Genomic DNA, 115,343 nt, shown 5'->3' with positions numbered 1-115,343 from the left:
TTTCACCTTCGAAAGTGCCGGTTGAACCGCATCTTCTTGCAAAAATCCCCACGATTTAGCCGCGCGCGAATCTTCCGGAATACCGTGAAGATAACGATCGGTTAAAAGCCCCTGTGCTAACGGTGAAAAAGCAATCAAACCAATTCCTTCCTCTTCCAGCGTATCGGTGAGCCCATCTTCTACCCAACGTTCGAACATGGAATATTTAGCCTGATGAATGAGACAAGGTGTCCCCAATTCTTTTAAAATGCGGGCAGCTTCCCGGGTGGCTTCAACCGGATAGTTTGATATGCCTGCATACAGTGCCTTTCCCGAACGAACGGCATAATTGAGTGCACCCATCGTTTCTTCCAACGGTGTTTCCGGATCGAATCGATGCGAATAAAAAATATCCACATAGTCCAAATCCATCCGTTTCAGACTTTGGTCCAAACTTGAAAGTACATATTTACGAGAACCCCATTCCCCGTAAGGGCCATCCCACATCAGGTAGCCGGCTTTGGTGGAAATGATCAGTTCATCGCGGTGAGGTATAAAATCCTTTTTCATGATGATACCAAAGTTCTCTTCGGCTGAACCAGGAGGTGGGCCATAATTGTTGGCCAAATCGAAATGTGTTACACCATGATCGAATGCATAACGCAGCATGGCACGGCCATTTTCCATTACATCAACTCCGCCGAAGTTGTGCCAGAGGCCCAGTGATATAGCAGGAAGTTTTAGTCCGCTATGTCCACAGCGGTTGTACGGAATTTTGTTGTCGTATCGATCGGATGCCGGTAAATAGTTCATGTGTTTTCATTTTTATCGATTAGTTCGTTAAAGGTATAAAGAACTGTTGTAAAAACGCAAAATGTACATCGCTCAGTAAGCCGGAAGGGATTTGATATTCCGGCACAATGCTTTTGCAGTTGCAGAAGCGCCCAAAGCTCAGTTTCCTTCTTTCGATTTTTGTACTTTAGCCTAAATTTTCGTGAATATGGGAAAACAAAACTGGAAACCGGGGAATATGCTGTATCCGCTGCCGTCCGCCCTGGTGAGCTGTGGACATACCCCGGAAGAATATAACCTGATTACGATTGCCTGGACGGGAACCATCTGCTCCGATCCACCCATGTGCTACATCTCGGTTCGTCCCGGAAGGCACTCCTACGACATCATCAAACGGACCGGTGAATTCGTCATTAACCTGACGACCGAAGAAATGGCCAACGTGACTGATTGGTGTGGTGTGCGCTCGGGCCGCGATTACGACAAGTTCAAAGAAACAGGTTTAACGCCTGCCGAGGCATCGGTAGTGAAATGTCCCATTGTGGAGGAAGCGCCGGTGAGTATTGAGTGCCGCGTGACAGAGGTGAAATCGCTGGGTAGCCACGATATGTTTATGGCCGAAGTGGTGAACGTGATCGCTGACGATCGGTATATCGATCCGGAGACCGATGCCTTCAGCCTGATTCGCTCCAAACCGATTGCATATTCGCATGGTCATTACTATTCACTCGGGAAAGAAATCGGGCGCTTTGGCTACAGCGTGATGAAGACCAAAACAAGAAAACGCCTGGCCCGGCAAAAGAGGAAAACAGGCGGCGGGAAGAAGTAATTTTCACAGGCGTTTTTCATTTAAACTATTCTGTAACCCTTCTGTTACTATGAAATTGCGTCCGGTTAATGATATTTAATCAGGATGTTTGCCTGTTCATGTAATGAAAAAGACGTTATGAAGACTTAAAAGGAAAAATAATAATAACCAGAGTAGCTGACCATTGTTAATCATGAAGAAAACAATTGTATTGTCGATGATGATTCTATTTAGCATAGCTTCTTCACAGGGAGCTTCCGAAGGAACGGAAAGTAATCCGCTGTTAATAAAGTGGGATACGCCGCACGAAACGGCACCTTTTAATTTAATCAAAACCGAAGATTTTGTCCCGGCTATCGATGTTGCACTCGCTGAAGCACGCAAAGACGTTGATGCGATTATCAATAATCCGGACCCGGCAACTTTTCAGAATACCATTGAAGCACTCGAGGTTTCCGGCGAGCAACTCGACCGCGTAACCGGCGTGCTCTTCAATCTGAATTCGGCTGAAACCAACAAAGAGTTGCAGGCGGTGGCCCGCGAAGTCTCGCCCAAGCTGTCGGAATTCGGCAACTACGTTTCACTGAATGAAAATCTGTTCAAGCGCGTAAAGGCGGTTTATGATAACCGTGAATCGCTGGATTTGACGCCTGAGCAAGCCAGGTTGTTGGAGAATTCCTACAAGGGGTTTGTTCGCCGCGGAGCAAATCTCCAGGGTGACGCAAAAAAACGGTATGCGGAAATCACTACCGAGCTGGCCCAGCTTTCGCTGAAATTTGGTGAAAACGTGCTGGAGGAAACCAACGCATTTGAGCTGTTGATTACCGACGATAAAGACCTTTCCGGCCTGCCGGAAGCGGTTCGCGAGGCGGCGCAGCAGCTGGCCAGGTCGAAAGGCAAAGAAGGCTGGATGTTTAACCTGCAGTATCCAAGTTACCTGCCGTTTATGAAGTATGCCGATAGCCGCGAACTGCGGGAAAAAATGTACAAGGCATATACTTCGCGCGCCTTTAAAGACAACGAGTACAATAATGAAGAGATTATTCACAAGATTGTGAACCTTCGTTTGGAGAAAGCCAATTTGCTCGGCTTTAAAAGCCATGCCGACTATGTGCTTTCCGAGCGAATGGCCGAGACGCCTGAAAAGGTGGACAGTTTCCTGGAGGAGTTGCACGAAGCATCGAAACCGTATGCCGAGAAGGAATTTAAGGAAGTAGCCGGTTTCGCGAAAGCAAATGGGCTGAAAGGTGACCTGCAACGTTGGGATTGGGCCTATTATTCGGAAAAGTTGAAAACGGAGAAATTCGGGTTCGACGAAGAGGAAGTGAAACCATACTTCCAGTTGGAAAAAGTGCGTGAAGGAGTTTTCGAACTGGCGCACCGATTATATGGATTAACGTTTAAAGCCAATAAGGATATCCAGGTGTACCATCCGGATGTTACGGCTTACGAAGTACTCAATGAGGATGGTTCCCTCTTGTCGGTGTTGTACCTCGATTTCTTCCCGCGGGAAGGGAAACGGGGTGGCGCCTGGATGAACGATTTCCGCGCACAAAGCAATATCAACGGTAAGATGGAACGCCCGATCATCACGGTTGTGACCAATTTCACCAAGCCCACAGAAACCAAGCCGTCATTGCTGACATTTGACGAAGTGGAGACGTTCCTGCACGAATTTGGCCACTCGCTGCACGGGATGCTGGCAAACACCGTTTATCCGAGCATGTCGGGGACCGGCGTGTATCGCGACTTTGTGGAGCTTCCTTCGCAAATCATGGAGAACTGGGCAACAGAGAAAGAGTGGCTCGACTTGTTTGCTGTGCATTACAAAACAGGGGAAAAGATTCCGGCCGGGCTGGTCGACAAATTGATCAAAGCCCGCAACTTCCAGTCGGGTTACCTGAGCGAACGTCAGTTGAGCTTCGGGATGGATGACATGGCCTGGCATTCGATTACCAAGCCGGTCACCGAAGATGTAATTTCGTTCGAGCGTCGTGTGATGGATAAGACAGAACTGTTTCCGTATGTGGAGGGTAGCTGTTTTAACACCGCTTTCTCACACATTTTTGCCGGAGGTTACGCCGCTGGTTATTATGGCTACAAGTGGGCTGAAGTACTTGATGCTGATGCCTTCTCGATGTTTAAAAAGAACGGTATTTTCGATAAAGCTACCGCCGAATCGTTCCGGAAGAATATCCTGGAAAAAGGTGGAACGAAACATCCGATGGAACTATATAAAGCTTTCCGTGGGCAGGAACCGACTGTTGATGCCTTGCTGGAAAGAAGTGGATTGAAAGAATAATCATGCTGCACTATAAACGAAAAGGGTATCCCAATGCGGGACACCCTTTTTATTTGACTGATAGACTTATGTTTTTACATTGAAATGGTTTTTGGCATGTTCGGTTGGGTCACTTTCGTGGACGTAAAGCTCTTCGTGGTAACTAATGCGATTGGATTGTTCGGCGGTGGCGTCCTTGCACACCTTCAATCCGCCGGAAAGGTTGTACACGTCTTTAAAGCCCTTTTGGCGAAGAATACGGGGTGCCACGTAACCACGAAGTCCTACACCGCAGTAGATGTATATTTTTTTGTCTTTCGGAATACGGTCGAGGTTGTTACGGATGCTGTCAACTTCAATATTGGTTAAACGCGGGCATAATCATGGATTGTGGTCAAAATTTTTAACCCGGGGGACTCTTTATTGTGTCAAATTCATCCCGAACGGGTATATTATGGATAGTAAGAAGGTACATCAGTTTGTTAAAGAGAAACGAAAGGCTTTGGGTTTAACCCAGGAAGAACTTTCGTTCAAAGCCGGTGTCGGCCTGCGGTTTATCCGTGAGATCGAGCAGGGCAAACCAACTTTGCAAATGAACAAAGTGAATCAGGTACTAAAACTTTTCGGGTACGAACTGGGCCCGGTTCCTGTCGACAGAAATGATTTGACCCATGAAGGAAGCTAACGTTTACATGCATGATAATTTGGCCGGCTTGCTCATCGAAGATGAAAATGGGAATACTTACGATCGGGCCAGCTTGCTTACATAACGAAACGGGAAGATCGGAACCGGGGCAAAAAGCTGCATATGGAGGACATGTGTCAGTTAACTGAGCGATTGACCGAGCACAAGTACAAAGGTTCGTACGAGCAAATAGCCAAAGCAATACTCAAATATGCTGCTCATCCCGGATTGGATGTGGTCAACTTTTATGAGCAGGTCGTTTTTAGTTTTCTGACAGGAAACAACGATATGCATCTGAAGAATTTTTCCTTGCTAAAGGATGACCAGCGAAACTACAACCTTTGTCCTGCTTACGATATGGTGGCATCGGAGTTGGTGGTAGAAGGTGATACCGAAGAGTTAGCTCTCAACCTGAATGGGAAGAAGCGGAAATTGAAGCGAAGTGATTTTGAAACGGCCATGCTGAGAGCCGATATTGATGCAAAGGTCATTGCCAATATTTTTAAGCGCTTCACGCGAATCTTGCCCAAATGGCACGAATGGGTCGATACGAGTTTTCTTCCCGGGGATTTAAAGAATGCCTATCACGAAATGCTCGACCGGAAAGCGGGACAGCTGGAACTTGTGCCAGGTAAGGAGTCAACTGAAGCCTAACGAGCTGTGCCCGATCGTGTTTTTCCCCTCTTCCTCGTGAAAATCCGGTGATTATGCTGATTGTTTTATAGCTTTGCCATTCAGAAAAAAATTCGGAGGGAATGTTCGATTAAAGCCGGACAACTGACGAAAGGGATTGAGGCGATGGTAGCCCAATCGGTAGGAGAAACGGAGCAACGACCCCATGACAAAGACGATTAAAAATCAAAAGAATATACTGGATAAACTGAGCATCGGGAAGCTCAATCCCATGCAGGAAGAGGCTCATCTGGCCATTCGTTCCTGCTCTGATGTTATTTTGCTTTCGCCTACCGGAACCGGAAAAACACTGGCTTTCCTGTTGCCGATTATTGAAGAACTGGACGCGGCGTGTGCCGAAGTTCAGGTTTTGATTATTGTTCCTTCACGGGAACTGGCGATTCAGATTGAACAGGTTACCCGGGAGATGGGGAGCGGTTACAAAACGAATGCGGTATACGGAGGGCGCGCAGGCTCGAAGGATAAAATTGATTTGAAACACCGGCCCGCTATTTTGATTGGTACGCCGGGCCGGATTGCCGATCACCTGAGAAGGGAGACTTTTTCGGCGGAACATATTCGGGTACTTGTGCTCGATGAGTTCGACAAATCGCTGGAAATTGGCTATGAAACGGAAATGAGTGAAATTGCGGCATTGCTGCCGAAGGTCCAAAAAAGAGTGTTGACGTCGGCTACGCAGGACGTGCACATTCCCAAATTTGTGGGACTGAAGAATCCAACTATTGTCGATTATCTACACGAGGGCACACCGCAGTTGAAGGTGAAAAGCATTCTTTCTCCTTCGAAGGATAAACGGGAGGCACTGGCCGAAGTGCTTGCTCATATTGGCAATCAGCCGGGAATTATATTTTGCAATTTCAAGGATACGATTCAACAGGTAAGCGATTTTCTTACTGAACGGAAGATTAGTCACGGCTGCTTTTACGGCGGAATGGAGCAAATCGATCGGGAAAGGGCGCTCATCAAGTTTCGTAATGGCACACACCAACTGATTGTCGCCACCGACCTGGCCGCAAGAGGTATCGATGTTCCGGAAATAAAATTCATTATCCATTATCAACTGCCTCACCGAAATCATGAGTTTATTCACCGGAACGGACGAACAGCCCGGATGCATAATGAAGGAACCGCTTATATTCTGCAGTGGGAGCATGAAAATATACCGGATTTTATCCAGGACTTGAATCCTGACTGTTTTAAGAGCAACCAATTGAAGAGAGCTTCCGTGGCTGCCGTTCCCCGATGGAAAACACTTTATATTTCGGGCGGAAGAAAAGATAAGATTTCAAAAGGAGACATCGCCGGGTTATTCCTGAAACAAGGCCAACTCGGCAACGACCAATTGGGAACCATTGAAATTAAACAAGATTGTGCTTTTGTTGCGGTTGAGGCATCAAAAGCGAATCAGATTATTGAATTGCTCAATAACAGCAAGCTTAAGAAGAAGAAAGTACGCGTAAGTTTGGTTTAGCTTTGCAGAGCATCTGCTTTAACCACTGTTTTTCCCTCTTCATGGTGAAAGTCCGGCGATTATGCTGATTATTTTATAAATTTGCCCTTCAGAAAAAAAATCCGGAAGGAATGCTAGATAAAATCGAACAACTGAAGAAAGAGCTTGAAGCCATGGTGGCCCAGTCGGCTGATGAGGTGGAACAATTGCGTATTAAATACCTCAGTAAAAAAGGAGAGGTTTCAAAACTTTTTGCTGAATTCCGGGATGTTCCGGCTGGGCAAAAACGCGAAGTAGGACAGGCGATTAATACCTTGCGGGATTTTGCACAGGAACGTCTTGAGGTTTTGCGGAGTGGTGTTCAGGGGCAGAAGGACAGTTCGGCTGGCGTCGATTTAACCCTTCCGGGCGAATCGATGAAACTGGGAACCCGTCATCCGCTTTCCATTGTACGGAACGAGATTCTCGATATCTTCAAGCGATTGGGATTTGTGGTAACGGAAGGTCCGGAGATTGAAGATGACTGGCATGTTTTCTCGGCGTTGAATTTCCCGGAAGAGCACCCGGCCCGCGACATGCAGGATACGTTTTTTATTCAGCGGAATCCGGATGTTCTGCTGCGTACTCACACTTCATCGGTGCAGGTGCACGACATGGAAGAGATGGAACCACCGATTCGTACGGTTACGCCGGGACGTGTTTTCCGGAACGAAGCTATTTCGGCACGTGCTCACTGTATGTTCCACCAAATTGAAGGATTGTATATCGATAAGAACGTTTCGTTTGCCGATCTGAAACAAACCCTGCTTTATTTTGCCCAGGAACTGTTCGGTGAAGGAACAAAAATAAGGATGCGCCCGTCGTACTTCCCGTTTACCGAACCATCGGCTGAAATGGATGTATCGTGCTCCATCTGCGGTGGCGAAGGATGTAACGTTTGTAAATATACCGGTTGGCTGGAAATTCTCGGTTGCGGAATGGTCGATCCCAATGTATTGGAATCATCGGATATCGATAACCACAAGTACACCGGCTTTGCCTTTGGAATGGGAATTGAGCGTATTGCCATGTTGAAGTACGGAATTAACGATTTGCGCCTCTATTTCGAGAACGACGTACGGTTCCTGAATCAATTCAAATCGGCACACTAAAGGCTCAATCATATTAACATGTGAAAGGCCGCCCGCTACGGTAGCCTTTTTTCATGAAAATTGATGTTGGAAGGTTATTCCGGTTTCAGATTATTCATTGCTTCTTCGGCCAGTCCGAAAGCCTCTTCCGAAGTTACTTTGCCCGAAGCGCCTACCAGATAATTTCCTTTCCAGAACAGGTAAATCGTACCATTGAACGGGTCGTCGATGGTGTATTTTCCTTCCTCTGTTCGGATGGTTTCAGCCTGACTGAACTCCTGGTATTTCTTCATGGTTTCGGCTGCAGCTTCCTTGTCTTTCTTATGCATAATGAAAAGCGTGAAGTCGCCTTCACGACCGGTATATTTTGCCCTGAAAGCTGATCCCATCATGCTTAATCCCATGAAATTGGTGGAGACATACTGTTGTGTATGCGGTACCATGTTTCCCGTTGGAAAAGCAGCATACTGGGCTGGCAGTTTGGGGTTTTTGCACAAGGTAGCTGCCATTTGTTGTGCAACTTTCATTAGTAATGCTTCCCCGGCATTGTCAACATTGTAAGTATTCATCTTCACGTAGTATTTCCCGGTGGTGAAGTTTAGTATGACATCATCGTAGTAACCTTCCAGCCCAATTGGTTGGATATCGGCGGATGGCGGACGTTCCATGCTGTAAATGCCATATGCATGGACCGGATCGTGTTGGTCGTAAATTTCGATGGTGAGGTCCGAACCACCTTTCTTATAGGATGCCACATACAATTTTTCGAAGGCATAACTGAAATAGAATTCCGAGGCTCCGTCGATTCGCTCGAACAGGTTGTCGCGATTGTAGGTTTTCACTTCACCGTCGCGTTGCCAACCATCAATCTCAGGAAATTTAACACCTTCCCCAGGGGAGAAAAGTGGGATTATCAGTGCAAACAGAAGTAGTGTTTTCTTTAACATGAGTGGAACGTTAAGCGTTAGAAATTCCGGGAACAATCCTTCCCGGATAGTTGAAAGTCAATTGATTTATGATTATACCAGGAATTCTCCCGGGATATTCCGGATACGGGCAATATCGGCCACCCGTTCGCCAACATTCAAACCGTTGGGACAGTTAACCGTGCATTCATCGCAGTTGGCACACGGATTTTCCGGAAGCGAGAGTGCTGCCACTGTTTCGTATGCTTTTGCCGGATAGCTGTAACCGTAGTTGTACATGTACGACCGCATCAGGTCGGGGATGGGCAGATTTTCGGGACATTGTCCGGTACAGTTTTGACAGCCGTGACAAAACAGCCCTGCTTCGCTGGATGCCAGTTGCAGGTCGCTCATTTCTTTTGAATCCAGCTCGATATCTGAAACAACCGACCAGTTTTCCATCAGCATCTCGTAAGTAGTGACGCCGGGAATACAGGTATGAACATTCGGATTGGAAAGCACCCATTTTAAAGCGGCTTTGCAGTTTACCGGCTTTTGTTTTTCCTTGTCGAGGAAGCCTCCGGCCATACTTTTCATCCCGATGATACCCAAACCTGCTTCGTTAGCTCTTTTAAGGGCTTTGTGCAGCTTTTCGTCTTTCGCCAGACGGAAGTTATAGGCGGTTAAAACAACTTCGTAAATTTTGCTGTCTGCCGCGGCGTTGATCACCTCTGCCATGTTGGAATGCGTGGTGACTCCCAGGTGTTTCGCTTTGCCTTCAGCTTTGGCTTGTTTCAGGGCGGCCAGGTAGCGCGGATCGAGTGTATAATCCTTGTCGTTTGCTGCATGCAGATAAAGAATGTCGACGTGATCCATCATCAGCCTTTTCAGACTAATGTCCAGCATTTCCATGAATTTTTCGGTGGAAATGCCTCGGCGGTCAGGATGGATTTTCGTGGAAACGATAAACGAATCACGTGGTTTGTCTTTGAAAAACGCTCCAACCATCTCTTCATTTCGGCCACCCTGGTAACCATGAGCTGTATCGAAATGTTTGATGCCAACCTGGTAGGCGGCTTTCAGGATGTTGGGATTGTCAGCGCGCATTACGCCCATACTAACAATCGGAAGTTCGATGCCGGTATTACCCAGTTTCCGGGTAATGATTTTCTTGTCGGCTTTTGATGAAGCCCTCGCATTTTCGGGAGTGAAAGCAACGGCAGTTGCCAGTCCGGCCGTAGCAGTAACTCCCAACCGTAAAAAATGACGGCGATCTAATCTCGGTTGAGTCATGACGTTTTCAGGTTACGTTGGGTTAATTCGCGCTTAAGTTATAAAAAAAGAAATAGTTGAGTATCCAATTGGAACTTGAGTTTGTGTATTTGATGCATTGTAAATCTTATTTAGAGTGGACATAAATTTTATTTTTGCTGATTTAGTCAAAAAAAAAGCACCTTCCCCGAAAGGAAGATGCTTCAACGATAAAAACTAACTAAACCAAACTAAACTATTTTACAAATATCTGGTAACCCCAGGGATCGAGCTTGAAAATGCCGTTTAACGTACGTTCTTGTCCGGTAAAGGCTTCTTTGAATGTTCCTTCCTGGAAAGAACCGGTAATTTCGAATGATACCGGATCCGGCGAGAGGTTAAATACAGATACTACCTGGTTGCCATTATTTTGTCGGGAGAATGTGAGCACTTTTGGCATGGCTGAATTTTCCAGCGTAACGAAGTCGCCGCCTGAGTTACCATTCCAAAGCGCATTATTATCTTTTTTCAGCTGGATAAGCTTGTGGAAGAAATTGCTCATCGACAGGTCGCTCCAATCGATTTCATCTTTTTCGAAGAATGCGAGACGTTTGCGCAGGCCAGCTTCCTGTCCACTGTAAATCAAGGGCATTCCGGGAACGACAAAAGTCAGTGACGAGAAGGTTTTTACTGCATCGCCCAGGCGTTCGTAGGTGGTGCCATTCCAAGAGTTTTCGTCGTGGTTGGTGGTGAAGATCATCGGATATGATCCTTTGGGATAGGCAGCATAGGTTTTTTCGAAGTAATTGACGATATCAGCCGAGGTTTTGTCCCCCTTGTAAATCTCGTTCATGATGTGAAGGAAAGGCCAGCCATAATTGGCATTGAATGCCTTCTTCAACAGGTCCATGTTATCAGCATCTTCGGCCAGCATGAAAACAGGCTTGATGGCATCCAGTTCCGTACGCGCCTGGTTCCAGAAATCGACCGGAACGCTGCCGGCAACGTCGCAACGGTAACCGTCGATGTTGGCTTCTTTCACCCAGTATTTCATGGCGTTGATCATGGCCGCGCGCATGTTCGGATTGTTGTAATTCAAATCGGCTACGTCAGTCCAGTCCGGAACGGGAGAGATAATGTGACCCAGCGAGTCCTGTGTGTACCAATCGGGATGTTCAGTAATCCATTTGTTGTCCCAGCCGGTGTGATTAGCCACCCAGTCGAGCAGTACGTGGAAGCCCATTTCATGTGCTTTGTCTACCAGGTGTTTGAAATCAGCCAGGTTGCCGAATTCCGGATTTACGCCTTTATAATCCCGAACAGCATAGTACGAACCTAATTTACCTTTGCGGTTCTTTTCACTAATGGGATTGATCGGCATAATCCAAAGAATATTAACACCCAGTTTTTTCAGGCGCGGAAGGCTTTTTTCGAAAGCGGCAAAAGTTCCTTCTTTGGTATACTGACGGATGTTTACCTCATAAATGGTGGCGTCGCGGGACCAATCGGGGAAAATAGCTTCTGACTTAACAGAACCAGTAGCAGCGTTTTCGGTGGCTGCTTTCTCGGTTTTCTTCTTTGACGTACCGTTGCATGCGGTAAAAAATACGCCAGCCATCAGGGCCAATACAAATAAGTTTCTTAATCTAAGCATCACTTTCTTTTTTAGAATAACGATTAATTCAGTTGTATGGTCACTTCATCACTCATCTTCCACGGAAAATGAATAACGAGAATATCATCTTTTAACTCAGCGGAATATTGTGATGGTCCCTTATTCTCGTTTACCGGAATTTGGACATTGTCAACCTGCACAATATGGATAACTCCTACATGGTGAACAACCAGTCGCATCTCCCGGTTTTCCGGTGCACCGGAATATTGTCCACCGTTTCGGGCAAACCGGAATTTCATGCTATCTGTGTTTGATTTCTGTGTGAAGTGCAGCAATTCATACCCGCCTTTTTTGTATGCATCCCGCGTATGGCCGTCGTCTTCGTACATCGTGTACTCAGCCTTTTTTACTTCCGGCGAATGATAATAGTCGACCGTTAGATTCCGGCTGGAATATTGACTTGTTGAATAGAATAGCGGCACCGATGGAATAAAGCTTCCGGCCTTGACAAATACCGGGATGGTTGAGTCGTTCAAATTATAATGAACCCAGCCATTGCCATCATATTCCTTTCCGGTGAAATAGTCGAACCAGGTACCTCGCGGCAGCAAAATGTCTTTCGTTTTTTCGCCTGCTTCCAATACCGGCGAAACGAGAAAAGCATCACCCCAATAATACAGGTCGTTGTTGGACCAGTATTTTTTCGGATAAGCCGATTTGTAAAAAACGGGGGAGGCCAGCGGTTCTCCTGTTACGCTTTGGTGCCACGACAGGGTATAATTATAGGGCATCAACCGATAACGCAGTTTAATGAAATTGCGCACGATCGTTTGCGTTGAACCGGAATAGTGAATGGGTTCGGGAGGCACTGTTCCCGAGTGTGGGCGGAAGATGGGATTGAACACACCGAATTGTAACCAGCGGCGATACAATTCTTCGTCCTTTTTCCCAATGGAAAAGCCACCCAAATCGGAGCTGGCGTATGGAATCTGGCACATGCTCATGCCCAGCATAATCGGAACCTGTGCTTTCAATCCCGCCCAGGAGTGCCCCACATCGCCCGACCACGGGAAGCTGGAGTAGCGCTGCGAACCGGCAAATCCGGCGCGGTTGAGGTGGAACAACCGTACATCCGGATAGTTCGCTGCGTATTTGTCGTGCAGCATTTTGCTCCAGACGAGGCCGTATGCATTTTTAACATCGTTTGCTTTCCCATTGATGAAAACCAGGTTGGACGGCAGTGTTTCGGGTTCGCCCAAATCTCCCCACCAGCCGGAAACGCCAATCTTGATTTGCTTGTTGTATTTTTCCCAGAACCAATCCTGTGCTACAGGATCGAACATGTCAATCAATCCGGCTTTGCCAAAATAGAACTTCGAAATGATGCCCGTCTTTCCACTTTCATCATCGGCCAGGATACCCAGACTATCGGCTTCCGGGAAGTTTTTCGATGATTGCAGAATGTACGGCTCGGTAATGAGAATCGTGTGAACGCCTTTCTTCTTGAAATCGGCGATCATCTTCGTCGGTGTCGGCCAGTTCTGTTTGAACCAGTCGAGGTCGCCCATACGCCAGTTTTTTTCTCCCTGGCCAAACCAATACAGGTCGAGGATGATACCGTCGAGCGGATAACCGGCCTGTTGCATGCTGTCGACCATATTTCGGGCCTGCTGCTCGGTTTGGTAACCAAAACGCGACTGCAGGTTGCCCAGCGCCCAACGTGGAGGCATAGGCTGCGTCCCGGTTAAGTGTACCAGCGAATGGTGCAGGCTTTCGAAGGTTTTTCCCGCCATGAAATAATAAACCAATTGACCGCCTGATGCACCCAGTTCCATTGTTCCGGCATTTGTCTTACCCAAATCGGCATAGCCGATGGACGGGTTGTCGAACAGGATGCCGTATTCGTTGGACGACACAAAATAAGGAACCGAGAAATTCAGGTTCTCTTCACCCCATCCGTAGCCATAATGGGCTTCATTGTTGAGGTGCAGGCGGTGACCAGTTCGATTCATCGAAATGGCCCGTTCTCCACCGCCAAATATCATTTCCCCCGGTTGCAGCCGGAAACGAAAACCAGTAGTGTCCTGCCGGGAAAATGTAGTTTTTTGTACGGCAATGGTATCGGTTGTTCCCTTACGGATAAAAGCTATCTGAAGCGGATTTTTCCGGACTGAAACATGAAGCGAAGACAGGCTCAGGGTAACAGAATTCTTGTCTTCCCTGACAGTTATATGTGCCGTGTCGGGATGAGCAACGATTGCATACGATGGTGGTAATTCCCCGTTCTCCGTCAACGCAACCCGGACCATTTTCGGGCCGAAAGGCGTTAATGTCAGAAGGCCTTCGTCCGTTTTGATTTGCAGTTGCCCGTTGGCATAAACCGACGAACGGTACCGGGGATTTGAAAACGGGTTCTCCCCTGCCATGAGGGGAGAAATCAAAGCGAACTGTAAAAATAAAACCGCAAGTTGTTTTACATACTTCACTGCGATATGCTTTTTTAGTCCTGTTACTTTTTCAGTTCAATAATCATGGGCGACATGGCCGGAACCGTAATGGTTGACAGGTCGGTAATATTATCGCCGCTAACCACATCGTGTCCACGGGTAAATCCGTTCATGATTTCAGCAAAACGGGCTGTTGACAGAGATTTGGCTTCAGTGTTTTTGTTCAGAATCACCATTACCATGCCTTTGTCGTTGTAACGGAAATAGACATAGATGTTGTCGTGCGGAATGAAGTGCATCAGTTTACCGTGTTCTACCACTTCATTTGATTTCCGCCAGTTGACCAATTTTTTGACAAATTCCTGAGCGGTCTTTTGTTGCGCCGTCAGACCTTCGCCGGTGAAGGCATTCACTTTATCACCGGCCCATCCGCCGGGAAAGTCTTTCCGTTTGAATCCGTCTCCTTCACCATTGACGCCACCGGTGCTTAATATCTCCGTTCCATAGTAAATCTGCGGAATGCCGCGGGTGGTTAAAATGTAAGCGGTTCCCAACTTAAACTTGCCATAGTCTTCACCCACACGGGAGAAAAAGCGTTCCGTATCGTGATTGTCGGCAAAAACAACCAGGTTGTCGGGATCAGCATATAGGAAATCCATCGCCAGGGTTTCGTACAAGTGCATCCATTTGTCTTTTTCGGTAAGCGAAACGCTTAGTGCATTTTGAATGGGGAAGTCCATCAAGCTTGGGAGACAGGACGTGTATCCATTCGGATTCTTTTTCCCCTTTTGCCAGTATGAAACAATGGCGGGTGAAGTGCTCCACTCTTCTCCCACAATATTGAAATTCGGGTACTCTTTCATTACCCGGCAGGTCCAACGCGCCATCATGTGCTGGTCTGGGAAAGAATAGGTATCCATCCGGATGCCGCTCAGACCGGCGTATTCAATCCACCAGATAGAGTTTTGAATCAGGTAATTGGCCACGTAGGGGTTCTTCTGATTCAAATCGGGCATCGACGGAACAAACCAACCATCGTAAAGCTGGTTATAATCTTTCTTCGAGACATGCGGATCCTGCGTTACAGCCTTCTGGAAGTTGGTCAGTTCGTAATTAGGATAACCGTTCAGCCAGTCTTTCATCGGCATGTCCTTCATCCACCAGTGGCCGGAACCAATGTGGTTGAAAATCATATCCATGATGAGGCCGATGCCTTTGGTTTTGGCTTTTCCCGAAAGTTCTTTGTACTCCTCGTTCGTACCCAAACGTTTGTCGACTTTGTAAAAATCGGTAGTGGAGTATCCATGGTAAGAATATTTAGGCTGATTGTTTTCGAGAACAGGATTGACCCAAATATCAGTATAGCCCTGTGCTGCGATGTAATCAAGATGATCTTCAATTCCCTTAATGTCACCACCATGACGGCCATTGGGATCGCTCCGATCTGCTTTTTCCAGCAGTCCGTCAACCGAGTCATTCGACGGGTCGCCGTTGGCAAATCTATCGGGCATGATGAGGTAGAGTATATCGCTGTCGGAAAAACCTTTCCGCTCAGCTAATCCTTTTCTCCTTTTTAACAGCTTGTATGTATACTGTTGAACAGTTTTACCATTTTTGGTAAAGAGAATATCGAATGAGCCTGTCTTAACTGTGTCGGCCAGGATCAGATCGATGAACAGGTAGTTGGGGTTTTCCACGGAAGTGACACCTTCTACCCGGACACCCGGATAATCGATTTTTACCTTCGTATCCGAGATGTTTTGTCCGTGCACCATCAGTTGCAGGTGTGGATCGTTCATTCCGGCCCACCAGTTCGGCGGTTCTACCCGGTCAAGTTTTGGTTTAACGGTTGCCCGTGTTGCTAACGTCGTTAGCAACATCAGGGCGATTAGGGCTAATAGATTTCTATACTTTGGCATTGTTATTAAGATTTAGTGATTAGGCTTTGGTGTTCAACCTCGATGTTTTGCTTGCCCTCAAGGGTGTAATTTTTTCCGTAGATGGTCAGCGGGCAAGCAGTTGCCGAGTGGTTCTCGATGTAGACCTTTCCCTGGCTGGCTTTAATTTGGAGCCAGGCACCCCGGAAGTTGATGCGGAATGCATACGATTTCCAGGATTTCGTGATAAACGGATTTAGTATGACATGGCCATTGCGCACACGCATGCCGCCAAAGCCCATCACAAAGGCCATCCAGGTTCCGCCCATGGAGGTAATATGACAACCTTCATCGGTATCGCTGTTGTAGTTGTCGATATCGAGACGGGCAGTCCGCAAATACATTTCGTAAGCTTTTTCCTCTTTGCCTAAGGTTGATGCCAAAATGGTGTGAATACATGGAGAAAGCGAGGATTCATGAACCGTAATGGGCTCATAGAAATCGAAATGACGCCTGATGGTCTCCTTGTCGAATTCATTTTCGAATAGAAAGATGCTTTGTAAGGTGTCGGCCTGCTTGATGTAGCATGAGCGCAAAATTCGATCCCACGACCAGTTTTTGTTCAACGGGCGTTCTTCAGCCGGAAGCTGGGCAGCCGGCGTCAGGTCTTTATCGAGGAAACCATCCTGCTGGAGGAATACTCCGCGTTCTTCATCAAAAGGGAAATACATCTTCTCTATAATGTTGTTCCACTTAGCCATTTCGGCAGTTTCGTCGAAATGCCATTTCTTTGTCAGCTCCGCATAGGTGTCAGGGTGATTCTCCTTTAGGAAATCAATTACCTCCAGCGTGTATCGCAGGGTCCATTGTGCCATGCGGTTCGTGTGGAAGTTATTGTTCACGTTGTTTTCGTATTCGTTCGGACCGGTAACGCCCAGCATCACGTATTGTTGTTTTGCTTCGGACCAGTTGACGCGCTGTGCCCAGAAACGGGAAATTCCCAGCAGCACTTCAAATCCATGAGGTGCGAGATAATCCTCGTCGCCGGTATACCGGATGTAATCGTATATGGCAAAGGCAATGGCGCCGTTACGGTGAATTTCTTCGAAGGTTATTTCCCATTCGTTGTGACACTCCTCTCCATTCATGGTTACCATGGGGTAGAGGGCTGCACCGTTTTTGAAACCGAGTTTTTCGGCGTTCTCAATAGCTTTTTGCAGGTGCTTATGACGATACAACAATAGGTTGCGTGATACTTTCTGCGGAGCCGTTGCCAGATAGAAGGGCACACAATAGGCTTCTGTATCCCAATAGGTAGAACCGCCGTACTTTTCTCCGGTAAATCCTTTGGGACCAATGTTTAGACGCTCGTCTTCACCGGTATAGGTCTGGTTCAGCTGGAAAATGTTGAACCGGATTCCTTGTTGTGCCGACACGTCGCCTTCGATGACGATATCGCTGGTTTCCCATTTCACCGCCCAGGCATCGGCCTGTTCTTTCATCATCCGGTCGAAACCTTTGTTGTAAACGGCATGCAGCAGTTCTTTGGCTTTCGCCTGAAGACCTTGCTTGGGATGGTATTCCGATGAGAGGTTGACACCGAACTTTTCAATGGTAATCTCATCTCCCTCAGTTACATTTACTGTAAAGCTATTTGCGATGTACTTATTACGTTCTTCGGTGGCAGCATTAATTTTAATTTCCTGTCCGTTTTTCAGTACCCTGAATTTCATTCCGGTCGTCACGTGGAAAAAGGTTTTACGGACCTCGGCTGTAACGTAGCCTTCTCCCCTGTTTACTTCTTTGCCTACTTCGTCCCAAAACTTCTCGTCGTAGTTGGCATCTTCGTTCTTCACGTCGAAGTTAACGTAAGGCCGGAGGGTAATTTCGCCGGAGAAGTTATTTGCTTTCAGTGAATAACGGATCGCTCCGGTTGCTGAATCAACAATACTGAGCAGTCGTTGAGAATGAATAGAAACCTCTTCACCGGATGAAAGACCGGCTGTTACTGTTCGGGTGAGGTGACCTTCCTTCATGTTGAGTTCGCGCCGGAATGCTTTTACTTCGGCCTGGGCCAAATCCAGGACGTTGTTATTTATGCGCACGTCAATACCCAACCAGTTGGCGGCATTCAGCACTTTGGCAAAATATTCCGGATAACCGTTTTTCCACCAACCTACGCGGGTTTTGTCAGGATAATAGATACCCGCAACATAATTACCCTGGAGGGTTTCACCGGAATATTGTTCTTCGAAATTAGCCCGATGGCCCATCCGTCCGTTACCGAGGCTCATCACGCTTTCTGAAATCTTATTGTATTCCGGGTGAAATTTGTCCTCTACAATTTTCCACTCGTCATTGATCAGGTACTGTTTCATGTGTTTATAAATTATTCCTTAAGATCACACGAAACCCGCCATATACCATCAGGCATTTACATGAAAGGAATTTGCTCATGGCGCGTTTCATTTTCCATTTGGTTTATCAAGTCCCGTCCTTGTGTTTCTCAGACGAACTTCTATTTAACTTTTCTATCGGGTGACTACTTAATTGATAATTAGTCAGTATCTTATTTTAATCGAATTTCAATTTTTCGATGGTCATCTTTTCAAAACCCGGAATGACAAAATCCGCATTCTTCAGGTTGTCGGGATGTCCAACACCAATTACATGCATTCCTGCATTGCGGGCTGCTTCGATTCCGGCCTGTGCATCTTCGAAAACCACACAATCACCTGGCTCTACGTTAAGCGCCTCTGCACCCTTCAGAAATACTTCCGGATCCGGTTTCGCTTTCGATACGCTGTTCCCATCGATAATGGCATCGAACATGTTTGTTAAACCGATTTGTTTCAGGATTAACGGTGTGTTTTTACTGGCCGATCCCAGTGCTATCAGTATTCCGTTCTCTTTTAATTTTTTCAGGAAATCTTCGACACCGGGAAGGATTTCATCCGGTTTCATTTTCCGGATATAACTGACATAGTTTTCATTTTTTTGGGCTGCGAGTTGTTCTTTTTTCTCATCATCCAACTCAATACCGCCAATTTCCAGCAGAATTTCCAGCGAACGCACCCGGCTCACTCCTTTCAGCCGCTCATTGTCGGCTTCGGTAAAATCGAACCCCAGTTCCTGCGCCAATTCTCTCCACGCAATGAAATGATACTTAGCTGTATCGACTACTACCCCGTCCAGATCGAACAAACAAGCTTTTATCTGTGTCATGAAAATTATTCGATGGTTATAACTTCGTGTTTTTTCACTTTTACAAAAAATACGGTTGCGGCACCCAGTAACATGGATACTCCGCAGATGATCATCATGTAAATGGCCTGGTTGCCAAAAATGTCGCGCACGATTGTACCGCCAACAATTCCGGAAATGATTTGCGGGCCGGCAATCGTAAAATTGAATATTCCCATATAGACACCCATTTTATCAGCCGGAAGTGCTTCGGACAGCAGGGAGTAAGGCATAGCCAGAATGGCTGCCCAGGCAATACCAATACCCACCATTGAGATGAGTAGTGAATTTGGTGTGTTGAAGAAATACATGGAGATGTAGCCTATTCCGCCCAGCGCCAGGGCAAGCGAATAGGTTGGTTTTCTTCCAATGAGGCTGGCGATTTTGGTCATGACAATGGAAAACAGGGCGGCGAAAAGACTGTATGCCCCAAACAAAATGCCAACCCAGTTTCCGGCTTCCTGGTAAGCAGCTGATGAAGAATCTCCAATTGGCGTTCCATAGACATGTTGGGCAACTGCCGGAGTGGTGTAAACCCACATTAAATAAAGGGCGAACCACGAGAAAAATTGAACGATAGCTAACTGAGCCATCGTTTTAGGCATTTTAGCAAAAAGCTCAAAAAAGTTTTTCAGGTTCGTGAGCAACGATTTTTTTTCCGTTTTAGCATTTTGCCATACTTCGTAATCCAGGTCATTCTGCTCACAATACTCTTCCGGAGGGTATTCCTTTGTGCGGAACACGGTCCAAAGGACCGATAACAACAAGATACTTCCGCCAATGTAAAACGACCAGATAACCGAAGGCGGTACTTCCCCGCTGGGAGCCGTATTCCGCACATGCAAAATGTTGGTCAGGAAATAGGGTAATACCGAACCGATGACTGCACCTGCATTGATCAGAAAACTCTGGATGGAATAACCCAGTGTCCGCTGTTCTTCTGGTACCATATCGGCGACCAATGCCCGGAAAGGTTGCATGGTAATATTAAAGGAGCCATCCATCAGGGCGAACATCATGGCCCCGAAAATAATGGGAGGAATGATGGCCACCAAGGCCGATGCATTCGGCATGAGCCACATAGCGATGGTGGCTACCAGTGCACCTCCAAAGATGTATGGGCCGCGCCTTCCCATCCGGTTCCATGTGCGATCACTTGCAGCGCCAACAATGGGCTGGACAATTAATCCCATCAGGGGAGCGGCCAGCCAGAAAAATGAAAGCGAATGCAAGTCGGCGCCCAGATTTGACAGAATACGGCTGACATTGGCATTTTGCAGGGAAAATCCGATTTGGACCCCCAGAAAGCCGAAACTTACGTTCCAGATCTGCCAAAAGTTTAGGCGTGGTTTTTTTGCCATACGTTAAATAAATTATCGTCAGAATTAATAAATAATTGAAACGGTGATACATACCAATGCTTAAAGCATGGGCTGCCCGTTGTTTCTTTCATGGAAAGTAGATAGATCAATTGTGCGCCGGAAGCAATTCCGTGCGAAGTGGAAAGATAGAATGGAATGATTTTCGGGTCAAAAATAGTTAAGCCACTTGTTTTTTGCAAGCGGTAACCGCTTTTATATCAAAAAAATATAATCTTCTTGTTGAATATACCTTGTTGCAATCGTTTGCGGTGCATGGTATATTTTACAGCGGGCGTGTCGATTCCCGAATAACCAGGTTGGTATCGATGACTTTGGTTTCGCCATAGCTATAATCCGGATTGGCAATGCGTTTCAATAAAATTCGAGTGGCTTCTGCGCCCATTTCATAACCATGCTGGTCGACCGAACTTAATTTTGGAGTGGTAAAATCGGAGAACCGGCCAGCAGAAAATCCCATGACGCTGATATCTTCCGGGATCCTGTATTCCCTACGCTGGAGGGCTTTCATCGCTCCAATGGCCGTTAAATCGTTATTGGCAAATAAACCGTCAGGCGGCTCAGGCAGATGCATCAGGTGTTCAATGGCATTTTCGGCCAATTCCACGGCGTCGGCGGGATAGACATATTCTTCGATATAAGGAAGGCCTCCATCCCTTAATGCATCCTTATAACCTTCCAGTCTTTTTTCGCCGATGGCCAGGTTTTGTGGCGCTGCCAGGTGTGCAATGCGTTTACATCCTGTTTTAATCATATGTTGCGTTGCCGCGTAGGCCGCCTTGTGATCGTCTATAATAACTTTATCGGAGGTGAACCCGGTGGCGATTCTGTCAAAGAATACCAAGGGTATGCCACTGTCTTCCAGCATGTGAAGATGCTCAAAGTTGTGTGTCTCCTTCGAAACGGAAACCATAACACCTTCGGTACGGTTGGACAGAAGGGCCTGTGCATTGGTTACCTCACGCTCATACTTTTCGTTCGACTGGAAAATCATCACGTTGTACCCGGCATCGTAGGCGACATCTTCCACCCCGCTAATAACTGACGAGAAGAAATAATGGACGATTTCGGGAATGATAACACCTATGGTATTGGTGTGGCTACACTTCAACGACAAGGCAACAGCGTTCGGCTTATACTTTAGTTTTTTAGCCAAATCGTTCACCATGCGCTTGGTTTCCACACTGATATCCGGATGGTCTTTCAGCGCCCTGGAAACTGTCGATGCAGAGATGCCTAATTCTTTTGCTATGTCTTTAATGGTTACCTGGCTACCCTTCATTTTTTTATTCCGCTGGTCAAAATATTATGAAAAGCACTACTTGTGTCAAAGTAAAGAAAATTTAAAGTAATCCAAAACATCTGAGCCGTAATATATCTTTTCGTTTTTTTAACGAAGAGGAGCATTTCTTAGTATATATGTTGTAAAACATGTGGGGTGCAAACGTCATCGCAATCGTTTGCGTTAAGAAATTATGACGTGATGAACATAATCATACCCTAACTTAAAGTTAAAAAATGTTTATTTGAATTGGAAATTAGTGTGATCAGCTCTGTTTCCGGAAAGAATAATGGATGATTTTCAACTGTTTAATTCCTTTCAAAAAAGGAATCATTTCAATCGTATTAATTCTGTTTTTATGAACCTATAATTTGATCCTTATGAAGTTTGTCTTTGGAAAATTACATGTTTTGTTGCTGTTCTCAGCACTACTCATGGCAAACGTGTCATTTGCGCAAGAAATGACAATTACCGGTAAGGTCACAGACGCGTCCACCAAGGAGCCTTTGGTGGGAGCAACAGTTGTGATTGCCGGTACTACAAATGGTACAACAACCGACTTTGATGGTAATTACCGGCTAAATGTGACCAGGGGCCAGAGTCTGGTTTATTCGTTTATTGGTTACAGATCACAAACTATTACCATAAGTGGCCAAACTACACTTAACGTTGCCTTGGCCGTTGAAACCAAAGGCCTGGATGAAGTTGTTGTGATTGGTTATGGTCAAGTGAAGAAGAGCGATGCTACCGGTTCGGTAGTCGCTGTTGATTCGAAAGATTTCAATAAAGGGGCCATTACCTCTCCACAGGACCTGTTGGTAGGTAAAAGTGCTGGTGTGGTGATTACTCCCGGCGGCGGCGCTCCCGGAAGTGGTGCAACGATTCGTATTCGTGGGGGCTCTTCTTTGAATGCTTCCAATGATCCGTTGATTATTGTCGACGGCGTTCCACTGGATAATAATACAATTTCGGGTAGTGGCAACTTCCTGTCGTTCATTAACCCGAACGACATTGAGACTTTCACCGTGCTGAAAGATGCTTCGGCTACTGCTATTTATGGTTCACGTGCATCGAACGGTGTCATCCTGATTACCACGAAAAAAGGGAAAGCCGGCGCTCCGATGAAAATTGCCTACGATGGTAATGTATCGGTAGCGACTCCCGAAAAATATATGGATGTGTATTCGGGTGATGAAATGAGACAAATCGCTGCCAACCATATGGATTTGTTTGGTGCTGAGAACCTGAGTAACCTGGGACAGGAAAATACCAACTGGCAGAAAGAGATTTTCCGTACAACGATTTCTCATCAACACAACCTGAGTTTATCCGGTGCTGTAAAATGGATGCCTTATCGCGTATCGGTAGGTTATACCAACCAAAAAGGTATTCTGGAAAATACCGGGATGAAGCGAATGACAGCCGCCATCAACCTGAATCCTTCATTGCTGAATGGCGATTTGAAATTCAACGTTAGTGCAAAGGGGATGAATACCGATAATAATTTTGGTGATACCGGTGCCATTGGTTCAGCCATTAACATGGACCCGACCCAATCGGTTTACGACCCTACTAAAACAGGTTCGGCAGGTTATTATCAGTGGCAGAATTATGGAGCCAACCTGGGCACGCCTAACCCGGTGGAGCAGGCTTTGGCCGTCAATAATAAGTCGAATGTAAAACGTTTTGTCGGTAATGTTCAGGTAGACTACAAGCTGCCCTTCCTTCCTGATATGCATGCTAATTTGAATGTGGCAACGGATTATAGCAAAAGTGAGGGGCATAACAACCGTCCGACTACTTCTCCGTCCACTCTAACCAATCCTCTCTGGGGCAGGCTGAGTAACTATGATGGTAAAAACTACAACGACTTGCTTGATTTCTACCTGAACTACAAGAGGGACATTAAGTCAATTAACAGTAAAGTGGATGTAACAGGTGGTTATTCTTGGCAACACTTTAAGCATGAAAATTTCAACTATACACGTGGCATTGTTGACGAAAATCATCCTTACCAGAAAACTGATAGTACCAGAACTCCTACAGAAAACTACCTGGTATCTTTCTTCGGACGTTTGAACTATACCCTGGCTGATAAATATTTGTTGACCTTTACCATTCGTGATGATGGTTCTTCCCGTTTTGCCAAAGGGAATCGGTGGGGACTTTTCCCATCTGCTGCATTTGCCTGGAAAATGAAAGAGGAGTCATTCCTGAAAAATGTGAATGCGATTTCTGAAATGAAGCTGCGTTTAGGTTGGGGTATCACCGGTCAGCAGGATATCGGAAGCGATTACCCGGCCCAGGCAAAATATATATTGTCGAATGAGGGATATTACTATCAGATTGGTGGTGAGTTTCTCCCTACTTTGCGGCCGGATGCATATGATCCACACATCAAATGGGAAGAGACTACTACGAAAAACATCGGTCTTGATTTCGGTTTCCTTGATAACCGCATCTACGGTTCGGTTGATGTTTACAACCGTGTTACTGACAACTTGTTGAACCAGGTGACTATTCCCGGTGGCAGTAATTTCTCCAACACGTTGTTGACCAACGTCGGTAGCCTGGAAAATAAAGGAGTTGAATTCTCTCTCAACATGGTCCCGATTTCCAAAAAGGACATGTCGTTGAACATTGGATTCAACTTAACCTACAATAAAAACAAGATTACCAAATTGCTGATGACAGATGATCCTTCATATATTGGTATCTTGTATGGTGGTGGAATGACAGGTCAAAACCAGGTAACCCGCGTTGGACATCCAGCTTATTCATTCTTTGTGAACCAACAGGTGTACGATAACAACGGTAACCCAATTGAAGGATTGTACGTCGATCGTTCCGGTAATGGTGGTACGGTGAGTGGTGATAACAATGATAAATATATCTATCACAACCCGGTTCCGGATTATACCATGGGACTGTCGCTGCGTTTCAATTACAAGAATTTTGATTTCTCTGCTTCGTCAAGGGCAAACATTGGCAACTATGTTTACAACATGGTGCAGGCTGGTTCATCGCTGGATCAGATGCAGCAAATTGGGTACTGGAAGAACTTCCCAAGGTCCTTGAATAATACCAATTTTGTGAAGCGTCAGTTCTCAAGTGACTATTTCGTTCAGAATGCGTCATTCTTTAAATTGGATAATGTGAGTGCAGGTTACCAGTTTGACAACCTGGTTGACAACCTGAGTGCACGGGTAAGTTTTACCGTCCAGAATGTGTTTACCATTACCAATTACGATGGTATTGACCCAGAAGTACCTTACTCTGGTGGAACACCCGGAATTGACAGCAATTTCTATCCCAGGGCACGTACTTTTACGCTTGGTGTAAACCTGACTTATTAATCGACAACAGTAAGTAACATGAAGAAAATACATATCATATTAGGAATATTTCTTTCCGCACTGCTGATGCAGTCATGCGTGAATGATTTGGATGTGAAGCCAATCGATCCCAATACGATTATGGCAGGAAACTTAGGTGACGATCCTGTCTATATGAAGCAAGTATTGGGGAAAATCTACGCCAGTTTTATCGTTTCTGGTCAGAGTAATGACAACGCTGATATCAGCGCGTCTGATGCTAACTTCTTCACCACTTCCCGGGCTCTTTGGAACCTGCAGGAAATTACCACCGACGAAGCAATTTGTGCCTGGGGTGATATCGGCATTGCCGACCTGAATACCCAGACCTGGAGCCCGAGTAACCCATTCCTTACCGCATTGTACCAACGATTGAGTTTGAGTATTACTTATGCCAACGATTTTATTAGCAAAACCAAAGATAATACCGATCCAACCGTACAACGCTATACGGCTGAAGCACGTTTCCTGCGAGCTTTAGCTTACTATTACCAGATGGACCTGTTTGGTAACCCGCCTTTTACAACCGAAGCCGACGGGGTTGGTAAATTCTTCCCTAAGCAGATCAAACGGGCTGATTTGTTCAATTACATTGTCTCTGAACTTCACGCTATCGAACCTACATTGGGTGAACCTGGATTTTCGTATCCTGAAGCGGATAAAGCGGCTGATTGGATGTTGCTGGCACGGGTTTACCTGAATGCAGAGGTTTACACAGGACAAGCCAAGTGGGACAGCTGTAAGATTTATAGCGATAAAGTAATCAACAGCGGTAACTATTCGCTGGCTACCGATTATCGCCAGAACTTTAGCGCTGACAATGATGGTAACCACAACCCGGAGATGATTTTTGCTCTTGAGCAGGATGGAGTCCATACACAGGGTTATGTGGGTACGACTTTCATTATCGAGTCAAGTTGTGATGCAACCTATATTCCTGCTGAGCAATATGCCGGATTAACTTCCAATACCAATTGGAACGGTAACAGAGCAAGGAAAGACTTCCTGAATGTTATGGTGGATACCCTGGCAACTTATGGTAATACCTCGGTTCCGGCTTCCGATACCATTTTCGCCCAATCACCCGATCATCGCGTATTCCTGAGACAGAAGAGGAGCATTAATATTCCAAGTCCTTCTTCCAATGGTGACTTTGGCGTGGGGGTTTATAAGTTCACGGCCCTTAATCTTGACGGTTCAAAACCGGCAGATTACAACCCGGCTTTTGCTTGTACCGACTTCCCCATTTTCCGTCTGGCAGATGCTTACCTGATGAGAGCGGAAGCTTTACATCGTTTGGGTAATGATGCAGATGCTGTTAAGGATGTTAATGTAATCCGCGAACGTGCATATGGTAACACCAGCGGAGATATAACGGCCGGACAGCTTACAGATCAGTTCCTGTTGGATGAGCGTGGACGTGAATTCTACTACGAGGCTCAGCGTCGTACCGATTTGATCCGTTTTGGTCAATTTACTGACGGTACTTATAACTGGACCTGGAAAGGTGGCTCCTACGCAGGTATCAGTACGGATAGCCATCTGAACCTCTTCCCAATTCCTGGAGATGAGGTATCAGCGAACACGAACATTATGCAAAATCCAGGTTACTAATCCTTAAAACTTCGAAACAATGAATAAGCATTTAAAAATATTATTGGTCTTCATTGGATTGATCGGACTTTTTACCTCGTGTGACAACGACGGCATGAAAGTGGTAATGCTGGACAATCCAATTGCACCAACGCTAACAACGGTGCCCGACCTGACCCTTCAGCGGTCGGCAGGTAATGATACGCTGACATTTAGTGGGACCCCTGTTGACCCGGGTTTCCAGGCTTCAGCTAACTATTTTCTCGAAGCTTGTGCCAGCGGAAAAAACTTTGCTGATCCAATTACTTTGATTTCTGGCACTAGTCCTGATGTAATGAAGATCAAGGTTAGTGATTTAAACACAATTCTTCTCAGATCATTCAAGGGAGATGTAGCGACATCAGTTGATTTGAGATTGCGTGCTAATCTGGTGGTAGACGCCGGTACCGGAGCTATAGGTACGAGCTCAAAGCCATTAACCTACAGTTCTGAAATCAAAACGGTGGATGTGACCCCTTATGGTTTGCCCCGTTTGGATTTGATAGGTTTGGGCACGACCCAGAAGATTCAATCCGTGTTAGGTGATGGCGTTTACACTGGTTATGTAAGTCTGACTGCTAGCGATCTGTTTACACTGAATGATCCGGATGCAGCTACCAACTATGGTGACAACGGCAGCAATAATGGTAAACTGAAAGTTGATGGAGATGCTATCACTTCTCCGGGAGATGGATGGTATCAGTTGGATGCAGACATCAACAATCTTACTTATGCCCTTCAACCCTATAATGTTGGAGTCGTTGGTGCATTTACCGATTGGGGTGGTCAACCTGACCATATGATGGCCTACAATACAGATAAAGGATATTGGTATATCGACATTGACCTGCCTGCCGGCCCAATGAAATTCAGGCTGAACAGTGACTGGAGTGTCAACTGGGGACCTGGTGCAGATACTGACCTGCCAGCAGATGGCGGAACTTTGGCCTTACCTGATGGTAATGGTAACATTATTATCACATCTGCCGGAAACTACACCATCCATCTTACGTTGAATGGTAGTTCGGGTTCAGTTACTTTTATCAAGAATTAATCAATCTGGATGAGATTAAACGATATTTCTATGAAAAGAAAATCAATTTATATGATGATAGCATCCTTTGTTACAGCGGCAATCGTTTTTGCCGCCTGTACAAAGGATATGTCGGAGGTGCGTTTGGAGTCCAAGCTCACCACGACGGAGAAAATGGACGTCACTTCTGATTCGGCAACGGTTGTTGGATTTATCGTGTCGGAAGGACAGGGATTCACTGAAAAGGGGATTGTCTATAGTAAAGACTCCCTTCCCACAGTCGACGATAACAAGGCGGTTTATTCCGGTAACGAGAAAACAGCGGCCTTCACCGTGAAAATTGGTGGCCTGGACTATGCGACTAAATACTATGCAAGGGCATATGGTATTACTTCTTCCGGAACAATTTATGGTGAGCAGCTGACATTTACTACTTTGCCGGTTGTTCCGACGGTAACTACGGCTGACATTACCGATGTCACGGGTAATTCAGCGAAGGGAGGCGGCGAAGTGACTGTGTCCGGAGGTGCTGACGTTACTGCCCGGGGGGTATGTTTCAGTACAGAACATAATCCAACCCTTTCTAACAGCTTCACCACCGATGGTGATAGCCTGGGTACTTTTACCAGTAGTCTGGAAAACCTGAAAGGGAACATGGCTTACTATGTCCGTGCTTATGCTACCAACAGTGCAGGTACTGGTTATGGCCCCGAGGTGACGTTTAAGACTCTCGTGGATTTGCCAGTTGTCACTACAACTGCAGTTACTGAGATAACAAAAGTTTCTGCTGTGTCAGGAGGTAATGTTACCTATAATGGTGGAGCGGACGTAACTGCCAAAGGACTTGTTTGGAGTGAAACTGAGAATCCAACTATCACTGATAACGTGATTGACGGAGGCACAGGTACCGGTGCATTTACCAGTAATCTTTCCGGGCTGACATTGTATACTACTTATCATGTTCGTGCTTACGCAACGAATAGTGCAGGAACCGCTTACGGTGATGATATTGCCTTCACTACACTGGCCGATATTACCCAAATGTGGGTAGTCGGAGCTTATAATGGTTGGGATAACAGCGATGCTGCGGAATATATTATTTCAACGCCTACTAGTGGTGGAGTCGCTGAAGGCTATGTTTACCTGACCCAGGGAGGAATTAAGCTTGTGACAGATCACAGCTGGGACGATCCTCATACTTTTGGTGATGACGGATCCGGAACCAATACCTTAACCAATCCGGGAAGTGATATTACCATTCCTGCTGATGGATATTACCTGATCAAAGCCAACCTTGGTGATATGTCTTACTCTGTTACCATGACCGATTGGGGTGTTATTGGTAGTGCAACCCCGAACGGCTGGAATGATGAGACCGCACTTTCTTATGATCAAACCTCAAAAACATGGAGAGGTGTGGTTCACTTCGTTGCCGGAGAGTATAAGTTCAGAGCTAATCACAGTTGGGATTACAACTACGGAAGCGACAATGCGGACGGCACATTGCAAGCGGGCGGAGCCAACATCGCAGTGGATACTGAATCGGATTATGCCATTCAGTTGGATCTTAGCCATCCGAACGAATACACTTACAGCGTAAACCGTTGGGGACTTATTGGTAGTGCTACTCCTGACGGATGGAATTCCGATCAGAATATGACCTGGGATGCTGTGAATGATGTATTCACGATTACGCTTGATTTGACTGCCGGAGAAGCTAAATTCCGTGCAAATGATGATTGGCTGGTGGATTATGGTGGCGACCTTAATGCTCTGACTCCAGGTGGCGCTAACTTCGTTATTGATTCAGACGGTAATTATACCATTACATTTGATCCATGGGGATTAACAGCAACGATAACGAAAAACTAATATGCAATTATATCACTACAGCAGAAATGCTGTAGTGATTCTTTCTATCAAAAACCTCTTCTTATTTTATCTGAAGGGGTTTTTGATTATTTATTTCAAGTCACTTTATATTACCAAGCTTATTTGCCTACAGTGAAAAAATTACTTTCCATAGTATTTATTTTTCTTGCCCTTCATTCAATTGCACGGGCTCAGTCTGATGTCATGATGCAGGCATTCTACTGGGATCCGCCAGTTGATGCTGCACATTTGAATGGCATTTGGTGGGATAAACTGGCCGGTGAAATACCGGAACTGGAAGCTGCAGGGATCAAAGCATTATGGATTCCTTCTCCCTGTAAAGGGAATTGGGGAATATATGACATGGGTTATGGCATTTATGATCATTACGACCTGGGAAATTTCAACCAATGTGGAACCGTAGAGACCCGTTTCGGTTCGAAAGCCGAATTGATGAACCTTCTCCATGTGGCACATGATACTTCGAAAGGTCGGCGAATGGACATTTACGCCGACATGGTCATGAATCACATGTATTCGACCCAGGGAAAAGACCTGGAGCGAAACCCTGTTGTAAAAAAGTATATGCAGGAACAAGCAGTGATTGATGGAAAAGCCCATGCTCCATATCCAACCAATGAGATTGTCTGGCAATTCATTCCTTCCCGGCCCGGTAATTATTTATTCCACATCCGTGGATTTCATTTGAACTTCGGTGCGCCGGCATCAGAACGTTTTTTTCAATTTGAATGCAATTTTCCGGCCTTTGCCGGAAATGAATCAGAGGAAGCACCTCAAAAAAAATATTACAGGAATATTTTATCTCCTGAAAGTGAGCAATCTTTTCGGGTTAAAGTTCCTGCAGGTAAAACAGGTCAGCCCGTCACTATTCGTTTGGCCGCGCAAAAAGGTACTGATGACAAGAACTTTCAATGGACCGATCAGGCCAATGCTTATTACATTGCCGATGTAACCTTCAGTGGAAAATCGGTAAACGACTCCCTTTTTGCTTTAACACATACAGGTATCCACTATGTCGATCACGGAAATCTTCCTAACCTGAAATGGTGTTATTCCGATTTTCATCCTTCCGATGCAACGGATTCGCTTGGTTTTCCGGGAAACCGGGATACACTGATGACCAATGTGAAATGGTTTGGAAACGATTTGAATACCCTGAATCCCAAAGTTCAGCAACGGCTGATGGATTGGGGCAAGTGGCTGGCCGATTCCATTGGTTTCGATGGTTATCGCCTGGATTTTGTTCAGGGTTACCAGCCGGAAATGGTCGCCAAATGGGTGACGAACCTCCCTCCGGGTTCAGCCGGAAAACAACCTTTTATTGTCGGTGAATATTTTACCAATTATCCCGGCAGGATACATGACTGGGTACAACGTGTGAATAATTACCGTTTTTACGGAAAACATCCCAATGTTACTGCTTTCGATTTTCCGCTGAAGAAAGCATTGACCGACATGTGTAATGGCGATGGAAAGTCGTTTTCGATGAAACGCCTGGCAAGGGCTTCGATGTGCAATAACGAAAAGTATGAATTGCCGGCTTCATCGGTGGTCAGCTTTGCCGAGAATCATGATACAGGGAAAGAACATGATAAGTGGATCGTGAAAGACTGGCGGATGGCCTATGCCTACATTTTGTTTGCGCCTGAACGGCCTTGCATTTTCTATCCACATTATTATGGGGTAAAGCAACATGACGTTAACGACAAGAAATTTTCGGTTCAGTCACCTGATTCGCTGAAATCCTTTATTGATAAATTAATTAAAATCCGGGCCAAATACCTTAACGGTTCAATGATTCCATTGAAGTTTAACGAATGTTCTGCTCCCGGTAATTTATTTGTGGCGATACGTGAAGGCGGAGAGAAGAACTCCGGTGCCATTTTAGTTTTAAACAATAATGACTCAAAAGAGCTAAGTTGCGTGGCTGACACGAAAGCAAAGTGCTACTCCGACTTGGCGGGTAAAAAGCTGATGAATTTGCTCCGGCCCGGCGATGAAGTGAATGTATCCGGAAGTGGATTTGTGGAACTAAAAGCGCCTTCAAGAGGTATATCCATATATGTGCGGGCCGACAGGCTTCATAAATAATAATAAATTATTTCCAATCATAATACTGAGAACCAGATGACACTGATGAAGAAAACACTATTCCTGATCGCACTCCTGCTTGTGAGCTTGACGGCAGGGGCACAAACCGTTACAGATTATTCTGTAACTACTGAACCGGCTTTTATTACGGCAAATCAACAGGTAAAAGTAATTTTTGACCTGAAAAGTTTTGATACAGCAGCAAATTGGGGGGATGTTTACCTGTGGATCTGGCTTTCTGATCCGGATACCGGAAATCCAACCGACCAGGGAACCTGGGCCAATACCAGCGATGCGTATAAAATGACTAGCGAGGGGAATAATCAGTATTCTTTCACCTTTACTCCTTCGGCTCTTTGGCCGAACGTCGATCCGACGACGATTAAGAAAATTGGTGTGATTGCTAAAGCGAAAGACGGCTCCGGAGATAACAAAACCAATCCGGATTATTTGCTGGATGTGACAGCACAAGGCGTGCTGGAAATTCAGAATTCGGTCACATCTCCGTACATTGGAATGGCTGGTGAATCACTCCCGGTTTCTATTGTGGCCAGTGAACCGGCCGATATCACGCTTTTGCTTGATGATACCGAATTGCAAACTGCAACAGGAACAAGCCTCGATTATACAGCCACTTTGCCGCAATCGGGCGATCACTGGTTGATTACCAAGGCCCAGGCTGGCGCTGAAATAAAATATGATTCGGTTTTTGTCACCATTCGGCAGGATTTGACCGGAACAATGCCGGCTGCTTACCACAAAGGAATTAATTACGTTGATGATACGACCGTCGGTCTGGTGCTTTGGGCTCCATATAAACAAGATGTGTATGTGTTGGGTGAATTCGATAACTGGCAACCCTCCGCAGCATACCAGATGCATAAGGATGGCGATTATTATTGGATTACTTTGAATATTGAAAAAGGGAAGGAGTATCTGTATCAGTATCTGGTTGATGGGACCATCAAGATTGCCGATCCCTATACGGAAAAGGTGAGTGATCCCTGGAACGATCAATATATTTCCAGTACCACTTATCCAAATTTGATTGCTTATCCTACCGGGAAGACAACCGGGATTACTTCCAGTTTTCAAACGGCGCAAACACCTTATAACTGGCAGGTTACCAATTTTTCTTCACCATCTCCCGACTCATTGGTCGTTTATGAGTTGCTGGTGAGAGATTTTGATGCATCACATTCTTTCCAGGGGGTGATTAATCATCTTGATTATCTGCAGGATTTGAATATCAATGTGCTGGAGTTGATGCCGGTAAACGAATTTGAAGGCAACAGCAGTTGGGGGTATAACCCCGATTTCTATTTCGCACCGGATAAGTACTATGGCCCGAAAAATGAACTGAAGAAACTGGTTGACGAATGCCATAAGAGAGGTATCGCTGTCGTGATTGATTTGGTTTTGAATCACTCGTACGGCCAAAGCCCGTTTGTGCAATTATATTTTAAAGATGGTGCGCCTACCGCACAAAATCCCTGGTATAATCAGCAAAGTAATTTCGAAAATCCGGATGCTCAATGGGGCTACGATTTTAATCACGAAAGTGCGGCGACACAACAGCTGGTCGATAGCATCAATTCCTTCTGGATGGGCGAGTACAAAGTGGATGGTTTCCGCTATGACTTTACCAAAGGATTTTCCAATAATTTCAAACCGTTGGCAACCGATCCGTGGGGAAGTAAATATGATGCCGATCGTATCCGGATTTTGGAGCGAATGGCCGATCAGGTATGGAAACGGAAATCGGATGCACTGGTTATTTTTGAGCATCTGGCTGATAATAATGAGGAAACGGTTTTAGCCGATTATAATAAAGGAATTCTGCTCTGGGGCAATATGTCGGGGGCGGCCCAAAATGCAGCGAAAGGAAATGTGGCTAATAATAATGCTGATTTTTCCTGGGCTTCATACTCGCAACGTGGCTGGAATAAATCCCGACTGGTTGGATATATGGAAAGCCACGATGAACAACGGGTAGCCTATGTAGCCGAAACCTCAGGGTTGGCTGATGGAGATTACAACATAAAAGATGTACCTACTACGTTAAACCGAATCGAGCTGAATGCTGCGTTATTCTTTACCATTCCTGGTCCGAAAATGTTTTATATGTTCGACGAATTGGGTAATGATAAGGACATCAATGTGCCGAGTCGTACAGGAGAGAAAGAGCCTCTTTGGAGCTATGTGGATGATCCGGATCGCACCGATGTTTTCCAGACGTATGCCAAGTTATTTTACCTGAAGCGCAATTATGGCATCTTCTCAACCACCGATTTTACTTACTCATTGAACGGAGTCACGAAATGGATTAAACTGAACAAGGATAATCAGCACGTGGTAGTCGAGGGGAACTTTGGATTAACGAGTGCGGATATGTCTGTTGACTTCCCGGTTACCGGAAAGTGGTATGAATATTTTACCGGCGATTCTATTACTCTTACCAACAATTCATACATGGTTAATTTAGCTCCGGGTGAGTACCGGCTATATTCAACCGAGAAATTTACGAAAGACAAAATTGTAACCGATGTACCGGCTGTTTCTGCTAACGATAACCCATTACAGGTATGGCCCAATCCGGTTCAGAACAGTTTGAACCTGTCGGCTGATGAAGACATGAACCGTGTCACCGTGTATTCCATTACCGGCCGGGTATTGCTCGATAAAAGCTTTCCTGGCTACGGCAAAACATCAGTGGCGATTCAATCCGATGGCTGGCCGCAGGGGACCTATATTGTAAAAGTAATTACCACTTCCGGCAATGTGGAAACACGGAAGGTGATGAAATACTAATTCTGGTTGCTGAAGACTGTATGATTTTTTGCCTGAAATAGAGGTTCGGATTTTCCGTTTAAAGAAAGGATCCGGTCATTCACCACATAAAATCGGACGTTCGTCAAAATTTTTTTTCTGTTTGCACAGGAATACCTTAATTGCTGCCGGGTAAAATGTGCTATATTTGCGCGAAATTCTTTTTTATTCAGTTTAAATACTGATAATCTGAAGATGAATATCTTTTTCTGTTTTTAAAATGATTGAAAGAACGAGCATAGAAACGCTGAAACCGGCCATCCGAAAATCTTCGGGGAATGGTCTTTTTATGGTTAGTCATATGCATTTTTCCAATCAATGTATGCGCTGATTAGCGCTAATTACTTCCAGTCGTCCCCGCTGTTATTGCTTTCTTTCGAAGATACATACCCAATACGTATGTTAAAAAATCATGCGGACAGGCTTCTGCTTTCCCCGCAGGACATAATATCTCAATGGATAGTTGTTCGGAAAGTTAATGACCATCCGGTTTCCATTCAAATACTTCGGGATTCTGTTAACGGAATTGAACTGTGCAACAGGGAAATGAACCGGACCGTAGATTCTCTGTTTAGGAAGAGGTTAAAGTAACCGTAGGGGTTTAATATGATAATAAGTGAGATGTTCTTTTGAAACTCATAGCTTTGTGCACAACAAAGAAATAAGGTGCTTTTAGAGGAAAAGATATAATTGATATGACAAGCAAATACGACATACAAGAGGAAATCAAAAAGCGTGTCCTGGTGCTCGATGGGGCTATGGGGACAATGATCCAACAACATAAACTGGATGAAGCAGACTTTCGCGGAAGCCGTTTTGCCGACTGGGATCACCCGCTGAGAGGGAATAACGACCTTCTTTCCATCGTTCGGCCCGATATCATCCGGGAAATTCATGAAGCATTTCTCGAGGCGGGGGCCGATATTCTCGAAACAAATACATTCAATGCGAACCGCATTTCCCAATCCGATTACGGAATGGAAGAGTTGGTGTATGAACTGAATGTAGCTTCGGTGAAGGTGGCCCGTGAAGCAGCGGAGAAATTCTCGATGCCTGGTAAGCCGCGTTTTGTCGCCGGGTCACTCGGACCAACCAATAAAACAGCGTCGATGTCACCCGATGTGAACGACCCGGGTTTTCGTGCCGTTAGCTACAACGATCTGAAAGAGGTGTACCGGGAACAGGTGGACGGACTGCTCGACGGCGGAGTGGATTTGTTGCTGGTGGAAACGATTTTCGATACGCTGAATGCCAAGGCCGCTTTGATGGCTATTGACGAAGCGCTTGAAGCACGTGGTATTCGGAAACCGGTGATGGTTTCCGGTACGATTACCGACGCCAGTGGCCGAACGCTTTCCGGGCAAACCGTTGAGGCATTTCTCAATTCGGTTTCGCACATGGACTTGCTGACCATCGGGCTGAACTGCTCATTGGGTGCAAAAGATATGCGTCCGTACCTGGAAGAGCTGGGCCGGAAAGCGCCGTTTTATATCAGTGCGTATCCGAATGCCGGCTTGCCCAACCAGTTTGGTGAATACGACGAAACGCCCGAAATGATGGCTGAGCAGGTGAAAGGTTTTCTCGACAAGAGTACGGTAAATATTGTTGGTGGATGTTGCGGTACCACGCCCGACCACATTCGTGAACTGGCCAAACTGGCGAAAAAGGCCCAGCCACACGAAAAAGTTCAACCGGACGTGGCGATGCGCCTGAGCGGATTGGAACCCCTTACGGTGAATCGGGCCTCGAACTTCATTAATGTTGGAGAACGTTGTAACGTGGCGGGATCGCGCAAATTTGCCCGTCTCATTCGAGAAGAAAAGTATGAGGAAGCACTTTCCATTGCCCGCGAAATGGTAGAAGGTGGCGCGCAGGTTATCGATGTGAACCTGGATGATGCCATGCTTGACGCGAAAAAAGAGATGGTCCGTTTTCTTAATATGCTGATGGCTGAACCGGATATTGCCCGGCTACCTGTCATGATTGATTCTTCCAAGTGGGAAGTAATCGAAGCAGGGTTGCAATGTTTGCAAGGGAAAGCGATCGTCAATTCCATCAGCCTGAAAGAAGGCGGGACAGAATTTAAAGCACATGCCCACAAAATAAAACAGTACGGAGCGGCAGTAGTCGTTATGGCTTTTGATGAAGACGGTCAGGCTGACAGCTATGAACGTCGTATCCAAATATGTGAAAGGGCGTACCGTATTCTTACCGAGGAGGTCCATTTCCCGGCAACGGATATTATTTTTGACCCGAATATCCTGACGGTTGGAACCGGAATTGAGGAACACAACAATTATGCGGTTGATTACATCCGGGCAACAAAGTGGATTAAGGAAAATCTGCCTGAAGCGCGTGTGAGTGGAGGTGTTTCGAATGTGTCGTTTTCCTTCCGCGGAAACAATGTGGTCCGCGAAGCCATGCATTCGGCATTCTTGTACCATGCTATTAAAGCGGGTATGGACATGGGAATTGTCAACCCGGGCATGCTCCAGATTTATGATGAGATTCCAAAAGATTTGCTCGAACGTGTTGAAGATGTTATTCTGAACCGACGTCCCGATTCAACGGAACGATTGCTTGAATTCGCCGAACAGGTAAAAGATTCCGGGCATAAAGAGGCGAAGAAAAATGTATGGCGCGAATTGCCGGTAAAGGAAAGGCTCGAACATGCGTTAGTGAAGGGAATTCCCGATTATGTGGAAGAGGATTTAGCCGAAATAATGCCTCAGTTCGATGCCGCACTCAACATTATCGAGGGCCCGCTGATGGATGGGATGAACATTGTCGGCGATCTGTTTGGAGATGGTAAAATGTTTCTTCCGCAGGTCATTAAATCGGCCCGTGTGATGAAGAAAGCTGTTGCCTGGCTGCAGCCCCACATTGAGCGGGAAAAAGCTGAAAATGGCACGGAAATAAAGAATCGCACCAAAGTATTGCTGGCTACCGTGAAGGGTGATGTGCACGACATTGGTAAAAATATTGTCGGGGTGGTGCTGGCCTGTAATAACATTGATGTAATTGATTTGGGTGTGATGGTCCCGACGGAAACTATCCTGGCGAAAGCCGGGGAAGAAAAAGTCGATTTGATTGGAGTCAGCGGCCTGATTACACCTTCGCTGGAGGAGATGGTACTGGTGGCCCGTGAAATGGAGAACCGGGGGTTGAAAATCCCTCTCATTATTGGTGGGGCTACTACGTCAAAAATTCATACAGCCGTAAAAATTGAGCCTGAATACAGTCAGCCGGTGGTGCATGTTAAGGATGCCTCCCGCGCCGTAGGTGTGGTGCAAAGCCTGACAACCGGCGACCAGAAATACATGGATGGTATAAAAGCCGAATACGAAGGTATTCGCGAATTTCATGGAAATAGAAAGCCGAAGTCGTACTTAACTTTTGATCAGGCAAAGAAAAATGCTTTTCGTCCTGATTGGAAAACACAGCCGGTTTACACACCGAAATTTACCGGTGTGAAAGTTTTTGACGATTACCCGCTGGAGGAGTTACGTGAGTATATCGACTGGACCTTCTTCTTCCTAGCCTGGGAACTGCGGGCGCATTTCCCGGATGTGCTGACTGACCCGAAAATGGGAGAAGAGGCACGCAAACTGTTTGCCGATGCCAATGCCATGCTTGACGAGATCATTGAGAAGAAAATGCTCAGGGCCAGCGGTGTGTTTGGTTTGTGGCCGGCTAATTCAGTCGGTGAAGATATTGAGCTGTACACCGACGAATCACGTACTGAAAAAGTGGGCGCTTTCTATCATTTGCGGCAGCAAACCATCAAAAAAGAGGATGGCAAACCCAACTATTGTCTTAGTGATTTTGTAGCGCCTAAAGAGAGTGGCGTGAAGGATTACTGTGGTGGTTTTGCCGTGACAGCCGGGATTGGCATCGAGAAATGGGTAGAAGAGTACAAAGCGGATCACAACGATTACAAAGCGATTATGCTGGAAGCGCTGGCTGATCGTCTGGCCGAGGCTTTCGCCGAAAGACTGCACGAACGAGTTCGTAAAGAGTTCTGGGCTTATGTCCCGGATGAAAATTTAACGAAAGAAGAATTGATTCGGGTCAAGTACCAGGGAATCCGCCCGGCGTTGGGTTATCCGGCCTGCCCGGAACACTCGGAGAAAGAGAACCTGTTCAATCTGTTGGATGCAGAGAAAAATACCGGCATTAAGCTCACCGAGCATTTTGCCATGTACCCGACAGCCTCGGTTAGCGGACAGTATTTTGCACATCCCCGCTCCATTTATTTTGGTGTGGATAAAGTAGGTAAAGATCAGGTGGAAGATTACGCGCGACGGAAAAATGAATCAGTCGAATTCATCGAGAAATTCCTTCCGGTGAACCTGAATTATAAATAATATTAGGATGAAGAGGGGACCATTTTTCGATTCCCTCTTCTCTTATTTTAGCAGTACTTTCCCGGTTGCGATTTGAATACCGATTCTCTGGTTATCGGATGTGTACAATATTTTTCCGGAAGTCACTACCCCGTTACTGTTGTGGGTTGTCGTTCCGGTTATAGTGACCAATGCATATCCCGGGTTTCCTATATAACTTGCCTGGGCATTTCCTATGCGGGACGCTGATGAACTGACAATACCGGCCAGAAAATCGCCATCCTGGTATTTCCTGATTTTCCCTGTCGATGGATCAATTCCGGCAATATCGCCCGGAGTTAATGTCTCCTCTGCCGGCATATACTCGGCATAAGAATCGGTCCCGGGACTAATAAAGGCATGTTGATTGACTGTGATATTTCCATTGACATTGAAAACTTCAGAAGTGTCAGCCAGGTCATCAAAGGTCAGTTTTCCGCTCTGCGTAAAGTGCATGAAATAGCCATAACCGGTACTCTGAACACGGAATAGGTTGTCGTTGTTGTCCAGGTTCCATTCATTATCTCCTTTTCTCAACATGAGAATGGAGCGCTTGTCCGTTGCTTTCGATTGTAAGAGAATCGTTGCCGGCGTTTCATTGGCCTGAATGGTTACCGGATAATTACCTGTGTGAAACTGGCTTGTTCCGATATTAAGTTCTGCGTCGGTACCATAAATCCAGGTATTGGCGTAAATATCATTTTCCGACGGCCCTGAGAGTGTCCCCGTCGAGAATAGCCCATTAACAAGCATCCTGGCATTGTGCGTTGCGATGAGGGCAGTATCGTTTCCCCACGGGAACTCAACGCGGGTTTGAATGAAACCTGAATCATCTTCACATTCAATCGAAAAATGTTGGTGCAGGCGGTTCGGGTAATGCAAATAGTAGTGAGCGACCATCGCAATTTTCCCGTCGTCGTGTTTGTCGTACCAAACGGTTGCTGTTTTGGCTGTGTCTGCGGGCCATTTCATTATAATTAGCGCAGATTCCGGAAGTTCAGCTTGATCGGTCTGCAGGCGCATTCGCCCGTTGTCCCGCATCGCTAAAGCATAGGTCGAATCAATGGAACCGATCGAGGTATTTTTCAGGGTATAAAGATGGTTCCCGGAAATGTACCAGTTGGAGCTGTCGATAACGGTTTGTGCGTCGAGGGTCAATGGCACCGGATAAATTTTGGCGTAACCCAAATCAAAAATATCGCCGCTGCTTACTATTTGGGCTGTTATGTGGAACAAATATCCGGAAGACTTACTCCAGTCAATCTGATCAAAATTGCCCGTTTTTACTGTTCCGTTTCCGATGGATGCTGACAGATACCCGGTATTGTTGGTTGTTTCGGTCTGCGTTTCTTCATAAATCACCTGGGAATGGTTGACGGCCGAGACAAGTTGAACGTCAAGTTTTATCGATTGATTTTCCGGAACCGTCCCGTTGTCATTCTGCAGGATGGCATTGAATGAAAGCCGCTGCGTTGATTGGGCGGTCCCCAGGAACGGTATGGTAAGGAATAAGATAAGAATCAGTTGCTTTTTCATGGCTTTTACCGGATAAATAAGTTTCCGTTACTTAAAATATAACCAATGAGTTTCCCGTCAGGCGTCAGGGCTTTGTGCCCATCGGTTTGTATCGCGGTAGTGTTAACGGCAAACTGGCCATGGGTACCTATCAGGATTTCGCCCGTTGTTTTCGTCTCATTGGAAATGAATGCTGCTTTATCAGTGGCTATCCCGATGAACTCGTCTCCGGTTTGGTAGTCCCTCAACTCTCCGGTAGCCGGATTAAGTCCGACTAAATTGCCTGCCGGGCAATCTCCCGTTATGGCCATATAGGATGCGGTACCGCTGTTTCCCGATCTGAAACTATTGCCTTCAGTCACTTTTATGTTGCCGGCGACATCCACTTTTTCGGTCGGCGAAACAGTGCCAATTCCCATGTTGCCCTCTTGTGTCATCGTTACGATATCCTGGCCATTGTAGGAGAAATGTAAGTCGTCGTTATTTTCAATTTTCCAGGTATTGTTTCCTTTTCTCAGTAAAATAGCGGCGGGAGCATTTCCTGCGGCCTGGTTGAGGAGAAGCTGGGCATTCTTGGTTTCCTGGTAGATTTCCATTTCGGCATACTCATCTACACCGGTATTTTCCCAGTCCTTGTCTCCTATTCCCAGTTTTTTACCTGCCCCGATATATACATTCCCGTTGAAGGCCGTTTGACCCGGACTACCGGAGGTTCCGACAATGAATTTATTGCTCCCGGCTACCTTAAAATTGCTGTTTGTGGTAGATAATTCCACGTTGTCGTGGCCCCAGGGAATGTTAAACCGGGGAACTAATTTGCCGTTCGAATCGGATGTGGCAATGCAAAAAATACTGTCAGGTTCTCCGTTTACCCCCAGCTGGTAAGTGTATAATGCTGCCCGTGGATTATCGTTTTCGTCCACCCACATAATAGCCGGTTTGGCCGAATCGGTTTTCCATTTCAGTTTCACCATGGCACTTTCGTTCAGGTGGGTCAATGTGGTTTTAAACCGAATAGCCTTATTGACTCCAAAATCGAGCGCTTCTTCCGGATTATCCGTGCCGATCCCAACGTTTCCAGCTGTATAGGAAAGCCGGTTATTCTCCAACTTCCAGCCAGGCTTGGCGCTCCCGGCCATCAATGCGTAAGGAACAGCATTGATGGGTTGTTCCTTGAAAAGGTGAAATCCGTTTCCATCTGGTAAGTCGACAGACAAGCGGATAAATATCTTGCCCGACTGCCAGTCAATATCAGTCAGGCTACCAATGGTGTCCGTACCATTCCCTACCAGGATTTCGAGCATACCAGTAGCCGACGTTGTTAATTCCTGATATTCCTGGTAAAGCGTTTCGGATGAATTTTCACCCCGAATTAATTCGATTTTACAATTGACATTCTGATTGGTCACCAAAGTGCCATTGTCATCGGTTAATTGCGCCTGATATAAGAAGGTTGGCGCTGCCTGTGCCCGGGAAATGGATGCCAGGAACAGGAAAAGCAGTAGTATGGGTTTTGATTTTAACATGACCGGGGAAATCGATAGGAGTTAGTGTATTTTAATTATTTTTTGCGTCTCGACTATTTGGTGTGTTCGTGTATCAGTGCACCGGAACAGGTAGATACCATCGGGTAATTCGGACAGTTCTACCGATAAGTTATTCACCACATGCGTAAAAGTTTTAATTGCCGTGCCAGTTACGTCGTAGAGGGTAATGTCCATTTCCGTTTCTTTGTTCCGAAGTTGAATGTTTAATTGATTGGAAAAGGGATTGGGATAAAACAGGTTTCCCGCCTCCAGTTGGTCATTTACCGCGTCCGGTTTTGTGCCCTGCATCAGGATAGGAAAGCCTGAAAGCTGGAAGTTGGTTGTGCTGCTGCCAACAAAGCCACCGATTTTCCAATGCATGACCGATGTACCCTCATGTACTTCACCGCCGGAGACCGAAGTTATCAGGACTTGCGAAAATGAATACGGGGCAGAAAACAAGGTAAAAACAAGGAAAAGGAAAAAGTACCTCATCTGGTCTGAATTAATTTAGTCCTTAGAAGTATTAAATATAGAAAATTACAGTCAAACAATATGTTATTATAATACTAAGTTCTGCACTTGCTGTCTTTTCAACTCGGGAAGCTTCTTTTCAATTCGTAACTTTGTGATAAGTTATTATAACAAATTTGAAAAGTTCATCAGATCCTGATGCGTGTTTATGGAAGAAGAAAATTGATTAGTGAATGAAAATAATTGACATCATCAACCAATCCGATAAAACGGTTTTTTCCTTTGAGCTATTACCTCCGCTAAAAGGGCAAAACGCTGATAAACTCTACCGGACAATTGAAGAGTTGCTGGATTTTGACCCAAAATATATTAACATTACAACCCATCGTGACGAGATGGAGTACCGAATGCTGCCCAATGGGTTGCTCGAAAAACGAACTATTCGCAAACGTCCGGGAACGGTCGCCATTGCAGCTTCCATACAGAATCGTTACAATGTGCCGGTCGTACCGCATGTGGTATGTGGCGGCTTTACCAAAGAGGAGACCGAAAACATGCTGCTCGATCTCAACTTTATGGGCATTAATAATGTGTTGGCGCTCCGCGGTGATAAACTGAAGTCAGAATCAATATTCAAGCCGGAGCCGGGGGGACACGCCTACGCCAACGAATTGGTGAAACAAATCGTCGATCTCCGGCAGGGAAAATATATCGATCCGGATCTAAAGAACAACACTCCGATGGACTTTTGCATTGGAGTGGCCGGATATCCTGAAAAACATTCCGAAGCAACCAATCCCGATGTGGACCTGATAAATCTCAAAAGGAAAGTCGAATCCGGAGCTGATTACATTGTGACCCAGATGTTCTTCGATAATCAGAAATACTACGATTTTATCGATCGTTGCCGCGCTGCCGGAATCAATGTTCCGATTATTCCGGGAATTAAACCGCTTTCGCTGAAAAACCAGGTTTCGGTATTACCCGGAATTTTTAGTATCGATATTCCGGAAGAATTCGCGAAGGAAGTGCGGAAATGCAAGAACAATGAAGATGCCCGTCAGGTGGGCACCGAATGGGCCATTGCGCAGGCAAAGGATTTGGTTGCGCACAATGTACCTTGTCTTCATATATATACCTACGGCATATCAGATAATACAAAGCAAATTGCCAAAGCCGCGTTTTAATCGTTAATAAGAATTGCAGCGTCCAATAGGCCTTCTTTCTCCCTTTCGTCGATTAAGTTTTTCATGAGCTGGTCCCCGATTCTCATTCCGAGGAAATCGTTTCCAATGTACACACTTTATAACAGCAGTAAAAAATCCGGAGAGTGTGTGATTGATTCATTGAATCTCTGGGATTTGTGAGGAGGGTGGCTCTGTGATCCTCCTTTTTTGTTATAGAATGACGGATTTGGTAAATTTCCGTTACCTTCAATCATCAAAATCAAACCATATGGTCAAGAAGAAAAAAAATAAGAAACTGAAATTTAATAAAGCCGGCTTAAAGAAGGCGGTGCTCGATATCTTTTACACGGACCCGAAAAAAACGTTCAACTACAAGCAGTTATCATCCGAACTGTATATTCGCGATATGGCCACCAGGAAATTGATTCATGTGGTACTGGAAGAATTGAGGGAGAATGAAAATCTGGAGGAAATCGGGCGCGGTAAATACAAATTGCGCTCAAAAGGGGGTTACGTTACCGGTACGGTCGAATTGACACAGCAGGGTTTTGGCTTTGTTATTTCCGACGAAATCGATGAGGATGTGTTTGTTTCGGCAGCCAACCTGAAGCGCGCCATGCATGGCGATAAAGTGAAGGTTTATCTCTATGCCCGACGGAAAAAACGCAATCCGGAAGGCGAAGTGGTGGAAATTCTGGAAAGGGCGAAAACCACTTTCGTGGGAACGGTCGAAGTGTCGAAATTTCATGCGTTCCTGGTTCCCTCCGGCAAATCACCGTTCGATCTCTTCATTCCGAAAGAAAAACTGAACGGGGCCAAAGACGGCCAAAAGGCGGTTGCGAAGATCATAGAATGGCCCGAACGCGCTAAAAATCCATATGCCGAAATTATTGAGGTACTTGGAAATGTGGGCGATAATGACACCGAAATGCACGCGATCCTGGCCGAATTCGACTTGCCGTCTAAATTTCCTGAACAAGTAGAAAAGGCAGCAGAACAGATTCCGCTCGAAATCCCGAAAGAAGAATACGCCAACCGGCGCGATTTCAGGAAAGTACCCACTTTCACCATTGACCCGGCTGATGCCAAGGACTTCGACGATGCCCTTTCCGTTCAAAAACTCGATAATGGTTTCTGGGAGGTAGGTGTCCACATCGCCGATGTGACACATTACGTACAACCTGGTTCTATTCTTGATGAAGAAGCATACAACCGGGCTACTTCGGTTTACCTGGTCGACCGGGTAGTGCCGATGTTGCCCGAAAGATTGTCGAACGGCGTCTGCTCGCTGCGTCCGAATGAGGACAAGCTTTGCTTTTCTGCCGTCTTTCAGCTCGACGACCGGGCCACGGTACATCATAGCTGGTTTGGTCGCACGGTCATTCATTCCGACCGCCGTTTTGCTTATGAAGAAGCGCAGGAAGTAATTGAAACCGGTAAAGGCGACATGAAAGAGGAAATCCTAACCCTCGACCGTTTGGCAAAAGAGTTGCGGAACCAACGGTTTCAGGCCGGTTCCATCTCGTTCGACCGCATTGAGGTGAAATTTAATATTGACGACGACGGGAAACCGCTGGGCATTATTTTTAAAATAGCAAAAGATGCCAATAAACTCATCGAAGAGTTTATGTTGCTGGCCAATAAATATGTGGCTGAATTCATTGGGAAACCGACTCCCAATAAAAAAGCCAAAACCTTTGTTTACCGTATTCACGATAAACCCGATCCGGATAAACTCGATTCGTTCAATCATTTCATCAAACGGTTTGGTTATGGCATACAAACCAACAATCCGAAAGCAGTCTCCGATTCAATGAATAAGCTGCTGACCAACGTGGAAGGAAAGAAAGAGCAAAATGTCATCGAGACGTTGGCTATCCGGACCATGGCCCGGGCGGAATATTCTACCCGAAACATTGGTCATTACGGCATGGCTTTTGATTTTTATACGCATTTTACTTCGCCTATCAGGCGTTATCCCGATATAATGGTACACCGTCTGCTGGCACGTTATCTCGATGGAGGCCGTTCGGTGGTTGCCCAGAAATGGGAGGAAATGTGCCACCACTCCTCCGAAATGGAAGTGAGGGCCAGTAATGCTGAACGCTCATCGGTGAAATACAAGCAGGTCGAGTTTATGAGCGATAAGATCGGACAAGAGTTCAAAGGTGTTATTTCCGGTGTAACCAACTGGGGAATTTACGTTGAACTGGAAGAGAACAAGTGCGAGGGCATGGTCCCTTTGCGCGATCTGACCGACGATTTTTACGAATTCGACGAAAAGAATTACTGCATTATCGGAAGTCATTCCCACAAGCGCTACCAGTTGGGTGATGAAGTAAATGTGGAAATTGTTCGTACAAATCTGCAAAAGAAGCAGATGGATTTCCGTTTGGTGGAAGATGTTGAATAACATATTTTTTTCGTTATTCCAAAAAAATTACGCCGAATCCGTTTGGTTAACAGGTGATTTCATCATATTATGGTGAACAGGCGGGGCGAAAATTCGAAAAATTCACCTATATTTGGCACAATAGTAAGTTAAATAGAAATGACTACTGAAAACGGAAGTTCAAAACGCGATGCCGTTCGGGAAAACATTCTGACCATTGCCCAGGAGATTTTTAGTAAGTATGGTTATAAAAAAACCACACTCGACGACATAGCCAATGCCGTCAGAAAAGGGAAAAGCTCCTTATATTATTATTTTAGCAGTAAAGAGGATCTTTTCCAGGAGGTGGTGCAAAAGGAAGCCGATATACTCCGGGCTGAATTATCGAAGGTTCTCGTGAAGGATATCAGTCCTGAAGAAAAACTGAAGGACTATATCATGACGAAAATTACCACTTACCGTCAGCTGGCCAATTTTTACAATGCGATTGAAAGTGATTTAGCCGCTGTTGAGTTTGTGGATAAAATTAAGTCGCAGTACGATCTGGAAGAGATCCGGATGATGAAGCGCATCTTGCTGGAAGGTGCCCGTCGCGGGAAATTTTCCGTACGTGATTTTACGCTGGTAGCTATTGGGATTACCACTGCAATTCGCGGATTGGAGATGCCACTTTCGGCAGGTCCCTATAAGTCCACCGATATCGAAAAAAGCGTCGATGCCATTGTGAGCATCATCAATTATGGTATCATGAAACGGGATTGATTCCCGGAGAAGATAATTAACCTAACCTGTCAGCTGTTCCTGACAGGTTTTTTGTACCTGACAATTTCTACTTAACGTAATCCATTCGGTTATATTACCCAAATTTTTAGGTTCACGACCTAATTGATTAGGGCTTTTTGCCAATTTTTTAGGTCCGTTAGCCAATCGATTGGCTGGCAGGCCCATTAATCTCGGCCTAACCACTTACCTGTACATCGATATCCAATTCCGAATGAACGCGGGCAGCAATTTTGTCCAGATCAACGGCGGATACCTTAGTGAGGTTTTGCGAAGGCGTATCACGGGCGATGGTATAGATCATCACCCTTTCGGGGCGAATGTTGGCTAATAGTTTTAACCAGGCCGAGAGTTCTTCTTCGGTGGTATTGTCAATTTTATGGCCCGAGAATTCCCCCCGGATAAACATGGTCTGGATGGTCAGTTTGCCATCGAATTTTTTCATGTTTTTGATGACTTCCACCAGGTGAAACCGGCCAAGTGGGCAATCGAGTAGCTGGATGGTTTCCGGTATCGCGGAATCGAGTTTCAGAATATTGTCGTCCACCTTTTTCAGCGCCTCTACCACATTCGGCCTGTGTAGCATGGTGGAATTGGAAAGGACCGCTACTCGTGCTTTTGGGAAATATTCATCGCGAATGGCGATGGTGTCGTCGATAATCTCAGCAAAGTCAGGATGAAGTGTCGGCTCTCCGTTTCCTGCAAAGGTCAGCACATCAGGAGCTTCCCCGGCATTTCCCATTTTCTCCAGCTTTTCGCGCAGCAACCGGGCAACGATTTCCCGTGAAGGAAGTTCTGCTTTCTTTTCCCGTTTATGAGGCGTCCATCCGCATTCGCAGTAAATGCAATCGAACGAACAGACTTTGGTGTTGTTGGGTAGTAAATTGATGCCGAGCGAAACGCCCAGCCTCCGACTTTTGACGGGCCCGAAAATAGTTTGGTCGAACAGGAATGTGGACATGGTAATAATTTGCTACAAAGATGGGAAAATCTTTTCCAATCAGATTAATCGTTTTACCCGCGAATCCGGAAGAAGTTTCATTTGTTGCAAATCCATGCCGGTGATGAGGTTTAGTCCGGGCTTTTTCCCCGGCTCAATTGTGCCGAGTTGTTGTTCCATCCGAAGCGCTTTAGCTCCGTTTCCGGTAGCCCACTGCACCAATTCGCTGAAAGGTATGTCGGGGAAATGTTGATGCAGGGTAATCATTTCATCTAGCACCGATAAGGAATGGTTGGACGACAGACTGTCGGTCCCCAGGCAAATGTTCAGGCCGTCGGAACGAAGGAGTTCTACATCGGGAAGCCGGTCTTCGATAAACAGGTTGGAGTTGGGGCACAGCACCAGCGACGTTTTTCCTTCTTCGCGGTTAGCATGTAACCACCCGAGTTCTTCTTTCCCGGTAAACGTATTGTGCACCAGGAGTAACTGACTTGATGCCGGCAAGAAAGGCAGTACGCTTTCCATTGAATTTTTCCCGGTAGGATGAAATGGCTTCAGGTCAATGCCGAGATTTTTCCGGATATGTTTGGCAATTTTGCCCTTTCCCGTTTGGTAGAGCTCATTTTCTTCGCTGCTCTCCTGGTTGTGCATAGTGATAATCGCGTTCTGTTCCAACGCCAATTCACCAATTTTACGGAAAAGCTGCCCGGAGATAGAATAAGGGGCATGGGGAACGATGGAGGTTTTTAACCCGGCATCGGCCGCTTTTTGTTGCAAGACTTTTGTGTATTCAAAGGCGGCATCGGCGCGTTTCGGGGAAAATCCCAAAGCTTCGATAAAGGTGTGATACTGAATGGAAGACTCCTTTTTAATATCGAATGCCAGTGGATTGTTGGCAATGTCGCCAACCGCCACAATGCCGTTTCGCTGCATTTCAGCGTCGGCTATCGTTGCTGCCTCTTTGATGAGATTTTCCTGAATTTCGCGCTGTTTAACAATGCGTGAGAGGAATCCGGCCATACCGGTTTTCTCGGGGAACGTACTGCGCAGGTGCGATAACTCGAGGTGACAGTGGGCATTCACAAATCCCGGGACAATCACCCCGCTGTAGAATTTTACGCCGGCCGATTCGGGTGGTTGGCCACCCGTGTCGACGATCTTTTTGATCGTGCCATCCTTATCGGTGACAACAATCCCGTTTTTGTAAAACGTTCCGTTTCCGGTGAAAATATAATGTGCTGCAAACTTATTGTTTCCCATCGTCGGGCTTGAGTTTGGGTCCTTCTTTCTTCACTTGTTCCTCCATCTCGTTGAGGCGGTTCAGCACCTGGTCGTAGATGACATCATATTGTTTCGGATGTTTACCATAATAAAGAACTGATTGGGCAAACACATCCGGATCGACACCATGTTTTTTACAAATGGAAAAATAGAGGTCGTTGGAAAAATTCTTTGTGGTTTTGTCGAGGCGAAACCGTTGACCGTTGATGGCCTCGGAAAGATGTATATCAACCAGCAAATCCACCATCTGTTTATGGGAAAGAATACCTTCCGGTACCTTATTGCTGTTGGAGCACGATGCCAGTAGCCATAGTGCCGATATGAACAGGAAAATTTTTATCCGCATGATTCTGTTTTATGTGACCAAAGATATTTACCCATTGTATGAAAGACAAATGAAGGCCTGTAAATACGTGTGGAATAGCTGGAAAACGTAGTCAGGCGGCTATCATTTTTTTATGATTGATCGTCTTTTAGCTCCTGCTTTTTCAATGTCCGCATTTCGCGGTAAAGCGGTGACGCGAAAACAAAGTCATTCAGCTTTTCATTGGATGTGTACAAAATTTCATTTTTGTTGCCTTCCCACCATTTTTCTCCCTGGGATATGAACAGAATGTTATCGCCAATTTCCATTACCGAATTCATGTCGTGAGTATTGATAATGGTGGTGATATCCAGGTCCTGCGTAATCTGATTGATCAGGTTGTCAATCAGAATGGCAGTCATCGGGTCGAGGCCCGAATTGGGTTCATCGCAAAACAGGTATTTCGGATTCAACACAATGGCCCGGGCGATAGCTACACGCTTGCGCATCCCTCCTGAAATCTCAGCCGGGTACAAATCGTTGGCGCCTTTGATATTGACTCGGTCGAGACAAAATTTTACCCGATCGGCTTTTTCCTTCTCTGTTTTTTTCGTGAACATGTCCAGTGGAAACCGCACATTTTCTTCTACCGTAAGTGAATCAAACAAGGCACCTCCCTGGAAAACCATCCCGATATCCTGCCGTAAGCTTTTTCTTTTCTTATCTGACAGATGTGAAACATCTTCGCCGTTATACAGAATTTCGCCCTCATCAATATCGAGCAATCCAACAATGGATTTCAGCAAGACGGTTTTTCCTGAACCACTCTGCCCGATAATCAGGTTTGTTTTCCCTTTTTCGAATTTGGTGGAAATATCTTTCAGAATTGGACGACCTTCAAAGGATTTACATAGGCCTTTTATCTCAATCATTTGAAGAAGATTTGCGTGAGAATTAAATCAAAAAACAGAATCAGAACACTGGTTGTTACGACGGATTGCGTACTTGCCTTTCCTACTTCGAGTGCGCCTCCGTCGACATAATAGCCCAGGTAAGCCGGTACCGAGGCAATCAGAAATCCAAATACCAGTGTTTTCAAACCTGAAAAGGTTACGTAATAAGGCACAAACGCGTAAGTGACACCGTTCAGGTAGTCAGCTGTGGTAATAGCGCCCGACATCGGTCCAGTAATTAATCCTCCAATCAATCCGGTAGCAATGCTTAAAACAAACAGCATCGGACTAACAATCACAAAAGCCAGAATTTTGGGAAGAATGAGAAATGACGCTGAATTAATACCCATGATCTCCATCGAGTCAATTTGTTCCGTGATGCGCATACTGCCAATTTCAGTGGCAATGTTTGAACCTACTTTTCCCGCCAGCATCAGGCTCAGAATCGTAGATGAAAATTCCAGGATCAGGGTATCGCGATTACCTAAACCTATCAGATAAGAAGGCAAAAACGGATTGGACATATTATACGACAACTGGAGCGTGATAATTCCTCCCATAAAAACCGATATGATAACTACAATGCCGATGGAATCAATCCCCAGTTTTTCGATCTCTACCAATAATTGACGCCAGTATATCTTATGGCGTTCCGGCCTGCTGAATACTTTCTTCATCAGCAACATATACTGTCCCAGGTGGAAGATGAATTTCATATATCTCGTTTTACTTATTCTAATGTTTCATCTCTTTTGCCGAACCTTCAGGGTAGCGTGGATTACCCCTTTGGAATATTTATCTAAAAGTACAAAATTATTAAGGAATGCCCTTATTCCTGCCTTTTCTTCGCCATTTGATCATCCGGAAGGATTTTGACTTTACCTTTGCAAAAATTTGGATAAATTTGATACAAAACCGTTCTCATGGACAATTGCAATAATTACTGTGTTATTATGGCCGGCGGTATCGGAAGCCGATTCTGGCCACTTAGTACACAGGACAGGCCAAAACAATTTATTGACATTCTCGGAGTGGGAAAATCGTTGCTCCAGCTTACTTTTGATCGCTTTAACAAGATATTCCCGGCTGAAAATATATTGGTGGTAACCAGCGAACGCTATCGCGAAATGGTGCTGGAACAGTTGCCTAAACTGACGTTAGATCAGGTGTTGTGCGAACCGCTGAGAAGAAATACGGCACCGTGTGTGGCTTACGCTACGCATAAAATTATCAGTCGCTGTAAAGATGCCAATATTGTAGTCGCTCCATCTGATCACCTGATCCTGAAAGAGAATATTTTCCTTGAAGAAATTCGAAAAGGAATGGAATTTACCGCGAAGAATAAGGTTCTTCTTACCCTCGGAATTAAACCAAGTAGGCCGGAGACGGGATATGGTTACATCCAGGTAGCTGATAATTGTGAAATGGCTGATTACGATAATTTGTATCACGTAAAAACATTTACTGAAAAGCCGGATCGTAAGATGGCCCGGCTGTTCATGGAAACAGGCGAATTTTTCTGGAATTCCGGTATATTTATTTGGTCCGTTCAAGCCATTCACGAAGCATTGGCGAAGTATCTTCCTGATGTCAATACGATTTTTGAAAAAGGATACAAATATTACCATACGGAAGACGAGGTCCATTTCATCAATAAAGCCTATTCGGAGTGTCCCAATATTTCCATTGACTTCGGGATTATGGAAAAGGCTGATAATGTTTACGTACTTTGCTCGGACTTTGGTTGGTCCGACCTGGGAACATGGGGATCACTTCATGAAAATCTCCATGTCGATGAGAATCAGAATGCTGTATGGGGAGACAAGGTTTTTCTATATGAAACCAGGGACAGCATCATCAACATGTCCGGAGAAAAAACAGCGGTAGTACAAGGACTTGATGGATACATTGTGGTGGAAACGGATAATACCCTGTTGATTTGTAAAAAAGATGACGAGCAGCAAATCCGCCAGTTTGTTGCGGATATGAACCTGGCTGAAGAAAAAAAATAACCCGCACGATACACGACAAGGGCAAAGGCTTCCAAAAAAGGAGGCTTTTGTTGTTTTGTCTGTCACCTGATATAACTGATCTTTTATACCTTAGGCACCAAATTCGAAAATTATGCAACGAAAAATCCATTTCTTACTGGCTTTGACCATATTGTTTCTAACGTCCTGTTCTCATTCCGGTAAAACGGAAAAACAAAAACGACCGGTTGTACTTATTAAAACGGAGTACGGCGATATGAAAGTGCTGTTGTACAACGAAACGCCGCAACACCGCGATAATTTCCTCAAGCTGGTGAAGCAGGGATTTTATAACGGATTGCTTTTTCATCGTGTCATACCTGAATTTATGATTCAGGGTGGTGATCCGCAGTCACGCGATGCAGAACCGGGACAGATGCTGGGAAATGGAGGTCCGGGCTATACGCTTCCTGCAGAATTCAGGCCTGGTTTTTTTCATAAGAAAGGAGCATTGGCCGCCGCGCGATTAGGCGACCAGGCCAATCCGGAGAAACGCTCGTCAGGTTCGCAGTTTTATATTGTCGAAGGGAAAGTTTTTACTCCACAGGCGCTCGATTCGCTCGAAACAATGCAAACTCAACGGGAGGCGCAGGATATTTATCATCAGCTGTTTATGAAAAAGGCCGATTCGGTGAGGATATTACAGGAACAGGGAAAGCAAATTGAGTACGCCGATTTGCTTGACCGGCTGGAAAAACAGGCACAGGACAGTGCTGCTTTGCACCCTTTCCATTTTGCCAAACAGCAACGGGAAACCTATACGGCCATTGGTGGCGTTCCTCACCTCGATGGCAATTATACCGTATTCGGTGAGGTGATAGAAGGACTGAATGTCATCGATTCCATCGCTCATGTAAAGACGGATGATCACGACAGGCCCGTGAAAGATGTGAAGATGACCATGAAAATACTGAAGGATTAGCGAAGAAGTCAGGCTATTTGCCTGTTTATTCAATTTTCATTTTATTCACGGAAAACATTCAAAAACAGACCGGATTGTGAAGAAGATCGTTTTCTTGTTGGTTTTTCTTTTTACCGTAGCCGGGGCTAAGGCTCAGGAGCCGGAACATATTGTCGTTATCTCGACCAATTTCGGCGATATGAAATGCAAGTTGTACAATGATACGCCCAAACACCGCGATAAATTTCTGCAGGAGGTAAAAAAGGGATATTACAACGGAACCTTGTTTTACCGGGTCATTCGTAATTTCCTGGTTCAGGGTGGGGCTGCCGATTCCCGGAATGCCCCTCCGGGAAAACTTATTGGTTATGGGAATCCGGCTTTCACTGTTGATGATGAAATCCGTCCGGATCATTTTCACAAAAAAGGAGCTTTGTGTGCTCCCCGCCAACCCGACGATGTGAATCCGTTTAAACAATCCGATATCTCGCAGTTTTACATTGTGGAAGGACGCGTATACCGCCCCGGAGAGCTGGATACAATGGAGTTGGCTAATAATGTCCCGATTAAGAAGCAGATCATTAAACAGGTCCTGACCCCTGAAGTTAAAGCCAAATTGGCAAAGCTGAAGAAAGAGAAGAAAGTGGACGAATTCAGGGCCCTTGCTAATCCGCTAAAGCAACAAATTGAAACGGAATATGCTTTGAATCCCCATGTCCTGAATTTTTCCAAAGCACAACGAAAAGCCTACACGACTGTTGGCGGTTATCCGGAGCTGGATGGTAAGTACACGGTTTTTGGCGAAGTAATTGACGGTTTTGATGTGATTGACAAAATTGCATCACTGAAAACCGATAAAAATGATCGTCCCCTGGAGGATGTGAAAATAGTAAACATTAATGAGATCAGGTAAATGGCACGGATGAAACAATTTCTGATTCTTACGTTAGCCGTGGCATTGGTTTCGTGCGGAGGCTCCGGGGGAAAAGGAAATACTTCGGAAAAAAATAAGAATAAAACGGGAAAAAAAGTACCGGAGAAAGTCTCGTTTGGAAGTTTGTTGCCATCCGTTTTTTCGGTGACTACGTACGACGGGAAACGTCGATTGGAGCAGGGGATGGGTTTTTTTCTGAACGATAGTGTTGCTGTTAGTCCCTATTCTCTTTTCGGAAACTCGAATCGTGCAGAAGTACAACCGCTGGATGGGAATGCAACTTACCAGGTTGCCGGATTTTTGGCAGTCGACCGGATCAACGATTTGGTCCTGCTGAAAATAAAGAACCTGCATCGGCCCGGCCTGAAATTATATACCGGGCATGTTCCCCGGGGAGCGCTAACCTATGTTGTTAGCCCCATCCGGGGAAAAACAGTCCCGATTGGTAAAGGGAAGATGCTGGAAGAATCAACGATTCAGGGAAACGACGTTTTTCGGATTTCCAACATTATTTACAGTTCAACCAATGGTCGGCCGGTTTTTCTGAATAACCGGGAAGTCCTGGGAGTAGGCAAGTTGTATTCGGCGGGTATCGATCAGGATTACCTGGCTGTCCCCGCAGAGGTTGTTGCCAAATTACTGGAAAAACAAAATGAGCCACTGAAGCCGATTTCGCGACTTGGAGGGAAGGTACCTCCGGAAGTGAGCGCCGCAAATGCCAAAATAAAAGGCGTGCTGGTGGAAACCGATTACGGAAACATCATCATCAGGCTCTTTAATAATATGCCGCTTTACCGCGATAATTTCCTGAAACTGGTTCGGGAACATTATTACGACTCGTTGCTGTGGCACCGGGTTATTGCCAAATTTGTGATTCAGACCGGTGCAGCTGATACACGGCATGCCAGGCCTGATGATATGGTGGGCTGGAAAGGTCCCGGATACACGCTTCCGGCTAATATCAACCCGAAGTATTTTCACCGGCGTGGAATAGTCGGTGTTCCCCGTCTTCCCGACAGGCAAAACCGTTACAAACGTTCGGACGGAAGCCAGTTCTATATTGTAGTGGGACGAACTTATTCCGATAAGGAGCTGGACGATATCGAAAAGGAAAATCACATCAAATTCTCGCCCGAACAGCGCCGGGTGTATAAGACGACCGGCGGCGCACCGACACTTGACGGCGAATATACCATCTTCGGTGAAGTGACTTCGGGAATGAATGTGGCAGACAAGATCGATACCGTGAGTGTGGACAAATATTACCGGCCCTTGCGTGACATACGCGTGAAACGCATCCGTATTCTGAAGTGATTATTTTCTTCCCGGTAGGGAAAGGAAAAATTCGGCAATTCTTAAATCTACCGGATGCGTGATCTTGATGTTTTCGCGATTTCCTTCCACTAGTTTAACCCGAAAACCGGCACTTTCAACAACCGATGCATCATCCGTAAATAAGGAATTAAAATCCTGTTCGTAGGCTTTCAACAATGTTGAGGTGCGGAAAATTTGCGGCGTTTGCACTGAATAGTAACGACTACGGTCCACAGGGGCAGATTCTTCCATATTTCCTTCGCGCAACGATTCGATGACCGGCAGCACCGGAATGGCAGTGCCTTGTTTTTTCGCAATCAGGAAGCAATTCTCGATGGTTGTTTGGCTCACCAATGGTCGTACGCCGTCATGAATGGCAACCAAATCACAGGCGGACAAAGCCGACAAACCATTTTTTACCGAATGAAACCGGGTGTCTCCGCCAGCTACTACCTGATGACGAATGACAAAATTATGATTCAGGCATAATTGTTCCCAGAAGGGAATCTGGTCAGCGGGTAACACAACAATCAAATCCATGGTGGAATCGAACCGGTTGAATGCTTCCAATGTGTACATCAGGACCGGCTTTCCCAATAATTCCAGGAACTGTTTCGGCCGGTCACTTTTCATCCGGGAACCACTGCCTCCGGCAACAACAATTACGGAACGTTTGGTGGAATGAGGGTCGGGTTTATTCATGACAATTCAGCTCTGATTTCTGTTTCCTATGCAAATTTACCCTTCCCTTTACAAACCTTACGGTGATTTCGAATAAATTTGGTGAAACTGCTAAAGCGATTTTTATCATGAAAGATATTCTTGATTTCCTGGCCGATTTGGGAAAGAACAATAACCGCGAATGGTTTGAGCGAAACCGGGACCGTTACGAAGAAACGAGGAGCAAGTTTTTGGCGTTTACGGAGCTTCTGAATAACGAAATCAAGTCGTTTGATCCGGAAGTTCCGATGCTTGCTCCAAAAGACTGCATGTTCCGGATTTTTCGGGATGTCCGTTTTTCAAATGACAAGCGCCCTTACAAAACAAATTACGGAAGTTTCATCTCTCGTGGTGGTCGGAAATCAGGATATGCCGGGTATTATCTGCACCTGCAGCCCGGAAGTTCATTCCTCGGCGGGGGCGTTTTTATGCCGCCATCAGCTAACCTTAAAGCTATTCGCCAGGAAATTTTCCTCGATCCGGAAGGGTTTTTGTCGATAAAGGAAAATCCGGAATTTCAGAAACATCTGCCTGATGAATACGATGCCAGGTTGAAAACCGCTCCCCGCGATTTTCCCAAGGATTGGGAATATATCCACTTGTTGCGGAATAAATCCTATGCCTATGGCCGCAATCTAACAGCAGAAGAGATCCTTTCGCCTTTGTTCATGGAAAATGTACTGGAAACTTTTAAAGTGCTTTCGACAATGAATCAGTATTTGAACCAGGCCATTGATGATCGTCTGAAATCCTGAATTCCGTTCAAACGGCCTTCACGCTATCAGTAAAAACGGGAGAAGTAAAAAGGTACCGAAATGTAGATTTATTACAAACTATCGTTCTGATTTACTAATCTGTAAGTCAATTTGCAAATATTGTTAATTTCGCGACGGATTTGTTAATATTTTTTAAAATTATCGCGGAGATATTTCATTGGTTTTGCAACCATTTCCGTAATAAACCCTCATTTCATGAAACGAGCCATGAGCATTGCAAATCTTATGGTAATCAATGTAGCGGTGCGTGACATGTGGCGTTAAAAACGAACAATTATCACATGAAAAAGATCCTTTTTGCCCTTTCCTTTCTGATGGCCTTTACGGCATTGGAAGCCCAGGACATTCAGCTCCATTACGACATGGGCAAAGACCGCAAGTACCTTACATCGACGGTTGAGATGTTTAAACCCGGCCCGTACGGTAGTACTTACTTTTTTATTGACATGGACTATGGCGCCAACAATGTACAAGGGGTTGCTTTGGCTTACTGGGAAATTGCCCGCGGGCTCAAATTCTGGGATAATCCGTTCGAAATCCATGTAGAGTACAATGGTGGTTTTGGACAGTATGCCCCCGGTGGTGCTTATCAGATAAACGATGCCTGGTTGTTTGGTGGGAACTACACCTGGAACACGGCTGACTATTCCAGGATTTTTACCTTACAGCTGATGTACAAAACCATCCGCGGGAAAAACAAAAACTCCTTCCAGGTCACTGGCGTATGGACCTTGCAGTTCTTCAACAACAAGGTGACACTGGATGGATTTGCCGACTTCTGGCGCGAAGATTTTACACTTAATGGACATAAAACCAAGTTTGTTTTCTTGAGTGAACCGCAGTTCTGGTACAACGTGACCAAGAATTTCTCGGTAGGTAGTGAAATTGAATTGAGTACCAATTTCTCGCAGCATTATGGATTTATGGTGAATCCGACCATTGCAGGTAAATGGACATTTTGATACCGGACATTGCTAAATAAACCGTTATGTTAGAAAAGCTTTTTAAACTTACACAGAACAAAACATCGGTGAAAACCGAAGTGGTGGCCGGAATCACCACATTCATGACCATGGCATACATCCTTGCCATAAACCCGACGATTCTTTCGGAAACCGGAATGGATAAAAATGCTCTTTTTACCGCGACTGCCGTGGCTTCCATTATCGCTACACTGGTAATGGCATTATTCGCGAACCTACCATTTGCCCTGGCCCCGGGAATGGGACTTAATGCCTTCTTTGCTTACACTGTTTGTCTGGGGATGGGCTTCAGTTGGCAGTTTGCCCTGGCCGCTGTTTTCATCGAAGGAATTATTTTCCTGGTCCTGACTGCATTTAATATCCGAGAACTGATTGTGAATGCGATACCAATTAACCTGAAACACGCTGTCTCTGCCGGTATTGGATTGTTTATTGCGTTTATCGGGATGCAGGGATCGGGTTTGATTGTAAATAACGACGCCACGCTGGTTGGATTGGGCGACATGAGCTCTCCTACCGTATTGGTTACCCTTTTCGGATTGCTGTTTACGGGCGTATTGCTGGCTCTCCGGGTAAAAGGCGCTTTGCTGATTGGCATTTTTGCCTCTACCATTTTGGGTATTCCGCTGGGGGTGGCCCATCTTCCGGAAGGACAGATACTAAGCTTGCCTCCGTCGGTAGCTCCTATCGCTTTTAAATTCGACTTTTCACAGCTCTTTTCGCTTAATATGGTGATCATCCTCTTCACGTTCCTGTTTGTCGATATGTTCGATACGGTGGGAACATTGGTAGGTGTGTCATCAAAAGCGAACATGCTGGATGCTGAAGGCCGTGTACCACGGGTAAAGCAGGCCCTGTTTGCCGATGCTGTCGGAACAACATTTGGTGCAATGCTGGGAACGTCAACGGTTACCACGTATGTGGAAAGCGCTTCGGGTGTTGCCGAAGGTGGAAGGACGGGTTTGACATCGCTGACGGTTGCCGGGATGTTTTTCCTGGCTTTGTTCCTGGCTCCGCTCTTCCTGATGGTTCCGGGGGCCGCTACGGCTCCGGCTTTGATTCTGGTTGGTTCGTTTATGATGTCCCCGATTTTGAAAATCAACTTCGACGATTACACCGAATCCATTCCTGCTTTCCTGACCATCATTATGATGCCACTTACTTATAGTATTGCTGATGGAATTGTTTTCGGGATGCTTTCGTATGTATTGCTGAAGGTACTGTCGGGCAAGTTCAAGGATGTGAGTGTTATCATGTATGTTCTGGGTGTCTTATTCGTCTTAAAATTTTTGGTTTAGATAGAATTTATTCCAGTTAGATACGACTAAAAAAGGCCTTTTCAAGTTTTGGAAAGGTTTTTTTTATTCGGGCAAATATCCTATTTTTGGCTTCACTCAACGGGACGTTAGCTCAGTTGGTTTAGAGCGCTACCTTGACAGGGTAGAAGTCACTGGTTCGAATCCAGTACGTCCCACATTTTTCCTTTTTCCTCAGGAATTCATCGGCCCAAATCTGAAATTGACCACACAATGGATTATTTTGTTGCTTGTCCGAACAGCTCAATTACCCATTCAGCAGTAGACAGGATATAACAATCAATAATGAAACCCATGTGAGCCCGGTGCCTTATTGGATGAATTACAGTATCCCTGGATAAAAAGGTGAAATAAAGGTCCGGAATATTGAAAATCGTAAGTGACAAATAGGTAAAGATTGAGATCTTTCATGACGAAAGACAGATTAATTTTTATATTTGTTCAAACTTGAAATGATTTATTCTAAACCAAATCATTAACTGAAAACAAAGCATAATGGAACAAAAGCACGCTAACTACGGACTAGGCATGTCCGTTTTCGGAGCCATTTTCTTCATTTTTGGTTTCGCAACCACCTTCATCATCACGTTAAGCGCCAAGGTGAAGATGATTTTTACCTTATCGGAATTTGAAGCCCAGCTTTTAACCGCTGCCTTCTTTCTTACCTATCCGGTTTTATCGATCCCAACGGGCTATATTATTAATCGTATTGGATACAAGACTGCTGTAGTAACAGGACTTATCGTGATGGCGATTGGCAGTTTCCTGTTTTTTCCGGCAGCTGCCATTCCATCTTTTGGGTTGTTCCTGACAGCGACATTTGTGTTGGCAGCCGGTGTTGTTATTCTCCAAACTGCTGCCAATCCATATGTGACAGCTCTCGGCCCGGAATCAAGCGCTTCGGGACGCCTGAACCTGACGCAGGCCTTGAACTCGATTGCGACCATGATTGCTCCCTGGATTATTTCAGTAGCTATTTTTAAAGGTGCAGGCGATATGCTCGATGCTGCTGCTTCAGCAAAGACCGTTCAGCTGCCGTTCATCATCATGGGCGTTATTATTGCATTAGTTGCTATTGCAATTATGGCAATCAAGCTTCCTGTTTTGCTTGACAGCGAGGAAATGGCCAACCCGGAACGCATCAAGAAAAGCGTATGGAGATATCCACACGTATTGCTGGGAGCATTAGGTATCTTTTTCTATGTGGGTGCCGAGGTAGGAAATGCCGGTTTGTTGGTAAACTATTTACAGTCTCTCCAGGGATTGAATATCACTTCTGAAATTGCATCTCGTTTTGCTGCTATTTATTGGGGGGGCGCTATGATTGGCCGTTTCTTTGGTTCTATTTTGCTTTCAGAAATGAAGGGAAATAAATTACCCTATATTTTGGGCGTGCTGGTTCTTGCTCTTGTTTCCGGTGCTTTTGTTACCGACTGGAACTTTAATTATGGTGCATACTTTCTGTTAATTGCTGTGATCAACTTTGCGATTATGAAGCTTGGTAAAGGTAGTGCCAACCGCACATTGGCCGTATTTGCCGGAGTCGCTGCTATTCTTGCTATTACGACCGCTGTTACTACCGGGAGTATCTCGCTTTGGACGATTGTTTCGATCGGTTTCTTTAATTCCATCATGTTCCCGAATATCTTTGCTCTTGCGGTGAGAGACCTGGACAATGCAGAAAAAAGTACCGCGTCCGGAATTATCAACAGCCTGATTGTTGGAGGCGCTGTTCTTCCACTCATTATGGGAAGCATTGCCGATAGCTATGGTTATACCTGGGCATTCTTCGTACCGGCATTCAGTTACCTGTACATTTTCTTTTATGCTGTTAAGGGAAGTAAAATTCGTTAAGAATTCATAAAAATATCAACAGGATTCAGGTCCCAAACGTAATGCTTTTTACTTTGGGACTTATTTCCTTCGTTAAAACATAAAATACACATGAAAAGAGTTGCTATAGGTATAGATATCGGCGGGACCAACACTGTTCTGGGTGTGGTTGACGAAAATGGCGATGTACTCGTTAAAGATTCCATCTCAACACCTAACCACGGTGATGTAAACAAATATGTTGCTTCGTTAAGCGAGAGTATCAACGAGTTGATCGACTCCGTACAAAAGCTGAATGCTGATGCAGAGGTGATGGGTATCGGCATTGGCGCTCCCAACGGAAACTATTATAAAGGTACTATTGAGCAGGCAGCTAACCTGGCGTTTAAAGGCGTGGTGCCGCTGGTTGATCTGCTCAAGCAAAATTTCCCTCACCTGAAAGCGCTGGCATTAACCAATGATGCTAACGCTGCTGCTATGGGTGAGATGATTTACGGAGGCGCCAAAGGCATGAAAAACTTTGTGATGATTACCCTCGGTACGGGTTTGGGAAGTGGTATTGTCGTAAATGGCGACCTGGTTTATGGCCACGATGGCTTTGCCGGTGAAGTGGGCCACACTACTGTTATTCCTCACGGGCGCGTTTGCGGTTGTGGCGGCGAAGGCCACCTCGAAGCTTACTGCTCGGCGCCCGGTATCAAACGCACCGTGTTCGAGCTGTTAGCAAAATATAACGCCGGCGGAAGTGAAATGGCGAAGTATTCTTTCGAAAAACTCGACTCGAAGAAGGTATTCGAAGCTGCTGAGCGTGGTGATAAAATTGCTATTGAAGCGTTTGAAATTACCGGTGAGCATCTTGGCCAGGGTTTGGGCGATACCGTTTGTCACCTGAGCCCGGAAGCCATCTTCCTGTTTGGAGGACCGACCGCTGCCGGCGATTTGATTTTCAAACCCACCAAAGAAAGTATGGAAAGACATATACTGCCTATCTTCCGTAACAAGGTGGAAATTCTTCCCTCGAAACTGAAAGCGGGTTCTGCGGCCATCGTTGGCGCCAGTGCGTTGGTTTGGAAAGAACTGGAAAAAGAATAAATTCAATTATTCATACAATAAAAGGCTGTTCCCGAAGGGAATAGCCTTTTTTGCTTTTATAACGGTGGTTTCGATTGTTTTTTACATGGTTCCCAATATAAAACAAGAAAATATTTGTCGGCAAGGTTTCCCGCCCCGGGAAAGCATGAAAACGGCTGTCGGCAAGGTTTCTCGCCCCGGGAAAGTATGAAAACGGCTGTCGGCAGGGTTTCTCGGCCCGGGAAAGCATGAAAACGGCTGTCGGCAAGGTTTCCCGCCCCGGGAAAGCATGAAAACGGTTGTCGGCAGGGTTTCTCGCCCTGGGAAAGTATGAAAACAACTGTTGGCTGATATCCGGTTTTGAGATAGGCAGTATGGTTTTGAAAATCGGAATTTTCGCGGGAACCATTGGTCGAATCGTAATTGTACGAGGCAAACAGGTTAAAACCATTTTCGCGATAGCCGGCCGAACCTGCAGTTTTGATTGTGTTGAAAGAACCGTACTGTCCGCGAACCTGCCCCGAGAAACCATCTTTGTCCTCCTTGCGGGTAATGAGGTTCACAACGCCTCCCATGGCATTCGTGCCATACAACAAGGAGCCTGGCCCGCGAATGACTTCCACTTTTTCCAGGTCGGAACTGACATAACTGTCGGGAAACGGATGCCCCATCAATCCCATCATTTGCGGTTGCCCATCTATCATAACCAATACTTCTGAGGTGGCTCCATTTAGTCCAACACCACGAATAGTAATTTGCCCGGCCGAACCGCTTGCGACCCCAAATCCACTATATCCGCGCTGAGTGACAAACATGCCAGGTACTTTGGCACTCAGCAATGGCAGGATGTTCGTTTGCGAGCTGTTTTCGATTTTTTAGTTAGTTTGTTTTTTGTGACTCGGATGGCCAAAATAGTTTTTTGCCGAATCCAAGCCGGTTATCGGTCATTTTTATGGATTCAATATTCAGCACCCAAAGTTTAGTTTCCATTAGCACTGCATACGGAAATTTTTTCAGATATCGTTTTTTGACTTTACCGGCTAATTCGCCTTCGGGTAATTCCAGTTTTCCTGTCATCTGTAATCCCCTGATTTTACCGACAACACTTGTTTCCAGTACAATGGAAGCGGCAACCTGCTTGTTTTTTAATGCTTCCTGAATGTGGCGGGTTTCATCATCCGAGGTGAATATAAGCACGTTTTCATCTTCGTGATAAGCGTAAAAACAGTTAGTACACCAAGGTTGTCCGTTTTGACTGGTAGCCAGTGTTAATACATGATGTTCGGTAATAAAATCGCGAATGCGTTTATCGGGTTTTTCCATCGTTCGTGTTTTTAGTTATCAAAAATAGAAATTCGGCGTAAGTTTTATCAGGAAAATGACTTGTGTTACCATTACGGTATTGGACCGGTTGTTCCTCTTTTCTCTCTTCAAAAATAATTACCTTCGTAAAAAATTTAAAGATACGCGAAAATGTTCTCAGGAATCGTCGAAGGAATGGGCACTGTGGTGGCTATCGATAAAGAACAGGAAAATGTTCATCTCACACTGGAGTGTGACTTTGTTAATGAATTGAAGATCGATCAAAGTCTCTCGCACAACGGAGTTTGTCTCACGGTAGTGAAAAGGACCGATAAGGCTTATACGGTGACTGCTATTAAGGAGACGCTTTTAAAATCGAATTTGGGCTTGCTAAAAGTCGGTGATAAGGTTAACCTGGAACGCAGCATGCCGATTAACGGACGACTGGACGGGCACATTGTTCAGGGCCATGTCGATCAAACGGCTGTTTGCCGGAAAGTGGAAGAAGCTGACGGAAGTTGGTATTATACGTTTACTTATGATTTCGACATCGAAAAAGCCCGGCAGGGTTACATGACCGTTGAAAAAGGCTCGGTGTGTGTAAATGGTGTCAGTCTCACGGTTGTAAATGCAAAGGACAACAGTTTCCAGGTGGCAATTATTCCTTACACCCAGGAACACACGAACTTCCATACATTTGAACCGGGTTCAGTCATTAACATCGAATTCGATATTATTGGAAAATATCTGAGCCGGTTGAACAGGTATAATCAGTAACCAATTACCAAAAATACAGAAGAAAGGCCCGTAAAAGCGGGCTTTTTTATGCTTCTAAGTGAAAGTATTTTTCTGATTTTTAGTGCAAAAAAAAGGTTGCAACCCGTGCAACCCCTTTTGTGTATTTAAGGGCAACATGTTCTTCCGGGAATTGGGAAAATGGAAAAAGAATAACAAAATTTGTCCTTAAAATGCCTGCTTTTTAAATGTGCTGCAAAATAGTAGTTTCAGGAGATCTAACCAAATTTTTTTATTAACATTTGTTCTGTTCCTATCTGTTTTTTGCTGCTCATAGGCTACTGGATGCCTTATCTGATTGTGGAAATTAACATGAACATGTCAACCAGCCACAGATTTTATGTTCACACATATGAACTTATATGTTTCAATCACTAAGTTCGGGTAATATTGGATGTACGATTGTGGTTGAAAAATAGTAACTTGAATACCGAAGATAAGTTATGTCTGTTGTCTACGATTTCATATCACTTTTCTTTCCCCGATTATGTGCCGGCTGTGGCGAACCACTTGTCCACGGTGAGGAGGGGATATGTATTCGCTGTCTTGCGGATCTTCCCCGAACAGGATTTGCCCGATTTGCTGATAACAAAGTAGCGCAGGTTTTTTGGGGACGTGTTCCGCTGGAATATGCTGTTTCGCTTTGTTATTTTGAAAAAGGCAGCCGATTGCAACATATGTTTCACCGGATGAAGTACCGACGGGAACCAGGGGTTGGCAAAGTCCTGGGACGGGAACTGGGGCTCGAATTGTTTTCCAGTCCGATGTTTGAGACGCTGGACGCTGTTATACCAGTTCCTTTGCATCCGAAGAAACAAAAGAAAAGAGGTTACAATCAAAGTGAGTATATCGCCAATGGGATCAGTGAGGCGATAAACATTCCGGTTATAACCGATGCGCTGATCCGAAATGTGCACACTTCATCACAAACCCGCAAGAGCCGTTACAACCGGTGGGAAAATGTAGAAGGTATTTTTCAGGCGATAAAACCGGAAAAGCTGGAAAATCTGCATTTGCTGGTAGTTGACGATGTGGTAACTACCGGCGCTACCCTCGAGGCCTGTTGTGTACCATTGTTGAAAATTCCGGGTGTTAGAGTGAGTATTGCTACGTTAGCGTGTGCCTAATGAGAAGGGGCACCCGGCCAGCGGTAGCTGTCGACTTTGAGCCCGGCCAAGTCGATTACCCGGTTAATCACTGTTGAGGCTGCCTCTTCGAGTGTCTCGGGGCGGCTGTAAAATGACGGACTTGCCGGACAAATAATGGCCCCGGCTTCGGTCAGTCGTGTCATATTTTGCAGATGAATAAGGCTGTATGGGGTCTCACGGGGAACGACAATCAGTTTTTTTCGTTCTTTCAACATCACATCGGCAGCTCGTGTGACCAGGTCATCAGAAACCCCCGCAGCGATTCTTCCCAGGGTTCCCATCGAACACGGTACAATGAGCATGGCATCATAGCCCGCTGAACCAGAGGCAAAGGGTGCGTAAAAGTTATTTTTCTGATATTTCAGAAAGGGATATTCCAGAACGGGTGGTTCACTGCCCAGCTCATACGACCAGATATCGCGGGCGTTCGTGGACATAACAACACCGCAGGATTCAATTTGATCCTTGATGCTTTCCAGTTTTTTCAGCAATGTTGCTGCGTAAATCGAGCCGCTTGCTCCGGTAATGGCGACCACCAGTTTCTTTCTCATTATATTTTTTAGTCTTTTCCGGTTAACCGGGAAAGTGTTTACAGAAGAAACGAAAGATAAGGGATAAATGTTTCTTCAGGATACAGATGACAAATGATGGATTGGTTCACTACCTGGAAGAGAAAGGGATTGCGGTATATGAAAATCGGCTGGAGAAGATCCTCCGCTTGCTATTGGCAGAACCGGATAAAGGAACAAAGTGGTTTTGGTGGGAGAGGAAGATTTTAGCGACAAGTGGACGGGGACGGCATTGTCAGGTTTAGGGAAAAGCCATAAAAAAAGCGGGCATTGCCCGCTTCCTTTTTTAGTACCTTCTGTCGGAGCGACGGTTGAAATCTCTGTTTCCACCATCCCGATTAAAATCTCTGTTTCCACCCTCGCGTCGGTTACCTCCTTCACGACGATATCCACTACCGCCACCACGGTTGCCTCCGTCACGACGAAAATCACGGCGCTCTTCACGTCCGCCTTCACGGGGAGCTGATTTCTTAACGATAATAGTGCTACCCTGAAGCTCTGAATCGTTCAATTCACTGATTGCTTCATAAGCCTCCGGGTCGTTAGGCATTTCAACAAATCCATATCTTTTGGAGTTCCCGGTCTCCCGGTCAAAGATAACTTTGGCGTAAGCAACTTCGCCATAATGTGCAAAAAGATTCTCAAGGTCTTCGCTTGTAGTCTCGGAGCTAAGCTTTGCTACAAAAATGTTCATGATAAATAAAAATTATTAAATAAATAAAAGGGTGATGAACGTGGTAGAAGAGAGACAAGCAAAGCAAGGTATTTTTCTATTAACTCACTGAACTTATTTCTAATCTATAAATCAAAAGTAACCTAAAAATTTCAGATTGATATCAACCTTTGGTAAAGATTTTTTCAATTATGTGTTAATTAACAATTGTATAGAATAATTTTCAAATCAACCCGATACGGGTTCAAACCATCAATTTTCATTACTTTTGCCCCATGATTGATCAGGGTACCATACAACGCATTTTGGACAGTTCAGAAATTGTTGATGTCGTGGGAGATTTTGTGACGCTTAAGCGGCGCGGGACCAATTTTATTGGCTTGTGCCCTTTCCATAACGAGAAAACTCCCTCGTTTAATGTTTCTCCTTCCAAAGGAATATATAAGTGCTTTGGCTGTGGAAAAGGCGGAAGTGTGGTCAACTTTGTGATGGAGCACGAGCATCTTTCCTACGTGGAGGCCCTGAAGTGGTTGGCAAAAAAGTACAACATTGAGGTGAATGAACGGGTGGAAACGCCCGAAGACATTCAGGCGCGGAATGATCGGGAGAGCCAGATGATTGTTACCTCCTTTGCCCAAAAATATTTTACAAGCCAGCTTTGGGACAGCAACGAAGGCCGGATAGCTGCGTTGGGTTATTTCCGCGAACGCGGATTGCGTGACGATATGGTTCGAAAATTTGAACTGGGGTATTGCCCGGCCGGGAACGATAATTTTACACAGGAAGCGCTAAAGTCCGGGTATGAGATGAAGTACCTGGAAAAAACGGGCCTGACAATTAAACGGGAAGACTGGATTCGGGATCGGTTTAGCGGGCGCGTGATGTTTCCCATTCATGGCGTATCTGGCCGGGTGATTGCCTTTGGTGGGCGAACACTTTCGCAGGACAAGAAAATTGCCAAGTACCTGAACTCGCCGGAATCGGATATTTACCACAAAAGCCGGGTGTTGTATGGAATTTACCAGGCGAAACGCAGCATCATACAAAATGATAAGAGTTACCTGGTCGAAGGATATACCGATGTGATTGCGATGCATCAGTCGGGAATTGAGAATGTAGTGGCTTCATCAGGCACTTCACTCACGATAGATCAAATCAGGTTGATTCGCCGGTTTACCAATAACATTACCATTATTTATGATGGAGACCAGGCCGGTATCAAAGCATCTCTGCGGGGAATCGATTTGGTGCTGGAAGAAGGCCTGAATGTGAAAGTACTTCCGCTGCCGGAAGGCGAAGACCCGGATTCCTTTTCGCGTTCGATGGGCTCTTCTGAATTGCAGCAATATATCACTGAAAACGAAACGGATTTTATCAAATTCAAAACGCAATTGCTGTTAGTGGGGACCGAAAACGATCCGGTTACACGGGCCCGTGTAACGACCGATATTGTACGTTCAGTTTCGGTTATCCCGGACGGAATTGTCAGGGCGGAGTACCTGAAAGAGTGTAGCCGTTTGATGAATGTGCGTGAGGAGGTGCTTTACGAGGAGTTGAGGAAGCTGAAGCGCAAGCGCGATGATGAGATGTTCCGACGGGAACAGCGAGACCAGGTTCGGCGCGAAAATATTCCGGAAACTCCGGTTGTTGAAGTGAAGAAGGAGGCCGGTCCTGTCAATAATCCGTGTGCCATCGAAGAGCGCGAAGTGTTGCGCATGATGCTGAAGTACGGCGATCAGATACTCTACGAGGTGGAGAACGATGAAGGCGAAAGCGAAGAAATTACCGTGGCCGATTATTTTCTGTCGGAACTACAAGCCGATGGTATCGAATCGGTTGATCCGGTTAACCGGAAAGTCTTCGAGGAGTGCGATGAACACTTTGGTGAAGAGGGATTTGACCCGTTACGTTACTTTGTTCAACATCCCGATTCGTCTGTCAGCCAGGTTTGTTCAAATATCCTTTCGGAAAAATATACTGAAAGCCAGTTTTGGAAAAAGCAGGGAAGTTACGTCGAAGAGGAGCATGATATATTGTATGTTTTGGTGCCCAGGGTATTGCAGGAGTATAAGCTCCGGATGGTTCGTTTTTTAACTAATCAGGCAATTGAGGAGATGAAGGATGCTGCTAAAAGTGATAATTTTGAACGAATTGCCGATTTGCAACGCAATATTCAGAATCTGAAACAGGTAGAGAAGGAGTTGTCTGATAAACTCGGAAAAAGAACAATTAATTTTTGAACCCATAGGGGCATTGATTGGTTTTCTCAAAATCACATACAATCTTTATGGTTTGTTCTCTTTAAATAAAAAGAATTCGTTAATGATATATGTAACCGGCGGGACCGGGATGCTGGGGGCTCATTTGCTCCATCGCCTGACAAAATCGGGCTACCAGGTAAGAGCATTGAAACGCGAAAACAGCAACCTGGACCAGACAAAAAAAATATTTTCTTATTATAGTTCTGAAGAAGAAGCGAAACAACTTCTGGCAAAAATCGAATGGGTAGAGGGCGACTTGCTCGATCGGGATTCAATCAGGGAGCATCTTGAAGGCATTGATTTCATTATTCATGCTGCTGCGATGGTTTCCTTCAATCGAAGAGATCGTTATGCCATGCTGCATAATAACGTGGAGGGAACCGCCAATTTGGTTGATTTAGCCAGGGAATCAGGAATCAACCGGTTCTGTCATGTGAGTTCTACCTCGGCGCTGGGAAATCCGCCTGAAGGCGTTCCTTCCTCAGAGGAGCATGTTTGGAATAACAGCCGAAAACGTACCGCTTATGGCAAGAGTAAATTCCTTTCTGAGATGGAGGTTTGGCGGGGTATGAACGAAGGAATGGAGGTACTGATTGTGAATCCGGGAGTGATTATCGGGCCAGGAAATTGGGATTCTGGTAGTCCTCAGTTTTTTAAAACCATATGGAATGGCTTTAAGTTTTATACAAGGGGAGGAACCGGCTTTGTTGATGTCCTTGATGTGAGTGCGGCCATCGTGTCGATGATGGATCAATCGCAATGGGAAGTTGTCAAGAATCAACGATATGTATTGGTGGCCCGGAATGTGGGGTTCCGCGAATTTTTTAATCTGGTTGCTGATAATCTGGGTAAAAGGAGACCGACTATTCCTGCCGGTGATTGGCTCCTGGCAATTGCGTGGCGACTCGCCCTTATTGTATCGTGGTTTAGTTCTTCCAGTCCGGCTATTACCCACGATAGTGTCAATGGTTCAAACCGGATGAGCCATTATGACGGGGCTCAGATAACCCGGATAATGCCTTTTCAATACAGTACTGTTGAGGAAAGTGTGGCCAGGGTTGCAAAAATATTTCTGAACGAACATCGCTAAGCTAATGTTAGTACAAATTATCTTTTGCCCTTTGTTTTTCAAGCAAACACTAAATCCGGAAAGCCCAACTTAGTGAGTGTCGCATGTTTTACAGAAGGAAAATTTGATTAATGAATGCATGTACAAAGGTGAACTTGGGTTTTGGTTTTCTAGCTGATAGGAAGGTTCGCTGGAACAAAAAAAGATCGCCCTAAATGAGCGATCTTTTGGCAATTATCTAAGAAATGAGATTTATTTGAGCTTGAAATGCTCTTTTATTTTCTCAGTATAGTCGAGTTTTTCCCAGGTGAAGAGTTCTACTTCGCGTTCCAGCTTACCGGAATATGGCGATTCAAAATTCTTGACAACCGTTCTTGGGGTACGCCCCATATGTCCGTAGGCTGCAGTCTCCTCGTAAATGGGGTTACGGAGTTTTAACCGTTTTTCGATAGCAAATGGGCGAAGGTCGAAAATCTCTCTAATTTTTTCTGCAATTTCACTGTCTGACAGGTCGACATTGGCCCGCCCATAAGTATTAACGTAAATGTTCACGGGTTGTGCTACGCCAATAGCATAGGCCAACTGGACCAACATTTCATCGGCAACATTAGCAGCTACCAGGTTTTTGGCAATGTGGCGGGCAGCATAAGTAGCCGACCGGTCTACCTTCGACGGGTCTTTACCCGAGAATGACCCACCTCCGTGTGCACCTTTACCTCCATAGGTATCGACAATAATTTTACGCCCGGTCAGTCCGGTATCACCATTCGGTCCACCGATTACAAATTTACCAGTCGGATTAACGTGCAGAATGAATTGATCATCGAATAGTTTCTGCAAACGGGCAGACAATTTGGCAACCGTGCGAGGAATCAGAATTTTGCGAACATCATCCTTGATTTTGGATAGCATGCGCTCGTCATCATTGTCAAAGTCGTCGTGCTGTGTCGATACTACGATGGTATGAACCCGTAGCGGTTCGTTTTTATCATTATATTCAATTGTTACCTGCGATTTGGAATCCGGGCGGAGGTAAGTCATTTCTTTTCCTTCGCGGCGAATTTCAGCCAGCTCAAGCAACAGACGGTGCGACAATTCCAGTGCAAGGGGCATGTAATCGTCTGTTTCTTTACACGCATAACCGAACATCATTCCCTGGTCACCTGCTCCCTGGTTCTCGCGATCTTCGCGATCGACACCCCGGTTGATGTCCGCAGATTGTTCGTGAATGGCTGTCAGAATGCCACACGAGTCGCTGTCGAACTGATATTCGGCCTTGGTGTACCCAATGCGGGCAATCACATCGCGGGCTTCTCTCTGAACGTCAATATACGTCTGGGTTTTTACCTCGCCGGCAATTATTACCTGCCCGGTGGTTACCAGGGTCTCAATTGCCACTTTCGAGTCCGGATCATATGCCAGTAAGGCATCTAATAATGCATCGGAAATTTGATCGGCTACCTTATCAGGATGTCCTTCCGATACTGATTCTGAAGTAAATAGAAATCCCATAATTATAATTTTTTGGACGGCTCAAGCCGCCTATTGATGAAACATATACGGAACGGGACATTCAATGGTTGATTGATAATAGACGGGAAGGCATTGCTTTAGCATTTTTTTCCGTGGTTGCAATCAATCAAATCTATCCACATCCGAAGGACAAATGTACATCGAAAATATTTAATTACGTAAAAAGGTGCATAAAAATTGAATTAGTGGCATTGGCCTGTTTCGGTTTAATGGCCGGTCACTTCCAGAAATACTTTTTCGAGTGTAGTCGTTTCGCGCTGCAGCGTAAGTAAAATAAATCCATGCTTTGCTGCAAAGCGGAATACGGCCGGCCTGATATCTTCGGCAGTGGTTGCTGTTAACAACCATTCGGCATCGCCCGTTTTTTCGACTTGCCCAACTCCTTCGACAGAGGAAAGCATCTGAGTGGTTACGTCTCCCTGTGTTTCAATCCGGATCACTTGAGGCGCATCGGTTCGGAGTGTATGAAACTGAGAACGGTTTTTATCGGCTACAATTTGCCCTTTGTGGATGATGAGAACCCGGTTACAAATAGCCTCCACTTCCTGCATGATGTGGGTGGATAGCATGACGGTTTTGTTCCGGCTTACTTCCTGAATCAAACGGCGGATTTCAATCAGCTGGGCCGGATCGAGCCCAGACGTTGGTTCATCAAGAATGAGAACCTCCGGATCATGAATTAGCGCCTGCGCAATGCCTACACGTTGCCGGAAACCGTTTGACAGTGAACCGATTTTCTTCCCTAACTCAGGGACCAGCCCGGTGAGGTTTATCATCTCGTCAACTCTCTCTCTCCGGTTTTTTATCGGGTACATACCGGAAACCAATTCAAGATATTCCCGAATGTACATGTCAGGGTACAGGGGATTATTTTCGGGTAGGTAACCTATCTGGCGGTTTATGTTGATGGAATGTTTCCGAACGGGCAGGTCGTTCACCATTACGTTGCCCGACGAAGGTGTAAGCAAACCCGTGATTATCTTCATCATAGTTGATTTTCCGGCGCCATTCGGCCCCAGGAAACCAGTCACCTCACCGGTGCGAATGGAAAATGTAACATCGTCCAAGGCTTTCTGTTCTCCATATCGCTGCGTAATCCTTTCAACCTGTATCGACATAATTCTGCTTTTGTACAAAAATAGCTTTTCCTTCCATCTTACAAGGGAATGAGAATTCAAGCATACAAATCTGGTTTGTTTTTGATGACTTTATTCCCAAATAGCAATATGCAATGACAATTTTCAAATCTCTCTGAAAATCTTTGCTAATTTTGTGGCAGTGAACCATGAATCAACTATTTTCGAGAATTTCAGGCAGACTTATGTGTTGTCAATGGAACGTTGTGCAATGAGTCTGTTTTACAGTAAAATGTCCCGGAGCGACAATAACCATGAAGGATAAGAATTTTAATTTTGTGAAAAGTTTATTTCGGTACGAGCGGCAAAAAACGGCTATCGTACAGGTTGGAGAAGTAAAGGTTGGAGGAGAGTACCCTGTTCGTTTACAGTCGATGACCGATACAGATACAACAGATACGGATGCCACGGTCGAGCAAATTATCCAGATTATTAAGGCTGGTGCTGATTTTGTCCGTATGGCTGTTCAGGGGCTTCGCGAAGCTGAAAATCTTAAAAATATCCGGGCCGGACTTGACAAACGAGGCTATGCCGCGACGCCACTTGTGGCCGATATTCATTTTTCCCCGCAAGCCGCTAAAACCGCAATAAAATATGTGAGGAAGGTTCGTATCAATCCTGGTAATTTTTACGATCCGCGAGCTAAATTTCAAAAGGTTGATTATACCGATGACGAGTATCGGGACGAGCTGGCGGGTATTGAAGAGCGCTTTATTCCTTTTTTGAAAGAATGTGCTGAGCGTGGAACCGCACTCAGGATTGGGGCCAACCATGGGTCGCTCTCCGATCGGATTATGAGCCGTTATGGCGATACACCGGCAGGAATTGTCGAATCGGTTATGGAATTCCTCCGTATTTGCAAAAAGATCGATTTTCACAATGTGGTTATTTCCATCAAAGCAAGCAATACCCGATTGATGGTGTATACCGTGCGTTTGATGAACTACCGAATGCGCCTGGAGGGAATGAATTATCCGTTCCACATTGGCGTTACAGAAGCTGGAGAAGGCGAGGACGGACGCATTAAATCAGCTGTTGGATCGGGGGCGTTGCTGGCCGATGGAATTGGCGATACTGTCCGGGTTTCGCTGACGGAAGATCCGGCCAATGAAATAGGCTTTGCCCGTAAACTGGTCGATATTTTCAAGGGGCGCGAGAATCATGCTCCGATATCTGCTCCGATGATTTCACAAACGAACCCGTTTGAGTATGAGCGGAGAAGTAGCCGGCCGGTGGGCGACATTGGTGGTAAAAAGGCGGTTGTTGTTATTGCATCGCTGAATAATTACACACTGGAAGAAGTGCGCTCGCTGAATACCGGGGTTGAACCTGATTACTATTTCGATGGCAAACGCATTTTCAATAAAGCTGGTCGTGCATTCCCGATACTTTCGTTGGATGATTACCTTTTTAATGATATGTATACCAATCAGGAACGGTTTATTCGCGCCAGCAAACCGGAATATGATGCATTGAAGGCGGAGAATCCCGAAATCGTTGAAAAGCTGAAGAACGAGCGGAAAGCGGTTATCATTATGGAGAGCGATAACCTGAATAGCTTTGCCGAGTTACGTGCCTTCTTCATGGAGCTGGATGCTCATATTTGCAAAAATCCCGTCATCCTGCACCGTTCCTACCGGGAAGATAGTTATGAGAATCTTCTGATAAAAGCTTCCACCGATTTGGGAGGGCTCTTGATTGACGGCTACGGCGACGGTATATTGCTATCAAACCAGGGACCTATTGGTTACAACGAGCTGAAAGATCTTTCGTTCGGATTGTTACAAGCCAGCCGCATGCGGGTAACGCGTACTGAATTTGTTTCCTGCCCGGGATGTGGTAGGACCCTTTTCGAACTTCAGGGGACCTTATCCGAAGTGAAAAAACATTTCCGCCATCTCAACCACCTGAAAATTGGTGTGATGGGCTGCGTGGTAAACGGCCCGGGCGAAATGGGCGACGTAGATTACGGTTATGTTGGTTCCGGCCCCGGACATATCAATCTTTACAAAGGACAGAAACTGGTGAAACGTCATGTGCCATCTGAAAGAGCTGTGGATGAGTTGAAAAAGCTGATGATGGAAAATGGAGACTGGTACGAGCCGGTTGTTTCCAGGTAGACAGGTAGAATAAATACTCAAAAACTTATTTTAACCTTTGAGAAAATCCGGGAGCGCTGTTATTAGTGTTCCGGGTTCGATATGCAATGCCTGTATGCCGAGGACTGATGCGGCTTTGATATTTACTTCCGAATCATCAATAAACAAGGTCTCTTCAGGCATTAAATCATGATTTTTCAAAACCTGGGTAAAAATGGTTGGATCGGGTTTTCTCATTCCCATTTGATGTGAGTAATAATCTTGCTCGAATAATTCGGAAAAAATAAAACCATATGCCGATTGAAAATCCCGGAAGTATTGTTGCCGGTGAATTTCATTCGTATTGCTCAATAAAAAAATCCGGAATTGCTTTTTTAGGCTTTTTAGGTACTCAATCCGGTCAGCCGGAATATCGAGAATCATGGCACACCAGGCATGATCAATAGCCGAATCGGGAATGTCCCGGTTGAGTAATCGACGCACATTGTCCCGAAACTCTTCAGGCGACGAAGCCCCCTGCTCCAACAGGTAGAACATATCGTGATGGTAGAACCAGCCACGTTCACCCAACGGAATTTCCAGCCCAAGCGATGCAAATGCTTCAACCGTACGTTCCGGTGCGATATTCAGGATGACGCCCCCTAAATCGAAGATGATATTTTTGATGGTACCCATATCGGGATATTTAATGGCAAAACTTCTTCCGGCAAAGTTAGAATATTATCATGAAAGCATTTACTTTGTCTACATGATAACCTGACTTAAAAATTTAGAAAGATGACACGATCCGGGAACCTGTTTAAAAAAGCAACATACATTTTGGCCATTTTCGTATTCCTTCTCCTCCTCCCAGGGTGTTACCAACCCAAGAAAGATTTCTATCGGTTTAATGGAGAAAGCGCGCTGGAGGTGCATGCTCCAAGTGGTCAGATTAAGTTGTTTTTCGAAGCTTTCCCGCAAAAGGGAATATTATTTAGTATCAATTATAAGGGAAGAAATATCCTTGAACCATCACGACTTGGGCTAACGAATATTCAGAACAAACCTTTTTTGGCTCAGCCTGAAATTGAAAAGGTGATTGGTCGTTTATTCCGCGAGCAACAGGCTGGCGAAGCCGCCGATGCGCACAGCTATAACGAGATGGCCATCTATTTGCGAAGCAAGGAGGTCCCGGACCGGCGCATGAAGATATTGGTGCGGTTGTATAGGAACAATATCATGGCATTCCGGTATGAAGTTCTCTCCGGTTTATCGGAGAACATTGATATCAACGGAGAATTGACCGAATTTATCCTCCCGAAAGGAAGAAAAAATAACTTCTTTAGTGGTATGAAAGGTGAAAATCCGGTCCAGCCTGATACCCACATTGATTTTCCCGTTTGGTTCAGTTCGCGAAATGCCTGGGTGCGGATCGCGGATACTGAGGAAACACCTACTGCTTCGCTTAGGAAAACCGGCGACTTCACCCTCGATATCATTAGCGAGACCGGAACGGTTATCAATTTCTTTCCGTTTCCATTCCCCTGGCGGGAAATAACCATTGCAGATTCAAAACAGGCGATTATTAATACGGAAAACCCTCCTTCATTGAAATACCGGGCTCGTTAATTTACCGGTTGCCCCGGTCGTATGCTGGCCGGAGGATATTTGGATGACGCTGAAAACACGGCTGTATGAACTGGGAGAAGACAACCATACAATTACCCGACGGAAGCGAACAGAAAGCTGTCGCCCCGCTTGTTATCTCGGCCAGTCGCCGCACCGATATACCTGCCAATTACGGTGCGTGGTTCAAAAAGTGGTTGGAGGAAGGCTATGTAAGTTGGAAAAATCCCTACAGTCAGCAAGTCAGCTATGTTTCCTTCGCTCATGTGCGACTTTTCGTCTTCTGGAGCAAAAATCCAGCTTCTTTTTTTTCGATTCTTCCAATGCTCGACGAGCGTCATCTGAATTACTATTTCCAGTTTACACTGAATGATTATGAAACGGAAGGTATTGAGCCTTTTGTCCCTTCGGTGGCGAAACGAATAGAAACCTTTCGGAAATTGTCTAAAATGATTGGACCGGAGAAAGTTATCTGGCGTTTCGATCCGTTGTTGATTACCGGCGAACTTTCGTTGAAAAAAGTGATGCAACGAGTGGAATCTTTGGCTGGTCAACTGAGTGGGTATACCCGAAAACTGGTATTCAGTTTTGCTGATATTTCGGCTTACCGGAAAGTGGAAAGGAACCTGCGGAATGCCCAGGTAGATTACCGTGAATTTACACCTGAATTAATGCGGGGAGCAGCACAGTTGTTGGCGGTTATCGGGAAGAAGTATGACCTCGAATTGCGCTCTTGTTGCGAAGCTATTGACTTGAGCAAGTATGGTATTCAGCCGAACAAATGCATCGACGACGATTTAATCCGGCAACTATTCCCGGAGGATCAAAAGTTGATGGCTTTTGTTGGAGGGCAGGAAACGCTTTTTCCCGGAAAGGAAAATGGGCAATACTTAAAAATTAAGGATAAGTCGCAACGTGCTGATTGCGGGTGCATTGCTTCAAAAGATATTGGTGAGTACGATACCTGTCCGTTGGGATGCGTTTATTGTTATGCAAACCGGATTCCGGGAAAGATCCATCCCATCGGCCGGTAACTATCAGGGAACAATCAGTGTATCCGATTGATTAATCAGGTATACTTTGGTTACGTCAGCTGAAACATTCATCTGGAATTTTCCACTGAGAGCGAAAATAACCGTATCGCCTCGGGTGACTTCAACTGATTGATTATAAATGGCCGTTAGTCCGTCGGTGACAGCGAAATTATAGGTGTGGCTGATCTTTCCCTCTTCAGCCATGGTTAATTTCCAGTAGGAATCATTCGCGTAAGGGGCGAGTGAACCTTTAAACTCGGGGTGATTCACCGCTTCACAGTTGATAGTAACCGTTACCGGATGAATAGAGTCAGTTGCACCATCGGGTTCTGCATACGTAAAATCGACTTTGGCCTGCGCAAAATATTCCGGTATATTCTGTTTTTTGCAAGATGCCAACCCCAAAGTTAGGCATATTAGTAAAATAACCGGTATATTACTTTTCATCCGTTTAAAATTTATAATTATGATCCATAATTTAATTCTAAATTTGAGAACGTATGGAACCGCTTCGCTCTCACATGAACTTTTTTTAATCATTGCCTTTGGCGAACTTTTGATTAAAAAAGTTCATGTTCGTTTCATTTTCGTATGGTTTACTACAAAGTTAAAAGGGATTGGGAAAAGTCAACCTCTTCGGTAAAAATAAATTCGTGATTAGGTTTTCTGCTGACTGAAACAGCTGTATATGAAGGTAACTTTTTCATTTGGGCGCAACTATTTCGGGACAAAATTCTAACTTTAGAATCAATTATCTAAACTCACCTGTTTTATGGAGTCTCAACATAATGTTATTGAAATCCGTGATCTGTACAAAAGTTTCTGGAGTGGAAGTTCAGAAACTGAGGTACTAAAAGGGATCAATCTGGATATAAAAAGCGGAAATATTATTGGTTACATAGGCCCGAATGGCGCTGGTAAATCTACTACCGTGAAGATATTGTGCGGTTTAATTACCGATTTTAAAGGCGATATCCGGATGATGGGAATGGATTTGCGGACCGAGGCGATGGAGATAAAGAAACGGATAGGCTACATTCCGGAAAATGCCTCTCTGTATGATTCGCTCACGCCGCTGGAATTCCTTTCTTTTTTGGGTGAAATGCGCGGAATGGAACCGGGAAAGGTAGCCGGCCGAGCGATGAACCTGTTACGTATTTTTGAAATGGAGAAGAATGCCAACCAGCGCATTTCCACCTTCTCCAAAGGCATGCGCCAGAAAGTGCTGATTATTTCGGGCATGATACATAACCCCGGGATTATATTTCTGGATGAGCCGCTTTCGGGCCTCGATGCGAATTCGGTTATCATGGTAAAAGAAGTGCTGACCCAGCTCGCCCGTGACGGGAAAACCATTTTCTACAGCTCACACCTAATGGATGTGGTGGAAAAAATTTCCAATCGCATCGTGTTGATTGATAAAGGGAATGTAATAGCCGACGGCACTTTTGATGAGCTGAAAGCCCAGGCAAATGATGAATCGCTTGAGAAACTGTTTACCCGCCTGACGGGTTCTACCGGATATTCCGACAGGGCTGAGGAATTCATTCATTCTGTAGAAAAGTAGTTGGTTATGATCAGATTTATCGTTTCCCTCTTTTTACCTTTCCGGAAATTGATTGAATGGACCGGTGTTGATTATGGGCAATTCATAACGGTGTTAAAACTCAAGCTGCTGATGGATAACCGTCGCAGTACGTCGTTCTCTTCGAACAGAGGTGGTGAAACAAGAAACATGCTGATGATGCAAAGCGGAATGTTTGCTTTGTTCGGGGCGATTCTTACCAGTATACTTCATGTGATTCAATCGGCATTTGTATTTTATTTTGCCATCCACTCGATGGTAATGATTTTTACGGCCATGTTGATTATATCTGAGTTTTATGCCATTCTGTTTGCCACTTCCGATAACAGCCTGATCCATTCTCTTCCGGTAAACGGGCAAACCGTAAACCTGGCCCGAAATGCGCACATTTTTGTTTATCTTTTTCTGCTGGGTTTTAGTTTCTCCCTTGTCCCCATGATCATAGGAGCGTTCCGGTTTGGTATTGTCACGCTGTTGGCCTATATCCTTTCGCTGGCGCTGAATGCTGCCTTTACTTTATTTCTGACGAACATTATGTACCTGGGAATTATGCAGCTGGCATCTGGCGAGAAACTTAAAAGCCTGATGATGTATTTTCAGGTCGCCATCGCGGTTTTTTTCATGGCATTTTACCAGTACGGCATCCGGCTCATCGACAATACCGATATTTTCAATGTGTTTTTACCGATTCACTGGTACGCCTTTCTGTTGCCACAATCGTGGTTTGCCGGAACAATCGATGCCGTTGCAACATTCAATTGGGACTTGAATCATCTTATTTTTCTGGTTTTGGCCATTGGTATGCCATTAGCTGCAGCTATTATCACCAGTAAATACCTGACGCCACTTTTTAATCAAAAGCTGGCTGATATGGAGCAGGGAGATAAGAGTGCCGTAGTTCGAAAAACCAGACAAACCCATGGAAAATGGAGCCGTACTGCAGCTAAAGTTTTCACGCGTAAAGCGGAAGAGCGGGCCTCATTTACGGTGATGTGGAAAATGATTGGACGGGAAAGGCAATTTAAATTGATGTTGCTACCCTCTATCGGCTATATTCTCGTGCTTTTGCCGTTGATGTTTCAAGGGAAAAGCATAAATAATGTGGTTTCCGGTAAGCTGTACATCGCGTTGTTATATTTCCCGATTCTCATCTCGTCCACATTAGCTAATGCTGTATTGGTAGGAGAACAGAAAATGAGTGGTTGGATATTTCGTTCCAGCCCGACGGATTCGCCTGCTGAGTTGTTTAAAGGGATTATTAAGGCGGGATTTGTCCGTTTCCTGATACCCGTTTACATTATCCTGGCTGCTGTGGTTCTCTTCTTTTGGGGGTTTTCCAAAATTAGCGACATCGTTATTGCGCTATTGGCCAATTATTTGATGTCCATTGTTTTGTTTTATTACCAGACCCCACGATTTCCGTTTACATTGGAAAAATCGGCTGTCCAGGGTGGTTCCAATGGACTACGGGTGATGCTTTCTATGCTTATCGTGGTGTTTATTGCAATGCTGCATTGGGGGTTGTTAAGTATGCCGTTTCACGCCAGCTTACTGCTTATTCCCTTGTATATAACATTGATTTGGTATGTCGATTTCAGGTGGGTGTACAGCCGGATTACCTGGAAAGAGATTGATAGATATACCCGGTATTAAAAAAGAAAGCGTTGAAACGGCTGTTATACCTTTTTCAACGCTTTTCTTTTTTTGTTAAATCAGCATTAGGCCTCTTCAAACTGAATAATGTTTTCGACGTAGTGGTTTTCATCTTCTTCGCGGATTAACGGAAGCAATTCAGATAAATCATTGCACCAGTTTTTCAATTTCTCGAGCTTGGCATTTAACCGCAGTAACGATTTGGGGAAAACCCCATCTTCGGTCAGCATGGCTGCCTGAAGGTTTTTCAGTTCGTTTAGTTGTTGATAAAGCTGGTTAATTACTTCGTGTGTGTAACCAAATGGTTCGAGCGGTTTTTGCCACATCGGATGTTCGAGCAGGGCCTCGTAGAATAGTGTCACAAAATTTTGCCATCGGTCAATTCGTTCCGGGATCATTAGTCCCAGGCGCAGTGCCTGCCAGTTGGCCAGGTCCCGACGGAAAACGTATTGTGCGATTTTGCGAACCCGCCGGAAATGGAGGTCGGCAATTTCTTTCAATTCCAGATAGGTCCGGATGGCCTTATCTTTTTCCTCTGATTCGCTCCTTTGTTGTTTCAATAGCTCATCCACCTCTTCACATAAGACTAATGCTTTTTGGAGGTGCGAGTCATTGTAACCGAATGGAGCAAGTCGGTTACGGATGCAGGTGACTTCAGTGGCATTTTTGATAATTTTCCGGTATCCATCCAGAATGGCCTCGTAACGAATGTCAATTTGTTTGTAAATCATAACTTATCCTCCTGTTGAATCTTAAGAAGATACGAAATTCAGCATTCAATGGCAAATTTGCTGCGGTTGAGGAGTATTAAAAACAACGAAATGTGTCAGTTTCTGCAAATAAAAGGGAAACAGATGCCTGCTTCCCTTTGGTGGTGGGCCCAGCTGGGCTTGAACCAGCGACCTAATGATTATGAGTCATCCGCTCTAACCAACTGAGCTATGGGCCCGAAATCCGCTTGGAATTTTGGAATGCAATTTTACGGATTTGTCCCGTATTTCACAAGCATTTTGTTTGTTTTTAGATTAATGCGATGGCTTTCGTTAAAAGGCTTGTGACATTCTGTACGTTCTGATTGAAAACCTTCATAATCTCTTCCCACGATACGGGTGCTTCATTTGTTTTCCAACTGTCGTAATCGGTGGCCATGGCTATGGTAGCATATGGGATCCCTAATTCATTTGCCAGAATGACTTCGGGCGCTATTGACATATTGATAATGTCGGCCCCCCATATCTGAAACATTTTGGATTCGGCGCGTGTCGAAAAACGTGGCCCCTCGATGGTTATTACCGTTCCGCCGTTATGTGTTTTGATATCCAGCTTTCCGGCGCTTTGCAATATGCGGGCCCGTAAACTTTCGTCAAAAGGATCAGCCATGGGGGTATGTTTCATTTTGCCCGGTTTGAACTTGTCGAAAAACGTGACCGGACGTCTTCGGGTAAAGTCGATAAACTGGTCGGGTACAACGAACTCGCCTCTTTTAATTTCTTCCTTCAAACTTCCACATGCTGTAGTTGATAAAATGTGCGTGCAACCCAGTTCCTTGATGGCCCATATATTGGCCTGGTTGTTTACCTGGGTAGGTGGGATGGTATGTTCACGTCCGTGTCGCGAGAGGATAACCACATTTACTCCGTTTATCTTTCCGGTAAGAAAATCGGAACTGGGTTCACCGTAAGGCGTTTCCACATCAATTCGTTGCGAGTCTTCCAGGATAGCAGGATTTTCAAGTCCTGAACCACCAATGATGGCAATGTACTTCATCTGTTTGTTTCCGTTTTTCTAATTATTATTTCATAAAGTTATTCAAGAGAAAGGAGAATTCCACAGGCCTCTTCCAGCGATTTTCCATATGCCAGAATTCCTTCCCGGTGACCACCCATGATAAGAGTTCCTTTTCCCAGGTTACCCGGAACAGCAAGAAGCCGGGAGATTTCCATTGCCATTTCAGGCGTTCCGTAAGCCGTACTTTCGTTTGTTGTCGGCAGAATATGTTGCCATTTCTCCCATTGTTTCAAATTGTGTACATGAACAACCGCATTTATTTCCGGCAACGTTTGGTAAACAATGGCGTGTGATAAGGATTCACTGGAAGCCTTGACCTGTCCGGTACACCAGACTTCGTTGGTATCAATTCGAAATGAATCGACCCGGGCATAATGTTCCGGACCGGTTTCTGCCAACTGGCCGGTAGCCGAACCTGTAACGATGAATTGGTTGTCCTTGTTTATCCGGATGGAAATATTGCCAAAGCCAATCCCGTCGGGATAAACACCAATCAGCTGTTGCTGATAAAGTTTGCTTCGCCAATAGTTCAATTCATTTATTCCCTTCCCGGGGAAATCTGCTGGTTGGTTGTTCCAGTGACAGTTGAATTTAATATAGCCTTCTTCTTGTAACATCCGTAATTATCTCTGAAATAAAGAAGATATGTTTTCGCGGTTGGCTTTGCAAATACCCCTTTCGGTGATAAGACCGGTAACGAGTCGGGCCGGCGTAACATCGAAACCGTAGTTTGCTACGGGACTGCCTTCCGGCATGATGCGAACGGTATGGACTTCTCCTTCCGGCGAAATGCCTTCCATTTCATTGACTTCAGCTGCACCTCTCTGCTCAATGGGAATTTCGTGTATCCCATCACTCAGGTTGAAATCGAATGTACTGGAAGGTAGCGCCACGTAAAAAGGTATCTGGTTGTCTTTCGCCGCCAGGGCTTTCAGGTAGGTGCCAATTTTATTGGCGACATCGCCGGTGGCAGTGGTTCGGTCGCTGCCCACAATGCAAATGTCGACCATACCGTGCTGCATCAGGTGCCCTCCGGTATTGTCCGGGATGATGGTATGCGGAACGCCTACCTGCCCCAGTTCCCACGCAGTCAGCCGTGCTCCCTGGTTGCGCGGCCGGGTTTCGTCGACCCAAACATGAACCGGAATACCTTTTAAGAAGGCTTTATAGATAGGAGCGGTAGCGGTTCCCCAGTCGATGCAGGCCAACCAGCCGGCGTTGCAGTGAGTGAGGATATTGACGGGCGCACCGTTTTTCTTTTTACTAATGGCTTCGATGAGCTCGCTTCCATATTCACCGATTTGCTCTGACCGTGAAATCTCCCGGTTTTTTAATTCGGTTGCTTTTTCCAGTGCCAGCTTTAAGGCCGATTCTTTTACAGTACAGTCACGCAAGACGTCAACCATTTCATCAATTAAAATGGCAAGATTGACGGCCGTAGGCCTGGATGTTTTCAGGAATGCCGCTTTTTCGTTGAGGTATTCCTTTAAGGAAATTTTACTGTCGAAGTGCAAAAGGGCCAGGTATATTCCGTAGGCACCGGTCACTCCGATAAGCGGTGCTCCCCGGACCGTCATGTTGCGGATGGCATCGAAGGCATCGGTTTCGGTTTTTAGTTGTACCGTTTCGAAAACAAAGGGCAAACGCCGTTGGTCTATGACTTCGACCTGGGTTGCATCGTTTTCGTTTACCCAAATGGTATGATAATGCTGCTCGTTAACTTTCACTGGTGCTGGTTTTATTTTGTTTTCCGTAAGAAATTTCTCCTGTTAAAAGTAACAAGGCTTTACGAAAGCACCACGGAACTTCGTCATATTCCTGAAAAAGTGATTCAGCGAAGACAATAAAAAAACGCTCCGTGAGAGTATCAGGGCGTTTTAATTGGGTATCTGATATTGTGCTGGTTCAGGTTCGGCAATGCCTTCCGTTTTAAGTAGCTTCCTGGTACATGCCGGATGGGAAGAAGCATAACCTGAATTTTTCCGACCGGTTATGGATTGCCGTCGGCTTTGTGATTGTTGCCGTTGTTCAGGGCGTTTTCCTGGAATTTATCGGCAATTGTCCATCAATACTGGCTTTGCCTCCGCCGGCAATCAGCACGATGATGGCCAGTCCGAATAGCAGAATAAAATATTCCAGGCCCTCGGTCTTGTTGGCTTGTCCGAACCAGTTCATAAAAAAGCCGGCATGAATATGGACGCTTAGGACAACTCCAATAAAGTTTGCTATGATTCCGAAGGATGCTACCCGGGTGAGGAATCCAAAAAAGACAAACAGCGAACCAAAAAATTCGATGATGATGACCAATAGCCCAATGATATAAGGCACACCAATAGTGCCGGTTAAAAATCCCATGGTCCCTTCAAAACCACCACCTCCGAACCAACCCAATAGTTTTTGGGCCCCATGCGGGAAGAGCACGATTCCTAAAGCCAGCCTGGCTACCAGTGCCAGTGTGTTTGAAGTGTCGGTAATAAGCAGTTTGTTTAATTTCATACGTTTAAAATTTATAATTATGGTTCATAATTTAATTCTAAATTTGAGAACGGATGGAACCGCTTCGCTCTCACATGAACTTTTTTTAATCATTGCCTTTGGCGAACTTTTGATTAAAAAAGTTCATGTTCGTTTCATTTTTTATAATTTAAATGATACTTGGATTTCAAATACACTACCATTAAGGCCACCGTGGAATTTCAATGCACTTTCTACTTTTATTGAAAGTGGCTGCTTTAGCAACATTTCCTATGGAAGGGAAATAGACAATAAATCCCTCTTTGGTATTAGGACGAATAGAAAATGGAGACTTTTTGTGTGCGTATACGTTTTTGCCTTTTGTAAGTTCCATTAGGTTTATTTTCAGCAAATGTTACTGCTGTTCCGGGGGAGATATGCAGGCAAAACAAAAGGCTGCCCCTGAAAAGAAGCAGCCTCGTTGTATTTTGATGTAATATCTCTTATCTAATACGTATCCGAAATGGTCTCTATTTTCAGCTTGTCTGCCAGGTCCGGAACACTTTTCCCGTTGGTGTAACATTCGATGGTTACCTTTTCGTTGGGCAGCAGGTCGAAATAGTTGTCGGTAAAGGACAAATCGGCATCGGTGTCAGCGCTCAAATAAACATTTTTGGCCAGTTTATTTGCCGAAAGCGTGATGCTGTAACCATTGGGCAATTCAAATAATTCAGCTTTGACGTGGGCCTTCGGTAGCGGCAAATATTTGATGTCGTGGAAATACAAATTATTAGATGAAAGTGTTTTTCCATTTTCGGATATTTGGCAAACCAACAACGAGTGATGCGTGTCGATAGGCTTCAATACATTGTCCTTCCGGAAATCGACATACGACTCGGAACTATTGGGTTTAATGGTGGTTTCCACATCTTTTTGCCATAAAACATTTCCGTCGAAATCGACAATCTGCAGGTGAATCTGCCCTTCGAATGCTTTCAAGCGGTCGCTCACCACATACACTTTGATAAACTTCTCCGTTTTGATGGGCGAAATGAGTACCGGGGCAAAAGCCTTTTTGGCGAAATACTGCAGCGCTTTCCAGCGCTGGTAATAGTCGGTACTCGACCATGATGCTACCGGCCAGCAATCGTTAATTTGCCAGTAAAGCGAACCCATCACGTACGGCATGGCCCGGCGGTGAGCTTCCATTGCCTCTTTTACACCTTCGGCCTGTAATACCTGGCCTACGTATAAGAACGACTCAAAATCTTTCGGCTTCTTGTAGTGGCGATCCATGTATTCCACGATGGTGCCGTTGCCAATGGATGAGCGCTGATGCGATTTCATTACGTCGGAATCGATGTTGAAATCCTTCGGTTCAGCATACTGTTTCACGGTCTTCAATTCCGGGAAACTCTGGAAACCATATTCACTCATGAAACGGGCCAGGTGCGTATCGTAATTGCTGAATGGCTCTTTACCCCACCAAACGCCCCAATAGTGCTCGTCGCCACTAACCAAATCAGGCACAACCCCGGGCCCCGACGATGGGCTGGAACTCCAGTATGCACGTGATGGATCGTATTCCTTTACAACCGATGGCAGAATATCGTGGAAGATGGTGGTGTAAGCTTTCCAAATGGAATCGGCATCTGCCTTGTTCTTTGCTTCTTCCTTTTGTTGCCATCCCCATTGTTTCCAGGCCACCAGGCATTCGTTATTTCCGCACCATAAAGCGATCGACGGATGGTTGCGCAACCGTTTCACATTGTCGATGGCTTCCTGTTTGACGTTGTCCATAAAGGCTTTATCGCCCGGATACATGGCACAGGCAAACATGAAATCCTGCCAAACCAGAATGCCGGCTTCATCACACAGATTGTAGAAAATATTATTTTCATAGATACCACCTCCCCATACACGCAACATGTTGAAGTTCGATTCTTTGGCTGTCTCGATGACTTTCTTATAATTTTCCGTGGTTACCCTTGATGGGAAAATATCGTTAGGAATGTAGTTGGCGCCCTTCATGAAGACGGGTACACCATTCAGTTCAAAATAGAAAGTACGTCCCTTGTCATCTTTCTTCTGAATCAGTTTCAGCGTCCTGATACCAATGCGCACCGAGCGGGTGGCGGTGGTCACATCGTTCTTCACTTCACCGTTAATGGTGTATAGATTTTGTGCGCCCAGCCCGTTTGTCCACCAGAGTTTGGGATTCTGAATGGAAAATCTCACCGGGTAGGTTTGTGTTCCCTTTTGCAAATTGACATTGGCTGTTTCCAGGACCTTACCATCATTGCTGACGGTCAGTTGTGCCGGACCATCTTTTTCTGCCTCGATCTCGAAAATGGCTGTCATATCTGCCTGTGCTTTGGAAACGCTATCCTGTACAAGGTGCAGATCAACAATGCGGTCGGAGTCCCAGGCTTTCAGGTAAACGGGGCGCCAAACGCCGCTGGAAACCAAACGCGGGCCCCAGTCCCAACCATAGTCGTAACCGGCTTTTCGGGTGTAAACCGAAACTTTTTTGTCGCCCGGTACTTTCCCCAGTCCGGCCAAATCGTTATCCGAAACGGGAATAACATAACCGTTGGCATCGTATTTTTTAATTCCTTCTTTTATGGGCGATTTGAAAACAATACGCAAGTCGTTTTTGCCTTTTTTCACCACGTCCTTTACGTCAACCTGCCACTCACGAAACATGTTGTCGGCCGAGAGTACCTGTTCATCATTGACGAAAACATCGGCATAAGTGTCAAGGCCTTTAAAATCGAGTGCAATCCGATCATGACGCGTCATCGCCGGTGTTACCTGGAAAGTGGTTTTGTATTCCCAGTCAACTTTATCAACCCATTGCACATCATGCTCGTTCAACCGGTAGAACGGATCGTCTGTTTTACCGTTTTTCATCAGGTCGGTGTGGACACAGCCCGGTACACTTGCCGGCAACCAATCATTTTTATCAGCCTGGCTGAATTGCCAGCCGTCTTTCAGTTCCACTTTAATGGCTTGGCGAGATGCACTGCTGCAGCCCATCAGCGCTATAAGTCCCATTAATGCGAATGCTTTAAGTTTGTTCATTTACATTTCTTTGGTAATTGGCTCTTCTTTCCTTCTGTTTTTATGTTTTCGTTGCCGGTTAGTTGGCTTCGGAGTTATCGGTGGTGGCTTTGTCGCTGATAGGTTCGGCATCGCGTTTTTCGACGGGCAGTTTTTTCAGTTTTAAAAAGTTCTGATAAAACTTCCAGCCAATGGCCACCACTTTGTCGTTATCCAGCACAACTGGGGTCAACTCGGCCTGGTTGACGATACCGTCGGCATAAACCTGGTCGGTATAGTACCACAGAACTTCTACAATCTCGTCAGGGTTTACCTGAAACATTTCGTAGTGGTATGGGTTTACCTGTAGTTTCCCAAACTCATCGGGCTTGGTTTCCACTCCTCCCATGATGCTGATAACCTCGGATTTCGACATTCCCGGTTCGATTTGCAACATGTTGTTTTTATTGGTCGTACGGATTTTTCCCGGCGAAACGCAGGACGTTATAATGAACACAAATCCGACAAGGCTAAATAGCAATAACTTTTTCATTGCAGTGGGTTCAGGTTGAAAATCAATTATTATCGAAAATAACAAAAAAGGGCATAACCATTGCTATCGGCGTGAAAAAATAATGTTATAGCCAATGTTGTTTGAGGATATTGTTTAGGACTTGCCGGCAATTCCTACCGGGAAAGAGTGTAAGTATGTTTCCTGGCCCGAGGTATGATAATCGTAGCAGACTATCAGCGTCCGAAACCGCTTTTCAATCCCATGATACAAACCTGTGGTGGGCGCACAAAACCGTGTGTGGAGATATTTTCTTTAACCGTTTCGGCCCTTTCTTCGAACTCTTTCCCTCGGTCGTGGCCGGTAAATTCATTTACCCGTTCGTCGAGCATCCGGAAAAACCGCCACATGCGTTCGCTGGAATTTAACATCGGTTCGTTGTCGAAAGCCAGGAACACCTTATCAACAACCATGGGAAGACCTTCTACCAGGTTGACCACCTCATCCCGGGTAAACGTATGACGATGAAAATGTCCGGCAGCCATGTCCATATCGGCCTTAAGGTGATGGTAGGAAAGGTGAGACTCCTGCGCCGGGGTCAAATCTTCACATACCAATTCGCTAATCAGCAATAATCCTCCGGGTGCCAGTATCCGGGTCATCTCTTTTAATACCAGCCGTGGATTGGGGAAGTGATGCAATGAGTTGGAAATACTTACCGTATCGAAGTATTCGCCATCGAAATCCAGTTTTTCGGCATTCCCTTCTACCAGGGTGACTGCCGGATTGGATAATTTTTCCTCCGCGACCTTCAGGTTTGCCGGGTTTATATCGAGGCCGGTACCCGATTCGTACAAGGCAAATGCATTCAACAGGAAAGCCAGAAAATCACCCTCACCGGTGGCGATATCGAGCAAGTGCCCGGCATTGCGGTTTTTCAGGTTCTCTTTCAGTTCGGGTAGTTGATACATGGACAAATTCAGCCTTTCAATCAATTAACAGTCGTTATTTTACTTCGAAGGTTGTCGTTCCAATATTGAAACCATCGGCAAATACGTCAACGGTGTAGGCGCCATCCATCAGCTGAGGTTCACCGGTATTGTCCCAAAAAATGTTTACCGGAAGCAGCGCTCCTTCATATTCAACTGTACGCATTGCAGAATAAGGGATTTTCAGATCTTCAAATTTAAAAACATTATCTTTCGATTTGACCAATAACAATTGATCGGGACGCTGAATGCGGATGTAGATATTTTTGGGACCACGCTTGGTGGTCACATTTTTGCTAAGCGTAAAACTGACTTTAATCTTTTCGATCTTGTTCGATTTTGGCGTATCTTTTCCTTTGCGGTTGATTCCGGTGGCAGCCAGGTTCAAAGCGTCAAGTTGTGCCGCCAATGAAACTTTCTGCTCCAGTTTTTTCTTCTGATCTTCCAGTTGCTTGTTTTGGGTCTTCACCTCGGTGTACTGCTGCTTCACCTGTTTGTTTTCGGCCATCAGTATCTTGTTACGCGTGTTCAGCGAATCAATCTGGACAATATAATTCCGCATAATTCCACGTAATGTGTTGACTTCATCACGGTAGTTGGAGATTTGCGAATAGCTGGCTTTTTTCAGTTGTTCTATTTCCGTTAGCAAATTCTGGACCTTGGTCCGGGCCTGTTCGATATGCGTACTTAATGTGTCATTCTCGGTATGCAGCGAGTCATAGGAGGTTACCATCCGGGAAAGTTCAGCTTTAATCGAATCTTTCTCCACATTCAGCTGTTGCACCATTTGTTGGTTATTCTTTCGTTGAAAAAAGAACAGGACTCCTACCACAACCAATAAAACGGCCAGGACGATAACGATGATGTTGTTCCGTTTGTCAACCGATGATTTATTTTCCTGATTTGCCATGTTTTCCCTGTATTGCAAAGGTTTCAACCCAATTAGAGCACGTACAAAAGTAATATTATTTTAGTCCTGATCAAACGCCTTAGCAGGAGGTAGAATGATGGATAAATATTCCGTTTTTCAAACGGGATATTTCGTCAAAAGACAACAATATATCTTAAACTATTGTTTTAAGTCCCATCATGCGGTAGCCGGAAAACAAACGATAAAACCGGTTTTGCCGGTTACCGCCCGAAGTGAAACAAACTGAAAAGGGTACAATGAATTTATCCGATATACGAAGAGACTACCAATTACAACAGCTTGACCCCAAAGAGGCCGACAACGATCCCATTCGGCAATTCGAAATCTGGATGAACGAGGCGTTGAATGCTAAAATATCCGATCCCACTGCTATGACATTGGCTACCGCTTCGGCGGAAGGAAAGCCTTCGGCCCGGATTGTTTTGTTGAAATATTTTAGTCACGACGGCTTTTTCTTTTTCACGAATTACGAAAGTCGAAAAGGGACCGAACTGGAGGAGAATGGCCACGCAGCTCTTCTCTTTTTCTGGCCGGAGATGGAACGCCAGGTACGCGTGGAAGGTCAGGTGCTGAAAGCCAGCCCTGAATTGTCGGATTCGTATTTTGCGTCGCGTCCGTTGGAAAGCCAGCTAAGTGCGGCCATTTCGCCGCAGAGCAGAGAAGTAAAGGATCGTTCCTCACTGGAAGACCGTTGGTCAAAGAAACAAAAGGAGATGGGCGACAAAAAAATTGAGCGGCCAGATTTCTGGGGCGGTTACCGGTTAATTCCTGATAAGATCGAGTTTTGGCAGGGACGGGCGAACCGCCTGCACGATCGCGTCCTTTACCTTCATGACGGAGAAAACTGGAAACTGACGCGTTTGGCTCCCTGATTTATTCCTTCCGGTAGACAATCTCTCCGTTGGAAACGGTCATCAGCGCTTTCGATCCGACGAGTTGATCTTCTTTGGCTTCCATCAGGTCGGTATCGAGCATGACGAAATCGGCCAGTTTCCCGGTCTCAATGGAACCTTTTTCCTTTTCTTCGAAGGCCGCTTTGGCAGCCCAGATGGTCATGGCCCGCAGCGCATCCCGCCGGCTAATCGAGTTTTCGGGCTGGAAACGTCCGGGCGGCCAACCTGCCGGATCTTTTCGTACGGTTCCGGCATAAAATCCCAGAACGGGATTAATTTCCTCGATGGGAAAATCACTGCCGTTCGGCAGCCAGCCGTTTTCCTTTAGCAGTTCCCGGTAAATGTATGCGTTTCGAATCCGCTCGCCGATTCGTTCTTCGGCCCAGTACATGTCGCTGGTGCAATGAGCGGTTTGCACGGAGGGAATCACCTTGAGTTGACCAAAACGGGAAACATCTTCGGGCGCAACTATTTGTGCGTGTTCAATCCGCCAGCGCCGGTCATTCGGACCGCCCGGAATTTCTTCGTAAATGTCGAGCATACGCCTCACTGCAGCGTCGCCGATGCAGTGCGTGTTTACCTGAAATCCGGCTTCATAAGCCTTGTGGCAGATATTTTCCAGGTACTCCTTATCGTTTACAAAAATCCCCGAAGTTTGTGGGGCATCGGAATAAGGCGCTAACAGTTTGGCGCCTCGTGATCCCAGCGCTCCGTCGGCAAAAAGCTTAATGGACGCGACATGCAACCGCGGTTTATCGACGGGACCTTTTGCCAGCCGGGCCATGTTTTTCTCGTCCGGCAACATCATGCTGTATATGCGCATTTTCAAATCGCCACGGGTTTGCAGCGAGTCAATTAAAGCGATATCATCATACAAAAGGCCGGCATCGTGTACCGAGGTGAGGCCAACTGCAAAGCAATTTCGCTGGGCCTTCATCAACGCTTCTTCTTTGCCTTCCCGGGAAACCGGCGGAATGGCTTTCTTCAGTGCACCAGCTGCATTTTCCAGGAAAATACCGGTCATCTTCCCGTCTTTACGGATGATTTCGGTGCCTGCAAAATCTTCGGGTTGAATGCCGGCAGCCCGGATGGCTGCTTCGTTGGCCAGCACCGCATGTTCGTCGATGCGCGTGAGAAGCGCCGGTACATCGGGGAAGAGCTCGTTGAGTTGTTGGTTATCCGGAAACTCCTTCACCGGCCAATCGTTGTGGTCCCAGCCGGTTCCTTCCAGCCAGCCAGTGGGGTTTTCCTTGTGATGGTTTTTTAAAATCGCGAGAATTTCGTCGAATGATTTGGTGTCACGCAGGTTGGCTTTTTGTAACGTCCGGCCGTACATCAAAAAGTGGCAGTGTGCGTCGATGAAGCCTGGGTAGATGGTTTTTCCGCCGGCATTGATAATTTGGTCGCTGGTGAATTTCTTCAGGATTTCTTCATCGGAACCTACGCCGACAAACAGGCCGTTCTTTACGGCCAGGGCCCCGGCTACGGTAAATTCCTGGTCGACTGTGTATATCCTGGCATTCCTAATGATGAGGTCGACGGGTTGGCTTTTGGCTGTCATGTAAAAAAGGATGGTAAAATTGTAGCGCAAAAGGCATTGCACCTGGTCGCTAAATAAAAAGAGGAACCAACCTCTTGGCGGTCCCTTTTCAGTTTTTCCGCGGAAGCGGATTATTCCTTTACGAGCTTCTCGAGTTCGGCATAAGCATCGTCGATACCCTTCACAAAATCTTCCTGCAGCTTATTATAGTGGGCTTTCACCAGTTTGGGATTGTCTTTCCCGTCGGGGTGATTGGCCCTGTCTATGGCTTCGTTGTGCATTTTTACCGCGTCGCTGATGATGGCGATGGCTTTTTCTTCGTCTGCATTATCGAAATATTCAACGTAGTCGATGCAATCGCCGATAAGCTGCGCTGTCAGCTCAACGATGTCTTTTTTTAATCTTCTGACACTTGCCATGATGATCGGTTTTTGTAGTCAACGGCATCTATTCTTTTAAGTGAAAACTGCCGATGCCATATAAGCAGTTCGCTAATTATGAAAGAGGGACAACCTGCGAAACTTCAGCCCCAAAGCAAGATACAAATCGCTTTGCATCTAACCAGGATTAAAAAGCCTTGCTGTTGCGTTGTTTCTTCTTTTTCCTGGCTTCCTCTTCCTGTTTTTCCTTGTCAATAATTTCTTTCTTAAATACCTGTTGTGTGGGAATTTCCCAGGTTGGGTTCATTGTCCAGTTCGAGCGCAGCTTCAGCACCTCCGGATAATAGAATACCTCTTCGGGTTGCACGTGGGCCTCCAGGTTCCCGGTATCCCATTTACCGTTGTCATTACGATCGAAGATGGCTTTTACCTTATATTTTTGTGGCTCGAGGAAAGGAAACTCCACTGTTCCGTCTTTGTAAATGGTTTTAGCCCTGACGGCCTCTTCTTTGTCATCGTTTTTCAGTAACTGAATAATTGTCGGGCCGGTTACATTTTGCATGGCAAAATTGATTTTGCCATAATGTTCTTCTTCCTGGGTAACGAAAGTATTCTCGACACTGTCCGACACAGCCCCGTAGAGCGTGGTTACGGCTGCCGAGTCAATTTTCAACCGGTAGGTGGTTTGGTAATCCCATGGATAATGGATAAAGAACCTGCGTTTATTGACTGAATCCGGTAGTATCTTAAAATTAATCGAATTAAACACGGTATCCTCTTTCACAAAGAGGTGAATCATGGTAGTGTCCATGTTTTTTACAGGTTCCGGCGATTCTACAGCAACGTCTCTGTACACATCGAAACCATTAGCGCGTGTGTTCAAACTTAGCGATACGTTTATATCTTTCTTTTCGATTTTTCTGCGGTCTCTCCGTCCCCGCCTTTTCCCGGTAGGGGCATCGCTGAAGAACAATCGGATGGTGTCGTTGTATGCATATTTCACACCGGTAGAATCCTGTTGTTCAAAGGTTACCCTGAACTGCAGTGTATCTTTTTTGTACACCATCGAATCAGTCAGCCAGATACGCAACGAATCGTTGTTGGCCGAATGTTCAATATATTTCCAGTTATCTTTGGGCTCGTAGTTTAAAAGCTGAATATCGAAGGTGTCTTTTACCGATTGTGTAAAGGTCAAATCAACATATTTACGGGTTGGGCGCTGTTCATTATCCAATCGAAGGTCGAAGAATGGTTGTTCGAATTGCAACAGGTAGAGTGGATTGGGATAGAAGCGGGTTTTTCCGAAAACCAGTAAGGTGTCCATGCCCACCACTGCAGTATCCTGTTTCGGGAAATATTTTGCCGATGGTGATACCGTCGAATCCAGGAATGCTACAGGTTCAGCTGTCGCTGTCAACATCATGTTGTTGTCGTTGTCGGTAACTGCGTAAACGTTGTAAGTGGCTTTGGGCAGATTGGTGACTGCGAAAAAGCCATTGGCATCGGTCTTGGCAATATAATCGGGTTTGGTTGTCAACACAGCTGTATCCGACAAATTCTTGTACAGCATAATGTAAGCGCCTTCCGACGGTTCCAGATTGAAAGAGTTCAATACAAAGCCTACCACCCGTAAACTGTCGAGCACGGGACCGGTGGAAAAAGCAAGGCGGAAATTCTTCAACGGATTCTTCTCGTTGTTGTCGACAATGGCGTCTTTAAAGTCGAGCGAATAGGTGGCGCTGTCCTTTAATTTCGCCCCGTTTAAATCGACGATTAATGATTTCCCTTTGGTCCGGAAAATCGGCCGCTTGTCAATGGGAGGCGATATGACGAATTTTTCATTCAGCTTTTCGGGTACCACAAATTCATCGAAAGTTATCTGGAGCTGGTCTTTATTGAAATTGATTTGGTTCGCTACCGGAATACTCCGCACGACAACTGGTGGAATGGTATCCTTGGCGCCTCCTGAAGGCATGCCCATATTGGCGCAGGAGGTATAAAATGTTATTGAGCCAAATACAAGGATAATCAGATAAAGAAATTTCTTGTCCAAACTGTTGATATTATGGATTTACAAACGCTACAAACTTACGAAAACTGGCCTAAAGAGGTTTTACCGGGCATTCTTTTTTTCGGTAAAACCGGTAACTTGGTCCAATATTCACGGTAAGGAAGGAAAAATAGATGAAGGAAGACGGATTGACACCCATTTTTAACGATTTTAACACACCTGGCTTCGATGTTGTTTTCCTGGGCGTGAACCTGCCCGGAGTACTGGCGGCATATCGTCTGGCTTCCGCCGGGAAAAGGGTCGCGGTGTTTTGTGCTGATGATTTTGCGCGGCACGATGACTTCCGGTTTACCCGGATTTTCCCCGAAAACATGAAGCAGCTCCCTTCCGTCGGGGCCCAACTGGGGCAATTGGGGCAAATGCAACAGTCGGCGCCGCATTTATGCGTACAGCAACGCATGGCCTGGCTGCGGGGAAATGCTATCGCAAACCGGCTCATCACCCAGGCCTATAACCAGCTGGCGGTACGAAATCATTCGGAGAAAGCCGGTACTTTAAAGCTGCGTGAGTATCCCGAATTTTCGTTCTTCGAAAAAGAGGGTTTCCCGCACGGAATTCTTTGCCGGGAATACCGGTACAACCATTCGCGTTTGGTGGTGGAGTGGCTGAAAGCGGCTTCCCAAAAGGGGGCTTCGGTTGGAAACTTTGTCAAACCGGTCCATGCCGGCGGCAGCGGTTTGCTTCTGGAAGACCTGCTGACCCATGATACCAGACAGATAGAGGCGGGGAAGGTCATTCAACTGATTCCCGATCCGGGGGTTTTGGTGTTCAACGCAAGCCTGCCCAACCGCGACTGGAAAAATCCGGTGCGTATTTCCGGCGAACTGGCTGATTATATTCTTTCGCAGGAAAATGAACAGGTACGGGTGCTCGCTTACGCGAAAAATGCAGTGAATGACGAACAGGCCGTTCACGAAGCATTTGGCCGGCTTCTTTCGCTTTCGCGGAAAGATATTTTACCTGCCGGGAAACCAGAATCCACGTCAACTCCCCCGGTAAAGCCCGATTTAACACTTCCCGATTATCCTGCCGGGGAGATGAACGGGAGATTGTTGGAGCTTTTCCCGGAAATCGCCCATCGGACCTTTCCCGATATTTGGTTTCCCGAAGAAGACAATCGGCACATCAGCCAGGTGTTTGAGCTCGCACAGCGGAAGTTTTATGAGGCAAAGCAAACCGACATTGATGAAACGTGGTTTATGGAGCTTTTCTATCGTTTCGGCCCCGCCATCGACGAGTTGACCGAACAGGCATACCAACTGATGCAAACAACCCGCGACCCGCACGAGTTGTGGCAGCAGAGTATCCGTATGTATACCTCGCGGAACGAGTGGGCGCGTAACTAACGGTCGTATTTTGATTACCTGCCGGGAAAGTTTACCGGCTCCGTTTTTCTGTATGGGAGTTGCTGCTTTTTTGATCTGCTTGTTCGTTATTCTACCGTTACCGATTTGGCTAAATTTCGTGGCTGGTCTACATCTGTTCCGCGCAATATCGCTACGTAATAAGCAAATAACTGCAATGGGATGATGGCGAGCAGCGGAGTGACGGCCGGGTGCGAACGGGGAATCTCGAAGATGTCGTCACACATTTTGTCAAGCTGTGTATCGCCTTCCGATACCACTGCAATGATATTTCCTCTGCGGGCTTTTACTTCCTGGATGTTGGAAACGATCTTTTCATAGTAGCGGTCTTTGGCAGCTACCACTACAACGGGCAGGTTGTCGTCGACTAACGCGATGGGGCCGTGTTTCATTTCCGCGGCCGCGTAACCTTCGGCATGCAGGTAAGAAACCTCTTTCAACTTCAACGCACCTTCCAGGGCTACGGGGAATAAAGCTCCGCGTCCCAGATACAAAGCGTTCACAGCGTCTTTGTATTTGTCAGCTACTTTCCGGATGTGGTCAGTGCTTTGCAAGATGGTTTTGATCTTCTCGGGAACTTCCGAAAGTTCCTGGATAATGACGCGGTAGTCTTCCACACTCAGCCGGCCTTTTTCTTTACCAAGAAGAGCGGCCATCATGGTCAGGATGGTTACCTGGGCTGTAAACGCTTTGGTGGAGGCCACACCGATTTCCACACCAGCGTGAATGTATACGCCGCCGTCCGTTTCACGCGGAATCGACGAACCCACCACGTTACAAATACCCAAAACGGTTGCTCCGCGTTCTTTGGCTAATTTAACAGCAGCCAGGGTGTCGGCTGTTTCACCACTTTGACTGATGGCAATCACCACATCGTCTTCGTCGATGATGGGATTGCGGTAGCGGAATTCCGAAGCATATTCCACTTCTACCGGAATGCGGCAATATTCCTCGAACAGGTATTCGCCCACCAGTCCTGCATGCCAGGATGTTCCGCACCCGATGATGATGAGGCGACGGGCATCCTTCAGTTTGGGCATTACGTTATGGAGCCCGCCTAAAACAATGTCGCTGTTGTCGGTTTTAATGCGGCCTTTGAACGATTGCTCAATGGTGTTGGGCTGTTCGAAAATTTCTTTCAGCATGAAATGGTCGTAACCATTTTTCTGTAGTTCGCCGATGCTCAAATCGACCTGCTTTATTTTGGCTACCAGCGGGTCGTTGTTGATATTTTTCAGCGTAAGGCTGCCGCGCTCGATGATGGCTACGTCGTGGTCGTTGAGGTAGAGAACCTGGTTGGTGTGGCCGACAATGGGCGTGGCATCGGAGGCGATAAAATATTCGTCGTTACCAATCCCGATAACGAGCGGACTTCCTTTTCGGGCAGCAATGAGTTTGTTGGGCTCTTCTTTGCAAACAACAACAATTCCGTATGCGCCCACCACTTTTTTCAATGCGGCACGAACGGCAATCTCGGCCGATTTCTCTTCGCTGTTGAGATAGACGTATTCAACCAGGTTGACCAATACTTCGGTATCGGTTTCCGACTGGAACTGGTACCCTAGATTGATGAGATCGTCGCGCAAATTGCTGTAATTCTCGATAATACCGTTGTGAACGAGGGTAAAATGTCCGTTCATCGAGGTATGCGGATGGGCATTCTGGTCGGTTGGTTCACCGTGGGTTGCCCAGCGGGTATGTCCTATCCCGATTTTTCCGCTGGTATCTTTGTCAGAAACCAACTCTTCGAGGTTGGCAATTTTCCCCTGGCATTTGTACACACGTTGTTCGCTTCCTAAAAGAGCAATACCGGAAGAGTCGTACCCCCGGTATTCGAGCATCTTTAATCCATTAATTAAAATGGGGTAAGCATTCTTGTCGCCAATGTAGCCTACGATTCCACACATAAATTTCTTCTTTTGAGGTTAAAAATATTATCTGTCAATCAAGGAAACAACGGACAATTTTGCCAGTATATTATTTATACCGCGTATAATTCACTTCCAACTGGATAGGCTGCGAGCTTTTGCTTCCTTTTAATACGACTCTTTCAGCTGATTCTTTTCGGGTGACAGGAACCAGGTAAAAGCCTAAATTCTGAACAGTTCCATCAAGTATTGCCTGTAAATGCTGAGTAATATTAAATGTGTACGTTGCATCAGCTGAATTATATATACCGCCGTAATAAGACAGTGAAAGCTGACTGTCAACCGGAAAGGCTTCGCTTCCGTCGTCCTTAATTATTTTTAGAAAAAGTTGGTTTGGCATCGGGTACTGATGGAAATCTGACATGGTCGTATCAGCATGGAACGTCAACGTTGCTTTGTTGATCACGTAATTGGTCGAGTCGGCCCAGTTGTCAAGAGAGGGGACTTCTATTTTTACCTTCGTTCCTCCGGTTGGTTGGACAAAGATCAGTGAGTCCTCGACGTTTTCCTGATTCAGATGATCGGCGAACCATGCATTCGTATAATCGTGTTCGAAATAGGGTACATCAGCCGAGTTATTCGTCAATTGGTAGTAGGAAGACAAACTGTCGGTATCAGCAGTATGGTAATATAAATGAAGCAATGATGCGTTTGCTTTCAGATAAACCAATCCGCCGCCCGATTGTAAGGGCTGCGATTCGATATACAAACCTTTGAAAAAGTTGAGGAATGCCTCATTATTTACCATATCCAGTGAATCGGCGTGTAACAGTTGGTTGCCAATCTCATTGTTTAAGCGGACGGCAATTTCCTGAACGATGGTATCCTGACCGGTTGAATCGGTCCTGAACTTAGGCGTGAAATCAGCCATCCCGACAACCGTGTCGTTTGTCAGTGTTTTCGGATCGAATGACGAAAGATACTGAGCATTAAAATTCAGCGGTTCAACTAATTTATACACTTTCACCTGTTGGGATGTAATGGTGTCACCGTATACCTTCCGGTAAACAAGGCTCAAGACGGTCGAATCGAGAATGGCGCCCTGACTATATGATGGATAATAAAGCAAACGAAACTGAGCTGCAAATGATGCAGTTGTGCGTCCAAACAGAGGATCGTTGAAGCTCCCGAAAATATTAAAACCGGGTTTATCGACCCTTATTTTATTGTCAGTAAAGGTATATGACGAAATAGTGCCTGTTTCGTTGCTGTAGCGGGCATCAAACAAATTGCTGCCGGGTAGTAAATCAAGGCCCAGCGATTCATCGTTCTTTTTACATCCTCCTAACATCAGCAGGGTGAGGGCCAAAGCTATTACAACACCCCCGGACTTGAAAAAATATTTGTGTGTCAACGTATTTCCGTTTTTAGTAGTTTTTGTAAGAGACGCGGAAATTATAAAATTTTATCGTAAAACTCCGAATAGGACTCAATGTATGTATCAGCCGGTTGGTAATCAAGGAAGAGCTTTCCTGACTGCTTCATGTAATTTTCAACCTCTTCATTGATGCTTTCACTCCCTTTTATGGTTGCGTCAGAATAATCCACCGCAAGTTTACTCAAATTTATAAAGGTAGGATCGGACAAAACGGAAATATCTTCCTTCTGGATACCATCTTCTGCAATTTTCGAAATAATTTGACGGTTCATTGGCGTTTTAAATGCGTCGTTATAAGCGGAGTAAACTACCTTTGAGTTGGCAAATAATGGATTGTCTTTATAACCTTTTTTGATGAACATGGGTACCAGGCCGGTAAACCATCCGTGACAATGAATTAAATCAGGGGCCCAGCGCAGTTTTATTACCGTTTCCAAAACTCCCCGTGCAAAAAAGATGGCACGTTCATCGTTATCTTCAAATTCTTTTCCTTTTGAATCAGCAAATTTGGCCTTTCTATGGAAGTAATCTTCATTGTCGATGAAATAAACCTGCATACGTGCTGCCTGTATCGAGGCAACTTTGATGATTAACGGGTGATCGGTGTCGTTAATAACCAGGTTCATTCCTGAAAGCCGGATAACTTCATGCAGTTGATTTCTGCGTTCGTTCACGCTGCCGTATCGTGGCATAAAGGTCCGTATCTCTCTACCTCTCTCCTGTATGCCCTGGGGTAAGTGACGACTAATTTGTGAAATTTCCGATTCAGGCAGGTAAGGGGTAATTTCCTGGGAGATGAATAAAACCTTCTTCTTTTCCATGATCTTTTGAGAATTTATCTTGCAAAAGTAGAAAAAATCCACCAGATATTCAACGTTAAAAGGGTTATGGCCCTGTCAGCAAGGAGTGAAACGGTGTTTTATTGTGTTTATATATTTCGTTACTTTGCACGCTGTAACCAAATGAAAAGATGAAACTTTTTACTACCCGGAATGAGATGAAAGAGGCTTTGTATGCTTTTCGTAACCAAGGGAAAAGCATCGGTTTCGTTCCCACGATGGGAGCACTCCACGAAGGGCATTTGTCACTTGTCAGCCAGGCCGGAAAAGAGAACGAACTGGTGGTGGTTTCGATTTTTGTTAACCCCACGCAGTTTAACGATCCAGCTGATCTGGAACGATATCCCAGGACACTGGAAGAGGACATGAAGAGCCTGGCAACGGTTGGCAATCCAATGGTTTTTGCACCTTCGGTGGAAGAGATGTATCCCGAACCTGATGCCCGCCAATTTGATTTCGGAAATCTGGAAACGGTTATGGAAGGTCGTTTTCGGCCGGGGCATTTTAACGGTGTCGGTCAGATTGTCAGCAAACTTTTCGATGTCGTTGGGCCTGACAGGGCATACTTTGGGCTGAAAGATTTTCAGCAACTGGCCATCATTAAGGAAATGGTACGCCAATTGCGCTATGATACCGAAATTGTCCCCTGCGAAATTGTTCGCGAAGCCGATGGTTTGGCGATGAGTTCCCGTAACCAGCTTTTGACGCCCGGACATCGTGCTGTTGCGCCGTTGATTTCACAGACCCTTTTCGAAGCAAAGAAACTGGTTGGAGAAAAAAGCGTAGAAGAATTAACAGCATGGGTACACGAAAAAATAAACAAAAGTCCTCTGCTTGAGGTTGAATATTTTGAGATAGTTGATGATAACTACCTTCAACCTGTAAAAACATGGGACGAACCTACCGTAAAAGTAGGTTGTATTGCTGTACATGCCGGCAAGGTACGGCTAATCGATAATGTAATTCTTGAAAAACATTAAATTCAGGTGATGAATATTGAAGTTTGCAAATCAAAAATTCACAGGGTAACCGTTACAGCTGCCGATTTGCAGTATGTGGGGAGCATTACCATTGATGAGGACCTGATGGATGCGGCCAACCTGATTGAGAACGAAAAGGTGCAAATCGTCAACATTAACAATGGTGAGCGACTTGAAACGTATGTTATCAGAGGCGAACGCGGTTCCGGCGAAGTGTGTTTGAACGGGCCTGCTGCGCGGAAAGTGGCCGTGGGTGATGTCGTCATTATCATTTCCTATGCGACCATGGATTTCGAGGAAGCGAAAAAATGGAAACCCAGTTTGGTTTTTCCTGATACGGAAACCAACAAGTTGGTTTAAGTAATAAAAATATTTTCAGCGCTAATGCCCTGTGGGTTTTCCCGCGGGGTTTTTTAATTTTGGTACATAACAACTTCAAACTCCCCGAAAATGCCTAAAGCCAAAACCGTTTATACCTGTCAGAGTTGTGGTGCCCAATGGCCTAAGTGGATGGGACAATGTAACAGCTGTGGTGAGTGGAATACGCTGGTCGAAGAAATTGTGGTAAAAAGTAAGCACCCGGTGCAGGCGGTACCAAAAAGCTATTCAAGCCCGTTGCGCCTGGAGCAAATCACCAGCGGGAAACAGGAACGGGTTGATACCTGTAACAGTGAGTTGAATCGTGTGCTGGGAGGTGGATTGGTCCCCGGAAGTGTGATTCTTCTCGGAGGCGAGCCGGGTATTGGAAAATCGACATTGGTGTTGCAGGTGGCCTTGGCGCTCAAGGATCGAAAGGTGTTGTATATTTCCGGTGAAGAAAGCTTGCAGCAGTTGAAAATGCGGGCAAAGCGTTTGCAACAGGACAGTGCCGATTGTCTCTTTTTAAGTGAAACTTCGCTGGAGAGTATCCTGGCACATATGGAAAATGAAAAGCCCGACCTGGTTATTATAGATTCTATTCAAACGCTAACTGCCGATGGATTGGAGTCAGCGCCGGGTAGTGTGGGGCAAATCCGGGAATGCGCTTCTGCTATATTGAAAATGGCCAAACGGGCACATATTCCGGTGATCTTAATCGGGCATATTACGAAGGATGGAAATTTAGCCGGGCCGAAAGTGCTGGAACATATGGTCGATACCGTTTTGCAATTCGAAGGTGACCGGAATTACCTGTACCGGATTCTCCGTTCGGTGAAGAACCGGTTTGGGTCAACATCCGAGCTGGGGATTTACGAAATGCGGCCCGATGGTTTGCGCATTGTTTCCAATCCGTCGGAGATGTTGATGTTGCAGCATAATGACGGATTGAGTGGCACCAGCATCGCTGCCTCTATTGAAGGAATGCGGTCGTTCATGATCGAGGTGCAGGGACTGGTTAGTTCAGCTGCCTATGGAACGCCACAACGTTCGGCTACCGGTTTCGATTTACGTCGTTTGAACATGTTACTGGCGGTTTTAGAGAAGCGCGCCGGTTTTAAACTGATGGCTAAAGATGTCTTTCTGAATATTGCCGGCGGCCTGCGCGTTGATGATCCGGCCATGGACCTGGCTGTCATGATGTCAATTCTTTCATCGAATTTCGATATTTCGGTGAGCAAGCAATCCTGTTTTGCCGGTGAAGTGGGATTGACCGGGGAAATCAGGCCGGTAAACCGAATTGAACAGCGGGTTATAGAAGCGGAAAAGCAGGGGTTTAGCGAAATTTATATCTCGAGATATAATAAGGGGATTGATTTTTCCCGGTTTAAAATACAGGTGAACCAGGCCGACCGGATTGAAAAAATGGTCCGGATGGTTTTTTCTCAACAAAAATAAGAAAGGCGGGACTCAACATTCCGCCTTTTGGGTATCTGTATTATTCAGGGATTTTTCTCTTATTAGAAAAAGTCATCCTGGGTCGTTGTCTTGTTTTTCTGACTATTTTGCTTATCCATCTCATCGCAATTGAGGTTGATATTGAAATTCGGCGGCCGGTCGAACCTGGAGTCCTGAGACAAATTCAACGTTGAATCGGCATACACTTTATTCATAAATCGGCCGTAAATCGGGAGTGCCATATTGGCCCCCTGTCCGAAATGAATACCCTTGAAGTGAATACTCCGCAAATCAGCTCCGGTCCAAACCCCGGTTACCAGTTCCGGCGTGATGCCAATAAACCAACCGTCTGATTGGTTCTGTGTGGTCCCGGTTTTACCGGCAATGTCAGCGGTTAGATGACCGTAAACCGGATGCCACCGCAAACGCCGGCTGGTTCCTTCGTTGACAACGCCTTCCATCAGGTTCAGCATTAGGTATGCTGTCTTCTGATCAATCGCTTCGTGCTGCTGTGGCGTAAACCGGGCCAGGACGTTTCCGTCTTTGTTCTCAATCCGGTCAACGAAATAGGGCTTGGTATAAACACCGTGGTCTCCAAATGTTCCAAAAGCTCCGACCATTTCATAAAGCGAAATATCTGATGTTCCCAGGAACATTGAGGGTACAGCATCGATAGGACTGATAATCCCCATTTTCCGCATTACGTTTTTCATGGATTGCGGATTGAATTTTTTCATGATCCAGGCCGAAATTTGATTCACCGAATTGGCCAATCCCCATTTCAGGGTAACCATTTGTCCATCGCGCTCCGATGAAGCGTTTTTCGCCGTCCAGGTTGTTCCATCCGGAAGGTAGAACGTCTGCTCGGTATTCGGAACTAATGTACAGGGCGAATAACCGTTCTGCATGGCCAGCGTGTAAAGGAACGGCTTCACGGTGGAACCTACCTGGCGCTTTCCGCCGGTTACCATGTCGTACATGAAATATTTGTAGTTGGGGCCACCGACATACGCTTTCACTGCACCGGTTTTTACATCCATCGTCATCATGGACGAACGGAGGTAGCTTAGGTAATACTTGATGGAATCAAGCGGCGTCATGGTGGTATCCACTTCTCCTTTCCAGGAGAATACGTTCATCTCGGCAGGTTTGTTAAACTCTTTCTTAATTTCTTCGAAGTTTAATCCACGTTCATGAAGTACCCGGTAACGTTCGCTTTTGCGAATTTCCCTGTCAAGGATATCTTCAATCTGGTTGACCGACAGATCATCTGAAAACGGTGGATGCTTTAGTTCCTTCAATTTGCTGAAAAAAGTGGGTTGTAGATCGGTACTTAAATGTTCTACGACCGATTGTTCGGCATATCGCTGCATCCGGGAATCGATGGTTGTGTAAATTTTCAGGCCATCGTCGTAGATATCGTAATTGGTGCCATCTGGTTTCAGATTTTTAGAGCACCAGCCGTACAATGGATTGGTCTGCCATTCAATCGAATCCTCTTTGAACTTTTCGTCCTGCCACGATGCATAGTTGCTGCGGTCGGGTTTCGATGCGGTCATCGTTACGCGCAAATACTCTGTGAAGTAGGTGCCGGGACCGCTTTTGAAGTCTTCTTTCTTGTATTTTAAATCCAGTGGTTTGATTTTCAGCGTGTCGTATGCAGCGGGTGTCAGATAGCCGTATTTTGTCATCTGCGAAAGCACAACATTTCTCCTGCCAAGTACCATTTCGGGACGGCGGACCGGATTGAACAGGGACGGATTTTTGGCCATCCCAATTAACGTTGCCGATTCATCCACATTCAGACTGTCGGGAGTTGTGTCGAAATAAATTTGAGCAGCCGATTTTACACCAACGGCCAAATTCAGGAAATCGAATTTATTCAGGTACATGGTCAGAATTTCCTCTTTCGTGAAACTCCGTTCCAGTTTAACGGCAATCACCCATTCCCTGAATTTCCGGATAATGAAATCAATTTTATTCTCGTAACGCTCCCTCGGGAAAAGCATTTTTGCAACCTGCTGAGAAATGGTACTGCCTCCACCGGCGCTATCATTCCCGGTAAGTACACCCTTTGCAACACGAAAAAGGCCACGAAGATCGATCCCGGAATGTTGGTAAAAACGCACATCTTCGGTTGCGACAAGGGCATTAACAAGATTTGGACTTAAATCCTCATAACGAACATAGGTCCGGTTTTCCTTGAAGAATTTCCGGAGCACTTCTCCGTCATCGGTATAAACTTCCGACGCGAGGGCCGGTTCGGTGTTTTCCAATTCCTCAAATGTGGGCATGAAACCCAAATCTCCTTTTGCAATCAGAGTAAACAGAACAATAACTCCTAATACGCCGAGAGCATACAAACTCCAAAACGCTATGAGATATTTCCTGAATGGTTTTTTATTTTCTGTCATGGCGCCAATCCTGATGAACACGGACAAAGATATAAAATTAATGTTCCTTCCGTTAAACGGTTATCTAGATCAAAATGATGGATGGTCTGTGGTGATCCTGATGAAAATAGACACTTTCAAAGCGATTGCATGTACAAAAAACCGTGCCAGTTTGATAAAGAAACAAAAAAAAATTTTGAACATAGGTAGTGATTTCCTTTACTTTGCATAGTTTTCACTGCATATTGCATAATTATCGGGAAGGAAAATGGAAGAAAACCTAGTCATTGTCGAGTCGCCTGCAAAGGCAAAAACGATAGAAAAATTCCTGGGGAAAAATTTCCAGGTTACCTCCAGTTTCGGACACATCCGGGACTTGGATAAGAAAGATTTTGGTGTAGATGTCGAAAATAAATACCAGCCGAGGTACATTGTTTCTGATGATAAAAAGAAAGTCGTCAGCGACCTGAAGAAAATGGTCAGGAATTCCAGGCGAGTCTGGATAGCATCGGATGAAGACCGCGAGGGAGAGGCTATTGCCTGGCACTTGATGGAGGTCCTGAAACTTGACCCGGATAGCACTAATCGTATTGTTTTCCATGAAATCACTAAAGATGCCATCGTTCAGGCAATCGAAAGTCCGCGGAGGCTGGATAAAAACCTGGTGGATGCTCAGCAGGCCCGTCGGGTACTCGACCGGTTGGTGGGATTTGAGATTTCACCGGTACTTTGGAAAAAAGTAAAACCATCGCTGTCTGCAGGCCGTGTGCAATCCGTTGCGGTGCGTTTGATTGTGGAGCGGGAACGTGAGATCAATAATTTTGTCAGTACTTCTTCCTTCCGCGTTCGGGCCCTATTTTTGGTCCCTGATAAGAGTGGGCGAATGGCCCCGCTCGAAGCAGAACTCGACAAGCGTTTTAAAACAGCCGCTGAAGCGAAGGCATTTCTGGAAAAATGTAGTTCCGCTGATTTCGATATTGCCGACATTGTCACCAAACCGGCAAAAAAATCACCTGCACCCCCATTTATTACTTCGACCTTACAACAGGAAGCCAGCCGGAAACTTGGTTTCCCCGTGAGCATGACCATGTCGGTTGCTCAGCGGTTATACGAAGCCGGGCAGATTACCTACATGCGTACAGATTCGGTGAACCTGTCGAATCTGGCGATTGGCTCTGCGAAAGCAATGATTACTGAATTGTATGGTGAAAAATATGTAAAAACGAGGCAATTTAAGACAAAAGCAAAGGGTGCACAGGAAGCACACGAAGCGATTCGCCCGACCGATTTGAGCAAGGAAAATATTTCTGGTTCACAGCAGGAGCAGAAGTTGTATAACTTGATTTGGAAGCGGACCATCGCTTCTCAGATGGCAGATGCCGAGTTGGAAAAGACAACGGTAACTATCAATGTAAACGGAGCTCAGGAACATTTTGTGGCCAACGGCGAAGTCTTGAAATTTGATGGTTTTCTGAGCGTCTACCTTGAATCGACGGATGATGAAGGACAGAATGAGGAGCAGAAAGGATTACTTCCTCCATTGAATAAAGGCCAGAAACTGGATCTTGATAACATTATCGCTTCAGAGCGTTTTACGTTGAAACCACCGCGTTACACGGAAGCAAGCCTGGTTCGGAAACTGGAAGAACTGGGTATTGGACGTCCATCAACATATGCGCCCATTATTACCACTATTCAGAACCGGAATTATGTGGTGAAAGAAGATCGTCCCGGCGTTGAAAGAAAATATAAAACCATCCTGTTGAAAGACAGTAATGTTCAGGAAGAAGAAAAAACAGAAATAACCGGGGCCGAGAAATCAAAGCTTTTCCCAACGGATATTGGCTTGGTTGTGAATGACTTTCTGTTGAAGTATTTCCCACGCATCATGGATTATAATTTTACCGCTTCCGTCGAAGAACAGTTTGATGATATAGCCCTGGGCGGATTGCCATGGTACGAAATGATCGACGCATTCTATCGTCCCTTCCACGAAAATATCGAAGAGGTGCTCAACGTTTCCGAACGAACCCGCGGCGAACGTATACTTGGGAATGATCCGGTGACCGGGAAAGAGGTGTCGGTTAAGATTGGACGCTATGGAGCATTTGCCCAGCTTGGTGAAGCTTCTGAAGAATCGGATGAAAAGCCTCAGTTTGCCAGCCTTCGCAGCGGGCAGAGTATCGAAACAATTTTGTTGGACGAGGCGCTTGAACTGTTTAAACTGCCCCGCGATGTTGGTGAGTACGAAGGAAAGAAAGTGGTGATTGGTATAGGTCGGTTCGGGCCTTACGTGCGCCACGACGGGAAATTTGTCTCCTTGAAAAAAGATGTGGATGATCCGTACACCATTAACTTGGAGAGGTCCATCGAATTGATAGAGGAAAAAAGGGAGAAAGACCGGAAGGCTATCATTAAGGTGTTTGTTGAAGAGCCGGAAATACGAGTTCTTCAGGGACGTTGGGGCCCTTATATCTCTTTCGATAAGAACAATTACAAAATACCCAGGGGTACCGATGCTGAAAAACTGACATTGGAAGATTGTCGGAAAATTATTGAAAAAGGTCCAACGTCGGGGAAAAAAGGAGCGAAGAAAACTGCTGCCAAAAAGACAACAACGAAAAAGGCATCGACAACAACGAAAAAGAAAACATCAACAGCCAGGACAAAGACGGCAAAAACGACGAAGAAGAAAACCAAATAAAGAACAGCAAAGGGCAAATACTTAGTCGGGTTTGCCCTTTTTATAACGATTTAATATTAGCTCTTTACTACCAAACCAATCTCAGATTTCGTATTTTGTTGCCTATGTTAAACGACCTGCTTATTCCGGCTAACGAGCTGACTGTCGTCCGATTGTTTCAGGGCGCTTCTGATTCTTTGGGAATGCAATTGGTCCACAGCGGGCCTTGGGCAGGGAATGAGAAACTGAAAGTAGCGATTCTGGGTATTCCGGAAAGTCGTTTGTCACGATTTGATGGATTGGAAAATGCTCCCGATTTGATTCGGGAGCAGTTATATCAGTTGACTTCTGTTAGCGAACCTGCACTTGTTGCTGATATCGGTAATGTGCGTCCGGGAAATACACCTGCTGATACGTATGCGGCTGTTCGGATGATCGTTGAATCATTGGTGGCGAAAGGCGTACAGGTTTTAGTTTTCGGCGGAAGCCAGGATTTGACGTTGCCTTTACTAGCCGGAAAACAGAAATCCGGTCAAATCTTAACTGTGATTGACGATCGCCCTGACTACAAAGCTGGAGAAGAGTTTGGTGCGGATGAGAACTTCCTGGGAAAGTTGCCGGCTGATACAACCCTTCATTTGCTGGGTACACAAGCCTATTTCTCTTCCCCTGATAAAACCGAAGATTTACTGAAACAATACCGGGGCAGCCAACTGCCGTTGGGAGACTTGCGTGAAAATATCCGCGAAAGCGAGCCAATGTTGCGTGAGGCTGATGTAATCAGTTTTGATTTTGGTGCTTTAAAAGCACACGAAGCGCCAGGCCAACAGCGGTTATCGCCCAACGGGCTTTATGGCGAAGAGGCTTGCCAATTAGCCTGGTATGCAGGAATGAGTACCCGCTTAAATATCACAGGTATATTCGGTTATGCACCATCACTCGATTTACAACGATGGGGTGCCGTAATGGCCGCACAAATTGCCTGGTATTTTTTGAAGGGGGCGGTAAAACAAAAGGATGAGGAACCTCGGGGAGAAGCACCTGATTTCCTGCATTTGCTGGTCACGGTTGAAGGACTGGACGAGCCAATTGTTTTCCTCAAACATCCCCAATCCGGAAGATGGTGGATGGAGGTAAATTCGAAAAAGAATGAAGAAGTCCGAATTGCCTGTTCTGAAAATGATTACCTTTTGGCGCAGAAAAATGAAATCCCGGAACGTTGGATTCGTCACTGGGGCATTGGATAAAAACAACCAAACAATAATAGTGTTAGGAGCGAGTTATTAATTTACAGATTAAGCCATTTTTAGACGGAAGAATTAATCATTTTTCGACCTGGCCTCAGGAGTTGAAATTCGACAAGGTTAGCGTATTCTATGAAGCGATTACTGATATTTTTGTTTCTTTTACTTATTGTTAATTTCGTTGCAAGGGCCCAGCAGGATCCTCAGTTTAGCCAAAATATGTTCAACCATTTGACTATCAATCCGGGATTTGCAGGAAAAAGTGACGCAATTAATGCTTCCTTGCTCAATCGTTTTCAATGGGTAGGATTTCCAGGAGCGCCAGTTACTACCGTTTTTAATGCAGATGCTACCGTTGGCCTGATTGGCCAGGAGGATGGTATTGGGTTTTCGGTAATGAACGATAAGATTGGTTATGAAACAAATATCTCGGTCAGCCTGATGTATGCCTGGCGTACTGACGTAGGGAACGGAAAATTGGGAACCGGAATTTCCATTGGATTGATGAATAAAAACCTCAAACCAGGCTGGAGTTCTGATGCCGGGGCCGGTTTAATCGATCAGGGAGACCCGTTGATTCCTCAAAGTGAGGTAAATGCTTTGGTTCCTGATGTTGGGTTGGGGGTGTATTATGAAACTAAAGATTATTATCTGGGCCTGTCTGTAAAACATTTGAACCAGGCCGCATATTCTTATGAAGAGAGTGGAAAATATTCGTTGGTAAGGGACTATTATTTTTCCGGAGGATACAATATTTGTTTATCCGACCCGTTATTTGAAGTACAGCCATCGTTATTGTTTAAGACAGATGCTGCCAGTTATCAGGTTGATTTGGATCTTAACGTGCGTTATGACAAGCGCATCTGGGGAGGCCTTGGCTATCGACTGAATGATGCTGTAATCGTTTTGCTCGGGACCGAGTTTCGAAATGGAATAAAATTAGGTTATTCATATGATTTGACCATTTCACCGCTTGCCCGCTACAGTTCGGGTTCTCACGAGTTTTTTGTCGCTTACTCGTTTAACCTGAACCGAAGAAGAGAACAGAAATATAAAAGTGTTCGGTTTTTATAATAATTTATTGAATCGTGAAAATTTTGTGCCACATATGAACAATAATATGAGACGATTATTCTTCTTTGGTAGTGTAATTGCCATCGTCCTGTCTCTGAGTAGTTGTAACCGCGGAGGAAACGGAGAACTTGTCGGAGTGGGTAAACGAGGTAAATATTTTGAGCCCGTTCCTTTTGGAATGACCATGGTCCCGAGGGGAAGCTTTACCCTGGGGCCGAGTGATCAGGATATCTCTCATTCAACACCACCTTCAAGAACTGTTTCGGTGGATGCATTCTGGATGGATGAAACGGAGATTACCAATAACGAATACCGACAGTTTGTGTACTGGGTCCGGGACTCCATTGCGCGTCGAATGCTGGGTGACCAATTTGACGAATTCCTGAATACAGAAGATAGAGACGGAAATCCAATCGATCCCCCAACATTGAACTGGGACGAACGTATTGATTGGAATGATCCGGATTACCGGGAAGCACTTTCGGGATTGTATTACGCTCCCAAAGATCGTTTGTTTGGAAAGAAAGAAATTGACACACGGAAACTTAATTACAAATATTTCTGGGTTGACCTGAAACAGGCTGCAAAGCGTGCTAATGCCTATGATTACAAAACCCAAAGTTATAAGGGAACCGTACATGATATTGATGGTAAAGAAGTCCCAATCGAAGGACGCTCCAGCTTTATCATGAGCGATGCGGTGAATGTTTACCCGGATACGCTGATATGGATCAGAGATTATACCTATTCATATAATGAACCCTGGGCAACTATGTATTTCTGGCATCCCGGTTTTGACGATTACCCTGTTGTAGGTGTCAACTGGAAACAGGCTAAAGCATTTTGTATTTGGCGAACCCGGTATAAAAATGCAGCACTTGCTGAACAGGGAGAATATGCTGTCCAGGATTATCGTTTGCCTTCGGAGGCTGAATGGGAATACGCGGCCCGTGGCGGCCTCGAAAATTCCATGTATCCGTGGGGAGGTTACTATACCCGTACACAGGAAGGTTGCTTTCTGGCTAATTTTAAGCCGATGCGGGGAAATTATATCGATGATAACGGTTTGACAACGGTTAAAGTCGGGACATACGATCCGAACGGTTACGGATTGTACGATATGGCGGGTAATGTCGCTGAATGGACCATTACCGCCTATGATGAAGCAGAGTATAACTTCATCAATGACTTTAACCCAAACTACGAATATAATGCTCTTCCGAGTGATCCGCCGGCGATGAAAAGAAAAGTGATTCGGGGTGGCTCGTGGAAGGATATTTCATATTTCCTGCAGGTAGGTACACGTACCTATGAGTATCAGGATACAGCGAAATCGTACATCGGGTTCCGTTGCATACGATCGTCATTTGGAGATGAATTTTAGAAGGGAATTAAACCATTAAATTGCTTTTGCCATGGGATTGACCGATTTTACACATTCCAGACGATGGAAGGGCTTCATGAATTATGTATACAGTATTGGAGCGTCCATCGTACTTTTGGGTGCATTGTTTAAACTTCAGCACTGGCCCGGGGGCCCGATTATGCTGACGATTGGAATGTCGACTGAAGCTTTGATATTCTTCCTATCCGCTTTTGAATCTTCGAACGAACCGCCGGATTGGACAAAAGTGTATCCGCAATTAAAAGAAGATTTTGCCCATCTCGATGCAGACGCACTTTTCGAAGAATCGATGAACAGGAAGCCGAAAAGTACATTCGATATGGATACATTCCTGGAGTCGACGGAAATATCGCCCGAATTACTGAATAAACTGCAAAAAGGACTTACTGATTTGAGCAACACGGCTCAAAGTTTTGCTGATATTTCCTCAGCCACTATGGCCACTGATGTTTATGTGAAGAACCTGAACGCTGCATCGGAGTCAATGGACATATTTGCAGAAGTGAATACCCGGGCAGGTGAGAGTGTTGACAGCACCGTTAACAAGGTGGTTCATTCAGGAGAGAAACTGGCTGAATCCTATCACGAGTTCGTCAATACTATTCAGCGCGATTTCAAGGCATTGAACAATCATTCAGGCAACTATACTGAAGAATTGGAGCGGATCAATTCGAATCTTTCATCATTGAATGCTTCATACGAAGCTCAGTTGGAAGGAGCTCGTAAACAAGCCGAAACTGCTTCTTCTGTGCACCAGGATTTTGCCCGGATGAATGAGTTAATATCCAGTTCGGTAAAGGAGGCTAAAAAATATCAGTCCCAGACAGAAGAGTTAAATAAAAATCTTGAAGCGCTCAATAGTGTATATGGAAATATGCTTGGAGCCATGAATATCAAGAAGTAATTCACCAAATTCTCGATTTGAAATGAGTGCAAAAAATTGTCCGGAAACTCCACGGCAACGAATGATTAGCCTGATGTACCTGGTGCTGATGGCAATGTTGGCACTGAACGTAGATAAATCAGTGCTGGATGCTTTTGAAACTGTCGATCAGGGGTTATCGAAGACTATCGAGAATTTCAATTCCAAGAATGCCAGGGTTTATGCCGATTTTGCAAAGGCTGCTCTTGAAAATCCTGAAAAGTCAGGTGATCTGAACCTGGAAGCGAAAACCGTTAAAGCAAGAACAGACTCACTCTATAATTATATTACAGAGTTGAAAAAGATGCTGGTTGTAGCGGCTGATGGTGAAGATGGTAATATCCACAATATAAAGACGAAGGATGATACCCATGTAGCACCCGAGTTAATGCTGGTAAAACACAACGGGCGTTTAGGTAAAGAATTAAAGCAATCAATAGAATCGTACCGTAAGTATCTCCTGTCGTTGGTCGATCCCAAAGATACTGCGTTGATTTCAAGTATAAAAAGTAGTCTCGATACATCCGATCCACCTCCGGTTGAAGGGAATTCTCCTTCATGGCAGGAGTCCATTTTTCAGGGATATCCGCTGGCTGCTGTTGTAACGTTGATGTCGAAAATGCAAAGTGATATCCGTAATACCGAATCCGATGTAGCCAACTATCTGTATGTCAAAATTGACGCAAACTCATTCAAGTTTAATAAATTAAAAGCCCAGGTATTGCCCAAAACCGATTATGTGTTAGAGGGCGGTACCTATGAAGCCAAAATCTTTCTGTCGGCAGTCGATACGACCTCCGATCCTCAGATCCTGGTGAATAACAAACAGATACCGATTATTGAGGGCGAAGGAATGGGATTGTATAAGGTGCCTGCTACCACTGAGGGATATCATAAATGGAACGGTGTTATCAATTTCAAAAACCCTTCAGGTCAGATCGTTCAATATCCTTTCGAAGGAGAGTACCAGGTGGCCAAACCAACCATGACGATTTCCCCGACCAAAATGAATGTGTTCTATGCCGGATTGGCCAACCCCGTGTCTATTTCCGTTCCCGGTGTGCCTTCGGATAAAATAATCCCGTCGATTACCAATGCGGCCATGAAGCCGAACGGGAGAAATTATCTGGTATATCCGAAGAAGCCGGGAGTGAAATCAGTCATTACTGTAAAAGCGGAAATAGATGGTCAGGTAAAAACAATCGGCTCCACTGATTTCCGCGTTAAGCGGGTACCCGATCCAGTTGCAACCGTAGGTGGCAAGAACGAAGGTCAGATTACTAAAAACGAATTATTGCTCGAACGAGGGGTTTATGCTGAAATTCCCGATTTCGATTTCGATATGAAATTCACGGTAACCTCATTTGTGGTTTCGACTACGCGCGGAGGTTTCGTAGTGGATAAAAAATCCAACAGCAATCTGTTTACACCGGATCAGGCCAACCTGATGAAAAGCCTAAATTCCGGTAGTCGACTATATATTGAAAATATTGTAGCCAAAGGCGAAGACGGGACAACCCGTAACCTTTCGGCCATCAGTTTCAGAATCAGATAAACATGTTACTGAACCTAATATTTACGGGAAGTAACAGGAATACGTAACTGATTAGCTAACTGGTAGATTATTAATTTGGAAGAACAAACTTGAGAAGAATGAAAAAGCTATTTTTGATTCTGTTTGCCATAATTCTGGCTTCTGCTGCAACCCAGCCAGCAACGGCGCAGGTTGTTGATGGTCCTTACCAGAAAAAAATTACCCGCGACCGGAAACCAGCCCCGCTTCCTGCAGTCAGGGAGTCAGATGTGTTCTGGTCTAAAACTATCTGGCGGATCGTCGATCTGCGTGAGAAGATGAACCAGGACTTGTATTATCCGACTCGGGAGGTGCACGGTCGGTTGAGCCTCATTAACCTTCTGCTGAAGGGCATTAAAGAAGGGCAGATAACTGCCTATGATGCCTCTACCGACAATGA

At 45.5% G+C, this 115,343-nt stretch carries 90 protein-coding genes and 2 tRNA genes (2 of these 92 running past the window's edge); 47 read left to right on the top strand and 45 right to left on the bottom strand.

Going from position 1 to position 115,343, the window contains the following annotated elements:
* Nucleotides 1-792, bottom strand: partial view of an L-glyceraldehyde 3-phosphate reductase gene (mgrA, locus tag GJU82_RS13340; RefSeq protein WP_153632600.1) — the 5' portion only. Its footprint begins 198 nt before the window's first position; 792 of the gene's 990 nt are visible here — the first part of the coding sequence; the start codon lies at nt 790-792; the stop codon falls past the left edge of the window.
* A 187-nt stretch (nt 793-979) separates the two neighbouring features.
* On the opposite strand from mgrA, the gene GJU82_RS13335 reads away from it, so the two are divergent.
* Nucleotides 980-1,600 (top strand): flavin reductase family protein, encoded by a 621-nt coding sequence (locus tag GJU82_RS13335; RefSeq protein ID WP_153632599.1) that lies wholly within the window; start codon nt 980-982, stop codon nt 1,598-1,600.
* Nucleotides 1,601-1,772: 172 nt separating this feature from the next.
* The gene (locus GJU82_RS13330) at nt 1,773-3,881 is read left to right on the top strand and encodes a M3 family metallopeptidase (RefSeq protein ID WP_153632598.1); all 2,109 of its coding nucleotides are present in this window, start codon (nt 1,773-1,775) and stop codon (nt 3,879-3,881) included.
* A gap of 66 nt (nt 3,882-3,947) precedes the next feature.
* Here the strand turns inward: GJU82_RS13330 and GJU82_RS13325 are convergent, their stop codons facing one another.
* Nucleotides 3,948-4,205 (bottom strand): rhodanese-like domain-containing protein, encoded by a 258-nt coding sequence (locus GJU82_RS13325; RefSeq protein WP_373921462.1) that lies wholly within the window; start codon nt 4,203-4,205, stop codon nt 3,948-3,950.
* A gap of 109 nt (nt 4,206-4,314) precedes the next feature.
* Between GJU82_RS13325 and GJU82_RS13320 the strand changes: the two genes are divergently transcribed.
* The 4 genes from GJU82_RS13320 (at nt 4,315) to pheS (ending at nt 7,839) form a co-directional block, all read left to right on the top strand.
* The gene (locus GJU82_RS13320; RefSeq protein ID WP_153632596.1) at nt 4,315-4,545 is read left to right on the top strand and encodes a helix-turn-helix transcriptional regulator; all 231 of its coding nucleotides are present in this window, start codon (nt 4,315-4,317) and stop codon (nt 4,543-4,545) included.
* A gap of 123 nt (nt 4,546-4,668) precedes the next feature.
* Nucleotides 4,669-5,199 (top strand): HipA domain-containing protein, encoded by a 531-nt coding sequence (locus GJU82_RS13315; RefSeq protein ID WP_153632595.1) that lies wholly within the window; start codon nt 4,669-4,671, stop codon nt 5,197-5,199.
* Nucleotides 5,200-5,383: 184 nt separating this feature from the next.
* Nucleotides 5,384-6,709 carry a DEAD/DEAH box helicase gene (locus GJU82_RS13310; RefSeq protein WP_153632594.1) on the top strand — a complete coding sequence of 442 codons (1,326 nt, stop codon included), beginning with the start codon at nt 5,384-5,386 and terminating at the stop codon, nt 6,707-6,709.
* A gap of 110 nt (nt 6,710-6,819) precedes the next feature.
* Nucleotides 6,820-7,839 carry a phenylalanine--tRNA ligase subunit alpha gene (pheS, locus tag GJU82_RS13305; protein ID WP_153632593.1) on the top strand — a complete coding sequence of 340 codons (1,020 nt, stop codon included), beginning with the start codon at nt 6,820-6,822 and terminating at the stop codon, nt 7,837-7,839.
* 74 nt (nt 7,840-7,913) lie between these two features.
* On the opposite strand, the gene GJU82_RS13300 is transcribed toward pheS, so the two are convergent.
* From GJU82_RS13300 to GJU82_RS13260, 9 genes are all read right to left on the bottom strand, one after another.
* The gene (locus GJU82_RS13300; RefSeq protein ID WP_153632592.1) at nt 7,914-8,765 is read right to left on the bottom strand and encodes a DUF6599 family protein; all 852 of its coding nucleotides are present in this window, start codon (nt 8,763-8,765) and stop codon (nt 7,914-7,916) included.
* A 72-nt stretch (nt 8,766-8,837) separates the two neighbouring features.
* Nucleotides 8,838-10,016: an aldo/keto reductase gene (locus GJU82_RS13295; protein WP_153632591.1), complete on the bottom strand. Its 1,179-nt coding sequence runs from the start codon at nt 10,014-10,016 to the stop codon at nt 8,838-8,840.
* Between the two features lie 214 nt (nt 10,017-10,230).
* Nucleotides 10,231-11,628 (bottom strand): alpha-amylase family glycosyl hydrolase, encoded by a 1,398-nt coding sequence (locus GJU82_RS13290; protein WP_228488699.1) that lies wholly within the window; start codon nt 11,626-11,628, stop codon nt 10,231-10,233.
* Between the two features lie 23 nt (nt 11,629-11,651).
* Nucleotides 11,652-14,015, bottom strand: a complete 2,364-nt coding sequence (locus GJU82_RS13285; RefSeq protein ID WP_153632590.1) for a TIM-barrel domain-containing protein — start codon at nt 14,013-14,015, stop codon at nt 11,652-11,654.
* Between the two features lie 83 nt (nt 14,016-14,098).
* Nucleotides 14,099-15,955: a glycoside hydrolase family 13 protein gene (locus tag GJU82_RS13280; protein WP_153632589.1), complete on the bottom strand. Its 1,857-nt coding sequence runs from the start codon at nt 15,953-15,955 to the stop codon at nt 14,099-14,101.
* Between the two features lie 5 nt (nt 15,956-15,960).
* Nucleotides 15,961-18,291: a family 65 glycosyl hydrolase domain-containing protein gene (locus GJU82_RS13275; RefSeq protein ID WP_153632588.1), complete on the bottom strand. Its 2,331-nt coding sequence runs from the start codon at nt 18,289-18,291 to the stop codon at nt 15,961-15,963.
* 196 nt (nt 18,292-18,487) lie between these two features.
* Entirely contained in the window at nt 18,488-19,138 is a 651-nt protein-coding gene (gene pgmB / locus GJU82_RS13270) for a beta-phosphoglucomutase (protein WP_153632587.1), read from the bottom strand.
* A 5-nt stretch (nt 19,139-19,143) separates the two neighbouring features.
* Complete coding sequence (locus GJU82_RS13265) at nt 19,144-20,517, bottom strand: SLC45 family MFS transporter (protein WP_153632586.1); 1,374 nt, start codon at nt 20,515-20,517, stop codon at nt 19,144-19,146.
* A gap of 283 nt (nt 20,518-20,800) precedes the next feature.
* Complete coding sequence (locus GJU82_RS13260) at nt 20,801-21,817, bottom strand: LacI family DNA-binding transcriptional regulator (RefSeq protein ID WP_153632585.1); 1,017 nt, start codon at nt 21,815-21,817, stop codon at nt 20,801-20,803.
* A 380-nt stretch (nt 21,818-22,197) separates the two neighbouring features.
* Between GJU82_RS13260 and GJU82_RS13255 the strand changes: the two genes are divergently transcribed.
* The 7 genes from GJU82_RS13255 to metH all read left to right on the top strand — a co-directional run bounded on the left by GJU82_RS13255 (nt 22,198) and on the right by metH (nt 39,036).
* On the top strand, nt 22,198-25,173 hold the full coding sequence (locus GJU82_RS13255; RefSeq protein ID WP_153632584.1) for a TonB-dependent receptor: 2,976 nt from the start codon (nt 22,198-22,200) through the stop codon (nt 25,171-25,173).
* Between the two features lie 18 nt (nt 25,174-25,191).
* Complete coding sequence (locus tag GJU82_RS13250; RefSeq protein WP_153632583.1) at nt 25,192-26,805, top strand: RagB/SusD family nutrient uptake outer membrane protein; 1,614 nt, start codon at nt 25,192-25,194, stop codon at nt 26,803-26,805.
* A 19-nt stretch (nt 26,806-26,824) separates the two neighbouring features.
* Complete coding sequence (locus tag GJU82_RS13245; protein ID WP_153632582.1) at nt 26,825-27,877, top strand: SusE domain-containing protein; 1,053 nt, start codon at nt 26,825-26,827, stop codon at nt 27,875-27,877.
* A gap of 30 nt (nt 27,878-27,907) precedes the next feature.
* Complete coding sequence (locus GJU82_RS13240) at nt 27,908-29,728, top strand: SusF/SusE family outer membrane protein (RefSeq protein ID WP_194831056.1); 1,821 nt, start codon at nt 27,908-27,910, stop codon at nt 29,726-29,728.
* 132 nt (nt 29,729-29,860) lie between these two features.
* Nucleotides 29,861-31,840: an alpha-amylase family glycosyl hydrolase gene (locus tag GJU82_RS13235; RefSeq protein ID WP_153632580.1), complete on the top strand. Its 1,980-nt coding sequence runs from the start codon at nt 29,861-29,863 to the stop codon at nt 31,838-31,840.
* A gap of 36 nt (nt 31,841-31,876) precedes the next feature.
* A complete protein-coding gene (locus tag GJU82_RS13230) occupies nt 31,877-34,651 on the top strand; it encodes an alpha-amylase family glycosyl hydrolase (protein ID WP_153632579.1) in 2,775 nt (924 codons plus the stop codon).
* A 713-nt stretch (nt 34,652-35,364) separates the two neighbouring features.
* Nucleotides 35,365-39,036, top strand: a complete 3,672-nt coding sequence (gene metH, locus GJU82_RS13225; RefSeq protein ID WP_153632578.1) for a methionine synthase — start codon at nt 35,365-35,367, stop codon at nt 39,034-39,036.
* 42 nt (nt 39,037-39,078) lie between these two features.
* On the opposite strand, the gene GJU82_RS13220 is transcribed toward metH, so the two are convergent.
* Genes GJU82_RS13220 through GJU82_RS13210 form a run of 3 tightly spaced genes read right to left on the bottom strand, consistent with a single transcriptional unit; the run spans nt 39,079 to nt 42,590 of the window.
* Complete coding sequence (locus GJU82_RS13220) at nt 39,079-40,590, bottom strand: hypothetical protein (RefSeq protein ID WP_153632577.1); 1,512 nt, start codon at nt 40,588-40,590, stop codon at nt 39,079-39,081.
* 5 nt (nt 40,591-40,595) lie between these two features.
* The gene (locus GJU82_RS13215; RefSeq protein ID WP_153632576.1) at nt 40,596-42,095 is read right to left on the bottom strand and encodes a hypothetical protein; all 1,500 of its coding nucleotides are present in this window, start codon (nt 42,093-42,095) and stop codon (nt 40,596-40,598) included.
* 21 nt (nt 42,096-42,116) lie between these two features.
* The gene (locus tag GJU82_RS13210) at nt 42,117-42,590 is read right to left on the bottom strand and encodes a T9SS type A sorting domain-containing protein (protein WP_153632575.1); all 474 of its coding nucleotides are present in this window, start codon (nt 42,588-42,590) and stop codon (nt 42,117-42,119) included.
* A gap of 212 nt (nt 42,591-42,802) precedes the next feature.
* On the opposite strand from GJU82_RS13210, the gene metF reads away from it, so the two are divergent.
* The 3 genes from metF to GJU82_RS13195 all read left to right on the top strand — a co-directional run bounded on the left by metF (nt 42,803) and on the right by GJU82_RS13195 (nt 46,910).
* Nucleotides 42,803-43,756 carry a methylenetetrahydrofolate reductase [NAD(P)H] gene (gene metF / locus GJU82_RS13205; RefSeq protein WP_153632574.1) on the top strand — a complete coding sequence of 318 codons (954 nt, stop codon included), beginning with the start codon at nt 42,803-42,805 and terminating at the stop codon, nt 43,754-43,756.
* Between the two features lie 268 nt (nt 43,757-44,024).
* Nucleotides 44,025-46,169, top strand: coding sequence for a ribonuclease R (gene rnr / locus GJU82_RS13200; protein WP_153632573.1), 2,145 nt, complete (start codon nt 44,025-44,027; stop codon nt 46,167-46,169).
* Between the two features lie 138 nt (nt 46,170-46,307).
* Complete coding sequence (locus tag GJU82_RS13195; protein ID WP_153632572.1) at nt 46,308-46,910, top strand: TetR/AcrR family transcriptional regulator; 603 nt, start codon at nt 46,308-46,310, stop codon at nt 46,908-46,910.
* A 196-nt stretch (nt 46,911-47,106) separates the two neighbouring features.
* On the opposite strand, the gene GJU82_RS13190 is transcribed toward GJU82_RS13195, so the two are convergent.
* The 5 genes from GJU82_RS13190 to GJU82_RS13170 form a co-directional block, all read right to left on the bottom strand.
* Nucleotides 47,107-47,889: a radical SAM protein gene (locus GJU82_RS13190; protein WP_153632571.1), complete on the bottom strand. Its 783-nt coding sequence runs from the start codon at nt 47,887-47,889 to the stop codon at nt 47,107-47,109.
* Between the two features lie 39 nt (nt 47,890-47,928).
* The gene (locus tag GJU82_RS13185; RefSeq protein WP_153632570.1) at nt 47,929-49,128 is read right to left on the bottom strand and encodes an amidohydrolase family protein; all 1,200 of its coding nucleotides are present in this window, start codon (nt 49,126-49,128) and stop codon (nt 47,929-47,931) included.
* Nucleotides 49,115-49,495, bottom strand: coding sequence for a DUF4296 domain-containing protein (locus GJU82_RS13180; protein WP_153632569.1), 381 nt, complete (start codon nt 49,493-49,495; stop codon nt 49,115-49,117). The genes GJU82_RS13185 and GJU82_RS13180 overlap by 14 nt, the downstream gene beginning before the upstream one ends.
* A 110-nt stretch (nt 49,496-49,605) precedes the next feature.
* Nucleotides 49,606-50,385, bottom strand: a complete 780-nt coding sequence (locus GJU82_RS13175) for an ABC transporter ATP-binding protein (protein ID WP_153632568.1) — start codon at nt 50,383-50,385, stop codon at nt 49,606-49,608.
* On the bottom strand, nt 50,382-51,122 hold the full coding sequence (locus tag GJU82_RS13170) for an ABC transporter permease (protein ID WP_153632567.1): 741 nt from the start codon (nt 51,120-51,122) through the stop codon (nt 50,382-50,384). The genes GJU82_RS13175 and GJU82_RS13170 overlap by 4 nt, the downstream gene beginning before the upstream one ends.
* Nucleotides 51,123-51,329: 207 nt before the next feature.
* Here GJU82_RS13170 and GJU82_RS13165 point away from each other — a divergent pair, with 207 nt between their 5' ends.
* The 4 genes from GJU82_RS13165 to GJU82_RS13150 all read left to right on the top strand — a co-directional run bounded on the left by GJU82_RS13165 (nt 51,330) and on the right by GJU82_RS13150 (nt 55,585).
* Nucleotides 51,330-52,418, top strand: coding sequence for a mannose-1-phosphate guanylyltransferase (locus GJU82_RS13165; RefSeq protein WP_153632566.1), 1,089 nt, complete (start codon nt 51,330-51,332; stop codon nt 52,416-52,418).
* Between the two features lie 112 nt (nt 52,419-52,530).
* Complete coding sequence (locus tag GJU82_RS13160) at nt 52,531-53,358, top strand: peptidylprolyl isomerase (RefSeq protein ID WP_153632565.1); 828 nt, start codon at nt 52,531-52,533, stop codon at nt 53,356-53,358.
* Nucleotides 53,359-53,434: 76 nt separating this feature from the next.
* Entirely contained in the window at nt 53,435-54,250 is an 816-nt protein-coding gene (locus GJU82_RS13155) for a peptidylprolyl isomerase (RefSeq protein WP_153632564.1), read from the top strand.
* Nucleotides 54,251-54,259: 9 nt separating this feature from the next.
* Nucleotides 54,260-55,585: a peptidylprolyl isomerase gene (locus tag GJU82_RS13150; RefSeq protein ID WP_194831055.1), complete on the top strand. Its 1,326-nt coding sequence runs from the start codon at nt 54,260-54,262 to the stop codon at nt 55,583-55,585.
* Here GJU82_RS13150 and GJU82_RS13145 read toward each other — a convergent pair whose 3' ends face one another.
* Entirely contained in the window at nt 55,586-56,287 is a 702-nt protein-coding gene (locus GJU82_RS13145) for a 2-C-methyl-D-erythritol 4-phosphate cytidylyltransferase (RefSeq protein ID WP_153632562.1), read from the bottom strand.
* A gap of 107 nt (nt 56,288-56,394) precedes the next feature.
* Between GJU82_RS13145 and GJU82_RS13140 the strand changes: the two genes are divergently transcribed.
* The 6 genes from GJU82_RS13140 (at nt 56,395) to GJU82_RS13115 (ending at nt 62,305) form a co-directional block, all read left to right on the top strand.
* The gene (locus GJU82_RS13140; protein ID WP_153632561.1) at nt 56,395-57,060 is read left to right on the top strand and encodes a DUF2461 domain-containing protein; all 666 of its coding nucleotides are present in this window, start codon (nt 56,395-56,397) and stop codon (nt 57,058-57,060) included.
* A gap of 302 nt (nt 57,061-57,362) precedes the next feature.
* Nucleotides 57,363-58,043 (top strand): DUF5020 family protein, encoded by a 681-nt coding sequence (locus GJU82_RS13135; protein ID WP_153632560.1) that lies wholly within the window; start codon nt 57,363-57,365, stop codon nt 58,041-58,043.
* 26 nt (nt 58,044-58,069) lie between these two features.
* Nucleotides 58,070-59,362: an NCS2 family permease gene (locus tag GJU82_RS13130; RefSeq protein WP_153632559.1), complete on the top strand. Its 1,293-nt coding sequence runs from the start codon at nt 58,070-58,072 to the stop codon at nt 59,360-59,362.
* A gap of 101 nt (nt 59,363-59,463) precedes the next feature.
* A tRNA-Val gene (locus tag GJU82_RS13125) sits at nt 59,464-59,538 on the top strand.
* 337 nt (nt 59,539-59,875) lie between these two features.
* The gene (locus GJU82_RS13120; RefSeq protein WP_153632558.1) at nt 59,876-61,234 is read left to right on the top strand and encodes an MFS transporter; all 1,359 of its coding nucleotides are present in this window, start codon (nt 59,876-59,878) and stop codon (nt 61,232-61,234) included.
* A gap of 90 nt (nt 61,235-61,324) precedes the next feature.
* Nucleotides 61,325-62,305 (top strand): ROK family protein, encoded by a 981-nt coding sequence (locus GJU82_RS13115; protein ID WP_153632557.1) that lies wholly within the window; start codon nt 61,325-61,327, stop codon nt 62,303-62,305.
* 56 nt (nt 62,306-62,361) lie between these two features.
* Here the strand turns inward: GJU82_RS13115 and GJU82_RS17785 are convergent, their stop codons facing one another.
* Nucleotides 62,362-63,156, bottom strand: a complete 795-nt coding sequence (locus GJU82_RS17785; RefSeq protein ID WP_153632556.1) for a TonB-dependent receptor — start codon at nt 63,154-63,156, stop codon at nt 62,362-62,364.
* Between the two features lie 7 nt (nt 63,157-63,163).
* A complete protein-coding gene (locus GJU82_RS13105; protein WP_153632555.1) occupies nt 63,164-63,607 on the bottom strand; it encodes a pyridoxamine 5'-phosphate oxidase family protein in 444 nt (147 codons plus the stop codon).
* A gap of 150 nt (nt 63,608-63,757) precedes the next feature.
* Here GJU82_RS13105 and GJU82_RS13100 point away from each other — a divergent pair, with 150 nt between their 5' ends.
* Together GJU82_RS13100 and GJU82_RS13095 are read left to right on the top strand one after the other, a co-directional pair.
* Nucleotides 63,758-64,363 (top strand): riboflavin synthase, encoded by a 606-nt coding sequence (locus GJU82_RS13100; protein WP_153632554.1) that lies wholly within the window; start codon nt 63,758-63,760, stop codon nt 64,361-64,363.
* A 461-nt stretch (nt 64,364-64,824) separates the two neighbouring features.
* Nucleotides 64,825-65,508, top strand: coding sequence for a ComF family protein (locus tag GJU82_RS13095; RefSeq protein ID WP_153632553.1), 684 nt, complete (start codon nt 64,825-64,827; stop codon nt 65,506-65,508).
* On the opposite strand, the gene GJU82_RS13090 is transcribed toward GJU82_RS13095, so the two are convergent.
* Entirely contained in the window at nt 65,505-66,080 is a 576-nt protein-coding gene (locus tag GJU82_RS13090; protein WP_194831053.1) for a UbiX family flavin prenyltransferase, read from the bottom strand. The genes GJU82_RS13095 and GJU82_RS13090 overlap by 4 nt on opposite strands.
* A gap of 304 nt (nt 66,081-66,384) precedes the next feature.
* A complete protein-coding gene (locus tag GJU82_RS13085) occupies nt 66,385-66,792 on the bottom strand; it encodes an RNA-binding protein (RefSeq protein ID WP_153632551.1) in 408 nt (135 codons plus the stop codon).
* A 254-nt stretch (nt 66,793-67,046) separates the two neighbouring features.
* Here GJU82_RS13085 and dnaG point away from each other — a divergent pair, with 254 nt between their 5' ends.
* Nucleotides 67,047-69,011: a DNA primase gene (dnaG, locus tag GJU82_RS13080; protein ID WP_153632550.1), complete on the top strand. Its 1,965-nt coding sequence runs from the start codon at nt 67,047-67,049 to the stop codon at nt 69,009-69,011.
* Between the two features lie 82 nt (nt 69,012-69,093).
* Nucleotides 69,094-70,122, top strand: coding sequence for an NAD-dependent epimerase/dehydratase family protein (locus GJU82_RS13075; protein WP_153632549.1), 1,029 nt, complete (start codon nt 69,094-69,096; stop codon nt 70,120-70,122).
* Between the two features lie 231 nt (nt 70,123-70,353).
* Here the strand turns inward: GJU82_RS13075 and metK are convergent, their stop codons facing one another.
* Both metK and gldA read right to left on the bottom strand, forming a co-directional pair.
* Entirely contained in the window at nt 70,354-71,613 is a 1,260-nt protein-coding gene (gene metK / locus GJU82_RS13070; RefSeq protein ID WP_153632548.1) for a methionine adenosyltransferase, read from the bottom strand.
* Between the two features lie 227 nt (nt 71,614-71,840).
* Nucleotides 71,841-72,752: a gliding motility-associated ABC transporter ATP-binding subunit GldA gene (gldA, locus tag GJU82_RS13065; protein ID WP_153632547.1), complete on the bottom strand. Its 912-nt coding sequence runs from the start codon at nt 72,750-72,752 to the stop codon at nt 71,841-71,843.
* A 296-nt stretch (nt 72,753-73,048) separates the two neighbouring features.
* Here gldA and ispG point away from each other — a divergent pair, with 296 nt between their 5' ends.
* Entirely contained in the window at nt 73,049-74,890 is a 1,842-nt protein-coding gene (gene ispG / locus GJU82_RS13060) for a (E)-4-hydroxy-3-methylbut-2-enyl-diphosphate synthase (RefSeq protein WP_228488698.1), read from the top strand.
* A gap of 30 nt (nt 74,891-74,920) precedes the next feature.
* On the opposite strand, the gene GJU82_RS13055 is transcribed toward ispG, so the two are convergent.
* Entirely contained in the window at nt 74,921-75,544 is a 624-nt protein-coding gene (locus GJU82_RS13055) for an HAD family phosphatase (RefSeq protein ID WP_153632545.1), read from the bottom strand.
* A 102-nt stretch (nt 75,545-75,646) separates the two neighbouring features.
* On the opposite strand from GJU82_RS13055, the gene GJU82_RS13050 reads away from it, so the two are divergent.
* Both GJU82_RS13050 and GJU82_RS13045 read left to right on the top strand, forming a co-directional pair.
* Nucleotides 75,647-76,477, top strand: a complete 831-nt coding sequence (locus tag GJU82_RS13050) for a glycoside hydrolase family 97 N-terminal domain-containing protein (RefSeq protein ID WP_153632544.1) — start codon at nt 75,647-75,649, stop codon at nt 76,475-76,477.
* A 65-nt stretch (nt 76,478-76,542) separates the two neighbouring features.
* On the top strand, nt 76,543-77,508 hold the full coding sequence (locus GJU82_RS13045; protein WP_153632543.1) for a DUF1848 domain-containing protein: 966 nt from the start codon (nt 76,543-76,545) through the stop codon (nt 77,506-77,508).
* Nucleotides 77,509-77,511: 3 nt separating this feature from the next.
* Here GJU82_RS13045 and GJU82_RS13040 read toward each other — a convergent pair whose 3' ends face one another.
* On the bottom strand, nt 77,512-77,955 hold the full coding sequence (locus tag GJU82_RS13040) for a hypothetical protein (protein ID WP_153632542.1): 444 nt from the start codon (nt 77,953-77,955) through the stop codon (nt 77,512-77,514).
* A gap of 325 nt (nt 77,956-78,280) precedes the next feature.
* On the opposite strand from GJU82_RS13040, the gene GJU82_RS13035 reads away from it, so the two are divergent.
* Nucleotides 78,281-79,075 (top strand): ABC transporter ATP-binding protein, encoded by a 795-nt coding sequence (locus GJU82_RS13035; RefSeq protein WP_153632541.1) that lies wholly within the window; start codon nt 78,281-78,283, stop codon nt 79,073-79,075.
* Between the two features lie 6 nt (nt 79,076-79,081).
* Nucleotides 79,082-80,746: a hypothetical protein gene (locus tag GJU82_RS13030; RefSeq protein ID WP_153632540.1), complete on the top strand. Its 1,665-nt coding sequence runs from the start codon at nt 79,082-79,084 to the stop codon at nt 80,744-80,746.
* A 65-nt stretch (nt 80,747-80,811) separates the two neighbouring features.
* Here the strand turns inward: GJU82_RS13030 and GJU82_RS13025 are convergent, their stop codons facing one another.
* The 10 genes from GJU82_RS13025 to GJU82_RS12980 all read right to left on the bottom strand — a co-directional run bounded on the left by GJU82_RS13025 (nt 80,812) and on the right by GJU82_RS12980 (nt 90,440).
* Complete coding sequence (locus tag GJU82_RS13025; RefSeq protein WP_153632539.1) at nt 80,812-81,477, bottom strand: hypothetical protein; 666 nt, start codon at nt 81,475-81,477, stop codon at nt 80,812-80,814.
* A gap of 141 nt (nt 81,478-81,618) precedes the next feature.
* Nucleotides 81,619-81,695: transfer RNA gene (locus GJU82_RS13020), tRNA-Ile, on the bottom strand.
* Between the two features lie 71 nt (nt 81,696-81,766).
* Nucleotides 81,767-82,513 (bottom strand): S-methyl-5'-thioadenosine phosphorylase, encoded by a 747-nt coding sequence (gene mtnP / locus GJU82_RS13015; RefSeq protein WP_153632538.1) that lies wholly within the window; start codon nt 82,511-82,513, stop codon nt 81,767-81,769.
* Nucleotides 82,514-82,551: 38 nt separating this feature from the next.
* On the bottom strand, nt 82,552-83,151 hold the full coding sequence (locus GJU82_RS13010) for a class II aldolase/adducin family protein (protein ID WP_153632537.1): 600 nt from the start codon (nt 83,149-83,151) through the stop codon (nt 82,552-82,554).
* Nucleotides 83,152-83,157: 6 nt separating this feature from the next.
* Entirely contained in the window at nt 83,158-84,261 is a 1,104-nt protein-coding gene (mtnA, locus tag GJU82_RS13005; protein ID WP_153632536.1) for an S-methyl-5-thioribose-1-phosphate isomerase, read from the bottom strand.
* 301 nt (nt 84,262-84,562) lie between these two features.
* Nucleotides 84,563-85,030 (bottom strand): DoxX family protein, encoded by a 468-nt coding sequence (locus tag GJU82_RS13000; protein ID WP_153632535.1) that lies wholly within the window; start codon nt 85,028-85,030, stop codon nt 84,563-84,565.
* Nucleotides 85,031-85,495: 465 nt separating this feature from the next.
* Complete coding sequence (locus tag GJU82_RS12995; RefSeq protein ID WP_228488697.1) at nt 85,496-88,072, bottom strand: glycoside hydrolase family 2 protein; 2,577 nt, start codon at nt 88,070-88,072, stop codon at nt 85,496-85,498.
* A gap of 58 nt (nt 88,073-88,130) precedes the next feature.
* The gene (locus GJU82_RS12990; protein WP_153632534.1) at nt 88,131-88,583 is read right to left on the bottom strand and encodes a DUF3192 domain-containing protein; all 453 of its coding nucleotides are present in this window, start codon (nt 88,581-88,583) and stop codon (nt 88,131-88,133) included.
* Nucleotides 88,584-88,777: 194 nt separating this feature from the next.
* Complete coding sequence (locus tag GJU82_RS12985) at nt 88,778-89,512, bottom strand: class I SAM-dependent methyltransferase (protein WP_153632533.1); 735 nt, start codon at nt 89,510-89,512, stop codon at nt 88,778-88,780.
* 34 nt (nt 89,513-89,546) lie between these two features.
* On the bottom strand, nt 89,547-90,440 hold the full coding sequence (locus GJU82_RS12980) for a hypothetical protein (protein ID WP_153632532.1): 894 nt from the start codon (nt 90,438-90,440) through the stop codon (nt 89,547-89,549).
* 257 nt (nt 90,441-90,697) lie between these two features.
* Between GJU82_RS12980 and pdxH the strand changes: the two genes are divergently transcribed.
* A complete protein-coding gene (pdxH, locus tag GJU82_RS12975; RefSeq protein ID WP_153632531.1) occupies nt 90,698-91,333 on the top strand; it encodes a pyridoxamine 5'-phosphate oxidase in 636 nt (211 codons plus the stop codon).
* Nucleotide 91,334: 1 nt separating this feature from the next.
* Here pdxH and GJU82_RS12970 read toward each other — a convergent pair whose 3' ends face one another.
* The 3 genes from GJU82_RS12970 to GJU82_RS12960 form a co-directional block, all read right to left on the bottom strand.
* On the bottom strand, nt 91,335-92,915 hold the full coding sequence (locus tag GJU82_RS12970) for an amidohydrolase (RefSeq protein ID WP_153632530.1): 1,581 nt from the start codon (nt 92,913-92,915) through the stop codon (nt 91,335-91,337).
* Nucleotides 92,916-93,025: 110 nt separating this feature from the next.
* A complete protein-coding gene (locus GJU82_RS12965; protein ID WP_153632529.1) occupies nt 93,026-93,313 on the bottom strand; it encodes a hypothetical protein in 288 nt (95 codons plus the stop codon).
* Between the two features lie 148 nt (nt 93,314-93,461).
* Nucleotides 93,462-95,327, bottom strand: coding sequence for an Ig-like domain-containing protein (locus tag GJU82_RS12960; protein ID WP_153632528.1), 1,866 nt, complete (start codon nt 95,325-95,327; stop codon nt 93,462-93,464).
* A 131-nt stretch (nt 95,328-95,458) separates the two neighbouring features.
* On the opposite strand from GJU82_RS12960, the gene GJU82_RS12955 reads away from it, so the two are divergent.
* On the top strand, nt 95,459-96,691 hold the full coding sequence (locus GJU82_RS12955) for a hypothetical protein (protein ID WP_153632527.1): 1,233 nt from the start codon (nt 95,459-95,461) through the stop codon (nt 96,689-96,691).
* 86 nt (nt 96,692-96,777) lie between these two features.
* On the opposite strand, the gene glmS is transcribed toward GJU82_RS12955, so the two are convergent.
* The 3 genes from glmS to GJU82_RS12940 all read right to left on the bottom strand — a co-directional run bounded on the left by glmS (nt 96,778) and on the right by GJU82_RS12940 (nt 100,836).
* Nucleotides 96,778-98,616, bottom strand: coding sequence for a glutamine--fructose-6-phosphate transaminase (isomerizing) (glmS, locus tag GJU82_RS12950; protein WP_153632526.1), 1,839 nt, complete (start codon nt 98,614-98,616; stop codon nt 96,778-96,780).
* Nucleotides 98,617-98,686: 70 nt separating this feature from the next.
* The gene (locus GJU82_RS12945; protein WP_153632525.1) at nt 98,687-99,991 is read right to left on the bottom strand and encodes a DUF4270 domain-containing protein; all 1,305 of its coding nucleotides are present in this window, start codon (nt 99,989-99,991) and stop codon (nt 98,687-98,689) included.
* Nucleotides 99,992-100,032: 41 nt separating this feature from the next.
* The gene (locus GJU82_RS12940; protein WP_153632524.1) at nt 100,033-100,836 is read right to left on the bottom strand and encodes a glycogen/starch synthase; all 804 of its coding nucleotides are present in this window, start codon (nt 100,834-100,836) and stop codon (nt 100,033-100,035) included.
* A 149-nt stretch (nt 100,837-100,985) separates the two neighbouring features.
* On the opposite strand from GJU82_RS12940, the gene panC reads away from it, so the two are divergent.
* From panC to radA, 3 genes are all read left to right on the top strand, one after another.
* Nucleotides 100,986-101,834, top strand: coding sequence for a pantoate--beta-alanine ligase (gene panC / locus GJU82_RS12935; protein ID WP_153632523.1), 849 nt, complete (start codon nt 100,986-100,988; stop codon nt 101,832-101,834).
* Between the two features lie 9 nt (nt 101,835-101,843).
* Complete coding sequence (gene panD, locus GJU82_RS12930; RefSeq protein ID WP_106541133.1) at nt 101,844-102,194, top strand: aspartate 1-decarboxylase; 351 nt, start codon at nt 101,844-101,846, stop codon at nt 102,192-102,194.
* A gap of 90 nt (nt 102,195-102,284) precedes the next feature.
* Nucleotides 102,285-103,649, top strand: coding sequence for a DNA repair protein RadA (gene radA / locus GJU82_RS12925; protein WP_153632522.1), 1,365 nt, complete (start codon nt 102,285-102,287; stop codon nt 103,647-103,649).
* A 62-nt stretch (nt 103,650-103,711) separates the two neighbouring features.
* On the opposite strand, the gene GJU82_RS12920 is transcribed toward radA, so the two are convergent.
* Entirely contained in the window at nt 103,712-106,063 is a 2,352-nt protein-coding gene (locus GJU82_RS12920) for a penicillin-binding protein 1A (RefSeq protein ID WP_153633413.1), read from the bottom strand.
* A 247-nt stretch (nt 106,064-106,310) separates the two neighbouring features.
* On the opposite strand from GJU82_RS12920, the gene topA reads away from it, so the two are divergent.
* The 7 genes from topA to gldN form a co-directional block, all read left to right on the top strand.
* Nucleotides 106,311-108,746 carry a type I DNA topoisomerase gene (topA, locus tag GJU82_RS12915; protein ID WP_153632521.1) on the top strand — a complete coding sequence of 812 codons (2,436 nt, stop codon included), beginning with the start codon at nt 106,311-106,313 and terminating at the stop codon, nt 108,744-108,746.
* Between the two features lie 104 nt (nt 108,747-108,850).
* Nucleotides 108,851-109,972, top strand: coding sequence for an arginase family protein (locus GJU82_RS12910; RefSeq protein WP_153632520.1), 1,122 nt, complete (start codon nt 108,851-108,853; stop codon nt 109,970-109,972).
* Between the two features lie 129 nt (nt 109,973-110,101).
* The gene (locus GJU82_RS12905; RefSeq protein WP_153632519.1) at nt 110,102-111,043 is read left to right on the top strand and encodes a type IX secretion system membrane protein PorP/SprF; all 942 of its coding nucleotides are present in this window, start codon (nt 110,102-110,104) and stop codon (nt 111,041-111,043) included.
* A gap of 46 nt (nt 111,044-111,089) precedes the next feature.
* Entirely contained in the window at nt 111,090-112,427 is a 1,338-nt protein-coding gene (locus tag GJU82_RS12900) for an SUMF1/EgtB/PvdO family nonheme iron enzyme (protein WP_153632518.1), read from the top strand.
* A gap of 31 nt (nt 112,428-112,458) precedes the next feature.
* Nucleotides 112,459-113,352, top strand: coding sequence for a gliding motility protein GldL (gene gldL, locus GJU82_RS12895; RefSeq protein ID WP_153632517.1), 894 nt, complete (start codon nt 112,459-112,461; stop codon nt 113,350-113,352).
* 22 nt (nt 113,353-113,374) lie between these two features.
* Entirely contained in the window at nt 113,375-114,925 is a 1,551-nt protein-coding gene (gene gldM / locus GJU82_RS12890; protein ID WP_153632516.1) for a gliding motility protein GldM, read from the top strand.
* A 98-nt stretch (nt 114,926-115,023) separates the two neighbouring features.
* Nucleotides 115,024-115,343, top strand: partial view of a gliding motility protein GldN gene (gldN, locus tag GJU82_RS12885; RefSeq protein WP_153632515.1) — the beginning only. It continues 532 nt past the right edge of the window; 320 of the gene's 852 nt are visible here — the first part of the coding sequence; the start codon lies at nt 115,024-115,026; its stop codon lies beyond the right edge, outside the window.

Source organism: Prolixibacter sp. SD074 (assembly GCF_009617895.1).
Classification (GTDB): Bacteria; Bacteroidota; Bacteroidia; order Bacteroidales; family Prolixibacteraceae; genus Prolixibacter.
This window is presented reverse-complemented; position numbering and strand designations above follow the sequence as displayed.

What these genes read in the sequence shown, in the direction of transcription:
- GJU82_RS13195 (WP_153632572.1), top strand. Translation starts at nt 46,308, where the DNA reads ATGACTACTGAAAACGGAAGTTCAAAACGCGATGCCGTTCGGGAAAAC.
- GJU82_RS12955 (WP_153632527.1), top strand. Translation starts at nt 95,459, where the DNA reads ATGAAGGAAGACGGATTGACACCCATTTTTAACGATTTTAACACACCT.
- GJU82_RS13035 (WP_153632541.1), top strand. Translation starts at nt 78,281, where the DNA reads ATGGAGTCTCAACATAATGTTATTGAAATCCGTGATCTGTACAAAAGT.
- GJU82_RS13055 (WP_153632545.1), bottom strand. Translation starts at nt 75,544, where the DNA reads ATGGGTACCATCAAAAATATCATCTTCGATTTAGGGGGCGTCATCCTG.
- GJU82_RS13000 (WP_153632535.1), bottom strand. Translation starts at nt 85,030, where the DNA reads ATGAAATTAAACAAACTGCTTATTACCGACACTTCAAACACACTGGCA.
- GJU82_RS13095 (WP_153632553.1), top strand. Translation starts at nt 64,825, where the DNA reads ATGTCTGTTGTCTACGATTTCATATCACTTTTCTTTCCCCGATTATGT.
- GJU82_RS13100 (WP_153632554.1), top strand. Translation starts at nt 63,758, where the DNA reads ATGTTCTCAGGAATCGTCGAAGGAATGGGCACTGTGGTGGCTATCGAT.
- GJU82_RS13120 (WP_153632558.1), top strand. Translation starts at nt 59,876, where the DNA reads ATGGAACAAAAGCACGCTAACTACGGACTAGGCATGTCCGTTTTCGGA.
- GJU82_RS13165 (WP_153632566.1), top strand. Translation starts at nt 51,330, where the DNA reads ATGGACAATTGCAATAATTACTGTGTTATTATGGCCGGCGGTATCGGA.
- GJU82_RS13170 (WP_153632567.1), bottom strand. Translation starts at nt 51,122, where the DNA reads ATGAAATTCATCTTCCACCTGGGACAGTATATGTTGCTGATGAAGAAA.
- GJU82_RS12965 (WP_153632529.1), bottom strand. Translation starts at nt 93,313, where the DNA reads ATGGCAAGTGTCAGAAGATTAAAAAAAGACATCGTTGAGCTGACAGCG.
- pheS (WP_153632593.1), top strand. Translation starts at nt 6,820, where the DNA reads ATGCTAGATAAAATCGAACAACTGAAGAAAGAGCTTGAAGCCATGGTG.
- GJU82_RS13285 (WP_153632590.1), bottom strand. Translation starts at nt 14,015, where the DNA reads ATGGCAGGGGAGAACCCGTTTTCAAATCCCCGGTACCGTTCGTCGGTT.
- GJU82_RS13135 (WP_153632560.1), top strand. Translation starts at nt 57,363, where the DNA reads ATGAAAAAGATCCTTTTTGCCCTTTCCTTTCTGATGGCCTTTACGGCA.
- gldL (WP_153632517.1), top strand. Translation starts at nt 112,459, where the DNA reads ATGGGATTGACCGATTTTACACATTCCAGACGATGGAAGGGCTTCATG.
- pgmB (WP_153632587.1), bottom strand. Translation starts at nt 19,138, where the DNA reads ATGACACAGATAAAAGCTTGTTTGTTCGATCTGGACGGGGTAGTAGTC.
- GJU82_RS13260 (WP_153632585.1), bottom strand. Translation starts at nt 21,817, where the DNA reads ATGAAGGGTAGCCAGGTAACCATTAAAGACATAGCAAAAGAATTAGGC.
- GJU82_RS12910 (WP_153632520.1), top strand. Translation starts at nt 108,851, where the DNA reads ATGTTAAACGACCTGCTTATTCCGGCTAACGAGCTGACTGTCGTCCGA.
- GJU82_RS13045 (WP_153632543.1), top strand. Translation starts at nt 76,543, where the DNA reads ATGAACTGGGAGAAGACAACCATACAATTACCCGACGGAAGCGAACAG.
- radA (WP_153632522.1), top strand. Translation starts at nt 102,285, where the DNA reads ATGCCTAAAGCCAAAACCGTTTATACCTGTCAGAGTTGTGGTGCCCAA.
- GJU82_RS12970 (WP_153632530.1), bottom strand. Translation starts at nt 92,915, where the DNA reads ATGACAGCCAAAAGCCAACCCGTCGACCTCATCATTAGGAATGCCAGG.
- GJU82_RS13010 (WP_153632537.1), bottom strand. Translation starts at nt 83,151, where the DNA reads ATGTTACAAGAAGAAGGCTATATTAAATTCAACTGTCACTGGAACAAC.
- GJU82_RS13240 (WP_194831056.1), top strand. Translation starts at nt 27,908, where the DNA reads ATGAAAAGAAAATCAATTTATATGATGATAGCATCCTTTGTTACAGCG.
- GJU82_RS13255 (WP_153632584.1), top strand. Translation starts at nt 22,198, where the DNA reads ATGAAGTTTGTCTTTGGAAAATTACATGTTTTGTTGCTGTTCTCAGCA.
- GJU82_RS13220 (WP_153632577.1), bottom strand. Translation starts at nt 40,590, where the DNA reads ATGAAAAAGCAACTGATTCTTATCTTATTCCTTACCATACCGTTCCTG.
- GJU82_RS13315 (WP_153632595.1), top strand. Translation starts at nt 4,669, where the DNA reads ATGGAGGACATGTGTCAGTTAACTGAGCGATTGACCGAGCACAAGTAC.
- GJU82_RS13295 (WP_153632591.1), bottom strand. Translation starts at nt 10,016, where the DNA reads ATGACTCAACCGAGATTAGATCGCCGTCATTTTTTACGGTTGGGAGTT.
- metK (WP_153632548.1), bottom strand. Translation starts at nt 71,613, where the DNA reads ATGGGATTTCTATTTACTTCAGAATCAGTATCGGAAGGACATCCTGAT.
- metH (WP_153632578.1), top strand. Translation starts at nt 35,365, where the DNA reads ATGACAAGCAAATACGACATACAAGAGGAAATCAAAAAGCGTGTCCTG.
- GJU82_RS13180 (WP_153632569.1), bottom strand. Translation starts at nt 49,495, where the DNA reads ATGCGGATAAAAATTTTCCTGTTCATATCGGCACTATGGCTACTGGCA.
- gldA (WP_153632547.1), bottom strand. Translation starts at nt 72,752, where the DNA reads ATGTCGATACAGGTTGAAAGGATTACGCAGCGATATGGAGAACAGAAA.
- mtnP (WP_153632538.1), bottom strand. Translation starts at nt 82,513, where the DNA reads ATGAAGTACATTGCCATCATTGGTGGTTCAGGACTTGAAAATCCTGCT.
- pdxH (WP_153632531.1), top strand. Translation starts at nt 90,698, where the DNA reads ATGAATTTATCCGATATACGAAGAGACTACCAATTACAACAGCTTGAC.
- glmS (WP_153632526.1), bottom strand. Translation starts at nt 98,616, where the DNA reads ATGTGTGGAATCGTAGGCTACATTGGCGACAAGAATGCTTACCCCATT.
- GJU82_RS13175 (WP_153632568.1), bottom strand. Translation starts at nt 50,385, where the DNA reads ATGATTGAGATAAAAGGCCTATGTAAATCCTTTGAAGGTCGTCCAATT.
- GJU82_RS12985 (WP_153632533.1), bottom strand. Translation starts at nt 89,512, where the DNA reads ATGTATCAACTACCCGAACTGAAAGAGAACCTGAAAAACCGCAATGCC.
- GJU82_RS13275 (WP_153632588.1), bottom strand. Translation starts at nt 18,291, where the DNA reads ATGAAACAGTACCTGATCAATGACGAGTGGAAAATTGTAGAGGACAAA.
- rnr (WP_153632573.1), top strand. Translation starts at nt 44,025, where the DNA reads ATGGTCAAGAAGAAAAAAAATAAGAAACTGAAATTTAATAAAGCCGGC.
- GJU82_RS12990 (WP_153632534.1), bottom strand. Translation starts at nt 88,583, where the DNA reads ATGAAAAAGTTATTGCTATTTAGCCTTGTCGGATTTGTGTTCATTATA.
- GJU82_RS12980 (WP_153632532.1), bottom strand. Translation starts at nt 90,440, where the DNA reads ATGGCAAATCAGGAAAATAAATCATCGGTTGACAAACGGAACAACATC.
- GJU82_RS13050 (WP_153632544.1), top strand. Translation starts at nt 75,647, where the DNA reads ATGACACGATCCGGGAACCTGTTTAAAAAAGCAACATACATTTTGGCC.
- GJU82_RS13310 (WP_153632594.1), top strand. Translation starts at nt 5,384, where the DNA reads ATGACAAAGACGATTAAAAATCAAAAGAATATACTGGATAAACTGAGC.
- GJU82_RS13290 (WP_228488699.1), bottom strand. Translation starts at nt 11,628, where the DNA reads ATGCTTAGATTAAGAAACTTATTTGTATTGGCCCTGATGGCTGGCGTA.
- GJU82_RS13150 (WP_194831055.1), top strand. Translation starts at nt 54,260, where the DNA reads ATGAAACAATTTCTGATTCTTACGTTAGCCGTGGCATTGGTTTCGTGC.
- GJU82_RS13265 (WP_153632586.1), bottom strand. Translation starts at nt 20,517, where the DNA reads ATGGCAAAAAAACCACGCCTAAACTTTTGGCAGATCTGGAACGTAAGT.
- GJU82_RS13210 (WP_153632575.1), bottom strand. Translation starts at nt 42,590, where the DNA reads ATGAGGTACTTTTTCCTTTTCCTTGTTTTTACCTTGTTTTCTGCCCCG.
- GJU82_RS13040 (WP_153632542.1), bottom strand. Translation starts at nt 77,955, where the DNA reads ATGAAAAGTAATATACCGGTTATTTTACTAATATGCCTAACTTTGGGG.
- GJU82_RS12900 (WP_153632518.1), top strand. Translation starts at nt 111,090, where the DNA reads ATGAGACGATTATTCTTCTTTGGTAGTGTAATTGCCATCGTCCTGTCT.
- panD (WP_106541133.1), top strand. Translation starts at nt 101,844, where the DNA reads ATGAATATTGAAGTTTGCAAATCAAAAATTCACAGGGTAACCGTTACA.
- GJU82_RS13335 (WP_153632599.1), top strand. Translation starts at nt 980, where the DNA reads ATGGGAAAACAAAACTGGAAACCGGGGAATATGCTGTATCCGCTGCCG.
- topA (WP_153632521.1), top strand. Translation starts at nt 106,311, where the DNA reads ATGGAAGAAAACCTAGTCATTGTCGAGTCGCCTGCAAAGGCAAAAACG.
- metF (WP_153632574.1), top strand. Translation starts at nt 42,803, where the DNA reads ATGAAAATAATTGACATCATCAACCAATCCGATAAAACGGTTTTTTCC.
- GJU82_RS12920 (WP_153633413.1), bottom strand. Translation starts at nt 106,063, where the DNA reads ATGACAGAAAATAAAAAACCATTCAGGAAATATCTCATAGCGTTTTGG.
- GJU82_RS12940 (WP_153632524.1), bottom strand. Translation starts at nt 100,836, where the DNA reads ATGGAAAAGAAGAAGGTTTTATTCATCTCCCAGGAAATTACCCCTTAC.
- GJU82_RS13215 (WP_153632576.1), bottom strand. Translation starts at nt 42,095, where the DNA reads ATGTTAAAATCAAAACCCATACTACTGCTTTTCCTGTTCCTGGCATCC.
- GJU82_RS13190 (WP_153632571.1), bottom strand. Translation starts at nt 47,889, where the DNA reads ATGTCCACATTCCTGTTCGACCAAACTATTTTCGGGCCCGTCAAAAGT.
- GJU82_RS13320 (WP_153632596.1), top strand. Translation starts at nt 4,315, where the DNA reads ATGGATAGTAAGAAGGTACATCAGTTTGTTAAAGAGAAACGAAAGGCT.
- GJU82_RS13230 (WP_153632579.1), top strand. Translation starts at nt 31,877, where the DNA reads ATGACACTGATGAAGAAAACACTATTCCTGATCGCACTCCTGCTTGTG.
- GJU82_RS13105 (WP_153632555.1), bottom strand. Translation starts at nt 63,607, where the DNA reads ATGGAAAAACCCGATAAACGCATTCGCGATTTTATTACCGAACATCAT.
- GJU82_RS13250 (WP_153632583.1), top strand. Translation starts at nt 25,192, where the DNA reads ATGAAGAAAATACATATCATATTAGGAATATTTCTTTCCGCACTGCTG.
- GJU82_RS13115 (WP_153632557.1), top strand. Translation starts at nt 61,325, where the DNA reads ATGAAAAGAGTTGCTATAGGTATAGATATCGGCGGGACCAACACTGTT.
- GJU82_RS13185 (WP_153632570.1), bottom strand. Translation starts at nt 49,128, where the DNA reads ATGGGAAACAATAAGTTTGCAGCACATTATATTTTCACCGGAAACGGA.
- GJU82_RS13330 (WP_153632598.1), top strand. Translation starts at nt 1,773, where the DNA reads ATGAAGAAAACAATTGTATTGTCGATGATGATTCTATTTAGCATAGCT.
- GJU82_RS13030 (WP_153632540.1), top strand. Translation starts at nt 79,082, where the DNA reads ATGATCAGATTTATCGTTTCCCTCTTTTTACCTTTCCGGAAATTGATT.
- GJU82_RS13075 (WP_153632549.1), top strand. Translation starts at nt 69,094, where the DNA reads ATGATATATGTAACCGGCGGGACCGGGATGCTGGGGGCTCATTTGCTC.
- GJU82_RS13280 (WP_153632589.1), bottom strand. Translation starts at nt 15,955, where the DNA reads ATGCCAAAGTATAGAAATCTATTAGCCCTAATCGCCCTGATGTTGCTA.
- gldM (WP_153632516.1), top strand. Translation starts at nt 113,375, where the DNA reads ATGAGTGCAAAAAATTGTCCGGAAACTCCACGGCAACGAATGATTAGC.
- GJU82_RS13085 (WP_153632551.1), bottom strand. Translation starts at nt 66,792, where the DNA reads ATGAACATTTTTGTAGCAAAGCTTAGCTCCGAGACTACAAGCGAAGAC.
- GJU82_RS13130 (WP_153632559.1), top strand. Translation starts at nt 58,070, where the DNA reads ATGTTAGAAAAGCTTTTTAAACTTACACAGAACAAAACATCGGTGAAA.
- GJU82_RS13245 (WP_153632582.1), top strand. Translation starts at nt 26,825, where the DNA reads ATGAATAAGCATTTAAAAATATTATTGGTCTTCATTGGATTGATCGGA.
- GJU82_RS13140 (WP_153632561.1), top strand. Translation starts at nt 56,395, where the DNA reads ATGAAAGATATTCTTGATTTCCTGGCCGATTTGGGAAAGAACAATAAC.
- GJU82_RS13160 (WP_153632565.1), top strand. Translation starts at nt 52,531, where the DNA reads ATGCAACGAAAAATCCATTTCTTACTGGCTTTGACCATATTGTTTCTA.
- GJU82_RS13300 (WP_153632592.1), bottom strand. Translation starts at nt 8,765, where the DNA reads ATGTTAAAGAAAACACTACTTCTGTTTGCACTGATAATCCCACTTTTC.
- GJU82_RS13090 (WP_194831053.1), bottom strand. Translation starts at nt 66,080, where the DNA reads ATGAGAAAGAAACTGGTGGTCGCCATTACCGGAGCAAGCGGCTCGATT.
- dnaG (WP_153632550.1), top strand. Translation starts at nt 67,047, where the DNA reads ATGATTGATCAGGGTACCATACAACGCATTTTGGACAGTTCAGAAATT.
- GJU82_RS12995 (WP_228488697.1), bottom strand. Translation starts at nt 88,072, where the DNA reads ATGAACAAACTTAAAGCATTCGCATTAATGGGACTTATAGCGCTGATG.
- panC (WP_153632523.1), top strand. Translation starts at nt 100,986, where the DNA reads ATGAAACTTTTTACTACCCGGAATGAGATGAAAGAGGCTTTGTATGCT.
- GJU82_RS12905 (WP_153632519.1), top strand. Translation starts at nt 110,102, where the DNA reads ATGAAGCGATTACTGATATTTTTGTTTCTTTTACTTATTGTTAATTTC.
- GJU82_RS13025 (WP_153632539.1), bottom strand. Translation starts at nt 81,477, where the DNA reads ATGATTTACAAACAAATTGACATTCGTTACGAGGCCATTCTGGATGGA.
- GJU82_RS13145 (WP_153632562.1), bottom strand. Translation starts at nt 56,287, where the DNA reads ATGAATAAACCCGACCCTCATTCCACCAAACGTTCCGTAATTGTTGTT.